Consider the following 114313-nt stretch of genomic DNA (forward strand, 5'->3'; position numbering starts at 1 on the left):
CCAACCTGTGGGCGCTGCGCTCGCTGGGGGCGCGCCAGGTCCTCGGTCCGTGCGCCGTGGGCGGTCTGCGCCCCGAGTACGGGCCCGGCACACTGCTCGTGCCCGATCAGCTGGTCGACCGTACGAAGTCGCGGACCGGGACGTACTTCGACGGGCTGCCCCTGCCCGACGGCACGGTGCCCAACGTGGTGCACGTGTCCCTGGCCGATCCCTACTGCCCCACCGGACGCTCGGCGGCCCTGAAGGCGGCGCGCGGCCGGGAGTGGGAGCCGGTCGACGGCGGGACGCTGGTCGTGATCGAGGGGCCGAGGTTCTCCACCCGGGCAGAATCGTTGTGGCACCAGGCTCAGGGCTGGTCGGTGGTGGGCATGACGGGCCATCCGGAGGCCGCGCTCGCCCGTGAACTCGAGCTCTGCTACACGTCGTTGACCCTGGTCACGGATCTGGACGCGGGCGCCGAGAGCGGTGAGGGCGTGTCGCACGAGGAGGTCCTGCGGGTGTTCTCGGCCAACGTGGACCGGCTGCGGGGCGTGCTGTTCGACGCGGTGGCCGCGCTGCCTGCGAACGGCGCGCGGGACTGCCTGTGCACGAACGCGCTGGGCGGGATGGACCCGGGGTTCGAGCTGCCGTAACGGGAGTTGACGTAACGGAAGTCGGCCCAACGGAATCTGGCGTAACGGGAGTCGGCGTAACGGGAGTTGGCGTTTCCCGGGGAGGGCGGACGGGGCCGACAGCACGGACGGAACGGGGAGGGCGGGCCGGGCCGAACAGCACGGACGGAACGGGGGGCGGGCCGGCCGGAACGGGGCGGAACTCATCGTTCGGGTGAGGGAGTTGTCCACAACCCGTGGATAGTCCACCGGCTCCGGCGAGCGGCGGCACGAAGCCTCATCGTGGCTTCGCAAGCCCGTCCCTCGTCGCAGGTGGTGATCCCGTGTCCCTTCCTCCCGCTTCCCCGCCGTCCCCCGCTTCCTCTCCCCGCCCTCCCTCGCCCCGTCCACCCTCTCCCGGCCGTCCCTCTCCTCGCCCTCCTTCCGCTCCGGTCGCCCTCCCGTCCGTGTCGCGTCCGCCGGGGGCGGAGGCGCCTGCCACATGTGAGGTGCCTCCTTTCGACCCCGTGCGCGTCCGCCCCGGGTGGTACCGCCCGGGGCCGCTGGGCCGGCTGGTGCGGAGCCGACGGCGTGCCCTCGCGCTCGGTCTCGCCGTCACCGCCGCGGCGCTCGTCGCGGTCGGACCCCAGAACGGCGATCCGGCGCGCGAGCATCCCGGCGAGAGCTCGCAAGCCCGCGCGCACGGCCCGGTTCGCGCCCCTGCACCGGGTCCAGCCGCCGTACAGAAGGTGACGGCACCGGTACGGATCGCCGACGCGGCCACCGTCCGGCTGCTGCGCCCCGGTGACCGGGTCGACGTCATCGCCGCCGAGGAGAGTCCGTCGGGCGGCGTGGGCGGTGCGGCCCGGGTGATCGCACGTGGGGCGCTCGTGACCAAGGTGCCGGAGCCGCTGGACGCCTCGGGCGCCTCTCTCGACACGGCGGACGGCGGCGCGTTGGTCGTCCTGTCGGTGCCCCGCCCCACCGCGGCGCGCCTGGCGGGAGCGAGCGCGACGGCTCGGTTGGCGGTGACCCTGTGGTGAAGTCAAGCCCCTCGTTCGAGCTACCGAATTGGACACGCCCGCCTCGGGGTGACGTAGGTTGCGGAACTGTTTGTTCCACAACCTGTACATGTGAGGAGTGTCCCCCAGGTGAGCGAAAAGAAGGCGAGCGTCTGGCAGGGTTTCAAGGCCTTCCTGATGCGCGGGAACGTCGTCGATCTGGCAGTCGCGGTCGTGATCGGCGCGGCCTTCACGAACATCGTCAACGCGGTGGTGAAGGGGATCATCAACCCGCTCATCGGAGCGGTCGGCACGAAGAACCTGGACAGCTACAGCTCCTGTCTCAAGGGGCCCTGCACGGGGACGGGCGACAGCGCGACGGGCGTCCGAATCCTGTGGGGCTCGGTCCTGGGCGCGACGCTCACCTTCGTGATCACCGCGGCGGTCGTCTACTTCCTGATGGTGCTGCCGATGTCGAAGTACCTGGCGAAGGTGGAGGCCCGCAGGAAGGCCAAGGAGGGCACGCAGGAGGTCCTGGAGGTGACCGAGCTGGAAGTGCTCAAGGAGATCCGCGACGCGCTGGTCGCCCAGCGGGGCTCGGGCCACAGCGAGCGGTGACGAGGCTGCTCGGGGCCTTGCGGACAGTGGTCCGCGGGGCCCGCGAGGCCGGCCGGACCTGCCGGAGGGCCGCCGCCCGGGTTCAGATGTGGTGGGGCGGCTTCTCGTCGAGGAAGCGCTTGAGGTCGGCGGCGCTGTCAGCGCCGGCGGCCGGCCGCTCGCCCCACCCGCGGTCGGTGTCGTCCGAGGACTGCCGGTCCAGCGGGTCGTCGAAGATCAGCGCGGCCTTCGGGTCGCGCGGCTCGGGGGCGGAGGGGGTGCTCATGCCTCCAGGGTACGGGCCCGGGAGCCGCCCGGAGCAGGGCCGCAGGCACCGACGCCCGGCCGTCGGGCCGCCCGTGCACCCCGCGCAAGCTTTTCCGGCGGTTATCTGCTGTGCTGGGACCCATGACGTCCCGCACGCCTCCGCCGACCCCTCCCCCAGGCTCCCCGGCACCCGACTCCGGCCCCGCCCCCGACCTCTCTCACAGACGACCGCTGCGCAGGCTCACCGCGCGCGGTCGGGACGAGGTGCACCGGGTCGCCACGCCCCTGGAGCTCTTGTTCGACCTGTGCTTCGTCGTGGCCATCGCCCAGGCGGGCGTCCAACTGGTGCACGCGGTGGCGGAGTCCCACGCCGGCGAGGGAATCCTCAACTACGCGATGGTCTTCTTCACCATCTGGTGGGCCTGGATGAACTTCACCTGGTTCGCCTCGGCGTACGACAACGACGACAGCCTCTACCGGGTCGTCACACTGATCCAGATCAGCGGGGTCCTGGTGCTCGCGGCCGGGGTCTCCCGGGCGTTCGAGGACCAGCAGTACGTCGCCGTCGTACTGGGCTACGTCATCATGCGAGTGGCGCTGTCCTCACAATGGCTACGCGTCGCCCTGTCGACCGAAGGCCCCGAGCGGACGATGGCGCTGCGGTACGCCGGCGGCGTGCTGCTCTGCCAGCTCGGCTGGCTGGGGCTGCTGATCGTGCCCCAGGGCGCCAAGGTCTGGCTGTTCCTGGTGATGGCGGTGCTGGAGATGTGCGTGCCGCCCTACGCGGAGCGGAACCATCCGACGTCCTGGCATCCACACCACATCGCGGAGCGCTACGGACTGTTCACGATCATCGTGCTGGGCGAGACGATCGCGGCGGCCACGATCGCCGTGAAGTCCGGTCTCGACGAGAGCGACGCGCTGAGCGATCTGGTGCCGATCGCGGTGGGTGGGCTGCTGATCGTCTTCGCCGCCTGGTGGATCTACTTCGTGGTGCCCATCCATGGGCATCTGCGCTCCAACAAGCAGGCGTTCGTGTGGGGCTACGGGCACTACGTCGCCTTCGCGTCGGCTGCCGCGATCGGGGCGGGGCTGGAGGTGGCGGTCGAGCAGGCGATCGGCAAGGCCCACCTCTCCACGCTCGCCGCGTCGGCAGCCGTGACCCTGCCCACGGCGCTGTTCCTGATGACGGTGTGGCTGCTGCACGCCCGCCACTTCAAGGTCGGCCTGGCCCAGCAACTGGTGCTGCCCGTCACCGCGCTGCTGGTGATCTGCTGCACCTTCCTGGGCGAGTGGGCGGTCCTCGGGGCCGGCCTGGTGTCGGCGCTGGCCGTGGCCACCGGGACGACCCTGACGGCGCACATGGCCGCGCGCGAGGCGCGGGAGTCGCCCGCGGCGCAGGAGTCTCCGAAGTCACCCGAGTCACCGGACAACGAGGCGGGGGCTTCGAGCACGGCCGTGTGACACGACGCGACAGCACCGCGCCCGGCGCGCGCCGGGCGAGACTGGCTCCCATGACAGTTGACGCTCTGACGGACGTCCCCGGCGTGCGGGTCGGACACGCCACGCGCACCGGCGACGGTTGGCTCACCGGCACCACGGTCGTCCTCGCGCCCGAGGGCGGTGCGGTGGCCGCCGTGGACGTACGCGGCGGTGGTCCCGGCACCAAGGAGACCGACGCGCTGGATCCACGCAACCTGGTGCAGCGGGTCGAGGCGATCGTACTGACGGGCGGCAGCGCCTACGGGCTCGACGCCGCCTCCGGTGTGATGGCCTGGCTGGAGGAGCAGGGGCGGGGCGTCCCCGTCGGCCCGGACCCGACGCACGTCGTGCCGGTGGTGCCCGCCGCCTGCGTCTTCGACCTGGGGCGCGGCGGCGACTTCCGGGCCCGTCCGGACGCCGCCACCGGCCGGGCCGCCGTGGAGGCGGCCGCGGCGAGCGAGCCCGGCACGCGGGTGCGGGAGGGATGCGTCGGCGCCGGGACGGGCGCGGCGGTCGGGCTGATGAAGGGCGGGGTGGGCACCGCGAGCGTCGTCCTGGACTCGGGGATCACGGTGGCCGCGCTGGTCGTGGCCAACGCCGTGGGTTCGGTCCTGGATCCGGAGACGGGGGCGCTGTACGGGGAGCTGTTCCAGGGGCGCGTGACATACCCGCAGGCGCAGGTGCACGAGGCCGCGCGCCGGCGGCTCGCCGAGAGCGCGGCGCGCAGCGCACCCGCCCCGCTCAACACGACGCTCGCCGTGGTGGCCACCGACGCGGATCTGTCCAAGGCGCAGGCGCAGAAGCTGGCGGGCACGGCGCACGACGGGATCGCACGCGCCGTGCGGCCGGTGCACCTGCTCCACGACGGCGACACGGTCTTCACGCTGGCGACGGGCGCGCGCCCGCTCGACCCCGACCACCCGCTCGCCCTGAACGACATCCTCGCCGCGGGCGCGGACATGGTGACCCGCGCGATCGTACGGGCCGTGCGCGCCGCCGAGTCGGTGCAGGCGCCGGGCGGGGAGTGGCCGTCCTACGAGGAGTTGTACGGGACCCCCTGAGGCGGGAGCCCGTGAGGCGGGAGCCCTCGACGGAGGAGTTTGTCGCGGTTCTGTCACGTGATGGTGCGAAGGGCGGCCGGGAGGGAACCCGACCGGTCGTCAGATCCCTCTTTCTCCACGTACTGGAGCGGATCACTCACACCACATGAAGCTGGAGCATCCCGTGACTATGGCGGACAAAGCAGCGCGACGAGCCGTGGGAGCCTGTGCCGTCCTGGTGGTCGGCGCCCTGACCCTGACCGCCTGCGGGGGCAGCGCCAACGCCAAGGACGACGCCAAGGGCGGTAAGACCACGGCCAAGACATCCACCGCGAAGATCGCCATCTCGGCGAAGGACGGCTCGACGGGCGCGTCGATCAACACGACCGGCGTGAAGGTGAGCGACGGCAAGCTCACCGAGGTGAAGATGACGGTGGCCGGGTCGGGGCAGGCCGTCGAGGGCTCCCTGTCGGCCGACGGCAGCACCTGGAAGCCGAAGGAGCAGCTGGAGCGCGGGACGAAGTACCAGATATCGGCGACCGCGAAGGACTCGAGCGGCAAGACCGCCGCGGCCAACTCGATCTTCACGACGGTCACTTCGGCCAACAGCTTCATAGGGACGTACACGCCGGACAACGGCACGACGGTCGGCGTGGGGATGCCGGTGTCGTTCACCTTCGACAAGGCCATCGGCGACAAGAAGACAGTGCAGTCGCACATCACGGTCACCTCCAGCAGCGGCCAGCAGGTGGTGGGGCACTGGTTCGGGGAGCAGCGGCTCGACTTCCGGCCCGAGGAGTACTGGAAGGCCGGCTCCAAGGTCACGATGAAGATCGACCTGGACGGCGTCGAGGGCGCGAACGGCGTCTTCGGGGTGCAGAAGAAGACGGTCAGCTTCACCATCGGACGCTCGCAGGTGTCCACGGTGGACGTGAACACGCAGACCATGACGGTGGTACGGGACGGGCGGACGCTGAAGACGGAGCCGATCTCGTCGGGCAGCGCGGAGCACACGACGTACAACGGGCAGATGGTGATCTCCGAGAAGTTCACGCAGACGCGGATGAACAGCCGGACGGTCAACCTGGGCGGGGAGTACGACATCCCGGATGTGCCGCACGCGATGCGTCTGACGACGTCCGGCACTTTCATCCACGGCAACTACTGGTACAACAAGGGCAATCCGCCCTTCGGCCGGGAGGGCACCAGCCACGGCTGCGTCGGACTCGCGGACGTGCAGGGCGCGCAGGGTGACACCCCCGCCAAGTGGTTCTACGACAACTCGCTGATCGGCGACGTGGTGATCGTCAAGAACTCGCCGGACAAGACGGTGGCTCCGGACAACGGGCTGAACGGCTGGAACATGGACTGGGCGGAGTGGACCGCCGGGAGCGCCGTCTGATCGCCCGGGCCGGCGGGGAGCCTCCCCCGACCGGCCCTGACCGGCTCAGACCGGCCCTGACTGGCGATTCATGACGGGACGTCGGGCCGCGCGGGAACTTTTCGCGCGGTTCCTGCGTTTTCTCCGACGTACGTTTTCTCGGTTCCCGGACATGATGTCCGACCGAGGGGCTACGGTATGCACCCACAAGGTGACATGCAGCAACGCCGGGAGAAACCTTGAGCGTTCCGTACGAGACAACAGCGTACGAACCAGCCGAGTCGCCCGAGTCTCCGGAGGAGCACCTCGCGCGACTGCTCGGTCGCGCCCTGAACTCGTTCGAGCTGCCCGACGAAGCACTGCGGCGGCTCGACTGCGCACTGGCCCACGACAGCTCCCTGCACTCCGCGCACCACAGCGCGGGCCTGCACCGGGAGACGTACCGGCACACCTGGCTGCTCGCCGACGGCTGCGCGCTCACGCTGTGGGAGCTCGTGCACAACACCGCGCCGGGCAGCGAGCCCCAGCACGAGGTGTACGTCGACGAGGAGGAGCTGCGCGCCGCCACCGCCCGGCTGCCGCTGCCGTCGGACACCCCGGACTTCGAACTGCCGGTGCTGGTGCAGCTGTCGCCGGTCCCCGCACCCCGCCATGTGTACGTGCCGGACGACTCGGCGGATCACGCGCGTCGGCTGCTGCGCCGCGCTGAGAACCCCGACCCTCCCGACGCGGACACGGCGACGCTGTTGAAGTCGGCGTTCGCGCACCAGATCACCCAGGCCTTCGGTCGCCCCTGCCGGGCGGGCCGTATCGGCCTCGGCTACTCGCTCTACGAGCACGCGTTCCTGCTGCGCGACGGCCGGGAGATCTCCCTCTGGGAGGTCGAGCACACGGCGACGCCGGACGGGCGGCACATGTGCGAGGTGTACGTCTCCGAGGCCGCGGCCCGCGACGCGATGGAACGCCGGGCGGCACAGGTCTCCTGAGACCCCGAGGGACGCCGAACCTGAGGGGGACGGCTGAGGCACCCCATACGCACCACGGTCCGGGACTCTCGTCCCGGACCGTGACGTATTTCAGTGGCGCCGCAGGCCGCAGGCGTTACGCGGCGACCGGCTGCTTCGTCTCCGTCGCCGCGGCGGTCTCGGACGCCTGCGCGGTGCCGGGCTCCGTGGCGCCGGGGACCGGCTTGCGCAGGCCCTTGAGGACGATGACCACGGCCGTCGTCACGCACACGCCCGCCGCGATGGCGACCAGGTACAGGAACGGGTTGCCGATCAGCGGGACCACGAAGATGCCGCCGTGCGGAGCGCGGAGCGTCGCGCCGAAGGCCATCGACAGGGCGCCCGTGACCGCGCCGCCCGCCATCGAGGCCGGGATGACGCGCAGCGGGTCGGCCGCGGCGAACGGGATCGCGCCCTCCGAGATGAAGGAGGCTCCCAGCACCCAGGCGGCCTTGCCGTTCTCACGCTCGGCGGAGGTGAAGAGCTTCTTGCGGACGACCGTCGCCAGCGCCATGCCCAGCGGCGGGACCATGCCCGCGGCCATCACCGCGGCCATGACCTTCATCGCGGAGTCGCTGGGGTCCGCGACGGCGATGCCAGCGGTGGCGAAGGCGTACGCGACCTTGTTGACCGGGCCGCCGAGGTCGAAGCACATCATCAGGCCGAGCAGCACGCCGAGCAGGATGGCGTTGGTGCCGGAGAGGCCGGCCAGCCAGTCCGTCATGCCCTTCTGGGCCTCGGCGATGGGCTTGCCGATCACGACGAACATCAGGAAGCCGACGATCAGCGAGGAGATCAGCGGGATCACCACCACCGGCATGATGCCGCGCAGCACCGGCGGGATCTTGATCCGCTGGATCGCCAGGACGACACCGCCCGCGAGCAGACCGGCGGCCAGACCGCCGAGGAAGCCGGCGGCGATGTTGGAGGCGATCATGCCGCCGACGAACCCGGGCACGAGACCGGGCCGGTCCGCCATGCCGTACGCGATGTAGCCGGCCAGGACCGGGATGAGGAAGCCGAAGGCGACCCCGCCGATCTGGAACAGCAGCGCGCCCCAGCTGTCGACCTGGGTCCAGGAGAAGTGCTCCATGACCGAGGGCGCCTTGTTGATCTCCCAGCCGCCGATCGCGAACCCGAGAGCGAGCAGCAGACCGCCCGCGGCGACGAACGGGACCATGTAACTGACGCCGGTCATCAGCCACTTGCGCAGCTTGGTGCCGTAGCTGTCGCCGGACTCGCCGGCCCGCTCGACCGGCGTCCCGCCCTTGGCCGCGGCGCTCACCTCACCGCGCGCCGCCTTCGCGCGCACGTCGGTGATCAGCTCGGCGGGACGGTTGATGCCCGCCTTCACGCCGACGTCCACGGTGGGCTTGCCGGCGAAGCGGTCCTTGTCGCGTACGGGGACGTCGTGGGCGAAGATCACGCCGTCGGCCGCGGCGATGACGGCCGGGTCGAGCCGGGTGAAGCCGGCCGAGCCCTGCGTCTCGACGACCAGTTCGACGCCCGCGTCACGGCCCGCGTTCTCCAGGGACTCGGCCGCCATGTAGGTGTGGGCGATGCCGGTCGGGCAGGAGGTGACGGCGACGATCCGGAACGGGCGGTCGCCATCGCCGTCGCCGTCGCCGGGGGTGTCCGGGGTCGTGGTGGCCGTGTCGGCGTCGGCGGAGGCCGCCGCCGACGCCGACACGGAGTCCTGGGAGGCGGAGTCCGCAGAGGCGGCCGGTGCCTCGTCCCCGCGGATCAGGGCCGCCGCGGCTGCCGCATCGCCGACCGAGCGCAGCGCGTCGGTGAACTCGGCGTTCATCAGCTGCCGGGCCAGCGACGACAGGATCGTCAGGTGGGCGTCGTCCGCGCCGGCCGGGGCGGCGATCAGGAAGACCAGGTCTGCGGGGCCGTCCGCGGCGCCGAAGTCGATGCCGGCGGAGCTGCGCCCGAAGGCGAGCGTCGGCTCGGTGACGTGCTCGCTACGGCAGTGCGGGATGCCGATGCCGCCGTCGAGGCCGGTGGGCATCTGGGCCTCGCGGGCGGCCACGTCGGCGAGGAAGCCGTCCAGGTCGGTCACCCGGCCCAGGGCCACCATGCGCTCGGCGAGGGATCGCGCCGCCGCTTCCTTCGTTTCGGCGGACAGGTCGAGATCGACCAGGTCCGCGGTGATCATGTCGCTCATCGCGGGCTCCTTCGCACGCGTATCGCCCGGGGCGTGGGGTGGTGGGCGAGGGGGGTGACGGGGACGGGGGTGGAGATGGGGGTGGGGACAGGGAGGGGAGTGGAGACGGAGGCGCCGTGGGGGGACGCGGGGACGCCGAGTAACGAGAGGGACGTCATGACACGGGCTCCTTGAGTTCGCGGTCCACCGGCACCTCCGCCGTGACCGTCACCGCCGCCGGGTCCAGATCGTCCGGGGTCGGCATCACGCTGCCGGGCAGCTGGACGGCGGCCGCGCCATGGGCGACCGCCGAGGCGAGCGCCTGCGGGCCGCTGCCGCCGGCGATGAGGAAGCCGGCGAGTGAGGAGTCGCCCGCTCCCACATTGCTGCGTACGACGTCGACGCGCGCGCTCGCGAACCAGGTGCCCGTGTCCGACACGAGCAGTTGTCCGTCGGCGCCCAGGCTCGCGAGGACGGAGCGGGCGCCCATCTCGCGCAGTTCCTCGGCCGCCTTCACCGCGTCGCCCACGGTCGCCAGGGGGCGTCCGACGGCCTCCGCGAGCTCCTCGGCGTTCGGCTTCACCACGTCGGGCTGCTCGCGCAGCGCCTCGAGCAGTGCGGGCCCCGAGGTGTCCAGCGCGATGCGCGCACCCCCGGCGTGCGCCCGCGCGACGACCTCGGCGTACCAGGAGGGCGCGAGCCCGCGGGGCAGGCTTCCGCAGCAGGCGATCCAGTCGGCGTCGCGCGAGTGCTCGCGCACCGTCTCCAGAAGCAGTTCCTGCTCTTCCGGGGAGAGCTCGGGTCCGGGCGCGTTGATCTTCGTCAGAACGCCGTCCGATTCGGCCAGCGCGATGTTCGAGCGGGTGGCTCCGGCGACCGGGACCGGCGCGACCTCGATGCCCTGGGCGTCGAGCAGATCCGCGACGAGCGCGCCCGGCGCACCGCCCAGGGGCAGGACGGCGACCGTGCGCCGTCCGGCGGCCGCGACGGCACGCGAGACGTTGACGCCCTTGCCGCCCGGGTCCATCCGCTCGCCGGTGGCGCGGATGACATCGCCGCGGTCGAGGGACGGAACCTCGTAGGTGCGGTCCAGGGACGGGTTGGGGGTGACGGTGAGAATCACGCCGCCCGCGCCGTTCCTGCTCGTGTCCGCGCTGCTCATGCTCGTGCCGCTCATGTCGATGCCGCTCATGCTCGCCCCGCTCATGTCCGTGCCGCTCATGCTCGTACTACTTCCGTGCCGCCGCGCTCGATGGCGGCCGCGTCATCGGGGCTCAGTCCGCTGTCGGTGATCAGCAGGTCCACGTCGCTCAGGTCGCCGAAGCGGGCGAAGTGCTCCTGGCCGTGCTTGGCGGAGTCGGCGAGCAGCACCACGCGGCGCGCCGCGGCGATGGCCGCCCGCTTCACCGCGGCCTCGGCGAGGTCGGGGGTGGTCAGCCCGTACTCGGCCGAGAAGCCGTTGGCCGCGACGAACAGGACGTCGGCGCGGATCTCGCCGTAGGCGCGGAGCGCCCAGGCGTCCACGGCGGCGCGCGTACGGTGCCGCACGCGCCCTCCGACGAGGTGGAGCTGCATCCCCGGGTGGTCCGCGAGGCGGGCCGCGATGGGCAGGCTGTGGGTGACGACGACGAGCTCGGCCTCCAGCGGGAGGGCGGCGGCCAGCCGGGCGACCGTCGTACCGGCGTCGAGGATCATCGTGCCCTCGGACGGCAGTTCCGTGAGGGCCGCCTTGGCGATGCGGTCCTTCTCGTCGGTGGAGGTGCCCTCGCGTTCGGCGAGGTCCGGTTCGAAGTCGAGGCGTCCGGCCGGTATGGCGCCGCCGTGGACTCTGCGCACCAGGCCGGCTCGGTCGAGGGCCTTCAGGTCGCGGCGGATGGTCTCCGCGGTGACCTGGAACTCCTCGGCCAGCGACAGGACGTCCACCCGGCCGCCCTCACGGGCGAGCCGCAGGATCTCCTGCTGCCGCTCCGGTGCGTACATGTCCGTTCTCCTCCGGCCTGTCCGAGTTTCATGCCCGAACTTGTGGTTTCGACAGGGAGGCTACGCCTGGATTTCCGGAAAGTAAACAGGTTCGGACGTGATTCGGGCATGAACGGACTTTGGCGGCTCAGGTGAAGATCGCCGGACATGCCCAAGGGCCGTCACCGATGCGGTGACGGCCCTTGACCGGGAGCCTCGACTCAGCCGACGAGCGCGCGCTCCCGCCCCTCGGAAGGGCCCTGCGAGGAGTCCACCGCGGAGTCCCCCGAGAGGTCCTCGGAGGGGGCCGCCTCCGAGGAGTCCATGGCGCCCTCCACATGCTGGGCCGGCCGCTTCGGCAGCGCGAACATCAGCAGGAAGATGGCGGACATCACCAGGGCCACCCAGCCCAGGGCGTGCTGGAAGGCGTCCACGAAGGCGGGGCCCACCTCGGCCGCGGTCAGCCGGTCGCCGATCTGCCCGAAGAAGACCACGGCGACCAGGCCGAGACCGAGCGCGTTGCCCATCTGCTGGACGGTGTTGATGAGCCCCGACGCCGAGCCGGCGTGCTCACGCGGCACCTCCGACAGCACCGCGTCCGTCAGCGGGGCGAAGATCAGACCCATGCCGAGGCCCATCACGACCAGCGGGAGCGCCATCTGCCAGGGCGCGATGCCGAGGCCGTAGCGCTCGGACTCCCAGATGTAGAGCAGCACGCCGACGGTCATGGTCAGGGCGCCCGCCTGGAGCACCTTGCGGCCGAAGCGCGGAACCAGCTGCTGCACGGACAGCCCGGCGGCCACCGAGACCGCGATCGAGAACGGGACCCCGGTCAGACCGGCCTTCAGCGGGCTCCAGCCCAGACCGGTCTGCATGTACAGCGTCCAGACCAGGAAGAACACCCCGAGGCCGACCCCGAAGACGGTCTGCACGGCGACGCCCGCCGCGAAGCTGCGCACCCGGAAGAGGGAGAGCTCGATCAGCGGCGAGCCGTCCCGCGCGCCCTTGCGCCGCTCGTAGGCGACCAGCGCCCCGAACACGCCGAGCGCGCCGACCATCGACACATACCCCCACACCGGCCAGCCCAGCTCGCGGCCGCGGGTGAGCGGGTAGAGCAGCATGAGCAGCCCGAGCGTGACCAGGACGACGCCGACGAGGTCCAGCTTCAGGGCCTTCGGGGCCCTGGACTCGGTGATGAAGCGGCTGCCGAGGATCAGGCCCGCGATGCCGACCGGCAGGTTGATGAGGAAGATCGGCCGCCACTCCAGCCCGAACAGGTTCCACTCCGTCAGCAGCGCGCCGAGCAGCGGACCGGAGGCGGCCCCCAGTCCCACGATCGCGCCGAAGAGCCCGAACACCTTGCCCCGCTCGTGCGCCGGGAAGGTGGCGTGCACGATCGACAGCACCTGCGGGACCATCAGCGCCGCCATGCCGCCCTGCAGGATCCGGGAGGCGACCAGCATCTCCGGGTTCGCGGCGAAGCCGCACAGCGCGGAGGCGACGGTGAAGCCGCCGATGCCGACGAGGAACAGCCGCTTACGACCGTGGATGTCGCCGAGCCGCCCGCCGGTGATGAGCCCGGCGGCGAAGGCGAGCGCGTAACCGGCGGTGATCCACTGGATCTGGCTCCAGGAGGCGCCCGCGTCCTTCTGTATGGAGGGGATGGCGATGTTGACGATCGTGACGTCGACGAGGTCCATGAAGGCCGCCGTCATCACGATGGCGAGCGCGAACCAGCGGCGGCGATCGCCCGGCGTCTTGTCCGTGGTCCGGGCGGTGGACGGTGGGGGCGGTACGGCCGATGCGGACGGCACGGACGGTGCGGACGGGGTCTCGCTGGAGGTCTCCGTGGAGGTCATGGTGTGACAGTAGGACTGTAGTAGGTCAGTTCATGTCCTAGTGGTGCGGCATCCTCGGACGCATGACGACGGACACTCCGGCTCGGCTGCTGCAACTCCTCTCCCTCCTCCAGACGCCCCGCGAATGGCCCGGCGGCGAGCTCGCCGACCGGCTCGGGGTGTCCCGCCGCACGGTCCGACGGGACATCGACCGGCTGCGCGAACTCGGGTATCCCGTGCAGGCGACCATGGGCTCGGACGGCGGGTACCGGCTGGTCGCCGGCAAGGCGATGCCGCCGCTGGTGCTCGACGACGAGGAGGCGGTGGCGATCGCCGTCGGCCTGCGGGCCGGTGCCGGACACGCGCTGGAGGGCGTCGACGAGGCGTCCGTACGGGCCCTCGCCAAGCTGGAGCAGGTGCTGCCGGCCCGGCTGCGCCACCGCGTCTCCACCCTCCAGGCCGCGACCACACCGCTGACCAGCGGGGACGGCGCGAGCATCGCTCCCGAGACACTGACCGTCATGGCGTCGACGGTGGCCGGGCAGGAGCGGCTGCGGTTCGCCTACCGCGCGAAGGACGGCACGGAGTCGCGCCGCCTGACCGAGCCGTACCGGCTCGTCTCGACGGGCCGGCGGTGGTACCTCGTCGCATACGACCTCGACCGCGAGGACTGGCGGACGTTCCGGGTCGACCGGGTCCGCGACCCCTTCGCCACCGGGGCGCGCTTCACCCCGCGCGAGTTGCCGACGGGGAGCGCGGCGGAATACCTCCGGCGGTCCATCCAACGACGCCCGGACGCACGCGAGTACGAGTACGACGTCACGTTCGAGGCGCCGGCGGAGTTCGTGACGGCGCGGCTGCCGGCGTGGCTGGGAACGCCGATCGCGGATCCTGAGATCCCCGGGGCCCCTGGCGAGAACGGCGGGAGCGGCGGGAGCAGGTGCCGACTGCGGGGGTCGACCAGAGATCCGGTGGAGTGGGTGGCGGTGCGGTTCGCGATGCTCGGGTGCGAGTTCTCGATCCGAGGATCGGGGGAACTGGCCGAGTACGCACGGGAGTTGGGCGGACGGCTGGGGCGGGCGGGGAGTGGAGAAGGGACCGGGGAAGGGAACGGGGAAGGGAACGGGGACGGCAACAAGGAGGGGACCTGTTAGGCCTCCTCCGGCTCTCCCGCCCCCTCTTCCTCCCCCTCTGCGGGCCTTGCTTCCCACGCGAACCCCCGCAGGCTCCGCAGGTTCTGCATCGCCAGCTCCGCCGGGCCCTGCGGACCGGTGGGAGCGGTGTTGGTCGCCGCCCAGCTCTCGACCGCGACCCGGACCGCGGCGCTGGCCACGGCTGCGGTGAAACGCTGGTGCGGGGAGGGGACGTCGGCGGGAGCAAGGGCGTTGGAAGGGCCGTCGGCGGGAGCAAGGGCGCGGGGAGCGAGGGTGCTTGACGCCGCGTCCGTCCCGGCGGCCTCCGTCCCGGTGGCGTCCATCCCTGCGGCCTCCGTCCCGGCGGCCTCCGCCCCGGTGGCGTCGGCCCGTTGCCTCAGGATCTCCGCGAGGGTCGTTTCCGCGGTGTGGCAGACCTCCGCCCAGACCTTGCCGAGGGCGGGGCTGGTTCCGGCCAGTCGGATCAGCGTGCGGACCCATTCCCAGGACGCCGTCGACACCCCGCGGCCGGGGGCGAGCGTGTGCCGCACGGCGTGTTCCAGGGCCTGCGGCACGGGCAGTTCGGCCGGGGCCTCGCGTACCGCTTCCGCCCAGCGCTCGGCGCCCGCCGCGTAAAGCGGCGCGACGGCCTCCTCCTTGGTCGCGAAGTACCGGTAGAACGTGCGCGGGGCGATGCCCGCCGCCTGGGCGATGTCCTCGGCGCGGGTGGCCCTCAGGCCCCGGCTGACGAAGAGGCCGGCCGCTGCCCTGGCGATCTCCATACGGGTCGCCGCTTTGCGCCGCTCGGTCAGCGAAGCCGAGGCGGGTGTGGGGGTGGAGCTGATCACATCGGCAGGCTATGCCCATGTGGCACAATCTGCCATTCGGGCGGGCCACCCCGTGGTTCAGGTACGGGGTGGCCCGCCCACCGAGCGTGCCCGCGCGCCCTGCCGTACGCCGGACGGGCCGTGTGCGCCCGCAATCCCCGCCAGGGGTGACCAGGGGACGACCGGGAGAGAAGAGAGCCGGGCCCCGGCACCTGGGGGGAGAGGCGCCGAAGCCCGGCTCGGGAGAGTCCCGGCGCCGGGGGGATGTGCGTCGGGACTTGGCTCATGTTGTGTCGGAACCTGGCTCACGTGGGGCGACCTGGCTCATGTGGGGCAGAGATCTCGGGGAGGGCTGCAGGGTCCGATCGCCCCCCGAACTCCAGCGCCGACCCGAACTCCCGTGCCCAGAAGTCTTGTTCCCGCGCTTCTCCCGATTGAAGCGGCGTTCCCACGCCATGTTTGCGCGGCCCGCCACCACCCGGCGCACGCGGGCGGAAACCCGCACCACGGGCCGCCGGAAGCCCACCGGTGAAGCTCACTCGCCCACCCCGGCTCACCGCGCACGGGCCGGGCGACTAAAGCGTGCCGGTCCAGCCCGGGCCGGGCCGACCACCCCGCTTGGGCCGCCCCGGCCGCCCGGTCCCGCCGCTCAGCCGTCCGCCCCCTGTCACCACCGCTACCGCTACGCCGCCGCCTCGAAGCCTGTGTCGCGGGCCAGCTTCTTCAGTTCCAGCAGGGCGTGCTTCTCGATCTGGCGGATGCGTTCCCGCGTCAGACCGTGCTCCTTGCCGACCTCGGTCAGGGTGCGCTCGCGGCCGTCGTCGATGCCGTACCGCATCTTGATGATGGAGGCGGTGCGCGGGTCGAGGCGGTCGATCAGGCCGTCCAGCTCCTCGCTGCGCAGCAGGGTCATGACCGACTGTTCCGGCGAGACCGCGGAGGTGTCCTCCAGCAGGTCGCCGAACTGGGTCTCACCCTGGTCGTCCACCGCCATGTTCAGCGAGACCGGGTCGCGGGCCCAGTCCAGGACGTCCGTGACACGCTCCGGAGTGGAGCCGAGCTCGGTCGCGATCTCGGCGGGCTCCGGGTCGCGGCCGTTCTCCCGGTTGAACTCGCGCTGCACGCGCCGGATCCGGCCGAGCTCCTCCACGAGGTGGACGGGCAGACGGATCGTGCGCGACTGGTCCGCTATCGAGCGCGTGATGGCCTGACGGATCCACCAGGTCGCGTACGTGGAGAACTTGAAGCCCTTGCGGTAGTCGAACTTCTCGACCGCGCGCACCAGGCCGGCGTTGCCCTCCTGGATCAGGTCGAGGAGGGGAAGTCCACTGCGGGGATAGCGGCGGGCGACCGCGACGACCAGGCGGAGGTTGGACCGGATGAACACGTCCTTGGCCCGCTCGCTCTCGGCGACCAGGGCCTCCAGCTCCGCACGGGAGGCGTCCGCCCTGGACTCCTCCTCGCCGTCGAGGACCTGCTGTGCGAACACACCCGCCTCGATGATCTGGGACAACTCGACTTCCTTGGCGGCGTCGAGCAGCGGTGTACGCGCGATCTCGTCGAGGTACATGCCGACCAGGTCGCGGTCGGCGATCTCGCCGCCATGGGCGCGAACACTGCGGGCCGCGGCGCTCGTCTCGCCGGTGGCGGACTTGCGACGGGCGACGGCACGGGTTGCCATGCGTGCTCCCTTGCGATGGAGGTTCAGCGGGTGGCCCTTCGGACGCCCGGCACTCGCAGAGTTCTCGGAGTTCTCGAACCTCTCGGAACTTCTGAACTCTTCTCGTGTGCCCGGCATCCGATGGAAACAACGACTGGAATCAGGACAGAATTCCCAACCCGCACCCCGATTTTTGTGATCATGCAGTACCCTGTCGGACCACGTGAGGAGGCGTGATGTTGTCGGAACGTACAGAGGTGCAGGTCAGGCCGGGAATCGAGGGTGACCTCGAAGCCCTCACAAGCCTCTACAACCACTACGTACGTGAGACGCCCATCACATTCGACACCGTGACGTTCAGTCCGGAAGAGCGACGTCCTTGGTTGCTCTCCCATCCTGAAGACGGCCCGTACCGCCTGATGGTTGCCACAGAAACGGACTCACAGGACATCCTGGGGACCTCACAGGAAATCCTGGGTTACGCCACATCCAGCCCGTTCCGGCCCAAGGCCGCCTACTCCACCTCGGTCGAGGTGACGGTCTACGTCGCCCCGAACGCCGGCCGGCGCGGCATCGGCACGCTCCTCTACAAGGCACTCTTCGAGGCGCTGGCGGGCGAGGACGTGCACCGCGCGTACGCGGGCATCGCGCAACCGAACGAAGCGTCCGCGCGGCTGCACGAACGCTTCGGTTTCCGGCACGTCGGCACGTACCGCGAGGTGGGCCGCAAGTTCGACCGCTACTGGGACGTGGCCTGGTACGAGAAGGAGCTGTAGCAGGCCACCGTCGGCCGCACAGGACCGATCAGCGGCACGGACCCGATCGCCGCACCGCCCGCACCGCCCGCACCGCCCGCACCGCAGCGCACCACGACACACCACGACACACCGCAGCCCATCAGGGCGCACCGATCAGCCGAACTGCACCGACCGCTTCGCCATCCCCATCCAGAACCCGTCGATCACGGACTTCTGCGAGTCCAGCTCGCCGGACACCTCCGCCGCGCCCATGGTCACGAAGAGCGGGGCGAAGTGCTCGGTGCGCGGGTGGGCGTACCGGCCGGCCGGGGCCTTGTGGAGGAAGTCCAGCAGGCCGTCCCAGTCGCGGGCCTCCAGCGCGCGCCGGCCCCAGTCGTCGAACTCCGAGGACCAGGTCGGCACACCCGGGCCGGTGTGCCGCAGCGCGGCCAGGTTGTGGGTGAAGAAGCCGGAGCCGACGATCAGGACGCCCTCGTCGCGCAGCGGTGCGAGCTTGCGGCCGATCTCCATCAGCTTCACGGGGTCGAGGGTCGGCATGGAGATCTGCAGGACCGGGATGTCGGCGGCCGGGAACATCTCGACGAGCGGGACGTAGGCGCCGTGGTCGAGTCCGCGGTCGGGGATGTCCTGTACGGGGATGCCCGGGGCGCGCAGCAGCTTGCGCACGCTCTCGGCGAGCGCCGGTGCGCCGGGGGCGCCGTACTTCACCTGGTAGTAGTGCTCGGGGAAACCCCAGAAGTCGTAGACCAGGGGGACCGGGTCGACGGCGCCGAGGGCGAGGGGGGCCTCCTCCCAGTGGGCGGAGACCATGAGGACGGCCTTGGGGCGGGGCAGGTCCGCGGACCAGGCGGCGAGTTCACCCGGCCAGACGGGATCGTCCGCGAGCGGCGGAGCGCCATGACTGAGGTAGAGCGCGGGCATGCGTTCCTGAGGGAGGGCGCGCTCCTGAGCTACGGCGGACATGGCGGCGACTCCTTCCGGGACCTCGGCCCCTGTGCACTCCTGGACATTCCCTTGTGGTTGCTTGAAATGTAAAACGTCAACGTCAATGAGCATATTCCCAATTGGTTTAATTTTCAAGGAGCAGGCGTTTACAGTGGAGTACATGACGACGGCATCCACATCCGGTGAAGAGCCCCGCTGGCTCACCGCCGAGGAGCAGCTCATCTGGCGCTCCTACGTGCACGCGACGACCCTGCTGGAGGACCACATGGACCGCCAGCTCCAGCGCGATGCGGGCATGCCGCACATCTACTACGGTCTCCTGGTCAAGCTCGCGGAGTCCTCCCACCGGAGGCTGCGGATGACCGAACTGGCCATGCACGCCAAGATCACCCGCTCCCGTCTCTCCCACGCCGTCGCCCGGCTGGAGAAGAACGGGTGGGTGCGCCGCGAGGACTGCGCCTCCGACAAGCGCGGCCAGTTCGCGGTGCTGACCGACGAGGGCCTGGAGGTGCTCAAGCGGGCCGCGCCGGGCCATGTCACCGTCGTACGCAACGCGGTGTTCGACCGGCTCAGCGCGGAACAGCAGAAGTCCCTCGGCGAGATCATGCAGATCATCGCCGAGGGACTCCAGCCGAACGAAGCGGGTGCCGATCTGCCCTGGCTCCGCTAGGCCCCCAGGGACTCACGTCCCTGAAGGGAACCCCTGGGGGGCCAGGGCCGCCGTCCTCAGTGGGCCATCACCGGCACCACGTCCTCGGCGTCCTTCGCCCCCGAGCCCGCGACCGATCCCAGGTCCGGCTTGCCGGCGTTGATGAAGGTGAAGGCGATCGCGGCGGCGGCGACCAGGATGCCGACGGCGAACCAGATGGCGCTGGTGTAGCCGTTCACCATGCCCTCCAACTGCACCAGCTGCTGCTGGGGCTTGGAGGCGGCGCCGGCCATGTGGTCCTTGATGTACGACGTCGTCGCGGACGCGGCGATCGTGTTCAGCAGGGCGGTACCGATGGCGCCGCCCACCTGCTGCGAGGTGTTGACCATCGCGGAGGCGACACCGGAGTCACGCGGCTCGACGCCCAGCGTGGCCAGGGACATGGCCGGCATGAACGCCGTGCCCATGCCGAGGCCGAGCAGCAGCATCGCCGGGAGCAGCAGCGCCGCGTACGAGGAACCGATCTCCAGCTGGGTCAGCAGCAGCATGCCCAGCGCGGCGACCAGGAAGCCCGGGCCCATCAGCAGCCGCGCCGGAACGCGGGTCATCAGCCGGGCGCCGATCTGCGTGGAGCCCGTGATCATGCCCACGATCATCGGCAGGAAGGCGAAGCCGGTCTTGACCGGCGTGTAGCCCTTCACGATCTGCAGGTAGTAGGTGAGGAACAGGAACAGACCGAACATCGAGATGATCGCGAGGCCGAGCGAGAGGTACACACCACCGCGGTTGCGGTCGGTGATCACGCGCAGCGGCAGCAGCGGGGCCTTGACCTTCGACTCGACGAGCACGAAGGCGGCGAGCAGCACCGCCGAGACGACGAACAGGCCGATCGTCGTGGAGTCGCCCCAGCCCTCGGACTCGGCGCGGGTGAACCCGTAGACGAGGGAGACCAGACCCAGGGTGGACAGGACGACGCCCGGGATGTCGAGCGGCGAGCGGTTGCGGCCCTCGGCCGGCTCACGGATGACGAAGTACGCGCCGAGGGCGGCGACGACCGCGAACGGGATGTTCACGAAGAACGTCCAGCGCCAGTCCAGGTACTCGGTGAGGAAGCCGCCGAGGATCAGGCCGACGGCGCCACCGCCACCGGCGATCGCACCGTAGATGCCGAACGCCTTGGCGCGCTCCTTGGCGTCGGTGAACATCACCGCGAGCAGGGAGAGCGCGGCGGGCGCGAGCAGTGCGCCGAAGGCGCCCTGCAGGGCGCGGGAGCCGAGCAGCATCGCCTCGTTCGTCGCGGCGCCGCCCAGGGCGGACGCCCCGGCGAAGCCGATCAGACCGGTGACGAAGGTGTTCTTGCGGCCCCACAGGTCGGCGATCCGGCCGCCGAACAGCAGCAGTCCGCCGAAGGCCAGGGCGTAGGCCGTGATGACCCACTGCCGGTTGCCGTCCGAGATCCCCAGATCCTGCTGGGCGGAGGGCAGGGCTATGTTCACGATGGTCGCGTCGAGCACGACCATCAGCTGGGCGAGCGCGATGAACGTGAGCGCCTTCCAGCGGTTGGAGTCCGGGGCGCCCGGCTTACCGGGGGCCTTCTGGGCTGTTTCAGACATGGGAATACCCGCTTCGGGACTTCGTGACGGAAAAGTCAGGTGACGGAAACGACGGAAAACGCGAGGTACGGCAAGGCGCTACCCAAAGGCCGTACGCAACGCGAAGTACGGAAAGAGCTACAGAAGAAGAGGTACGTAGAGAGGAGAGAGGTACGGAAAGAGGTACGGAAGCCGAGTTGCAGGGCGGCTACGGCCCGTCGCTCGATGCGTGTGATGACTGCGGCGACGCAGCGGACTAATCGCTCAGGGTCCGGTCCCTCAGGGCCGGCGCAGGTCCTCCATGGTCACGGCCGTGCCCGGCAGTACGGAGGGGGCCGGGGCCCGCAGTCCGTCCAGGAACAGCTGTAGGTGGCGATGGACGTAGCGGTCGGCACTCAGGCAGTCGGTGCCGGCGGGGGGCCGGCTGAGCTGGGCCACCACGATCATCACGTCGCCGACGCCGACGTCGGACCGGAGCTGTCCGGCCGCCTTGGCGCGGTCCATGACCTCCTCGATGATCCGCTCGACGCGTTCGCGGGCGGCCTCGAGGTCGCGGTGGTGCTCGTCGAAAGTGCTGGAGATCATCGGGCAGAGCGCGCTGATCCGCTCGTCGGCGGAGGCGTGCACGAAGCGCTCCAGCGCCCCGAACGCGTCACCGGACTCGGCGAGGGCGACCTGTCCGGCCCGGACCGTGCGGTCCAGCACCGAGCAGACGACCTCACGGACCAGTGCGTCCCGGTCGGGGAAGTTGCGGTAGACCGTGGCATTGCCGACGCCGGCCCGGCGGGCGATCTCGTCGAGCGGCACACCGGGGCCGAACTCGGTGAACATCTCGCGGGCGGCGGCGACGATCCGCTCCCGGTTACGCAGGGCGTCGGCGCGGGGCCGGGTCACCTTGCGCGCGGTGGGGACAGCGGTCTGCACGGCTTACTCCTACCTGAGTGTTCTGTGTAGCTGGCGCGCGATCCGGGGATCGTCTCCCCGTTTCGCTCGGACACATGACTAAACGGGGAGGGCGTCCCCGGTTATTTCCCGATCCCGGAAGTTTCTTGATGTGACCTGGGTCACGGCCTCGACCTCCGCGCCGCCGGGCCGGTATCGACTGATGCCGTCGGGCTGACATCGGCCGGTATAGGCCGGTATCGACCGACCCACACCCGTCCATACCAGCTACTACTGGCCGATATCGGTTGATACATGTTGATACCGGCCGGTAATCCACGATCGGTCTCCCCCAACGCGCGCCCGCGTGCACCCCGGCAGAGGGTGATCGAGAGGGTGCAGCCGGTGACCGGTGGCTGCCTGGAGTGAAAGGCACCGCATGCAGCCGCAGCCCGTGCGTACCGCCCCGGCCCGCGCAGGCGAGCCGCTCCGCCGTCGCATACGCCCGCGCCGCGTCGCCGCCCTGGCCTCCGTCACCGCGCTGACCCTCGCGGTCAGCACCTCCGCCGGCACGGCCCGGCTCGCACCGGCCCCCGGCTCGACGACGGCCGGCGCCGGCCCCCTCACCCTGGCCCGCTCCTCCGCCCTGGCGCCCTGCATGATCAACGGAGCGGCGTCCGTCCAGATGTCCGAGGGCCTGCCCACACCCGGCGGCTACTCCCGCTCCACCGGCACCGTCCGCGCCCTCACCTTGATGATCGACTTCTCGGACGCGCCCGGCCGGGGCAGCGCGCTGAGCCGCTACCGCGAGTTCTTCCCGCAGACCGAGGAATGGTTCCGCACAGCGTCCTACGGCCGCCTCGACTACCGCGGCGAGACCCCGATCCGGCGCTGGCTGCGCATGCCCAAGCCATTCGACGAGTACGGCATAGAACGCGGCGCGCCCTTCGACCCCGGCTACCGGGAACTCGTCCAGGACATCGTCGCCGCCGCCGACCCGACGGTGGACTTCCGCGCGTACGACCTCCTGAACGTGCTGGTCACCCCGAACGCGGGCCCCTCCGCGCTGGACACGGTCCTGTCCGTGACGTTCGCCGGCAACACGGAGGCGCCGGTCGCCGACGGGGTGACGGTGTCGAACGCGTCCTTCGTCTACTCCCGCCAGGACGACGGCTCCGGCTCCTACGACCACACCGGCTACCGGGTCCTCCCGCACGAGAACGGCCATGTCTTCGGCCTGCCCGACCTCTACACACAGGAGGGCGGGGGCGCCGTCGGCCACTGGGACATCATGAGCGAGGACTGGGGCACCAACAACGACCTGCTCGGCTGGCACAAGTGGAAGCTGGGCTGGCTGGACGCCTCCCAGATGGCCTGCGCCGCGACGCCGGGCACGACGGAGTACCCGCTGACCCCCCTCTCCCGCACGGGCGGCCCGAAGCTGGTCTTCGTCCCGGTCAGCAACCGCACCGGATACGCCGTCGAACTGCGCGCCCGCGGCGGCAACGACGAGACGGTGTGCCGCCCGGGCGTCCTCATCTACAAGGTCGACGCCGACGTCGACACCGGCATGGGCCCGGTGACCGTCTACGACTCCCACTCCGACAGCGGCGGCTGCACCCGCAGCCCCAACGTCCACGCGGAACTCTCCGACGCCCCCTTCGCCCCGGGCGAGACCTTCAAGGACCCGAAGCGGGGCATCCAGATCGCGGTGACGGCAGCGGACCTGAAGGGGGACTACCGGGTACGGGTGACGCGTAAGTAGGTGGGGGCCGCCGTCCGCCTATTACGGTGTCCCGGAGATCCTCCACGGGAGCACACACCACACATGCCACACCCCGAGCCCGCCGACCCCGCCGAGACCCCGGCCACCCCGGCCACCCCGGCCACCCCGGCCACCCCGGCCACCCCGGCCACCCCGGCCACGACCGATACGCCTCCTGCCGAGGCGGTGGCGCCGCTGATGCGCGGCGTGGCCGTCCTGCACCGGCTCACCGAGGCGAACGGCATGCTGAGCCTCAGCGGACTCGAACGCGCCACAGGCCTGGCCCGCTCGACCGTGGACCGGATCGTCGCCACCCTCGCCCGCATGGGATACGTCCGTCTCGACGGCCGGGACGCGATCCTGACCCCCCGCGTCATGGAGCTGGGCAACGCCTACCTGGCCGCCCTGCGCCTGCCCGAACTGCTCTCCGCCCACGCGGACCGCCTCGCCGACGAACTCGACGAGTCCGTCTCCCTGGCGGTGGCCGACCGCGACGGCATCCGCTTCATCCACCAGGCGACCCGCCGCCGAGCGATGTCCCTGAGCTTCCGCATCGGCGACCTGCTCCCGGCCGAACGCACCGCGCCGGGCCCGCTGTTCGCGACGGAGTGGACGGAAGAGGAGTGGCAGACCTGGCGCGAACGCCGCACGAGGGACCCCCGGAACACCGCGTACCCGACGATCCCGCCACCCCCGAACACCGCACACGCAACGGACGGCCACGACGGCGGGGACGAGGACGGGGACTTCATACGGAGGACCGAGCGGGCGGCGAACGAGAACTACGCCCTGGACGACCAGCTGATCGAACCGGGACTGGTGGCGGTCTCCGTCCCCGTACGGGATCCGCGAACCGCCCGGATCGCCTGCGTGGCGAACGTCGTCAGCCATACGAGCCGCCACACGGCGGCACACCTGCGCGCAACGCTGCTCCCCCGCCTGCGAACGGCGGTGGCGGCGATGGAGGAGACCCTGCGCCAGGCACCGCCCCCACACCCCGGCCCGCCCCCCGCGGGCCTGGCGACCTGGACGGGCGCGTCGAAGCAGGAACTGGGCCGCGAGTTCATCGAGTCCCTGGCCCGAGGCCTGACCGTACTGACGGCCTTCGGCGAGGGCCGGGCAGAACTGACCCTGACGGACGCGGCAAAGGCAACAGGCCTGTCCCGGGCCACCACCCGCCGAGCACTGATCACCTACGAGCATCTGGGCCTGGTGACACCCGCCGCCCACCGCACCTTCACCCTCACCCCCCAGGTCCTCTCCCTCGGCTTCCCACCCCTCTCCCGCACGACCCTCCCCCGCATCGCAACCCCGCACATGACCAGCCTGACGGCCGAAATCGAGGAAACGACGTCCCTGGCGACCCTGACCGACGCAGGCGACGAGATCCAGTACACGGCCCAGGCCACGGCAAGCCACGTCATGAGCGTGCACATCACGGTGGGCACACGGCAGCCGGCCGCCTCGACATCGATGGGCAGAGCCCTCCTGACCCCGTCGCCCTACACCTTGATGGACGAGGAGCTGGAGCAAGGGGTACGCACGATCGCGGTCCCGATCCACGACCGCACCGGCCGGGTGATCGCCGCCCTGAACGCGGCGGCCCACGCAGCCCGCCGCACCCCCGAACAGTGCGTCGACGAAATCCTCCCCGCCCTGAGATCAACGGCCGCGCACATCGAGACAGACCTCCACACAGCGTCCCGCTTCACCCACGTCCCCCTGACCTGACCCCCGCACCCCCACACCCCAGATCCGGTACGCTGACGCCTGTGACCCAATGGGCCACGACCCACGCCTTCGTAGCTCAGGGGATAGAGCACCGCTCTCCTAAAGCGGGTGTCGCAGGTTCGAATCCTGCCGGGGGCACAGCTTGCGCAGCAGGTCAGAAGGGGGCCACCTCCGAAATTTCGGAGGTGGCCCCCTTCTGACATCCAAATCTGACATCAACGGCGACGGTTACCGACCACCGGGACGCCTCCTGAGCAGTCGGTCCATGTGGCTCATGGCTTCCCGCTGCGTGTCCTGCACGACGTGCGTGTACACGTCCATGGTGATGCTGATCTGGCTGTGGCCGAGGATTTCCATGACGACGCGGGGCGCGACTCCGGCCGCCGTGAGGAGCGTGGCCGTGCCGTGGCGAGCATCGTGGAGCCGGATCACGCGGAGGCCGGCCGACTGGGCGACGCGGGTGAAGGAGCGGTAGAGGTTACGCGGCTCGATGGGACGGCCGGTACGGGTAGCGAAGACGTAGTCGGAGTCCTGCCACTTCTCCCCCGCCTTGACGCGAGCCGCAGTCTGTCGCATGCGGTGCCAGCGCAAGGGAGCGATACAGAGAGCGGGCAACGGGACGGCTCGGCGACGGCGGCTCTTGGGGTCGTCGTCGTACAGGACGCCACGGCGACGCTGCACCTGGTGGCGGACGTAGAGCACTCGGTTGTCAAGGTCGAGGGCCGACCAGCGAAGGCCGACGATCTCTCCCCAGCGGAGGCCCATGGCTATGGCGAGGACGAAGGCCGCGTAGAGCGGGTCTTTGCGGGAGGCGGCGAGGAAGTCGAGCGTCTCGTCGAGGGTCCAGGGGTGCAGCTCTGGCGTGGCCGTGCGGGGCGGCTCGACGAGCTTGGCGACGTTGCGGGTGATCAGTTCCTCGCGGCAGGCCGAGGTCAGCGCCGAGCGCAGAACTCGGTGTGCCTCCTTGGCGGTTGCGGCAGTGGTCTCCTTCTCCAAGCGGACGAGGAAGCGACGGACGTCGGCGACGCCGAGCGATTCGAGCCGCTTGGCACCGAGGAGGGGCACCAGGTAGAGCCGGACGTGCGCCTCGTACTTGTCGAAGGTGCTGAGCTTCCGCTGCGGCTTGATGACGTTGTCGAGCCAGTACGGCAGCCACTCGGAGAGCTTGGCGGACTTGGTGGGCACGGGAATGCCCTGATCCACCTTGTCGAGCAGCTCACGACGCTTGGCGTCGCACTCGGCCCAGGTCTTGCCATAGGCGAACTTGCGGGCGCGTGTGCCGTCCGGCTGGAGCACGTAGACCGCACACTGAAAGCGACCGTCCTTGCGCTTGGTGATGGTGCCCGCACCGTTCGGATTGCGCTTGCGTTGCTGGGCCATCAGGCCGCCGCCTCCAGTTCGTTGGTGATGTAGTCGCGGACAGCGCGCGCTGGTATGCGTCGGCACCGGCCGATCGTGAGCGAGGGCAGACGCCGGGAACGGATCAGGTCGTAGACCGTGGAGCGGCCGAGCTTGAGTCGGGCCATGACGTCCGGGACCGTCAGCAGCTCTTCGTCAGGCATGGGTGGGCTCTGCTTCCGTTCCGGGGGCGGGTTCGAGCGATGCGGCGAGCCAGGTCGTCGTCATGCGGGCAGCAGCCCTTCTTGTTTGGCGCGTTGGGTGTGGGTGATCTCGTGACGGACTTGGGCGGCGAGGAGCTCTTCGCCGGGGCGGTAGCCGCTGCTGAGGTAGGTCCATGAGGAGGCGGTGACGAGGGTGGTGTTCTCGTCGTCGACCGGAAGGCCGGCCCGGACGCGGGCGGCTTCGGCCTGGGCGGTGCGCCAGGCGCGGCGTACGTCGCGGAGTGCGCCGAGGGTGGTCGAGTAGGCGCGCGATTTGCTGGAGAAGTGGCCGCGGAAGCCGAGCATGTGCGCCCACTTCCAGAGCTTCAGGTGGGCGAACTCGGGGAGGTGGCCGAGCGCCCAGGCGGTGCGGATCATCTGCCGGGCGTGCTGCTGGACGGGGAGGCTGGTGAGGGATTCGGCTTGGCCGGTGCCGTCGCAGTCGGCGCAGAGGTCGCGGAAGCCGTCCGGGCCGCGTACGTGGCCGCGTCCGGAGCAGGGGCGGCATACGAGGGTGCGGTCTACGGTGCCCGCGCCCTCGGCGTTCTTTGTGGCGTACTTGGCGACGTATCCGGCGACTTTGGCGTCCGTGAGTTCGCCGTCGCCCAGGGCGGAGATCTGGTCCACCTTGAAGCGGTCGCCCCACTTGACGACGCGTTCGCCGACGGCGTCCGACTCGACGAGGAGCCGGGCGCGCTCGACCGCCAGGCCGACGGCAGCGTGCAGGGCGTCGAAGGTGGCCCAGGCAGGGGGCGAGGTCGTGTGGCCGTCGGGACCGTCGAAGCGGACGACCGCGTGGAAGTGGACCAGGCCCCGTTGTTGGTACTCGGCGACCTTGGCGAAGGAGACGCGGAGGGCCGAGTTGAGCGCCTTCTGCGTCATGCCGAGGTGCTCGGCGAGGGCGCGGCGCAGGTAGGTGGTGAAGCGTGCCCACAGGGCCCCGGCGTGGGCGTTCCACAGAACGGCGCCGGTGTAGTCGTAGCTTGCCGGGTGGAGTGGAGTGCCGAGTTCGGGTGCGTCCTGGGGGTGGCTTTCGCCGCATGCGCAGGGGCGGGGCTTGCCCGCGTCGGTGGTGGGGCGGTTGTGGACGGGGCCGAAGGACGGGGCGGTGAGGGTTACGAAGGCGCGGGGGTGGTCGCGGACGGCTTCGGCGACGTTCTTGCCGCCGGACAGTCCGGCTTTGATCAGGTGGTAGGTGTCGGCGGCGTAGAGGCGGGAGCAGGCGGGGCAGCGGGAGGCGCGGCGGTTGCCGCAGGTGGTGAGGAGGCGGCCGGAGGGTTCGTCCTCGGAGCGGTAGGAACGGACCACTTGCTTGGTGGTCTGGTCGGTGGTGACGGTCCAGCCGTGCAGGTTGACGGGGCTGGTGCAGCCGCGAAGGTCGCGGACCTGTTCCGTCACGCGGTCGAAGTCGTCGGTGTTGGCCAGTTCGACCAGGTCCCGCAGACCGGGGCTGACGATGTGGCGCAGGTCGAGGTGGCGGCGCATGGGTGGCGAGGCGTCCTTTCTGGCGCGAGGGTGGGGTGACCTGCGGGCAGCAGTGATTCAGTGCGCTTGGGCTGCTGCCCGCAGGCATGGCAGGGCGGGCCCGGGGGCGGGCAGGGGTGGGAAGTGCCGGGGAGGCCGGCGGAAGGGTGTGGCTCTACAGAGCGGCGTGTAGCGCGGTGGCCATGGGCAGGCCGATCGCTAGTCGCGTCTTGAGCTGGGCCGCCGTGATCGGTTCGCCGTGCTCGGCGTGGTGGGACGTCGCGATGGAGCGTGCTTCGGTCAGCAGCGGCTCAGGAACCTTGATCGCAGGCGAGGCAGCAGCCGGGGCGATGCGAGGAGCGACGGGAGCCGGGGCCGGGGCCGGAATGGCGAGTGGCACCGCAGGGCGGGATGCGTCAGAAGCCGTGTCAGGTACCGACTCGATCTCGTCCGGCAGGGAAGCCGGTACGGCGGGACGAGCGACGGTGTGGAAGGCGCGCAGGAGCTGGGGGCCGACGGAGCCCCAGCCGAGGAGGAGCAGCGGGGCCACCGCGTCGACGGCGGCGCGGCCGTAGTGTCCGGCCACGATCGGTTCTGCGACGTTGAGGGCCAGGGTCAGCAGTCCGGAGAAGTGCATCAGACGGGTGGCGGCCGTCATCTGTTCGGCGGGCAGGCCGCGCAGGGAGAGGTAGCGCAGGGCGACCAGGAGGCCGACCACGGAGAGGTCCACCATCGGGGCGATGAGCGGTGCGATCGGGCCGGGGACGCCCAGGCGCAGGGCGAGGGACCAGACGTTGCCGAAGGAGAAGACGAACGCCAGCGCGGCAATGACGATCATGACGGCGGTGATGGTGCGCTGAGTGATCCGGTCCTCTGTCATGGGTGTTCACCTCCTCTCCAGGGGTGTTGGGAACGTGCGGGCGATGCAGGTCAGGCCGTTTGGGCGTCGAGCTTGGTGAGGTCCACGTCCGCCATGCGAGGGCCGAGGACTGCTTCCAGGAGCGCGTATGGGTCGGCGGTGAGACCGGCCGTCTGTTCGGCGACGCGAGCCGCTTCCGCGTCGGGCACGTAGGGCGTGCGGATGCGGGTGAAGCCGGGCTGCGACTGGTGGTTCATGGACGCGACGCCGACGTAAGTCGGGTCCTGGAGGTTGATCGGGTTGGCGTCCGGCCACTCCCGGATCTCTTCGCCGAGCGCGGCCACGGCGGCTTCGGCGGTCTTCTGGGCGAAGCTCAGGCCCACGGGGCAGACGTCGCGGATGAAGGTGGGGATCGCGTCGCCGGTGGACTTCTGAGTGGTGAGGATGACAAGCAGCCCCACGGACCGGCCCTTCTTCACCAGGTCTTCGACGAGCCGGGCGTTCTCGGCGGCGAGCGCAGCCAGCTTCTTCGTCTGCTGGTCGCTGCCCTTGTGGTCGCGGAAGTAGGTGTGGGCTTCGTCGACGATCAGCACGACCAGCGGCCAGTTCTCGGAGGGGCCGACATCCCACATGGACTTCACCCCGAGCACCTGGCGCACCGATGCCGACCGGGCGCGGCGGAGCTCCACCAGGTGCCGGAACAGCTTGTTGGCTTCTTCCAGGTCATCGCCCACGAAGGCGAACATGCGTTGCACCCAGTCCGCGTAGTCCCCCTCGTACGCGGCCGACACCTTGCCGTCCGCGCAGGCGAACTGCACTGCGGGCGACGGTGCCCAGTCGGAAAGGAGTCGGTTGATCAGGCTGGTCTTGCCGAAGCCGGGGAGGCCGGCCACGGTCACGCCGGGCACCTGTGTGAGGTTCACGGACACGGGTTGCGCGTACTCGTCGAGGCCCAGGTCCCACTGGGCTGTCTCCTCCGGCGGCTCCCCCGTGGGGTGGTGCTCGGTGGGGAACTTCAGCGGGTCCAGTCGCACGCCCCGGATGAGGACCTGCCCAGGCTTGTCCTGGGTGACCGCCACTCGTGTGCACCGCCAGGCGTCCGCCAGGTGCGGGCCCGCCTTCTGGAATTGCTGAAGCCCGACGCCGGGCAGGCACTGGGCCCGCGCGATCACTCCGTACGCGTCGTGCTTCACCTTCAGGGAGGGGATGAGGACGCGCGGCTTGATGGGCTTGCCGTTCGTGTTCGCCAGTGACGCCAGCGCGGTCGGGGTCTTGTCCGTGGCCGACAGCTTGAGCATCGCTGCGAGCCGCTTCCAGCCCCACCGCACGCGTATGGCCTGCCGTATGGACTGCCGGGTCATGGCATCGGCGCGAACGTAGCGGACGATCCACCAGACCGCCCATCCGGCGAGCACGGCGAGCGGCAGGGCGACGATGAGCGGGACGTTGCCGATGACGCCTTCCGCCGGGGCGTTCGGATCCTTCATGTACGACTCTCCAACGGGTTGTAGAGGAAGGCCGTGAGGGCCGATTCGAGGGCCGCCCGATCCGCCGAGGCGTCGAGGCGGGGATAGCCGTAGGCGACGAGCACGGCCGCCACCGAGGTCACGAGTGATTCGGTGAACTGCGCCCCCGGCCCGGCGTGAGGCAGCGGATAGCTGCGCTCAGCGCCGGACCGGCGATCGTTGTTGCTCACGCCGCCTCAGCAGCCGGGGCCACCAGGTCCAGCCGAGCCGCGCGGTAGGCGATGCCGTCCGAGAGCGAGCCGTTGAAGATCCGCGCCCACGGAGTGGCGAACAGCTCCACCGGCATGACCGGGACACCCGGTCGGAGTCCGTTGGGCAGACCGGTCTCCGGAACGGTGATCTTCAGAGCTTCGGCACGGTCCTCCTCCATGAAGAAGAGGGTGATCGTGTAGAGCTTCGCGCCGGTCTCACGGTCGGTGGCGAACTGCGTCTTCTCCTGGTCCGCGTACTTCGGCACCGGCAGGGTGCCGACCATGAACGACGAGGTAGGGAGCAGGCCAACACGGATGCGTGCCATGGGAGTTGGTTCCTTTCAGTTGCGCTCCACCAGGGCGGTGGGGCGTGATCACCATTGAACATAGCTGACCTAGCAGAGTCAAGTGAATCGGGTGAGCTAGGTATCAGCTGACATAGGCCACCTATGTCAGTGGGGTGTGCTAGGGGTGCTAGGAATCGCTACTCTTGGGCCATGAGCCCCGCGCCAGAGAGCAAGCAGGATCGTCGGCCGCCGTATCAGCACGCTGCCGACGAGCTTCGGCGCGACATCTTGCAGGGGCGGATCAAGCCGGGCGAGCAGATGCCGGCCATTCGCGAGCTACAGGAACGCTTCGGCGTGGCCAACATGACCATGAGGTCCGCGCTCAACGTGCTGCGCGATGAGGGCTTGATCTACACGATCCATGGTCGAGGGAGCTTCGTCGCAGACCACAACCCTGGCGGGGAGCCCTCAGCGAACTACACCGCTCCAGCTTGGTACTTGGCGAACAAGGGCGAGCAGGCCGGCCCGGCAGGGCAGGGGACGGGCGGGCCCGACGACACCGAAGCGGCTGAAGACGTCGGGACCACCCTTGCTGAAGTACTCACCGCACTACGTGACGAGATCCGGGCCCTCAGCGCTGATCATCAGGAACTGCGCCGCGAGGTCGAGGAGTTGAAGGCAGCTCAGCAGCCGAAGCCGTAGTCCTGAGCTGGGCCACTTCCTCTCGCAACTCTCTGGTCTCCCTGCTGAGACGGCCGACCATGGCCCGCATCTCCTCGATCAGCGCGACTACCTGATCCGTGTCCCCGACGTGAATGCTGGTCGACCCCATTTCGTTGTCCGGAATGTGCTCGGTCATCGCTCCCTGCTTACCGCCGTGCCGTCGTTCCGTGCCACGCTCTCTCGAACATCCGTTCGGTCGGGATTCCCCGGGCTGCGCGCTGTTCAGAGTTTCTTTACTGGATCAAGGCGGCCCGCCTACGGCGGTCCGCGCGCGCTGGCGGCCGGGGGCCGCCGCCGCTCCCTGTCTCCGCCACCGCTGCGCCGGCCCCCGGCCACTCAGCGCGCAGCACCGCCAAGGCAGACAGCCAGGCCAGGAAGCAGCTCGACCAGCCCGAGCACCAGGACCACGACCAGGACCAGGACCAGGCCGAGCCCGAGCAGACACGACCCCGCCGCCCGGATGACCGCCGTGTCGAAACCGGGAAACGTGGCTGATGCCGGGACGGGGTTGCTGGAGACACACGTGACGGGTGCTCGTTCGGCGCACTCGCCGTCGTGGCTGACTTTCGGTGGCGCAGGTCAGAACTGCGCTTCCAATTCCTGGACTTCAACCGCTCTCCTCCCTAACTCAACGACAGCCGACAGGGGTTGTAGCCACACCCGAATCCGAGCACGACGACCGCCCCGGTACCATCGGCACCGGGGTCCTGATCAGGGCTTCCGCGACCGGACCACCCGGAATGCTGTCGAGGCTGAGGGGTGGTCCGGTCTTCTGTTGTTGGGGTTCGGGGTCAGATCAGCGCTTTGCCCACCTCGTAGATGGTGGGCCGGTCCCCCGGCGCATGGCTGAGCATCGCGTCGACCAGTTCGCCCAGCTCACCGGGCACCTTCACGGGCCGACGCCGACCGTTGGCCACTGCCTCCCGCTGCACAGGGCGCGGAGCGTCGTCCGGGTACTCGACCGCCCGCCAGCCCGTGGCGGAGATGAGCAGCGACGCCCCGAGCGCGTAGACGTCGGCTTCCTGCGTCGGCTCCGCTTCCCCGGTGTCGAGCACGCTGCGCGCGATCTCCGGCGCCTCGTAGTGGACGAGACAGCCGCGGAACGGGAAGTCGTACCCCTGGGGCACCTGCCCGCCCCGGGCCAGGGCGAGGTCGATGAGGTGCGTTCGTTCCGGCCCGACGATGAAGTGGGCAGGTTGCACGTCGCCGTGTGCCCAGCCCCTCACGTGGAGATCGGCCAGTGCCTCGGCACATCCCAGCGCCACGCTGATGTGGGGCTTGATGGACGAACCCGCCTTACGGCATGGATCCCACAACCTGTAGAGGTCAGGCCCCTCGTGCCACGGCTGGAAGTTCCACGTGCCGCGCTCCCACTCGCCGTACGCAACAGCGTCGAGCCCGAGGCGATGCAGAACGGCGCCCTCGCGTGCGGGGGCGAGAGCGGTCCACGGCTGGGCAGGCCACTCGGCCGTGGCCTCGATCGGATAACCGAGCTTCACGGCGAAATGGCCCCGGTGGCTCTCCACCTCCCACACCATGGAGCCCCGACGATTGATGACCATGCGCTGAGTCGTGGGCATGAGCGCGTCGAGCACCACGATCGGCAGTTCAGGGGTTGGGCCGGACAAGATCTCTTCTCCCTCCAGGCGAGCGCGGCCGACCACGAGTCGAGGCCGGCCGCGCCGCTGTTGTCGTGAGCTACGCCTGACCGTACGGTCGGCCGCAGTCCGAGTCGCACTGTGCGAGGTTCGTGCCGTCCACGGTCCACAGGTCGTCGAAGACCACGAACCCGGCCGCCTTCATGGCGCGTGCCGAGGCGGCGACCTTCTCCGGGTCGCGCGCTCCTCCACCCGGCTTCGGGTTGTGGTGCAGGAAGCGGCCCGCGTGCTGCTCGCAGAGCCCGGCGTATTCCTTCGTGTGCAGGATGAGCGCGTGCAGGCCGAGGTCGACGTCGTCGGACGGAACCATGGGGACGGTGGCGGTGGCCGCCGTGACCAGGAACGCGACCGCCTGGTCCGCGATCCGCTCAGCGCGCTCGGGGGACTGCCCGTTGTGGACGACCACGAAGCGGGCCAGGCTCTCGAACAGCTCTTCACCAGCCACCGCGCGACCGGCCCTCTGATCGTTCGCTGTTGCCGTCATGTGCAATCTCCTCAGGTGAGGTCGTGCAGGACACGTACGACCCGTCCCGATCGCCGAGCTCGGCTCAGAGACGATCGGGAAGCGGGCTTTTTAGCCGGCCCCGGACGGGGACGGGAAGCCGGGCGGATCGGCACCCGTCCGGGGCGGCCGGTCTACTGGCCGGTCCCGAGGGCCATGCCGATCACCAGACCGCACGCACCGCTGATGCAGACGATGAACAGGACCCCGGCATACCGGCCGACGGCGCGCATCACAGCGGGACCTGACTGTTGCCGTTCCGCACGGCCAGGCGTGCGCTCAGTTCCTCCCGCGCACCGGGTGCCACCACGTTTCCCGGCATGGCATCCCACTCCTTGCCGCCACGGACCGGCCGCATCTGCACACGGCCACCGAGCTCGCCCATGACGACGCCGATACGTCCGGTGCCGCTGTCTTTCGCCAGTTCGCCGACGGCTGGTCTGGGCTGCTGATTGCTCGCCATGCACACGAGCATCGCGAACCGGGCACCCCCGCCAAAAGGTCAGGCTGATTACCCAACTTGGGTAACATCGCGGCAAGTAGAGAATCCGCGACGTTGCGTAGCCCTCGCAGTGTGGGAGCTTGCCCAGTGCCCGACGCCGACCGGCCGCAGGAGCTTCCTGTCCGGCTGCTCACCGATCCCGAGATGATCAATGCGTGCCGGGTACGGGACTTTGCCAGAGTCTTCCGGCTGGTGAAGACCAGAGCGGGCATCTACCCGTCGATGATCGCGAGGCGATGCGAACTGACTCCGAGCCGGGTCGGCGAAGTCATCGCTGGGCGACGCCAGTTGCTCCACATGGACGTGATCGAGCGCATCTCAGACGGCTTGCGCATCCCAGGGGGCATGCTCGGTCTTGCCCGCCGCCCCTGGGAGACGCCCCAGGCTCTCGCAGTCACCGAGCGCGAAGCACCTCAAGTGCCGGAGCCTCAGGAGCCGTCACCTGCATCCCTACCGGGCCCGGATGTGGACAGCATTTTGGCGTTGGCTACACGGACCAACCTCAGCACAGCCACGCTTGAAGCGTTCCGGTCCTCCATTGAGGACTACTGGCGACGGGACGACCAGCATGGCGGCGAGGCACTGCGGCCGGCCGTCGTCGGCCAGCTCCGCTACGTGGTGGGACTGCTGAAGGAGAGCCGACCGCCGTCCATCCAGAACGGCCTGTACGGAATCGCGGCCGAGCTCGCCCGCCTCACCGGCTGGACCTACTTCGACGCCCGCCAGTACAACCAGGCCCGCGCCTACTTCACCGAGGCCCTGCAACTCGCCAAGGCCATCGACGACCGCCAGTTCATGGCCAACGTCCTTGCCTGCATGAGCTTGCAGGCGACCTACCAGGACAAGCCCGCGGACTCCCTGGCACTCGTGACCGCCGCCCAGGACCAAGCCCGCTCAGATCTTGGGACGACACCGCGAGTGCTGTCGATGCTGTCCATGCGCGAGGCATTCGCCCATGCCACGCTCGGCAGCCACACGTCGACTCACCGAGCAATCGGGGAAGCACACCGCCAGTTCGAGCAGATCCAGACGAGCGACCCGGACCCGTCATGGGTGACCTACTTCGACGAACTCAAGCTCATAGTCGACACAGGCATTGCCCACGGCCGACTCGGCGAGGCAGCGACGGCTGAACCATTGATCGCGGACGCGTTGCGCCGAGAAGCCCGCACCAATCAGCGCGGCCGGGCTTTCCACGCCTTCTGGTTGGCTCGTACCCAGCTGGACCAAGGCAAGCTCGATCAGGCGTGCAGTACCGCCACACAGGCGCTGGAGTCCGCGTCGGCAGTGGCCTCCGAGCGCGTCTCGGGCCATCTCAGGGAGTTCTACGACCAGTTGGCCCCACACAGGCAGGAGCCCGTAGCCCTGGCCTTCGAGGCACGGCTACGGGCAGTCCTCCCACCGGTCAGCGGATCGCTTCATCCATGAGCAGGTAGAGAAGTCCAACGAGAGACCCGCTGCTGACGATCTCCCGCCGGTCGATCATCCCGCGCACCTCACTGAGGGGGATCCACTCGATCCGGTCCGACTCGTTCTTCTCCGTAGGCGGACCGTCGTAAGTCGCCCCGTCCGCACGGAAAACGTGGTGCTGCGAATCGGTGATCCCGTTGGCTGGCTCAGCGTAGATCAGCGGCTTGATAGGCCCAGGACACCAACCCGTCTCCTCCAAGACCTCACGTGCCGCCGCCTCCTCAGGAGACTCGCCCTCCTCGACCAGGCCCATGGGCAACTCCCAGGCCCACGAGTCCGTGATGAAGCGATGCCGCCACATCATCAGGACCTCTTGCCGGTCGTTGACCACGGCAGCCACGGCCAGGTGCCTGAGCCGAACGACGTGGTACTCCCACCTGCGCCCGTCAGGCTGTTGGACGTCGACCAGACACAGGTTCACCCACTTGTTGGTGTAGATCTGTCGCTCACCGTGGGTCTTCCACTCCATACCTGCGGCCCCTCTCGATCGGTCTCTAGGATCTCAGACTGCCCCTGATAGGCCGCATACGCTTCGGGCCCTTTCGCGTCACATTGACGAGATGTTCTGCGGGTGACTTGCACTCCGAGGACTGGCCGTGCGCCACAAGGAGGAATCCCGGACGTGGCGGCAGGCGAGGTCCGTCGAAGCCCACCTTGAGAAGCTTGGGTTTCTTGGCTGCGGTCGCAGCGCTGACCTGCGGCGGCGTGGCGTCGGGGCCCTGGTCGCGCCCCGATCCAGTCCCCGCTGTTCCCCGTGGTTCTCCGCAGCATCCGACACGCGAATGGCACGGCCCCTTCGCCTCGAACGTCACTTGGGGCGCTGGGCCCCGGAGCGTCTGAGCCTCAGCCAGCGACAATCAGCCACAATGGTGGGCACCGACCATGCAGGCGCGCCTATGCCTCGCTGTACCCCCTCCGGCCTCAGCCGCGCTATCCGCTTGCGTCGTCGACCAGAAGTAGCCAGGATGGCCGACCCTTAAGGACGGTCGGACGCCAGCCTGGGAAGCTACGTGAACAACATTTGACCCTGCCTGCACGTGGGGTTCACGGCTCCGCAGGAGTCACAACAGCGTGAAATGACAGTCAGGCAGCAGCCTCGCCGGAGAAGCTATTTACTGTTGAGCTCATCCAAGACGTACGCGACAAATCCGGTGCTTTTAGCCGCCTTGTCAGGGCCATCGCTTTCCCTCTTCTGATATTTGGAAAATAGGTCACGTAGCACCGCGAGAAGCTCCGAAAGTCGCTCAATTTCAGGTAGCGAATCCCCCTCGGCCAATACCCCCAATTGACGGGGGCTGTAAATGCGCCTCTCTGCGAGGTCAACAGCTGCCATCATCGCGAGATGGAATCGAAGATTTGTACGCTCGGGCCCGCTGATTGACGCTAGCTCGGATTGAAGAAAACCGTCTACCTTACGCTGGGCGCGTGCGAGCCAAAGATAGACCGGAAGGGGTGTCGAGTCGGAGAAGACCTTCTTGTACTCTCGGTCAGCCTTGAGAAGACTCGACGGACGCGCCCGAGCGCTATCAGGTTGACCAAGACCCATGGCCATTGTCGCCTGCGCAAGCAATGAAATACTAACGATCCGCTCAGGGGATTTCCCGTTATTGCGATAGAAATTCTTGCGTCGATCGTAAAACCAATCGCACTCCAAGAAATAAGCTTCGATCTTTCTCTGGATATCATCCGTGGCGCGAAGTGACGCCACAGGCACATTGGTCTGTCGGTTGGTTGCTCGAATTACTGCATCTCGATAAGTGGGATCTTTGGTGTAGAGAATCCTCACCTGGACTAGCCGCTCGAACACTGAATTTTCTGGGTCAGCATCCAGTAGAGGGGTGAGCGCATTGTAAATGGTGTGAGAAGTCTGGAGGCCGTTGACGATCTGCACGTCATCGAGGACCAACTTCTTACCAATAGAGGAAGCATTCGAGCAAATGATGGTAACACCGTTATTAAGCCACCAAAACTCGGGGGAATTGGGATCGAGGAGTGAAGCGACAATCTCTTTATTCACTTCAACTGCACCCTGGTAGTCGCGTACGTTCCAGTCAAAAATATGCCGTCTCAAAATCCCCTTGTCGTCGCGGAGAAATTCGACGTACTCCTTGAGTGATACGAGTGCAATGTGGCTCGTGCCGTGAGTGATGCTCTCTCGGTAGGGAAGTTCAAGGGTATATGATGGCCGACTACTGTCGCGCTCCCATAGTTCTGCCGGACCAAGGAATTCGACCTTGCCTGAAGCATTGGCAAGCAATCTACCGAACTGGGTCTCCAGATCCCTCGCCTTGACGAGCACCTTGGCGTTAATTTCGCCAATATCCCCTCGCGTGACATACGAGAATTTTACCTGAACCTTGGGGTGACGAATTGCGAGTTTCCGCAAAGCGTCACGGAAAAGCTTTACGCGCGCGATGACGGCATCGGAGTACAGCTGACGCAGTGCATTCTCATCAACGCTCAAATCAAGCATTCGCGCAGTGGACGATGCCACCAAGTCGATTGCTTTCTCAGAGAAAGATGGGGTGGTCTTTGCCTGCACTAGCCAAAGCGTTAGGAGGGTGCCGATTTCGATGCTGGACGATGTGAAGTCCTGCTCGAAAATCTCGCTATCTTCTCCCAGTAGGCGTTCCCCAAGGAATACATATACCCCATCAATTGCTCCGTCATCTCCTCCCCCCACGACGCCAGACTCGATTTCTTCCTCTGAAAGCTCTTGCGCATGGAGAGCCTGCTCACATGCGAAAATTTCAAATGCTTTGTCGTTTTCTAGGGGAGCAACACGTTGAGACTGACGCTCGGCAAGGATTTGGTCAATTAGGACGAGATTGTTGCCTGCCACGTTTTCACCTTGTTCTGCAGATAGGGGGTGATATTTCTGCGTCATAGTCTCGCGCAAGAAACGACCGGACGCACCCCACTTGCTTGAAGTAGGAGTGGCCGTTGATCGGGAAGCCTCCGCTGGCTGAACTACGACGGCCCCCTGCTGGCAATCTGCGCCGCCTCCGCCGTGTAGCCCTGCTCTAGCCATCTGGCTCACGGCCGATGCGCCGGAGCGGGGCGGAGACAAGAGCGGCGGCACCTCGGCCGTGCCACGAGCCCGGCGAGCGCGAGCGAGCCATGTGTCTTGAACCCGTCAAGAGGGTTGTAACTCAGCCAGTCACGCGGAGCGTGTGCGACCTCGTTTGGTCACTGCCTGTTGGCGTGTTACATGTCAGAGTTGCTAAGGCTGATGGGCCAGAAGATCATCATCTTAGTGTCGCTGTTGGGAGCTGACGGCAGCTCTGACGCGGACGACGGCACGCAACGGCCCGTGATCGCCAATATGAGTCCACGAGATGCGAGGCCCTTTTGAGCCCCGCACAGCTTGTTGCCCGATCCTACGGATCAGAGGTTTCTGACATCCACGTCTGACATCAACGACGCCGGACGGAGGTGTACGCCAGCGACTCTGTCCGGCCGTCGCACCAGTCGCCAGCAGCAGCCGGAGTGGGCTCGGATCGAACTCCTAAAGCGGGTGTCGCAGGTTCGAATCCTGCCGGGGGCACAGGAAAAGGGCCAGCTCAGGAGGGGTTTCCTCCCAGGCTGGCCCTTTGTCGTGTTCGAGGTCGTGCCACACGCGTGCCACTAACGTCCACGCGGAATCCACATCCCCTAGCCGGTGGCCCGACGAAGACGTGACCGTCACGGACAGGAGCCGCGGACTGCTCCAGGTGACGCGTGACGTCGTCGAGCAGCTCGGCCGGTAAGGAGAAGGAGAAGGAGACGGTACGGACCCCGTCCGCAGACTTCGGGCCCTTGTCGAAGAGCCGCCCGCTCTGCAACTCAGCAGCCCCTCCTGGTCGAGGTCCCGACGCCGCAGGGCCGCCGGCTCCCCGAACCGCAGCGTGGTGAGGGCCGCCAAGAGCAGGAGCAGCCGGTAGCGCGGCGCGAGGGAGTCGGGCACCGTGAGGATCAGCCGCTCGGGCACGTCGTAGCGATCCGCCCCCTTGACTCGGCACGGGTCGCGCCGGATCAGCTCGTCGTCCACGGCCGTGTTCATCAGGGCCCGCAGCAATTGCTGGGCAATTGCCAGGCCTTGACACCACACGGTGGCTTGCACCGCCTCCCCTGCCCCGGTCCCGCCCGGATCCTGCCTACGCGGCGGGGACGGCCGGGCCCCTGCCCCCGCTGGTCCTGCTGTCGGACGGGCTGTGCGGCCTGTTGTTTCGTCAGTCGCCGGTTTCCGCCTTGTCGTCGGCGGTGGTCATGGGGACCCAGCCAAGGGGGTTGCGGTACCAGTAGTGCGGTAGCCCCGTGATGCTGGTGGTGCGGAACGGGCGGCCGTGGTCGTCGATGCGCATCGTGCCGGTTCGCCCCTGTGAGGACCAGTCGAGTTCGAGGTACCAGTCGCAGGTGCAGGACTCGGTGCTCGCGGCGAGCAGCAGGACCTCCGGCTCCCGCAGGGACACCTGGTAGGGGAAGCCGATCGCGGGGGCCGGTCTGTCCGGGTCGTTGCCGGGCATCGAACGGGCCAGGGGGCGGCGCGCGTCGAGGTTCACGGAGAAGTAGCGGGGGACGAGGATGGCGCCGCAGCCTTCGTACGTGGAGTAGGCGATGCCCCGGCGGGAGGCGGGGGTGGTGTGGTTGACCACGCGCACGTGCAGTGCCTCCAGGACGACGGCGGCGGAACCGCGTCCCTGCACCGTGATCCGCAGATTGGTGGTGCGCCCGTGCACCGCCCCCTGGGAGGCGGCCCACACCGCGGCGTCCGCCGGGGTCGGCGGTGGTGGGACCTCCTGCGGCGGCTTGGCGATGACGTAGTCGTGGTCGCATTCGAGCTGCCAGAGCTGGGAGTTGGCCGTCCAGGTGAGCGGGGCCTGCGGCGGGACCGGGCCGGCGCTCGCCCGGTTCTTCTGCGGGCTGCCGTCGCTGTGCGTGGCCGGCGCTGAAGGTCCCGGTGTGGTGCGGGCGGAGGCCGACGACCCACCGCCACCGGAGGGAGGCCCGGCAGCGGATGTGGTGAGGCCGGCGAGGGCAATGGCGAGCGAGGCAGCCAGCACCATCGATCGCACGGGCCGTCGTCGGGGGCGCCCGGCATGGGGCCGCCGGTCGGCCGGTGAGGTCGGCCCTGGGCGTGGGTCCGCCGGTGAGGCCGGCTCGGGTGCCTTGTCTGCCGGGCTGCTGTGGCTCGTGGATGCGGCCGATGCGACGGTGCTCGTGGTGTCGTGGGGCGTCGGTGCCCGCCGGGCGTCGGATGGGCGTGGTCGTTGCCGTGCCGCGACTGCCAGGATCCACCGGCGGTGCAACTCCACGCGTTCCTCGGGGGAGGCTCCGCAGAGTGCGGCGAACCGCTCGATCCTGGTGAAGTCCGTGGGAACGGCCTCACCGGCGCAGTAGCGGTGCAGCGTGGAGGCGTTCATGCCCAGCCGGCGGGCCAGCGCCGCGTAGCTGCGGTCCGTGCGGTCCTTCAGACGCGTCAGCAGTAGCGCGAACTCCGCTACGTCGTCGTGGATTGCATCCATGTGGTCCGTATCGCATCCATCCGTCGGCCTGTGCCGTCCCATCAGGTCAGGTCACGTCAGGTCACGTCAGGTCCTGATCCGGGACGGCATCCCCAGCACTCTCCATACCTGCACGTCAATAAGGCTGGGATGGTTGCAGAGTTGAGCCATCCCTCTCCTCGGGACCACCCTCCGGCGGTGCGGAAGGCGGCGCCCCAGGGCCGCGGGACGTCGACGCATGCGCCTTGGTAGCGGGCGATCGCCCCTTGCCCGATCGCCTCTGCCCTCCGGGGTCACCACCGGGGGCGGGCGCGGGTCGAGTCTCCCGGGTGTCCGGACGCCGGCCTCAGGGGGTTTCCCATCCCGGACAGGCATCCCAGGCTTCCTTGTCTCTGCAGGTTGTCGGGGGTGGGATCGTCCCACCGTTGCAGGTTGGGGGCAGCCGTTGTCCCAGCCCCACGAGGCATCCGACGCTATGGCTGTCGCACCGGCTGAAGCGGCCGACCGCACGGCAGCGCCACGACACCCCGACTCACCCGTCCACACCCCGACTCACCCGTCCACGGAGACACCCGTCTCTTTGGGCACCCGGGTGCAGGGCGCGGACGCTCAAGGGGGTGCCCGACCACTTCGCCCCGCCAACGCGGTGCGAGAAGGAGGCGGGTGGTGTGGCGGCGACAGCCCGGCACGCGACCTCATACCGATCGGAAAAGGAACACGCATATGAACATGAAGTCCCTTGCGACCCACCGTGTGGCCGTGGCCGCGGGTCTCGTCCTGGCTCTTGGGTGCGGTGTGTCGGCACAGGCCTCCACCACCGGGCCGTGGACGATCAGCGGGAAGGCCGATGACGCGGTGACGCACCGCTCGGGCGGCAGCAGCGCCAAGGGCGCCATCGCCGCCTGCTCCCAGGAGGTCCTCGGGGTGTCCGCCGTGACGGAGCCCGCAGACAGCAAGGACGCCCGGCATCTCCTCCTCACCGTCCAGAACGCCGGCGACAAGAAGTGCAACCTCTACCGCTACCCTCTCGTGCGGCTCGGTGACGGTCGGACCACGGCCCCCGTGATCAAGGAGAGCGACGCGACCCCGGGCGTGCCCGTGACCCTCGCTCCGGGTAAGGAGGCATATGCCGCTCTGCTCGTCAACGGCCCCATGGATGAGTACGAGGCGAAGAGCATCACCCTCAGCCTCCAGGGTCGTGAGCCCGGCAGCCGCGCGGGCAAGCCGATCGATGTCCCCATGCCCGTCGACACGTTGTACGCCAACGACTTTCAGCGGGTCACCTACTGGACGACTGCTCCCGGCTTCGCCCTGGACTTCATCATGTCGAAGTGACGGACCTCGATCGGAACCGCCTCCCGGCGGCTGACCAGAACGCTCGCATGGCCTACTGAACACCGGCCGAAGTCGGCCGAAGTCGGCCGATGGCGCGGCAGCACCACGACACCCCCACCCACGCGGACGGGAGGGCTCCTGCGCTGGCAGCACACATATGGCACACCTGCCGTGCGCACGAATGGTGGGGAGCTGTGCAGGATGCCCGTCAAGGATGAGCCGGCCCGGCGCCGGTACGAGAAGTTGATCGACCGGGCTTGGGAGGAAGGCCGCCGACCCCGGCTGACCTGATCCGAGGGAGACGCGAGGGGCCGCCCCACCGCAACCGTGCGGTGGGGCGGCCCCTTCGCTTACGGCTCCCCGGCACGGATCAGGCACCCATCACGCGACGCCTTCCTCCAGGGCGGCCACCGCCTCGGCAGCCTCGCGGGCCGTCCGCTCCGCCTTCTCCAGCTTGGCCTTCGCCTTGGCCAGCTGCATGGCGCGCCGCTTGTGCATCTTCTTGGACGATGGCGATGGCGAGCGGCACTCTCCCCCGGCCGCATGCGCCACCGATGCTCATCGACGTACACGCCGTGACCCGGCCCCGGCGGCGTGCTGTTCTGCTCCGGCGCCCTGGGCAGCGAACCGCACGCAGTGCGGTGCCCGCCACCCCGCCGCTGTGCCCGAGCACGCCGTGGTACTGGTCCTCGCTCACAGCGAGGACCGCATCCGCGTCCCCGGTCGCCGTGGTGATGGTGGCGACCTAGCGTGGAAGTGCGCGGGTCGCACGCCAGCCGACGGCCGCCGACAGGGCCTTTTGGCCCGGCCATCCGATGGGGATCCGATGGGGATGCGATTTGGATCCGATCCCTTGTCGGCCAGAGGGCTCTGTTGTGGCAGCCGCATGCACACCGCATCCACATCACCGGTTCTCGCGCCGGCTGGTGGAACGGAGGCCGGAATGTCGCAGACGTCGTGGAGTGAGTACAGGCCGGGCCAACGGTTCCCGGGGGTGGTCGGGCGGACCACGGATGAGTCGGCCCCGGCGTGGCCGCAGCCGTTGCGGGCCGTGCCGGGTGCACCGAACGTGCTGATGATCGTGTTGGACGACGTCGGGTACGGGCAGTTCGGCTGTTACGGAAGCCCGATCGAGACGCCGAATCTGGATGCGCTGGCCGCGGGCGGGCTGCTGTACAGCAACATGCACACCACCGCGCTGTGCTCGCCGTCGCGTTCGTGCATCGTGACGGGCCGCAACCATCATGCGAACGGGATGGCGGCGATCACGGAGCTGGCCACCGGCTATCCGGGCTACAACGGGCAGATCCCGCCGGAGAACGGGTTCCTGTCGGAGATGCTGCTGCAGCACGGCTACAACACGTACATGGTCGGCAAGTGGCACCTGATGCCCTCGGAACAGGAGTCGGCCGCGGGGCCCTACGACCGGTGGCCGCTGGGGCGGGGCTTCGAGCGGTTCTACGGGTTCCTCGGCGGGGATTCCAGCCAGTGGTATCCGGACCTGGTGTACGACAACCACCAGGTCGAGCCGCCGGCGACGCCGGAGGAGGGCTACCACCTGACGGAGGACCTGGCCGAGCGGGCGATGTCGTTCATCGCCGACGCCAAGCAGGTCGCCCCGGACAAACCGTTCTACCTGCACTTCTGTACCGGTGCGGCCCATGCCCCGCACCATGTGCCGAAGGAGTGGGCGGACCGTTACCGGGGGCGGTTCAACGACGGTTGGGACGCCTACCGCGAGCACACCTTCGACCGGCAGAAGGAACTCGGCGTGGTGCCGGCGGACGCGCAGTTGTCCCCGCACGATCCGGACGTGCCCGCGTGGGAGTCGCTGTCCCCCGACGCGCGGCGGCTGGCCGCGCGGATGATGGAGGTCTACGCCGGGTTCCTCAGCCACACGGATCACCACATCGGGCGGCTGCTGGACTTCCTGAAGGAGACCGGCGAGTTCGACAACACGCTGATCATGGTGGTCTCCGACAACGGGGCGAGCGCCGAGGGCGGAGTGACCGGTACCACCAACGAGCTGCAGTTCTTCAACAACGCGCCCGAGTCGCTGGAGGAGAGCCTGGCCAGGATCGACGAACTGGGCGGCCCGAAGACGTTCAACCACTATCCCTGGGGCTGGACTTGGGCGGGCAACACCCCCTTCCGGCGCTGGAAGCGGGAGACCTACCGCGGCGGCGTCAGCGACCCCTTCCTCGTCCACTGGCCCGACGGTATCCGGGCCCGCGGTGAGGTCCGCGACCAGTTCGCGCACGTCATCGACATGGTGCCCACCGTCCTCGAGGTGCTCGGTGTCGAACCGCCCGCGACCATCCGGGGCGTGACCCAGTCGCCCCTGCACGGGGTCGGCTTCGCCCACACCTTCGACGATGCCTCCGTGGCGAGTCGCCACCGCACCCAGTACTACGAGATGTTCGGCCACCGGGCGATCGACCACAGCGGATGGCGGGCGGTCTGCCCCTGGCCCGGCCCCTCCTTCGCCGAGGCCGAGCGGCCGTTCGGCGCGCCGATCACCATGGCGGACCTGGACGACCTCGACGCCCACCACTGGGAGCTGTACCACGTCGACGAGGACGTCGCCGAGACCAGGAACCTGGCCGAAGAGCACCGCAGCAAACTGATCGAGATGATCGCCCTGTGGTATGTGGAGGCCGGCAAGTACAACGTGCTGCCGATCGACGGCAGCGCGTTCGAGCGCGTGATGATCGAGCGCCCGCAGATCACCGAGGACCGGACCAGCTACACCCTGCGCCCCGGCACCCAGGTCCTGCCGGCCGCGGTGGCCCCCCGGGTCCTCAACCGCCCGCACAGCGTCACCGCCGACGTCGAGATCCCGCCCGGCGGAGCGGAGGGCGTCCTGCTCTGCCAGGGCACCAACGCCGGTGGCTGGTCGCTCTATGTCGAGGACGGCCGCCTCCACTACGCCCACAACTACGTCCAGCGATCGCTGTACCACGTGGGTTCGAGCGAAACCGTGCCCGAGGGACGGCACACGCTGCGCTTCGAGTTCGAGCCCACCGGCGCGCCGGACATCGCCCACGGCAAGGGTGCGCCGGGCCGGGCCCAGCTGTACATCGACGGCCGCCTGGTCGGCGAGACCGACATGCCCGTCACCACCCCGATCGCCTTCAACCCGGGCGGTATGGCCTGCGGCGCCAACCCGGGATCGGCCGTCACCCCCGCCTACCGGGCACCGTTCCGGTTCACCGGCACCCTGCACACCGTCACCGTCGACCTGTCCGGCGACCTGATCGTCGACGCCCCGAGCGAGATGCGCATGCACATGGCCCGCCAGTAGTTCTCTCGCGTGGCAGAACGTCACTCGCCGCCTTCCGGGCGTGGGGGCGTCACCCGCTCGGCATCGAGGGTGGCACGGCCGGAGGCGGCGAGGAGCGCGAGCAGTGCGAGCACCGCCAGCAGGACGATGACCAGCAACAGGATGGTCAGGGCCGTCGGGTGGTTCCAGAGCGCGAAGACCAGGGCCACGATCAGCAGGGCGGCCAGGGCGATCCACCGGCGGTGGGCCTGGGTCCAGGTGCCCACCCGGCCGGTGCGGACCTGGTGGCCGTACGCCCACTGTGCCGTGGAGTCCGCGGCGCGCTCGGATGTGCCACGGACGGCGCGCGGCAGTCGTCCGGGGCCGATCAGGTAGGCGCCCAGCGCGATGACCAGACCGAGCACGATCGCCGTACGCAGGCTGACCCTCAGGAAGTGCACCAGGGTGTCGAAGACGGCTGCGGCGGCGGCCTCCGACTGGACCTGGGGCGGGAGGTGGTCCAGGTAGTAGCGGCGGGCGACGACCAGGACGATGGCCACGACCAGGCAGGCGAAGGCCGCGCCGAGAGCCGTACGGGCCAGCGCACGGCGGCGCCGGTGAGCCAGCAGTACTCCGCACGCGCCGATCACCACGACGATCACGGGAAGCCAGTTCCCGATCACGTCCAGCAGATGGGCTCCCTTGCGGATCTTCTCCAGTTGGTCGGACTGGAAGAGCACCATCTGCTTGTCGACGTCGGGGATCTTGGACGCCGGGGACACCCCGGCATCCACGAGCGCCTGTTTCACCTGGTCGACGGCTTCGCCGACATCGAGGGTGACCGTCCCGCCTTCCACGCCCACGGCGCCACGGCCCTCGCCGGTGAGCGCGTGCACGACCGCTGCGTGGGCTCTCCGGTTGGCGTTCGTCCAGATCCGCTCGAAGCGGTCGCTCTGCACGAAGCGGGTGGCCACCTTCTCGACCGTGTCGTTGACCGCGGCGTCGAGCTGCGGCCCCAGCCCTTTCACGGCCTGCGCGGCGCGCGGCGGCAGCCCCTGCGACTGCAGCCAGGTGGCGATGTCCGCGGCGGCCTGGCTGCCGTTCACCCGTACGTCGGCGGCATGGGTGATGCGCTTGACCGCCGCGTCCTCGATCGCCGGGTCCGAGGCCAGCGGCGAGACCGTTTCCACATACCGGTCGGTGTCCAGCACGATGTCGTGCACCCACACGGTGAGCAGTGCGACCGGCACCAGGATGCAGGTGAGGACGATGAGCACCGCCGAGGCGGTGTTCCGCGTGATGCGCGTGGCCGCCGAGCCCTGCTTGGGCCCACTCCCCGCCGCATCACCCGCCTTCCCCTCCGGGGCGGCAGCGGGCTCGGACGGCTCCTGCGGGCTGGTCATGGGTGCTCCAGGGCTCCTGGGGAATTGACCTGCCTCCATTTCCGCCGCTTTGCGGCGAGACGGCCCGCCCAGGTGGGCCGTACGGGCGAGACGCGGTCAACCGTCCGGAGCGGTGGCGCCGGCCGCAGACGCCATGAAGGCTCGGCGGCGACGGAATCCCCGCCGTGTCGGCGTGTCGATCGATTCGGGCGGGGGCGGGGGTCACCGCCGGCGGCGGCGGTGAACAGGCGGCGCACACCGCCGGGTGGTGCAATGGGCATGGTGGCGGGAGTGCCCTTGCGTGCACGGCTCGCGGTCGTCAGCGACCCGATCGGCGAGGGCGGACCGGGAGACCGGGGGCCGGAGAGCGCCACTGGACGCGATGTCACGCAGAGTCGCGTCGGCCGTGCCCCCCGACCGGGCAGGAGGCTCCATGCACAGGGACTCCGGGGCGCGCGGTCGCCCCGTACAGCGTTGGTCCGCACGGCTTGCCCTCGTGGCCGGGATCGCTGCCGTAGTGATCCTGCTCGTGTTCGCCGGATTCAAGAGCATCGCGCTCCTGGGTGCCGGGCTGGCCGGGCTGGCCGTATCGGGAGCGAGCCTGTGGTGGGCACTGACCCGGCGTGGAATCCGCAGGCTGCTCGCCTTCACCCTGGCCGCCGTCGCCCCGCTTGCCGTGCTGGCGCTCTACGCGTGGGCGGAGCTGCTGTGGGTCGTGCTCGTTTTCCTCGCCCTGTGGGCCCTCGGGGTCTCCGTCGGCAGAGCGGCACTCAGCAGCGACATCGAGCGGGCCGGGCCCCCGGAGTTGCGGACTGCTCCTCCCGAGCGCCCCTTCCTCATCATGAATCCACGATCAGGCGGGGGAAAGGTGGGGAATTTCCACCTCAGGGAAAAGGCCGAGGCGCTCGACGCCGACGTCCTCCTGCTGGACACAGCACATCACCAGGACGTGGTCGCGCTCGCCGACAAGGCAGTCGAAGACGGCGCCGACCTGCTCGGAGTCGCGGGCGGTGACGGCACACAGGCCCTGGTCGCCGGGGTCGCCGCCAGGCGCGGCATTCCCTTCATGGTGATCTCGGCCGGAACCCGCAACCACTTCGCCCTCGACCTCGGCCTGGACCGGGAAGACCCGTCGACCTGCCTGGACGCGCTCACCGACGGCGTCGAACTCCGCGTCGACCTCGGCTTCATCGGTGAGCGGGCCTTCGTCAACAACGCGTCCTTCGGCGCCTACGCAGCCGTGGTGCAAAGTCCCGCCTACCGCGACGACAAGGTCCGCACCATTCTGCAGATGCTTCCCGACCTGCTGACCCACCGACGCGGTCCCCGTCTGGCCGTCCGCGTCGCGAACACGGCCATCGACGGACCCCAGGCCGTGCTCGTCAGCAACAACCCCTACGGGATGGGCGACCTCGTCGGCCTCGGACGCCGCGAGGTACTGGATTCAGGCACCCTCGGCGTCCTGGGCGTCAACGTCGACAACGCCGCGCAGGCAGCCGAGTTGCTCACGGAGAAGCACGCGCCCGGCCTCACCAGCCTGACCGCCCAGGAGGTCGTCATCGACGCGGACGAGCCCGAGATCGAAGCCGGGGTCGACGGTGAGGCACTGACCCTGCCGACGCCCGTACGATGCACGATCCATCCCCAGGCCCTGCGCGTACGCGTACCACGTCACCGCCCTGGCGTGCCCCGGACGATGGCCCCCATGGACTGGCGGCGACTGCGCAAGCTGGCGCTGAGCTGAGGAGCCTGCCGTCCTTCCCCCGCATGATTCAGGGCGTCTTGGTCTTGGCAGCGGACCGCTTCGCGCCTTTGCTCCTGCCGGCGCCCGTGCTGCTCCGACCGGGCTTGGCGGGCACGTTCTTCCGCCCCGTGGCCTTCTTGGTGCCTGCGACCGTCCGCGATGACGCTGTCCTGGCCGGTGCGGTCGGCCACTTGAACTCGATCTCCAACTCGATCTCCCCATTGCCGATCTCGACCTCTATCTCGCTGCGAAGGTCGTCGGGGATCCGCAGGCTCAGCGTTCCGGGGCCGAGTTCCAGTTCGGCCTCTCCACCCTCCCTCAGCGCGGCTGCGAGTGCCGTGAGCTGGTCAGCCGCCTCAAGTCGTGACAGCGCGCGCTTCTGCTCGAACTTGAGGTCCTTCATAGGTGTCTCCGATCCGACAGAAAGAGTGGATAACACCCATTCTGACGTCATGTACGGGATCGGACATCCTCACAGCCGGCAGGGTCGCTGGTGGCCGTCCCGGGGCCGGCGCCGTCAGTCACTGGTCGCGGCGTGTGGCGGAGGGCTCGCCGACAGCGGTGCGCACCCAATCGTGAGCGCTGCCGGGGTCGAGGGTGGCGAGAAACTCTGCGAGCGGGCCGTCCCAGCTCTCTTTCGCACGTTCGGCCGCTGCTGCGTCGACCATCTGCCGTGTGTCCGTGTCCTTGCAGCGAATCAGCGTGACGGCGGCATCGGGGCCGACTTCCGCGAGGATCCTGTGGGCTTGCTGCGCGCTGGATCCGACGTGACCTTTGCGCACTCCAGCGGCGCGGGCCCCGACCCCTGCCCCTTTCAGTGCGGGACTGGGTCACCCTCAGCGAGCCGTCGGCGTCTCCTCTGATCACCACAGCAGTCGTGCCGCCCGCGCGGGCCTTCCTGCGGAAGCCTCGACCGAGATCAAGACCTGGCCGAGGGCGCAGCCACGCCTGCTCGATGGGCTTGCTGTCTCATTTCAGCTGCTCAGACACACGGCCGACCAGATGATCACCATGGCGCGCGACATGCTCAGCACCCACGCGCAGGCGAATCATATTTCTACTCAGGGGATTTGAGAAGAAAATTCGCTCGGCCCATAACGTGCAGAGTGAGGCGCGAATTACATTAATTACGAAACGCTCTCCCCAGTATTTCTCCTACGGCAGGGTCACTCATTTGCCGCGCATCTGGAGGAGGAGGGCAGCGTTAGCGGGATATGACGAAAGAAAGGCCCCAGGGCCTGCCTCAACGCAACGTGAGGACGGATAATCTGCCTGCGGCCCGTGATCTGACAGTGGGGAAATACACTTTCCCGTCTGCTGCGGCATACCCGGCGCTTGCGGTACAGGGCACTGCGATCGGGGACGGCGCGTGGGCCGAACGCCAGGTTGCCGAGCCGCTGCTTCGCGAGTTCCTCGCGCTACTGGAGGCAATCCAGGAGGAACTCAATTCGCGGTGGAACGGCCAGGAGCACTCGGGCCGTCACCTGGACCGCGCCCGACGGGCTCCTTCCTATGAATCATGAATATGCAGATCCTTCCTTTGAGCGGCGTACATGGTATTCCGACGCCTACTCCTATGGGTCGGACACCGGCTGGAACGGTGAACCTGTCGACAGCGTGCACGCAGGGGTTCCCCTGACCCCACCCGACGCGGGCTGGGACCCGGTCGAGGAACTTGCCTACCTCATGCAGGAGGCTGTTCCGACGGAGCAGACGGCGAGGGTGCCGCCACCTCGCGGCGAGCCCTCGGCCGGCGTCGACTTCACCGACCCGATGGAGGGCCTGGCGCAGGTCACCGCTCAACTGCCGCCCACTCGAGGCTTTTCTGTCGGGCATCGGAAGATGCGAGTCCGGAAAGTCCGACTCAAGTGGTTGCAGACCGGCAGCTTCGTCATCGTCGCACTCGTTGCCGTCATCGTGGCGATGGTCAGCGTCTTCGGCGGGATGGTGGCCTACAGGCCGCTGCAGGACATCACGTCCGGAACCGGAAGCGAAACGGTCCCGTCCTGGCCCTTGCTCGTGTACGGCCCCTGGATGGTGGCCTCGCTCTCCATCCTCCGAACCGCCCTGCATCAGCGCCGAGCTGTGCACTCATGGTTCATCGTTCTGTTCTTCTCCACCGTCGCGATAATGCTGTGCGTGGCGCAGGCAGACAAAACCTTCACCGGTATCGCCGGGGCTTCCCTGCCCGCCATCGCGTCCCTCGCGTGCTTCCAGCAACTCGTCCGGCAGATCACACTGACCCTGCCACCGCGACAGGCCGCGCGCCGGCACCGCCAGTAGCGGCCGACTCCGGCGGGGCCGTGCCGGACGAAGGCATGCACCAACGCCTCCGTCCGGCCGCCGCACCGGTCGACGACAGCAGACGACAGCAGCCGTAGCGGGCTCGGATCGAACTCCCGGCACCCCTTCGGTTCAGGCCAGGCCGAACTTCTCGGCGTGGACCTGCCGGGCGGGGACCTTCAGGTCTCGTAGGCCGGCGAGCACGGTCCTGGTCATGGCGGGCGGGCCACAGACGTACACATCGCGTTCGGTGAGGTCGGGGACCAGCTGGCGCAGGTTGCCCGGACTGAACGGCGGGGTGCCGCCCTCGTCGGTTCTGCCGGTGAGCAGGTGCAGCCGTCCGCCCCGTAGCGCGACCAGCCGGCGCACCTCGTTCAGCAGCACGGCGTCGGCCTCGCTGCGCACCCGGTACAGCACGACGACGTCGCCGGTCGCCTCCTCTTCCAGCATGGCCCGCACGGGCGTGATCCCCACGCCCCCGGCGATCAGCAGGGCGCCGGGCCGGGTCCGGTGCAGCGAGGTGAACGCCCCGTACGGGCCCTCGACGACGGCGCGGCTGCCGACCGGGATGTTCCGCAGGCCGGCACTGGCGCTGCCCGCCGCCTTCGCGGTGAGACGCAGCCCTTGTCCGCCCGGCGCCGCCGACAGGGAGAAGGGGTTGGCCAGCCACCAGTGGTTGTGCCCGGGGAACCGCCAGATGCAGAACTGGCCCGCGCGGGCCGGGAGTTTGTCGAGGTGCCGGCCGGTGACGTACACGGAGACCACGTTGTCCGACTCCGGTACCACGGCCGTGACGCGGAACCGGTGGTAGGCGTTGCGCCACAGCGGCAGGGCGACCCGCCCGGTCAGCAGGGCGCCGAAGGCGAACAGCCAGAGAATCCACCAGTAGGCCGTGGCGAACGCGGAGGACGTGAACGTCGTGGTCTCCTCCAACTGGTGGACGAACGACAGGCCCAGGGCCACGTAGAGCAGCAGGTGCAGACCGTGCCAGACCTCGTACGGCAGTCGCCGCCGCAGGGGCCGGGTGGAGATCACGCCGATCACGACGATGACGGCCGCGGCGAGCATGCCCAGCAGGGAGGCCGGCACCCCGCTCAGGGCGACGAACGTCTTCCCCATGGACGCGTCGTCGAGGTTCGCATAGCCGAGCACCACCAGCGTGGCGTGGGTGAGGACGGTCCACAGCAGCAGGAAGCCGACCCAGCGGTGCCACACCGTGAGCCGGTCCATCCCGATGCGGCGGTCCAGCCAGGGCAGCCGGGCCACCAGCAGCAGTTGGAACAGCATCAGCAGGGCCGCGTGCAGTCCGAAGAACTTGGCGACCGTCAGCACCCCGTTCTTGCCCGAACCGGCGCCGAGGAACAGCGCCTCGACGATCACCGCGTTGACGATGACAAAAGTCCACATCGCCCAACGCGCCGCGTCCACCGGAAGCACGGTGCCTCTGCGCACCGTGTCACTCGCCATCGCCATGCTTCCTCACATCCCCCGTGGCCGCTCGCTGCACTCGCGGCCCGTGTGCACTGACCTCATGAAGATCGAGTAATTCTTCCGGATATGCCCGATCGGATATGCATACGGACCGTGTGCCCGACCCGTTCACGCCAGGGACCGCCTCGGCCGTCAGTCCGTCGGCCGGGGGCTCGGGCCCGGGGTGATCAGGCCTGTCTCGTAGGCGACGACCACTGCTTGGGCTCGGTCTCGTAGGCGGAGTTTGGCGAGGATTCTGGCTACGTGGGTTTTCACCGTGGCCTCGCTCAGGGTGAAGCGGGTCGCCAGTTCGGCGTTGCTCAGGCCGGTGGCCAGGGAGCGGAGGACTTCCAGTTCGCGGGGGGTGAGGACCGTCAGATCGCGGTGCAGTGCCGTGGGGGTCGCCGCCTCGTGGGAGACGAAGCGTTCTATCAGGCGGCGGGTGATGGTCGGGGCCAGCAGTGCGTCGCCCGTGCGGGCTGTGCGGACGGCGGCCACGAGGTGTTCCGGGGTCACGTCCTTGAGGAGGAAGCCGCTCGCGCCCGCGGTGAGCGCGGCGTAGACGTAGCGGTCCAGGTCGAAGGTGGTCAGCATGATCACTCTGGGTGGGGTGGGCGGCACGGCGGCGGAGAGGATGCGTCTCGTCGCTTCCAGGCCGTCGGTCCCGGGCATGCGGATGTCCATGAGGACCAGGTCGGGAACGGTGCGGGCGACCGCTTCGATCGCCTCTTCGCCGTCTCGGGCCTCGGCGACCACCTCGATTCCGTCCGCCGCCAGGATCATGGCGAAACCGGTGCGGACCAGTGCCTGGTCGTCGGCGATCACCACGCGCGGCCGGTCGGTCACGCCGGCTCCTCGACGCCGACCGGTATGACGGCTGTGACCTGGAAGCCGCCGGTGACTCGTGCCGCTGTCTGGAGGGTGCCTCCGTAGACGGCCAGCCGTTCGCGCAGGCCGGTCAGGCCGCGGCCGCCGCCGGGGGCGACCCGTGCCGCGGGGGTGCCGCCGGTGTCGGACACCTCGATGTGCACGGCGTCGGGGAGGTGGTCGACGGCGATCCGGACCTTCGCGCCGACCGCGTGTCTGACCGTGTTGGTCAGGGCCTCCTGCACCACGCGGTAGGCCGCCAGGTCGGCGCCGGCGGACAGCGGCGCCGGGGTGCCGGTGACGGTCAGTTCGACGGGGACGCCGGTCTCGCGTACGCGGTCGGCGAGGGCCGTCAGCTGGCCCAGGCCCGGTTGCGGAGCCAGGGCCGGCTCTTCCTCGGGCGTCATGGTCAACAGGCCCATCGCATGGCGCAGTTCGGCCATCGCGGTGCGTCCGCCGGCCTCGACGGCCAGCAGGGCGTCGCGGGCCCGGTCGGGTGCCGCGTCCATCACCTTGCGGGCCGCCCCCGCCTGGATCACCATCACGCTCACATTGTGGGTGACGACGTCGTGCAACTCACGGGCGATCCGCGAGCGTTCGCGGTGGACCGCCAGCCGGGTGGCGGCCTCGTGCTCCTCCTGGAGCACCCGTACGCGCTGCTTCCACGTGTGGACGGCGTTGGCCGCCAGCCCCACCCCGAGCAGGGCGAGGAACGGCCAGAGGCCGGGGGTGACGGACGGGAAGTTCTCGTCGTGGAGCAGGGCCAGGACGGACGCTCCCGCCGGCAGGCTGACCAGCGCTCTCGCTCGGTAGGGGCTGTACACCGCCGCGCTGTAGGCGGCGACCACGCACGACAGGAACGTGTACGCGGTCGCGTCGCCGCCGCCCAGGCGCTGGTTGAACAGCAGGCTCGCGCAGATCACCGCCCAGAACGCCGACAGCGGATACCTTCTGCGGACCGTCAGGGGCAACGCGGTGAGGGCCGCCAGCGCCAACTGCCAGGGCTGGACCGCCGCGAGGTGCTGCACCGTCTCCACCCGGACGAAGGGGGCGGACGCCCCGGCGCCCGGCGCCGGCACCTCCGGCGGTATCGGTACCACCATCGGCGGCAGCGGGACGTCGCGGCTGCGGCTGTGGGCCGCGGCCACCGTGCAGGCGGCCAGGACGACGGCGACGATCACGTCGGCCGTCCACATCCAGCGCGACGGACGCGGCAGCGGGCTCCGCTGCCGCAGCGATGCGACGGCCTTCCGCCATCGCTCGACGAGCTCCGCTCCGAAAGTTCCGCCCATGGGCTCAGTCTCGCAACTCCCTCACCCCGTCACATCCGACCTCGTGCGGACGGGCCCGACGGGGCGTCTACATCGCCCGCGTACATCGCAGGGATGACGCGCTCGGCCGGTCATCCCGGGACGGTAGCCGCTCTCGCCGTCACGGGCGACGCCCCCGGCACGGCCGCGCCCCTAGCTTCGGGGCGAACGAAACCGTCCACCCCACCACCCGCTCCTGGAGGCACCGTGGCCGCGACCGCGACCCCGCCCGTCATCGACATCCGCGAGGTGACCCGGACGTACGGGGAAGGGCCGCCCGCTCTCGCCGACGTGACGCTGAGCGTGCAGGCCGGAGAGGCGGTCGCCGTGCTCGGGCCGTCCGGCAGCGGCAAGTCGACGCTGCTCAACCTGGTCGCCGGACTCGACCGGCCGAGCGCGGGCAGCGTCACCGTCGACGGGCTGCGGGTGGACGGGCTGAGCGAGGCCGGGTCGGCGCAGTACCGGCGGTCGAAGGTCGGCATGGTCTTCCAGTTCTTCCATCTGCTGGACGACCTGACCGTCACCGACAACGTGCTGCTGCCCGCCCAGTTGGCCGGAATGCCCCGGGCCGAGGCCCGCGGTCGGGCCGCCGGTCTGCTGGAGCGCCTCGGCATCGACCGGCACGCCGGCGCCTACCCCGGCCGGCTGTCCGGCGGGGAGCGTCAGCGGGTCGCGGTCGCCCGGGCCCTGATGAACCGTCCGGCCCTGCTGCTGGCCGACGAGCCGACCGGAGCGCTGGACTCCGCCTCCGGCGAGGACGTCCGGGAACTGCTGACCGAGCTCAACGCCGAAGGGCAGACGATCGTCCTGGTCACCCACGATCTCGGGCTGGCCGAGTCCTGCGCGACCCGGACCGTCGAGCTGGTCGACGGCCGGATCGTCCGGGACAGCAGGCATGTCACGGCGGTGACCCGATGAGCGCCCTGGGGCGGGTGGTGCGCGCCGGGGTCGGGCGGCGGCGTGTGCAGACCACGGTCATGATCCTCACCACGCTGGTGGCCGTCACCGCGTCGGTCCTCGCCGCCGGGCTTCTCCTCGCGTCCCAGGCGCCCTTCGACCATGCCTTCGCCAAGCAGCACGGCGCCCACCTGACCGCGCACTTCGACGGGACGAAGGTCACGGCCGCGCAGCTCGCGGCGACGACGACGGCGACCGGCCGGGCGTCGGGCGTGAGCGCGGCGGCCGGACCCTTCCGGACGGTTTCCGTGCGCCCTCGCACGGCCTCCGGCTCGGATGTCGTTCCGGCCGGTGTCGATCTGCCGCCGATGACCGTCGTCGGCCGGGCCGACCCGACCGACGGCGTCGACGACGTCGACCTCGTCGAGGGCGAGTGGGCGACCGGCCCCGGGCAGATCGTCGTCGCCCATGGCGCGTTGCCCGCGCCGCTGGGCGTGCGGCTGACGATCCCCGGCGCGCCGGGCGGCGACACGCTGACCGTGGTCGGCGTCGCCCGGTCGGTGACCGGCACCGCGGACGCCTGGGTGACTCCCGCGCAGGCCGAGGCGCTGGCCCCGGCGGGCTCCGCGCCCACGTACGAGATGCTCTACCGCTTCCGGCAGGCAGGCACGGACGCCCAGGTGGCCGCCGGTCGCGCCGCGATCGCCGCGAGCGTGCCGAAGGGCGCGCTGACCGGATCGCAGTCCTATCTGAGCGTCAAGCAGGAGGCGACGGCCAACTCGATGGCGTTCGTGCCGTTCCTGGCCGCGTTCGGGCTCCTCGGACTGCTGCTGTCGGTGCTGGTCATCGGCATCGTCGTCAGCGGGGCGGTGGGCGCCGCGACCCGGCGCATCGGCATTCTCAAGGCCCTCGGCTTCACGCCGGCGCAGGTCGTGCGGGCCTACGTCGGACAGGCGCTGATCCCGGCGTCGGTGGGCTGCGTCCTGGGGGTGGGGCTGGGCAATCTGCTGGCCGTTCCCGTGCTCAGTGAGGTGGGCGAGGCCTTCGAGGGGCCGGCGGCGTCGATTCCCGTGTGGCTCGACGTGGCCGTGCCCGCCGCCGCCCTCGCCCTGGTCGCCGTCGCCGCGCTGGCACCCGCGCTGCGCGCCGGGCGGCTGCGCACGGTGGCGGCGATCACCGTCGGGCGTACACCCGGCGCGGGTCGGGGGCGGCTGGTGCGGCGGCTGACGGGACGGCTGCCGTTGCCGCGCGCGGTGAGTCTCGGGCTGGCCAACCCCTTCGCCCGTCCGGCGCGTTCGGCGACGACGGCCGCCGCGGTCGTCTTCGGCGCCGCCGCCGTCACCTTCGGGGTCGGGCTCGCGCTCACGCTCGGGGCCGTCCAGTCGGGCCGCATGCTCAACTCGGCCGGGTCGGTCGCGGTGGGCACCGGCGGCGGGCAGGCGCCGCCGGGCGCCCAGGCGGTCCGCGCGGACAGCGGGCCCGGGGCGAAGAAGGCCGACCCGGCCGCGGTCGCCGCCGCACTCCGCGCGCAGCCGGGGACGAGCCGCTTCTACGGCACGGCCCAGGCGGAGGTGAGCGCGTCCGGGATCACCGGCGCCACCACCGTGGTGGCGTACCAGGGCGACGCCTCGTGGGCCGGTCCCCCGATGGTCTCGGGCAAGTGGCTCGACGGCACGCCGGGCCAGGCCGTGGTCACCGCCCGGTTCCTGAAGGCGGCCGGAATCCGGGTCGGGGACACGGTGACCCTGACGGAGCAGGGACGGCAGGCCTCGGTACGGATCGTCGGCGAGGCGTTCTTCACGGAGGGCGAGGGCATGGAGCTCCTGACCGGAGCCTCGACGCTCACCGCGCTGGGACTCGACGCTGTTCCGGGCCGCTACGACGTGCAGACGAAACCCGGCACGGACCTGACCGGCTACCTGGCCGCGCTCAACCGCGCGCTGGACCCGCTCGACGCCGTCGCCATGGCCGATTCCGGCGACGAGTCCAGTGTGATCGCGGCCATGGACGCGCTGATCGGGATGCTCACGCTGATGCTCGTCGTGGTCGCGGGGCTGGGCGTGCTCAACACGGTCGTCCTCGACACGCGCGACCGCGTCCACGACCTCGGCGTCCTCAAGGCGCTGGGCATGGCTCCCCGCCAGACCGTGGCCATGGTCGTCACCTCGGTCGCCGGAATCGGCCTGCTCGCCGGCGTGGCGGCGGTCCCGGCCGGGGTCGCCCTGCACCGGTATGTCACGCCGTTCATGGGCGAGGCCGTCGGCATGAACCTGCCCACGTCGATGATCGCCGTCTACGACCCGCCCCTGTCTGCCCTGCTCGCCCTGGGCGGGCTGGTCATCGCGGTGGCGGGCGCGGTCCTCCCGGCGGGTTGGGCGGCGCGGACCGGCACGGCCACGGCGCTGCGCACGGAGTGAGCCCCGGCTCTCGCACGAGCCGGCCGACTGCCACGAGCCGGCCGACTGCCACGAGCCGGCCGACTGCTCGGAAATTCTTCGAAACATTCGATACATCGAAAGTTGCGTACCGATCTCGAGGTGGCGATCACCTCCCCGCCGGCTCGCCACGGTCCGCAGTATCACTCCATTGACCAGCCCAGACGTACCATCCAGCAACTCGCGAATGAGACGAATGTTTCGGGATCATTGCCGAAACTGTTGACAGTTGGCAGGGGCATACCAAAACTCCTCCTCATCGACCTCACGACGATGAGGAGGAAGCACCCCCATGAACGACGCACCCGCACGCAGTCCCGGCCGCTTGAGGCTGTTCATCAGCGGCGTCTGCACGACCGTGCTGGTCGCCGTGGCCGCGCTGACCCTGCCGGGCACCGCACACGCCGACACGGTCGTCACCACGAACCAGACCGGCACGAACAACGGCTACTACTACTCGTTCTGGACCGACGCCCCGGGCACGGTCTCGATGAACCTGGCCGCCGGCGGCAACTACAGCACCTCCTGGAGCAACACCGGGAACTTCGTCGCCGGGAAGGGCTGGGCCAACGGCGGCCGCAGGAGCGTGAGTTACTCGGGCTCCTTCAACCCGTCCGGCAACGCCTACCTGGCCCTCTACGGATGGACGTCGAACCCGCTCGTCGAGTACTACATCGTCGACAACTGGGGCACCTACCGGCCCACGGGAACGTACATGGGCGCGGTGACCAGCGACGGCGGCACGTACGACATCTACCGGACGACGCGGTACAACGCCCCGTCCGTGGAGGGCACCAAGACCTTCGACCAGTACTGGAGCGTCCGCCGGTCGAAGCGGACCGGCGGCACCATCACCACCGGCAACCACTTCGACGCCTGGGCCCGCGCCGGCATGCCGCTCGGCAGCTTCCGCTACTACATGATCATGGCGACCGAGGGCTACCGGAGCAGCGGCAACTCCAACATCACGGTGGGCGCCGCCGGTTCGGGCAGCGGCAGCGGCAGCGGCAGCGGCAGCAGCAGCTGGGGCTGGGGCTGGGGCGTCACCGTTCAGCCCAACGGCAACTGGACCTGCCCGACCGTCTCCTGCACAGCGTCCTGAGGGGAGAGGACCCCATGAGAATCCGTCGCTCACTCGCGCAACCGGCGGTCGCCGCCATGAGCGTGGCCGCCACCCTCAACCTCGGCTCCACGCCTGTGCAGGCCGCCGTGCCCGTACCGGCCGCCGTCTGCACGGGATACGTCGGGCTGACCTTCGACGACGGCCCGTCCGCCAACACCGCGGCCCTGCTCGGCGCGCTCACCCGCAACGGGCTGCGGGCCACGATGTTCAACCAGGGCCAGTACGCCGCCGCCAACCCGTCCCAGGTGCGGGCGCAGGTCAGCGCCGGTATGTGGGTCGGCAACCACAGCTACACCCACCCGCATCTGACCCAGCTGAGCCAGGCGGCGATCGACTCCGAGATCTACCGGACCCAGCAGGCCGTCGCGAGCGCGGGCGGCGGCACTCCGAGACTGTTCCGGCCGCCGTACGGCGAGACCAACCCGACGGTCAAGACGGTCGCCGCCAAGTACGGGCTCACCCAGATCATCTGGGACGTCGACTCGCAGGACTGGAACGGCGCCGGCGCCGACGCCATCGTCCAGGCCGCCGGACGGCTCACCGGCGGGCAGATCATCCTCATGCACGACTGGTCGGCGAACACGCTCGCCGCGATCCCCCGGATCGCGCAGGGACTCGCCGCCCGCGGCCTGTGCGCCGGGATGATCTCCGCGCAGACCGGCCGCGCGGTGGCGCCCGGCAGCGGATGACCGTCTGTGACAGGGCGTCTGACGTGTGACGTGTGACCCGTGATGCGCGAGTGTCGCCCTTCGGCTTCCGGCGCCGCCTACGATGGGCCCGATGAAGGCCTTCGAGCAGCACCTCGCGTCGACGCCCGTGCGGCGGTGGCGGGTGCTGCTCGTGCTCGGGGTGCTGGCCGGGCTGTTGGCCATGCACGCACTGTCTCCCGTCGGCGCCGTGCACGAGCATGCCGGGTCGCAGTCGCCGTCGGCGCAGCACATGGGGGCCGTCTCGGTCAGCGCCTCCGACGACTGCGCCGGAGAGGGCGGGCACTGCGGAGGCGGCCACCTCCAGCACGCCGATCCGACCTGTGTGGCGGCCGCGGTGAGCGGCGCTCCCGCCCTGCCCGCCCTCGTGCCCGACCCGGTCGCCGTACCCGTGCGCGCCGACGCCGCCCGCTCGTACGGCGCCGAGGCCCCGGACTGCGCACGCGCGCCGCCCTCCCTGGCGGAACTCCAACTCCTGCGGATCTAGACACCACGCGTCACCGCGTCCACGTCCGGATCTCTCTTCGCAGAACGCTCAGAGCACAGCAGGAGTTTCAGCATGCGCAAAACCCGTACCCTGACCCGTCGCGCCGTTCTCGCGACCGTGGCCGTCACCGCCGCGTTCACCCTCGCCGCCTGCGGCAACGACGACGGCGGCAGCGACAGCAGCAGCGGAAGCGGCAACAGCAGCGGAAGCAGCAGCACGGCCGCCGGCGGGCACAACGAGCAGGACGTGTCCTTCGCGCAGGGCATGATCCCGCACCACCGGCAGGCCCTGGAGATGGCGAAGCTCGCCGCCGGCCGGGCCTCGTCGGCCGAGGTCGAGGACCTCGCCTCGCGCGTCGAGAAGGCGCAGGACCCGGAGATCAAGACCATGAGCGGCTGGCTGACGTCGTGGGGCGAGGACGTCCCGACGACGTCCGACAGCACGGCCGGGTCGATGCCCGGCATGGACCACTCGGGCTCGTCCGGCTCGCATGGGATGCCCGGCATGATGGACGGCTCGGACATGGCCGAGTTGGAGAAGGCGTCCGGCGCGGACTTCGACTCCATGTTCCTGACCATGATGGTCGAGCACCACGAGGGCGCCGTGGACATGGCCGAGGTCGAGAAGGACAAGGGCGAGTACGGTCCCGCCACCTCCATGGCCGACGACATCGTCACCGCACAGACCGCCGAGATCGCCGAGATGAACAAGCTTCTCGGCAAGAGCGGCAAGAGCGGCAAGAGCAGCACGAGCTGACCTCTCCCGGGCGGGCGGCCAGGCAGCCGCCCGCCCGGGGCACTCCATGTCCGCTCCGGCACTTGCCCTGTATACCCCCTAGGGGTATACAGAACTCATGGACAACGCCCATCACCAAGAGCATCAGCGAGCCGGCGCCTCGTGGGCCATGGCCGTGAAGGCGACACTGCACTGCCTGGCCGGGTGTGCCATCGGCGAGATCCTCGGGATGGTCATCGGCACCGCCCTCGGCTGGGGCAATGTGCCGACCATGGTCGTCGCGATCGCGCTCGCGTTCCTGTTCGGCTACTCCTTCACCCTGTTCGCGGTGCGCCGGGCCGGACTGGACCTCAGGGCCGCGGTCAAGGTGGCGCTGGCCGCCGACACCGTCTCGATCGCCGTGATGGAACTGGTCGACAACTCGATCATCGCCCTCGTCCCGGGCGCGATGGAGGCCGAGTTGGCGGACGGTCTGTTCTGGTCGGCCCTCCTGGGCGGCTTCGTGGTCGCCTTCCTGATCACCACGCCCGTCAACAAGTGGATGATCGGCCGCGGCAAGGGCCACGCCGTCGCCCACGCCCACCACTGAGAGCCTGGGTCACATCCCCGGCCCGCAGCGCACCAGCTTTCGACCGGCCCGTCAGCCCGCGTCGTTGAACGTCGACGGGCCCGCCGCGAGCATCGTGATGCTGCGGCGGAGGCGGCGGGCGTCCAGGGACCCCACGGACGTCGCGGACTGGAGGTGGGCTTCGAAGACGGCCTGGTACGGGCGCAGGGCGGCGGCGAGGTCGGGGTGGCCGGCGGCGAACTCGGTCAGGTCGGCGAGGTCCCTGGTGCCCGCGGCGGCGAGGGGCCCGAGGCCGTCCAGGCCGGAGAGCAGGTCGGCGAGGCGGCCGGCGGCGGTGGCGCCCGCGAGGGCGAGGGTCAGGTCGCCGGCGGAGGAGCGCGGCGGGTGCGAGACCAGGCGGTCCACGGCCACGTTCTGGAAGCGGGCGCGCCAGGGCGTCGGCGGGAACCAGTGCAGGGCGCGGGCGACGGCCGGGGAGTCGGCGACGAGGGGTTCGCGGGCCGGCAGATCGCCGACGCCCCGCACCGGCCGGCCGGCCGCATCGAGGGCCTGGCAGGCATGGCCCACCTCGCGCCACATCGCCCGGTCGTCGAGGACGATGGCGCGGGCCAGCAGCGTGACGATCCGGGCGTTGAGGGCCGCGGCGACCGCACCCCCGTGGTGCGGCTGCAGTTGGCCCACCAGCCGGAGCAGCAGCACCGCGGACGGCAGGTCCACATGATCGACCACCCGCTCCCAGCCGACCTCCTCCAGCATCTCCAGCGTGCGCGACGCCCTGTCCCGGTCGTCGAGGCTGGTCAGCATGGCGGCGAGGCCGATGGTCGGCTCCAGGTCGGCGATCAGGCCCAGCCGCAGCCGGCGCGCGGGCTTGGCGAGGTCTATCTTCGGGACGAGTTCGATCGCCCAACGGCGTTCCCAGAGCGCCATGGTGCGCAGGATGTCCCGGATGGCGCGCGGGCTGGAGACCGTGGAGACGATTCTCTGCTTCAGCTCGTACGTCATCTGCATCCACTCCGCGTTGCGGTGGTGGGTGGGTCCGATCCCGATCCGGCTGAGGTGCAGGGCGGCGGTGTACTGCTCGGTCGGGTTCTGCAGCAACTGCAGCTCGTCGGTGAAGATCTTCATCAGGTGGGTGTCGTCCGAGAGCCCCGTGTAGACGGCCCGGCCGAGCTCGGCGACCTGCTCCAGCTTCGAGAGCATGCCGGTGGCCGCGAGCGGGTTCTGGTACATGGCGGAGCGGGTCTTCCACACCAGCCGCAGTTCCTCCGTCGCGTGGACGGCGGTGAGCATCGTGCGCTCGCCGTACTCGCCGAGGAGACGGCGTACGAACCCCCGGTCGATCTCGCTGAGGATGCTCAGGAACTGGGTGAACTCCTCGCCCGTGCGGACGGTGTCGAGCCGGTCCGTCCACACGTCCCGCCGCCCGATGATCTTGCCGGTCTTCTGCAGCAGGCCCGCCCCGGAGACCCCGTTCTCGTCCCGCTTGCCGTGCCGCATCGTGCGGGCGACCTCGCGGCAGGTCTCGGCGACGGCGATGGACGAGGCGTTGGCCAGCCGGTGGGCCAGTTCGCCGACGTCGAAGGTCTGGGCGTACCGGTGCGCGGCGTTCGGGTAGAGGGCGCGGGCCAGCCGGTGGAACTCGGCCTGCGCGTCCGGCGGCGACCACACGCTCATGCCGACCAGCAGATCGTCGATGCCGACCCGCTCCCGCAGGTCCGCCAGGAAGCCCGGGCCGAACTCCGGGTCCGCGCCGATCCACAGGGCGAGCCGGGGACCCCAGGCCCGCCGTGAGGTGGCGAGCGACTGCGCGACGATGTCGACCATCAGGCCGAGACACCGCTCCCGGTATCCGACCTGCGCCTCCCACAACCCTTTGACCAGGTAGTACTTCACGGACGGTCGAGGGTCCTTGGTCAGCCAGTCCGCGACGGTGGTCTCGCCGAGCGCGTTGCCGAAGCGCTGGGCGAAGCTCTCGCCGCTCTGGTGGTAGGGGTTCTCCACCGCGTGCGTCACCGACAGCAGCATGCCCGCCGCCTTCGGGTCGCCCTTCGTCGCCTCGGCCAGGCGTTCGGCGAGCTCGTGGTCGGGGTCGTTGTCCTCGGTCCACACCAGGCCCGGGGTCGGGGCCGCCAGCAGCAGACAGGCGCACCAGGCGTGCAGGCCCTGCACGACCCGCAGGAACTCCACGGTCTCCATCGGGGTGGCGCGCCGCAGGAGCGCGCGCAGCGCGCCCAGGTAACGGCCCCCGTCGCGGTGGGTGTTGACGGCCTTCTTGAAGATCTCGTTGCGGTGCATGCCGGAGGTCCGCCGCAGTTCGTGCAGCGCGGTGATGACGTCCCGGGGGCTGCTGTTGTCCAGGGCGGGCTGGAGGAGGTCCTGGTACTCGTCGATCATCGTGACCCACTGGGTCTGGTCGGTCCGGTCGACGTGGCGGCGCAGCATCATCCCGGCGAGGACCACGGCGAAGCCGTCCTCCGCCCGGGGCCGGTAGTCGATCAGCAGTTCCGGGCCCTCCTCCTGGTCGACGGGGTGGTAGCCGGGGGTGTCCTCGTAGTGGCGGGCGGCGTCCTCCGCCACCCGCCGCCACAGCCGCCGTTGCAGGCGCAGCGCGCGCAGCACGAGGAAGTAGTCGGCGGGGCGGGTGGGGTCCAGACCGGTGACGACCTCCGCGACCCGCTTGACGGCGATCTCGTCGAGGTCGGCGTTCTGGAACCACTCGATCCGCTCCAGCAGGTGCAGCCGCTGCTGCGCGGTGCCCTCCCCGGCCGTCAGGACGGCGTTCACCTGCGCCCGCAGCCAGGTCCTGACGCCGTCCAGGGCGAGCGCGCCGGTGGACATGGCGTGCCGGATGCCGCGGATCACGGTCACCAGGTCGTTCAGCCGCAGGGGCGACGGATCGTCCTCCAGGCGCTTGGTGAACTCCAGGATGACGTCCCCGGCGATCTCCTCGCTCAGCGAGGAGCCGAGCGCGGTGAGACAGCGCGCCAGTTCGGCGGCCGGCGCACCGGCGAGCCAGTCGGCGAACGCGCCGCCGCGGGTGCGGTCGAGGAGCTCGGCGGCCACCCGGGCGTGGTAGAGCCGGGCGCCGAGCAGCCAGGTCAGGACCTCGCGGGACTCGTGCCGCATCAGCTTCTCGACCCGGGACTCGTGCCGCATCAGCTCCTCGACCCGGGGCTGCAGCCGCTCGACGACCTCGGCGCGCAGCCGGTGCTCGCCCGGGACGGGCACCCGGTCGGGCTCGTCGCGGTCGTCGCCCTCCTCGATCTCCTCCCGGATCTGCAGGACGCGTTGCAGGATCCGGGTGCAGTCCTCGACACACGGAATCCTGGCCAGGCCGTCTCCCCCCGCTCCCGCCAGGGTCCCGACGCCGAGGGCTGCGCGCTCTTCCCCGGTGACGTCGAGGTCGGCGAGGGTTTTCTCAGGGATGCCCGAGTGGATCAGCGAGGCCGCCGCCAGGTCGGCCACCGCCTCCTGCTGGGCGAGTCCGAGACCGTCGAAGCAGGCGAGCACGGGGTCCTCGCCGCCGTCGGCGCCCATGACCCTGATGATGCGGTCGAGGTCCCGGCTGCCGTCGCTGCGCCGGACCTCCGCCAGCCCGACCTCGACGTCGAGCTGTCCCGGCCGCGCGAGGGCCACGGCCCTGACGAAGTCCTCCAGGTGCGGCCCGCCGACGACGGCCGGGGCGACGTCCACGCCGTCCGTGCTCCAATCGAAGTGCGCGGAGACGTCGTACTCCAGCAGCGCGAGGACGCTGCCGCGGATGGCCTCCGACACCATCGGCAGCAGCGCGTCCACCGCGTTGTTGCCGCCCTGGAGGGGGAGCAGCCCGTCCAGGATCAGCAGACAGGGCTTGCCCTCGTCGCGGTCCATCAGGTCGATCGCCCGGTGGGCGGCCTCGATCAGCGGGTCCCGGTCGGGCAGTTCACCCCGCGTGGAGCTGATCGCCTGCACCTGCCAGCCGCGGCTGCGCAGATCGTCGGCGAGGTGCTCGGCGATCGTGGTCTTCCCGCTGCGCACGGTGCCGCCGACGACGGCCACCCGTCTGGCTCTCCCGGTCTGCTTGCGGCCGCCTGCCCCGCCCTCTTTCTCGCTCTCCTTCTCCTTGTCCTTGTCCTTGCCCTGGAAGATCTCCCGGAGGCCGGCGACCTGTTTCGCCACGGGGTCGCCGGGCCGGGCGGGCTTCAGCGGCTGGGGCGCCCAGCCCAGGCGGAGCAGTTCCTCGCGGTGCCGGGCGTGCTTCCACTCGGTCCACAGCTCGCCCCAGACCGCGGCGGCCGCGCCGTCCAGGGTGAGTGCGCCGGGCAGCGCTTCGCGGCTGCCGCCGGGGCCCGCCTTGACCCAGCCCTGCGCGGTGGGGGCGAGGACTTCGGTGACGCCGATCAGCGCAAACGCCTCGACGCGTCCGGTCAGGTCGGCGTCCGTCATCGGCGCCAAGGTCTGCCCGTCCGCCCGGACGCCGACGGCGAGGAGGTCCGGCCGGGGCAGTCCGGCGACCTCGGCGAGGATGTCGAGGGCGTAGCCGAGTCCGACGGCCGGGTCCTCGGGCCAGGGGGAACCGGCCGCGACCGGGAGAGCCGGCCGGCCGCCGGCCTCGGCGGCGCCGAACCGGGTCAGCAGGGCGACGACGGCCTCCCGCGCCTCGATCAGATACCGGCCGGCCCACTCCAGGGGCCGGATCCAGCCGGGCCCGCCGACCGACGCCGACGCCTCGGCCAGGGTGATCGCGACCCGCCCGCCAACCGTGTCGACCACCGCCGCGTGCGCCGGGCCGCCGTCCCGCCCCGCCGGATCGGCGCCGACGGGGCACTCGGCCCACAACTCCGAGAGCTGGTCCGGGACTTCGTCGCCGAGCATGGGCAGCAGCAGCCGCATCCGCAGATGCGCCGCGGAGTCCGTGGGCTCGGTCCCCGCGCCGGAGCAGACGTCCACCAGGGCCGTGAGGCCGCCGGTGTCGGACACCGTCAGCCACTCGGGCAGGGCGGCCAGGACGGCGTCGCGGCCCGGCCCGGCGAGCAGCTCGCCGAGCCAGCCGTCCGCGAGGTCCGACCCGGCCACGGCGGCGGCGAGTTCCTCCTCGGGCAGGTCCCGCGCGGCCGCCTGGTTCAGCAACAGCAGCAGACCGACCAGCCGGTCGCGCACGAACGCGGTGTCGGGGACAGCGGCGGCTGGAGAGAACGGCGTTGCTGTCATCCGGGTTACCTCCTGCGGCCGAACTGCGACATTCCGTGCTGTGACATTCCGTACTGCGAGCTGCGGTGCTGCGAAACGCTGTGCTTCGGGTCGGTGCGGGCGCGCAGCAGGGCGGGCGCGCGGGACGTCACCACGACCAGGCCGTCCGCCCCGTGGGAGCGGATCCCCGTGGGCAGTCCGTCGAGCGGCCAGCGGGCGCTGCTGCCGTCGGTGACGCTGTACGTGTCCAGCCAGTTCCCGCCGGCGCCGCCACCGGGCCCCTGCCCGTACCCGGCCGCGTCGCCGCCCGCGACGACGAACCAGTCGGCGGTCAGCTCGACGGCCCGCAGGTTCCGGCGCAGTGCCGGGACCGCGCCCGCGAGGGCGGCCGCGCCGCCGACGAACGTGCAGTTGCCGTCCGCGTCGACGATCACGGCCGTCTCACCGTCCGCGGCAGCGGCCAGCCGCACGGGGTTCGGGCACAGCGCGACCCTGCGCGGTGCGCCGGGTGCGGCCGGGGACCAGCGGTGGACCACGCCGTCGAGGGTCGCCGCCCAGAGGACCGGGTCGTCGGGCGGGCCCGCCAGGGCCGTCGCGACGACCGTCTGCCGGAACGGCTCGCGGCCCACCTGCTCCAGGTCGCCGCCCGACGGGCCCACGGCCAGGACCTCGACGGCCGGGCCGTCGCCGAGGGCGAGGAAGCCTGCCGGATGGCCCGCGGAGGGGCCGGGCAGCTCGCCCCGCCCGGCGCGCAGGACCTGGTCCGGCGCCCGGTCGGCGTCCGGGGCGCAGCGCAGCACCGAGCCGTCGGCGAGGACTACGAGGGCGGCGGCCCCGTCAGCGGTCTCCAGCAGGTGCAGGCCGACGATGCGGCTGTCGGCGATCTGCCGCGACGGCCCCTGCTCGCCGCTGCCGCCGTCCCACCACACCAGCGTGCCGTCGTCGTGCGCGGTGATGACGGAGCCGGGTCCGGGACTCCCGGCGACGGACACGCGCGTGGCGGTGTGCCGTTCGCGGACGCCCGGCCGCGCCCAGCGCACCTCCAGCGATCCGCACGGCGCGGCGACCGGCCCCACGGCCTGTGCGAGGTCGGCGAGTCCGCGCCGGGTGGCGGCGAGCGCGAGGGCGAACCGGCGCTGGTGCGGCTCGGCCTGCCGCGGCTGGGCGTTCCACACGGCGGCCCGCGCGGCCTGGTCCGGGCCGCGCAGGGCCTTGACCGTCCGGGTCATGGTGGGTCGCGGCAACGCGAGCAGGAACCCGGGGTCGTCCAGAAGCCGGCCGACGTCGCCGACGGGATCGGCCGCGGCCGCGGCGAGGATGTCGAGCAGGTGGGGCGCGACGCGCTCCCAGCCGGAGAAGCCGACGGAGTCGGGGCCGATCTCGTCGAGCAGCTGCCGCAGCACGGCCCGCACCGCTCGCTGCGGCTTCCCGGGCGGACGGACGGTGGCGTCCCGCCGCTCCAGGAAGGTCCGGCAGGCGGCCAGGCCGGCCTCCAGCTCCGCTGCGTCGACCGGGGTCTGGGCGCTGCGCGCGGTGACGGCGGCCCAGGTCGGCAGGTCGAGGAAGAGGTCGTCGTGGAAGGAGCAGAGCGCGGTGAGGACGTCGACCGCCGCGTCCGCCACCGGCTGGGGGAGGAACTCGCCCAGCGTCCGGCGGAGCAGGTGGTCGAGCCGCTCGGCGGCGGCCTCGGACGCCCGGTCGAGGGAGTCGAGGCGGTCCCGGACCAGGACGTCCGCCGCCGCGACCGCCGCCGCGAAGCAGCCGCCGCAGATCCGCTCCAGGGCGGTGACGACTTCCGGTGGGCCGGGAGCGCCCGGAGCCCCCGGAGCGCCATAGTCCTGCCGGGTCCGCAGGTAGGCGCCCACGGCGGCGGGGCCGCGGTGCGCCGGTTCGTCGAGGTCGACGGTGAGGTCGGCGGGGTGCCCGGGCAGCGGACGCGCGGCGCCGAGCACCACCCGGACGTCCGGCAGCGCGGCCAACGGCCCGATCAGGTCGGCCAGTACGGCGTCGGGCGCGTCCGCCTCGTCGACGTGATCGACGATGACGCCCCGGACGTTTCCGCCGTTTCCACCGTTTCCACCGCTTCGGCTGTTTCCACCGCCGAGTTCGGCCAGCAGGTCGGCGACGCTCTCGGCGGCGGTGAGCTTCAGCCGGCGGGCGATCTCGGCGGCCAGCCGGTCGGCGGTGCGGCCGCGCGCGTCGACCGCCGCCAGGGCGAGGTCGCCGACGGGCAGGACGCCCTGCCGGGCCACGACCGGGAGCCCGGCACGAAGGTCCGCCGTCGCGGTGGTGGCGATCCGGCCGAGGACCGCGGTCTTGCCGCTGCCGCGGGAACCGGTCAGCCACAGCGGCGGAGCGGATCCGGCGCCGGACAGATGGTCGAGGACGGTGCGCAGCGCGGCCTCACGGCCGGTGAAGTACCACCCGGGCGCCTCCTGGTTGAGCACCCCACGGGAGCTCCGACTCCACCCGGCCGGGAGCCCGCCCGGCGGTTCGGAGGGCATGAACAGCGGGTTGGGCAGGGTCCGGCAGTGCGGGTCCTCGTGACCGGCGACGATCCGCGCCTTCTGCGAGGTGCGGCTCAGGGCTTCCTGGACGGAGTCCATCACCTTCGCCAGATCCAGGTGCGCCTGGTCGAAGGACCGGACGGCGGTGTCGCGCAGCGCGGCGGTGAACGCGTCGGAGAACACGGTCTGCCGAGCCGTCTCGGCCCGCCGGGCGGCGGCCACGACCCACAGGTCGAACTGGCCGTCGACGTCCCGGTACCGGGACTTCTCCATGGTGTCCAGCAGGGTCTGCTCGCCGCCGGGTCCGGCCCCGCAGGCGTCCAGGATGAGCAGGACCTGGGCGAGGTCCGTCCGCTTCTTCAAGCCGGCGATCAGGGTGGCGGGCAGAAGGAGGGCGAGCGGGCCCAGGGGGTCGTCGTGCTCCGGCGGCACGAGCATCCACTGGTGGTCCTCCTGGTGGCCGTGGCCGGTCGCGTAGACGATCAGCGTCGCCGTCCGCTCACCCTCGCCCTTGTCGGCGCGCTTGCTCCAGCCGTCCAGGGCGACGCAGAGCTCCGCGTGGGTGAGGGCGTACCCTTCTTCGCTCTCGCCGTTGGCCTTGGCCTTGGCCTTGACCTCGTCGGCGAACAGCTCGGTCAGCCCGAGCGCGCCGAGTCCCTTGCGGACGGCCTGTACCTCCTTCGGCAACAGCTCCAGATCCGCGAAGGTCCCGCCGTACTTGGGCCGGCCCGAAATGCAGAAGTACCCCGCCCGGCCCGCCTGCCCGGAACCCTCAGCCAAGAGCCACCTTCACCGACTTGGACGTATGGACGTTCTTCAGGTACACGACGGCGTCGTGGGCGGTGCGGCGGGAGTTGGCGGCGAGGAGGTCGTGGATCTTCCCGGCGAACAGTCCGTCCAGTTCCTTCACGGTGGCGACGACGTCCTCCTTCGCGGCGACGTTCACCCAGGTGTCGATGCCGACCGGCCAGGGGGCCTGGCAGGAGTCGAGGTACGGGTGCAGCTCACGCAGGACGGGCCGCAGCCCCAGCGGTGAGCCGAGGGTGATGAGGGTCGTCGCGGAGGTCCGCGGGTTGGACCGCAGCCAGTCGTAGGCGACGACGCTGCCCAGCGAGTGGGCGACGACGAGCCGCGGCCCGGTCTCCATCGCGGCGCTGAACTCGGCGTGCACCTTCTTCTTGAAATCCGGGTCGCGCAGATAGCGGGCCACCTGCTTGACGAGCCCGAGAATCGCCGCGTTCGTGCCACCGAGAAACTTGCGTCTCTGCAGCTTGTCGATGGCCCACTGCACACTCCGCGGGGCGTATGCGGCCTTGCCCGGCGCCTCGTCCTGCGACGGGTCGTCGACGCTTTCCGCGAAGGAGATCAACAGCTCCTGCTCGAGTCCGGGCGCGATGTCCCCGATCTCGTACTGCCAGGCGGGTCCCGCTTTTCCGTCGTTGTACAGGTACCCGTAGAAAACACATTCGACCGTGAGACCGTCGACTTCGCGGAACCGAACATTCCGCAATCCCTCGCGCAGTGCGGCCAGCCAGGTGTCGTGAATCTCGTCACGACTCGACCTCTCGGCGAAAATGCCATGTACGACGACAACGTCCGCCATGAATCCACCACCCCCGGTTCGTCCCCGGCCTCGATTATGGCAAGAAAAGCGCCATCGGCGCTGCCCTCGTGCGCAGTCGGCCAATTGCCGGGAAGGGGCCTCCTGAAACCGTGCGAGCCGCCCCGATACCCTTCTCCCCCATGGGGAAAGCCGCAGGTGAACAGATGGGCGTCGTGACCGCGTTGGTACGGTCGACGTTCCTCGTGAACGCCGTGTACGCCGAGTCGAGCCGCGCCTACGGCATCACCCCGCAGCAGGGGCAGCTGCTGTGCGTGCTGATGCCGCAGCCGTACGGCATGAGCGAGCTCGGCGAGATGCTCGGACTCTCCAAGTCCAGCCTGACCGGGCTCGTGGACCGGACGGTCCAACGCGGGCTGGTCCGGCGCGAGCCCGATCCGCGGGACGGACGGGCCGTGCGCGTCGGGCTCACCGAGGACGGCGACCGGCTCGCGCACCAATTCTGCGACGAGACCTGCCGCCGCCTCGAGAAGCTGCCGTCGGCGCTGCACACGAACGAGCGCGACCGCCTGGCCGCGCTCCTCGCCCGCGTGGTCCTCGACAACAAGGTGCCCGAGGTCTTCACCGACCCTGACGACTAGGGCCTGTCCGGCCGATCAAGTCGCAGGAAATCAGCGGTGCCTCGGTGGTGCCGGTGAGCGGGGTGTGGTGCGTGCAGCTGCAAGGCGGAGGAGGGAGTCGACGCGGAGCGTCGGCGACTGACGACAACGCGGCAGATGTGCGTGCCACACCCCGCGTCTGCGGCATGATCGGCCGGACAGGTCCTGAGCGCTCCGCCGGAAGTGCCGCGATGTGCCGTCGTTCTGCTGCGGCGCCATCGTGGCCGGTCGCGCCCCTACAGGGCGCTGCCGCACCGCAGCTGGCTTCGCCCGACCCGCTCAGGGCGGTTCAGGCGTTGGCAGTGGTGGCGTGCGTGGTTCGTGTGGCGAGTTGCAGCGCCAGGGTGACCGCGATCGAGGTCAGTGCCATGGCCGTCATCGCCGTGGCGGGTGAGGTGAGTTGGGCCACCGAGCCCGCGAGGGCCGCGCTCACGCCCTGCATGGTGAGCATCCCGGCCGAGTGCAACCCCAGGGCTTGGCCGCTGAGTTCGGCGGGCGTGAGGGCCATCAGCCGCTCCTGCTGGACCAGGCTCGCGCCGAAGCCGACGGAGGCGAGGGCCGCGCAGGCCGCGGCGAGCGGTAGCGCGGGGTGCAGGGCGAAGAGGGTGTAGGGGGCGGCGAGGAGCAGCAGGAGCGGGGCGGCCAGGCGGGGGCGCAGGCTCGACGGCAGAAGGCGGCCCACGAGCACGTCCCCGGCCAGCATGCCCAGCGCCGCGCACGCGAACAGCGTGCCCGCCGCCTCGGGGTCGTACGACACGAAGAGCGCCTCGCAGCCGACGACGAGGCCGTTGGGGAGCCACAGTCCCAGATAGGTGAGGCGGCGGGGCCGGGAGGACCACAGGGCGGCGTTCGTGCGCCGGGTCACCGCGACCGAGGGCCGGCCGAAGACGCGCGGCGGGCGCACGGTCAGTCCGAGGCGGGCGACCACGGCCGCGGTCGCGTAGAGCAGCGCGGCGAGCAGGAGGACGGGCCGCGGGGACAGGACGGTCACCAGGGCGCCACCGGCGGCGTATCCGGTGATCTGCATCAGCCCGCTCATCATGTTGAAGAGCGAACGCCCCGGCAGATAGCCGTCCTTGGTGAGGATCTCGTTCAGCAGGCCCCAGCGGACGCCGCCGCCGAGCGAGGCGATGAGCCCCTGGACGAGTACGACGGCGAAGACGCCCCACACCGGCAGTCCGGGCAGCGCCATGACGGCCGTCGCGGCGGCGAAGGCGAGGGAGAGGCCGGTCAGCGCCGACCTCGGCGGCAGCCGGTCGGCGCCCGAGAGGAGGACGGTCGCGCCCAGCACCTGCGCGAGCGACGGACCGAACATGCTCACCGCCGACAGCAGCGGGGAGTCGGTGGCCCGGAAGACGAGCGTGCCGAGGGCGAGTCCGCTCACCGTCTGGGCGGCGGTGTGGGCGGCGGAGGAGAGGAAGAGGGGCGTGAATTCCGGGACGCGGAAGAGCTGTCGGTACGTGTGGCCGGTCATGCGGGGAGTCTGGGGCGGGCCGGGGAGCGGCGGTTATTGTTTCGCGGTCACGCGAAACGTCGTAGGTGCGGGGACAGGTGCGGGGAGGGGTCGTCGTCGTGGGCTGGTGGCAGATGAACGCGGACACTCTGGCCCGCAGCCGGTTCGTGCTGTCGCCGCTAGCCGAGACCTTCGCGAGCCTGAAGCTGCTGCACACGCGCGTGGGCGCGCACCCCGGCGAGCAGGAGTGGCTGCACGCCCACCTGCCCGCCTACCGCGCTCGGCTCACCGCCGACCCGGTGACCGCGACGCTGGTGCGCGCGGGGCTGGGGCGGAGCTGGATCGCCGACTTCCTCACGCCCACCCCGCGGGACGGCGAGAGCTTCGAGGAGGGCGTGGCCCGGGTACGGGCGGCGCGTCCGGCGGACGCCCGCGCGCATCTGCGGACGTCGCTGGCCGGCCCGCTCCCCGCCGCCCTGGACCGCGACGACCTCCCCGAGCGGGCGGCCGAGCTGCTGGAGTACGTGTGGGAGACGGGCGTACGGCCGTACTGGGATCGGCGTCGGCGCGTCCTGGAGGCCGATGTCGTCGCGCGGACCGCGCAGGTCAGCCAGGGCGGCTGGGCCGCCGTCCTGGACTCGCTGCGGCCGGGGACGCGGTGGCTCGGCGAGAGCCGCTTCCAGGTCAACCTGCACGAGTACCCGCCCCGCGAGATCTCCGGCGCGGAACTGGTGTTCGTCCCGGTGACCCCGAAAACAGGCTGGGTGTCCTGGGAGGAACAGAAACACGGACAGGGAGAGGGAGAGGGACAGGCAGCGAGGCAGGGCCGGTACGCGGTCGTCTACCCCTGCACAGGAGCGCTGGCCGAGGCCCACCGCGCCCATGCCGCACCGACCGCGCTGGCGGCCCTGCTGGGCCGGTCCCGGGCGACCGTCCTGGTACTTCTCGCCACTCCCCTGAGCACCACCCAGCTGGCGGCCCTGACCCACCAGCCCCTCGGCTCGATCGGCCGCCACCTGAAGGTCCTGCGTGACGCAGGCCTGATACGACGCCACCGCGCGGGTCGCTCGGTGCTGTACTCCCGCACGACTGCGGGCGAGGTCCTGACGGGGGCGGCCGCGGGGCCGGAGCCTGAAGTGGAGGGTGCCCCCGGAAGGGGTGGGGTCACCTTGCGGGGCTAGCATCCGAGGCATGACTACTGATGCCGGTTCCTCTCCCCTCGATGTCCAGATCGGCGCTCTCAAGGGCGGCTCCGCGGAGCTCTCGCAGTACGCGGGCAAGGCCGTGCTGGTGGTGAACGTGGCCTCCAAGTGCGGCCTGACCCCGCAGTACACCGGCCTGGAGAAGCTCCAGGAGCAGTACGCCACCCAGGGCTTCACCGTGCTCGGCGTGCCCTGCAACCAGTTCCTCGGGCAGGAGCCCGGCAGCGCCGAGGAGATCGCCGAGTTCTGCTCGGCCACCTACGGCGTGTCCTTCCCGCTGACCGAGAAGATCGAGGTCAACGGCGAGGACCGGCACCCGCTGTACGAGCGGCTCGTCGGGTTCGCGGACGGCGAGGGCCACGAGGGCGACATCCGCTGGAACTTCGAGAAGTTCCTGATCGGCCGGGACGGCTCCGTCGTCGCCCGCTTCTCCCCGCAGACCGAGCCCGAGGCCGCCGAGCTCGTCGCCGCGATCGAGGCGCAGCTCGCCGGTTGACCTTGCCCCTGGGGCAAGGCGCAGTCTCCTCGTCACCGGGCGCATCAGACCGCCCGGTGACGGAGGATGGCGAGATGGACGCAGGCAGCGCAGGTAGCGCAGGCAGCGCAGGGGATGTGACGGACCGCGGCGCTCTGCTCACCATCGGTGCGTTCGCCGCGCGGGCCCGGCTGTCCGCCAAGGCGCTGCGGCTCTACGACCGGCTCGGGCTGCTCGCCCCGGCGTACATCGACGAGACCAGCGGCTACCGCTACTACCGGGCCGACCAGGTCGACCGCGCCCGGCTGGTGGCCATGCTGCGCCGGCTCGACATGCCGCTCGCGCGGATCGCGGACGTGGTGGAGACCACTGACAGGGCTCACGGATCTGACGGATCCGGCCCGTCCGATGCCGGCCCGTCCGATGCCGGGGAGTTGCTCGCCGCCTACTGGGGCGAGGTCGAGACCCGGTTCGCCGCGCAGCGCACCCTCGCCGCCTACCTCCGTGCACGTCTGTCGGGGAGGAGCTCCGAGATGTACGAGAAGTTCGAGGTCCGGTTGGTCGACATGCCCGAGCAGGTGATCATCACCGAGTCACGCCACACGCTCGCGGACGAGCTGCCCACCTGGATCCCCGCCTCGCTGGGCCGGCTGGAGGCTGCGGCCGGGGAGTGCGGAGGAAGCGTCGGCGCACCGTTCGTCGTCTACCACTCCGAGGTGTCCATGGAGAGCGACGGCCCCGCGGAGTCCTGTGTGCCGGTCGCCGACGAGGCGGCGGCGCGGGCCTGGGCGTCCGGCCAGGAGCGGGAGCGGGGACGGCAGATCCGGGTGCGGGTGGAGCCGGCCCGGCGGCTGGCGTACACCCGGATCGCCAAGGCGCAGGTCGCGCATCCGCAGATCATCGCCGCCTTCGAGGCGGTGGAGGCATGGATGAAGCGGGAGGGCTGGGAGTACGACGGGCCCTGCCGGGAGATCTACTTCGCCGACTGGGACGCCGCCGGAGCCGAGGACCCGGTCTGCGACGTGGCGTTCCCGGTCACCCGATCACCCCAGTGACCCCGGTCACTCCTGTGCAGCATGCGTAGCCGGTGAAAGCACCGGGCCCTCTCGGCTAGGACGGCGATCTGGACGAGAGGGCCCGTGGTTGGTTCTTATGCAGTTGTCGCGGTAACCGGCCCCTATGACTTGACCGATGCCACGAAGTCGCTCCACGCGTCGGCGGGGAACACGAGCGTCGGACCGTCCAGAACCTTGGAGTCCCGGACGACCAGCGCCTGTACCGGCGACTTGACCTCGACGCACGCACCGTTGCCCGTGGAGTACGAGGACTTGGTCCACGTGTGCGCGCTGCCCTGACGAATTGCCATTTTTGCTCCGGAGTGCAGTTGTTGAGTTGCGGTTCGCGCCAACCTTGTTGCTCGATGGCGTGATCGACGCTACTCGCCAACATCGACTGACGAAGCGACTATTCACTCGACCGGATGACATATTCCAATGGAAACTTCCATCCTGACGGGGTGAGGGTTTATCATGCGGCACTTCTCGCTCACGGCACGTACTTCTTGGCGATGTCGGCGATGAACTGACGCGACTGGTCCACGTTCAGAGCCTGCGCGCGCAGATGCTCGTACATCACGCTGTACTTCTGCACATCGTTCGGTTTCTCCAGGTAGAGGTCGCTGGTGACGCCCTCGATGTAGACGACGCTGGAGTCGGCCGTGTCCGGGAACTCCAGGATCGCGTACTGGCCGTTCAGACCCGGATGCGCGCCCATGTCGAACGGGATCACCTGCACGGTGACATGCGGCAACTGGGACTGCTCGACGAGGTGTTCCAGCTGCTCCCGCATCAGCTCACGGCTGCCGACGACTCTCCGGAGCGCGGATTCGTCCATGACGCTCCACAACCTGAGCGGGTTCTCACCGGAGGAGACACGTTCCTGCCGACGCATGCGCACCTGCACACGCTTCTCGATCTCCGTGTGCGCGGTCTCCGGCAGCGCGCCCGAGATCAGCGCCTCCGCGTACTGACGGGTCTGCAGCAGCCCGGGCACGACCTGCGGGTCGTACACGCGCAGGCTCGCCGCGTCCGTCTCCAGGCCGATGTAGACGCTGTACGGGACATCGCCGAAGGCATGCCACCAGCCCTGCTGGCGGGAGTCCTTGGCCATCTCCATCAGCGAGTCGACCATCCGCTGGTCCTCGACCTCGTACACCCCGCACAGGTCGCGGACGTCACGCTGACTGATGCTGCGCCGGCCGTTCTCCAGCCGGCTGATCTTCGACTGCGACACCAGCAGGCGCTCGGCGACCTCTTCGGCCGTCATGCCCTTGAGCTCACGGAGCCGACGCAGCTCCTGGCCCAGCCGGCGTCGCCTGACAGTGGGATTGACATTGGACGCCACGGGACGTGCACCTCCGGCTGCGTGCCTGTAACTAACACTTTGCGTATCTGCTGTTGAGCAGACTGCCACCAAGGTGCTTTCTACCGCTGGAAAACGGTGGATATGCGGCCGGTACACGCCAGTTCGGGTCAGTCCCCCGACAGGCTTCCGGCCAGGGCCCCAGAGCCCCAGGGTCTGTCCGGACTCCCGACATGCGTCCGCGCGGGGCGATGGGTCAGTGACGTCCCATCACCCCGCGCGGGCCGCGGCGGCTCCCGAACGGGCTTGCGTTGTTGCGCTACTGCGTTGTCGCCTTATTACGCCTTACGTTGTTGCTTTGTCTGCGGTCCCTTGTGCGCGGTGTCGTGGAACTGCGGCTCAGTGGGCCACGACACGCGCCATGGGACCGCGGCGCGGCTGCGCCGGAACGCCACGGGCTGGCTCCGGAGCGGGCCTGGCGGCGCCCGGTCCGGCCTGACGGCCGGGGGGTGCTGCCTGGTTGCGGCGCGGCTGTGCCGCCGCACCGTTCTGGACGTCCATCACGGCGTGCGCCACGAGGCCGCCCATCGGGTCGTGCCTGATCAGGTCCCGCAGCCGGGAGCGGGACGAACGTCCCTCGTTCCCCGGATACAGGTGTTTGCCGAGGCCGACCGCGTGCGCCAGTGCGGCGAGCGCGGCGGTCCGCGGGTCCGGCGGTACGCCGGTGCGGATCGCGGAGTCCAGCCGGGCCCTGATCTCCCGGCTGATCTCGTTGTCCGTCGCCTGATAGCGAGTCGTCGGCAAGACTCCGCACATCTGGCCCGCCACGGCATGCACCATGCCGCACCGCTCCAGATGCGAGAGGTAGGTCTGGCGCAGCCCAAGGCGCGGCCCGCCGATCCAGTGGACGGCACGTACCGGAGCGCCACGCCTTCGCAGCAACTCCAACGCACAGTCCAGTGTCGGATCTCCAGTCGGCCGTGGTGCCACCACGGCGATACGATCCCCGTCAGGGGCTATCCGTCCGGCCAGCGCGAGCTCCACTAGCTGCGCTCCGGCCAGACCGAGGTCGAGCGACTGCGGCTGTGCGGTGGTACCCGTGGTCGGGTCCAACGCCAGCAGCAAAAGCTCTTCCGGAAGTGTTCTGCGGCTCCTGCCCATCCATGCCTCCCCGCGTGGATGAATGACAGGGTGACCCCTCTCACATTGGTCTGTCGAGGGTGCGTGACCTGTTTGTAGTGGAACCAGTAGGTATGTCGTTCTCGTCTACCGCAGGAGCCAAGCTCACTACACAGGACACTGGTACATGGTTCGGACACCTGCAAGACGGTCCGGGGCGGGGCGGGTTCACGGTTCGGCAGGCGCGCGCGGTGGGCGTGCGGCACAAGGAGGAGGCATCGGTGGCGGGCGAGTCCCCCGACAGGTCGAAGCAGCGCGAGTCGTCGGCAGAACCGACGTCGGGGAGCGCGGGCACGGTTCCCGAAGCACGCGAGTCTCGTGACGGCGCCGTCCGCGAGGTCCGCGACCCGCGGGTCGCGGTGGCGCGGGAGGCCGAGCCGTCCGCGTCGCGCGGCGGCGTGGACACGGCGACGCGAGTGTTCTCGGTACGGGACCTGAAGACCGAGGACCCGGAGGAGCCCACGGAGGCCGCCGCGGAGTCCGAGACCGAGGACGAGGACGGCGAGACCGCCGAGAGCGTCGAGAGCGCCGCCGAGACCGAGGCGGAAGCCGCGGACGAGACCGAGGCGGAAGCCGCGGACGAGGCCGAGGGCGAGGGCGAGGCCGACGAGGAGCCCGAGGACGCCGAGGAGCCCACAGAGGCCGCTGCGGAGACCGAGGCCGAGGAGACCGCCCAGGACGGCCCTGAGGGCGTCGAGGAGGCCGTGAGCGCCTCCGAGGGCCCCACGGGCGACTCCGGGGGCGGTGACGAGCGCCTGCGGGCGGCTGTGGCCCAGTGGGTGGTCTCGGCGGACGAGGACACGGACGGCGAGACGGACGGCGATGCCGACACCGATGTCGTCGCCGATGCCGTCGCCGATGCCGACGTGGAGGAACGTTCCGAGAGCCTTGCCGAGGAGGCCGACGAGTCCGACGAGCCCGAGGACGCAGCGCCCGAGGCCGAGGCCAAGCCGGTCTCCAAGCCCGCGCCGAAGTGGGCCTCCGACGCCGACGGGACCGACAAGACCGGCAAGACGGATAAGGACGACAAGGCCGACGAGGCCGAGGCCGCGGACGACTCCCCCGTCGACCAGCCCACCGCCGTCTTCAAGGCCCCCCGGCCCAAGCCCGCCGTCGACCAGCCGACCACCATGCTGAAGCTGGGCGACGCCGCCAGGCCCAAGCCCAAGCCGGGCAAGGACGAGACCGAAGCCGAGACCAAGGCCAAGGCCGAAGCTGCGCCCGAGGCCAAGGCCGAGGCCGAGGCGCCCCCCGCCGAGCGGACCAGCCGGTTCGTCGCGCTCAAGCCGCTCGACGAGCCCCGACGACCCAAGCAGGACGTCACCGCGCTCGTCCCGCAGGTCGGCCCCGAGCGGACCACGCAGCAGCCGCTGCCGCCGAAGCCGCCGCTGGACCTGCTGGCCGAGCTGACGAACACCCCGCCGCCCCCGCCGACCCCGATGCGCACGCTCGGCCGGCGGATCAAGATCTGGACGCCACTGGTCATCCTGCTGCTGGTCGTGTTTGCGATCGCGCAGGCCGTCCGACCGCTGCCGGCGCCCGCGCTGACGCTCACCGCGAAGGACGCGTACACCTTCGACGGCGGCAAGACGCAACTGCCCTGGCCGAACGAGGGCCAGGGCTGGATGGACATCGACGGCGTCGGCACCATGGGCAGCTTCGGCAAGCAGACGCCCGTGGCCATCGGCTCGGTCGCCAAGACGATGACCGCGTACATCATCCTCAAGGACCACCCGATGAAGGCCGGGGAAGAGGGCCCGGAGATCGAGGTCGACGCGACGGCGGAGAAGGAGGGCGGCTACGACGTCACCGGCGACGAGTCGACGCTCAACACCGTCAAGGCCGGCGACAAGCTCACCGAGAAGCAGGCCCTGTCGGCCGTCCTGATCCCCTCCGCCAACAACATCGCGCGGCTGCTCGCACGCTGGGACGCGGGCTCGGAGGCGGCGTTCGTGAAGAAGATGAACGCCACCGCCAAGGAACTGGGGATGACGAACACGACGTACACCGACCCCTCGGGCCTGAAGGAGACCACCGTCTCCACGGCCGAGGACCAGGTGAAGCTGGGCCGTGCGTTCGTGCAGGTCCCGGCCCTGGTCGCGATCTCCGGCGCGGCCAGCTGGACCGACCCCTCCGGCAAGTACTGGAACAACTACAACGAGCTGCCGTATCTGATCGGCGCGATCGGCATCAAGACCGGCAGCACCACCGCGGCCGGCGGCAACCTGCTCTTCGCCTCCCGCAAGGAGGTCGACGGACGGACGGTGACCATCGTCGGCGCGGTCCTGGGCCAGCACAAGCAGAAGATCCTCGCGACGGTCAACGCGGTCAGCAAGACCGCGCTGCTCGCCGCCCAGGACGCGCTCACCTCGGCGAAGATCGTGAAGAAGGGCGACGTCGTCGGGTACGTGGACGACAAGATGGGCCACCACACGCCGGTCGTCGTCACCAAGGACGTCCCGGCGGTCGGCTGGGCCGGGCTGACGGTGAAGCTGTCCTTCGCCGCCGGCGAGGTCCCGCACACCGCGAAGGCCGGCGCCCAGGTGGGCACGCTCACCGTCGGGGACGGCTCCAGCAGCGCGGTCAAGGTGCCGGTCACGCTGCAGACGGACCTGGTCGAGCCGGGCTTCACGGACAAGCTGACCCGCATCGGCTGACCCTCGTCCCTCGCACGCAGCCTCCTTCACCCCGTCGGGCAGCCGCCCGGCGGGGTGCGTGCTAGCGTCGCGAAACGGGACAGGTCGCCGGTCGCAAGGGCGCAGCCGTGAAGCGGACGCGAACGGGACGCGACCGAGAGCAGAAGACGGGACACGGGGAGTGCCTTCAGGTGGCCACTGCGGAGCCGACACGCGCCGACGACACCGGTCCGGGCCCGGACGTCGGCCCGCGGGCGAGGGTGCCCGCACCCCAGTCCGGCGAGCACGACCGCGACAGCCGTGACCCGGTGGTAGACGTCGAGCAGGGCCACGTCCCGGAGCCCACGCAGGCTCCGCCCGAGCCGTCCCGGCTGCGCTCCGCTCTCGACCGGCTCGGCGGCCGGCTCGGCCGGCACCTCGTACTGTCCATGACGGCGCTGTCCGGAGTTCTGCACCTCGTCTGGTTCTTCACTTTCGCGAACAGCGGCGGCGACCTCGCCGCGCAGGACGCATGGGCCGAGTTCGTCGGCCGGCACCCCGACTCCGCGTACAACCTCGCCTGGTACGGCGGCATGCACCCGGTGTCGTACAGCATGGTGTCGCCGTATCTGATGTCCGTGCTCGGCGTCCGGACGACGATGATGATCGCCGGGACGCTCTCGGCGGGGCTCCTCACCCTCGTCCTGCTGCGCTGCCGACCGGTGAAGAAACCCGTGTGGCCGGCGCTGGCCGGGGTCTTCGCACTGCTGTGCAACGCCGCGTCCGGGCGGGTCACGTACGGGCTCGGCAACCTGTTCGCGCTGGGCGCGGTCGCCGTCGTCTTCTGCTGGCCGCACAGCTGGCGCTATCACCGGTACTGGAAGGCCGCCTGCGCGGCGCCGCTCGCCGCGCTCGCCACGATGGGCTCGCCGGTGGCCGGGCTCTTCGTGGGCATAGTCGCCGTCGCGCTGTTCCTGCAGAAGCGGCGGCCGGGCGCATGGGCGCTGGGGCTGGCCCCGACGGCCGTCGTCGCCGTCTCCGCCTGGCTGTTCCCGTTCTCCGGCACCCAGCCGATGGCCTTCGGCTCGGCGTCGCTGCCGCTGATGTCGGCGGCGGTCGTCTACTACGTCGCCCCGCGCGACTGGAAGAGCGTGCGGATCACCGCGGCCGTGTACGGGCTCGGGGTGCTGCTGGTGTGGCTGATCAGCTCGCAGATCGGCTCCAACATCACACGGCTGGCGATGCTGTACACGGGCGTGGTGCTGATGGCCGCGCTGCCGTTCGCCGTGCCGCGCAGCCGCAAGTGGTACGTGATCGTCGTGGCGTTCGTCGGGTTCGTGGGCTGGATCGGCTTCAAGTCGGTCGACGACGTCGTGCGGACGACCCCGGCGGCCTCCTGGGCGCGTGAGCTGGCGCCGCTGGTCAACGAGTTGCAGGAGGTCGGCGCGGAGAAGGGGCGGGTGGAGGTCGTGCCGGCCCGCTCGCACCGGGAGGCGTCCGCGCTCGCGCCGTACGTCAACCTCGCCCGCGGCTGGAACCGCCAGGCCGACATGGAGCGCAACCCGCTCTTCTACGACGACACCCTCAACTCCGCGAACTACCACGACTGGCTCCAGCGGTGGGCCGTGCACTTCGTCGTCGTCCCGAAGGAGGCGCTGGACGGGGACGGCGGCGAACGGGAGCGGGAGCTGGTGCAGCGGGGGCTGCCGTATCTGGAGCAGATCTGGGGCGACGCCAACTGGCAGTTGTTCAAGGTCACCGACCCGGCCCCGCTCGCGGAGCCGAACGCGGTCGTGCAGCGGGCCGAGCAGGGCGAGATGACGATCACCGTGCGGAAGGCGGGGCGGATCCTGATCCGGATCCCGTACTCGCCGTGGCTGAGCGTCGTCGACGCGGAGGGCAAGAGCCTGAAGCCGCCGCAGGAGACGGACGCGTCCAAGGACCGGGCGGAGGGAGAGCCGAAGACGTACGACAACGTCAACGGCTGCCTGTTCGAGACGGAGGAGGACGCGGAGGGCGACAGGTGGACGATGTTGCTCGCCCCGAAGGCGGGGACGTACCGGCTCGCCGCGCCCTACCAGCTGCCCCGCGGCACGCCGTGTCCCGATGAGCTGAAGGAGTCGACGCCGTAGTCGACGCAGTCGGTCGAAGGAAGCGGTCGAGGGAAGCGGTCAACGAAGTTCGGCCACGTACCGGTCCGTGCCCGGGACCGTCGGGATGAACGGTGCGAGCAGTTCCACCCGGCCCAGTCCGGATTCGCCCACCGCCTCCGACAGGTCCCCGAAGTGCTGGTCCCAGCAGTCCCTCGGGTCGGACTCCAGGAACCACAGGAGGGTCAGGCGGGTGTCGACGCCCTCGACCTGCTTGACGTAGGTCATGCGGTCGCCGGGGAGGGGGGTGGGGCGGAAGACGGTGACCATGGCCGTCGGGGAGCCGGCCACCCGCTTGGGGAGGTGGCGGGCGCGCAGCCACTCCAGGAGTTCGGCGCGCCGCTCGGGGCTCTCGGCGTCGATCACCTCGACGACCAGGCCGGCGTACGGGTGGTCCAGGGCGTGGAAGTCCCGCGGTCCCGCCGCGCCGTCCCGGTAGACGGTCGCCTCGTGGTCCTGGAAGGCCGTGAAGACGTGGGTGCGGTCCTGGTAGACCCGCGCGTCCCGGTTGAGGCGCTTGTTGATGCCGACCGTCCACCGCATGTGGTCGTCGTAGCGGCCGTCGGTGATCCAGTAGGTGGAGAGGTAGCAGCCCGCGGTGACGGGCTGGGCGATCGCCGACTTCTCCGGCTGCCGCAGCAGCTGGAGATCGCGGGTCGCCACCCACCGCCGGCCCGCGAACATCCAGGGCATGGCCATCGCGCCGGCGTAGTAGTGGTCGTCCTCGTACCAGCGGTTGTAGGCGTACTCGTGGCCGGGATGCGGTTCGACCATGGTGATCAGGGCGTGTCCGGGGCTGACCCCGTAGGGGCCTACGGCGGCCAGTTCGGCGTATGTCTCGCTGCGGGTCTCGTCACTCATGGGTCGTCCCCTTCCGTCCTCTTCCGTCCTTCTGCACCGGCCCCTACTCTGACGCCCCGTCAGATAAGACGCCAGAGCCGGGAGGTCATCGATGTCACTGCTCGCGGGCAAGACGGTCGTCGTGTCGGGGGTCGGGGCCGGGCTCGGTCACAGAATCGCTGCCGCGGTCGTGCGGGACGGCGGGAACGCCGTGCTGGGGGCGCGCACCGAGGCGCATCTCGCCAAGAGCGCGGCCGAGATCGACCCGGCGGGGGCGAGTACGGCGTACCGGGTCACCGACATCACCGACGAGGGACAGTGCGAGGCGCTGGCCGCGCTGGCGCTGGAGCGGTTCGGGGGGATCGACGCGGTGGTGCAGGTCGCCGCCTGGGACTCCTACTTCGGCGGGCTCGCGGACGCCGACTTCACGACCTGGCAGTCGGTGATCGATGTGAACCTGCTGGGGAGTCTGCGGATGACCCGGGCCTGTCTGGCGGGGCTGCGGGCTCGCGGGGGCGGGTCGGTCGTGTTCATCGGGACGCAGTCGGCGGTGGCCGCGCCCTCGCAGGTGCGGCAGGCAGCGTACGCGGCGTCGAAGGGGGCGCTGACCAGCGCGATGTACTCGCTGGCGCGGGAGCTGGGGCCGGACCGGATCCGGGTCAACACGGTGCTGCCGGGGTGGATGTGGGGGCCTCCGGTGCAGGCGTTCGTCCAGTTCACCGCGCACACGGAGGGCGTGCCGGAGGAGGAGGTGCTGGGGCGGCTCACCGGGCGGATGGCGCTGCCCGAGCTCGCCACGGACGGGGATGTGGCGGACGCGGCGGTGTTCCTGGCGTCGGACCGGGCGCGGGCGATCACCGGACAGTCGTTGCTGGTCAACGCGGGGGAGCTGATGCGATGAGTTCACATACCTGAACACGAACCACCATATCGAATTCCTTTACCTCCCTTTGACCCGACGGTTACTTGTCGTGTCCACGCGGTAGCGCCCACGATGAGCGCCGGGCTGAACCCTGGGAGGGCGCACATGAACGGTCTCGACTGGGCCGTGCTCATCGGCTATTTCGGCGTCATGGTCGCCATCGGCGTCTGGTCGCACAAACGCGTCGACAACGTCAGCGACTTCTTCACCGCCGGCGGCAAGATGCCCTGGTGGCTGTCCGGCATCTCGCACCACATGTCGGGCTACAGCGCGGTGATGTTCACCGGCTACGCGGGCATCGCCTACACCTACGGCGTCACCTCGTTCGTCACGTGGTCCTTCCCCATCGCCCTCGGCATCGCCATCGGCTCGAAGCTGTTCGCGCCACGCATCAACCGACTGCGGTCCCGACTCCATGTGGCTTCCCCGCTGGAGTACCTGAAGAACCGCTACGACCTCAAGACCCAGCAGGCGCTCGCCTGGTCGGGAATGCTGCTGAAAATCGTGGACGTCGGCGCCAAGTGGGCGGCGATCGCCACCCTGTTGTCCGTCTTCACCGGCATCTCCCTGAACCAGGGCATCCTCATCACCGGCGCGATCACGGCCGTCTACTGCACGATCGGCGGCCTGTGGGCGGACGCGCTGACCGAACTCGGCCAGTTCGTCATCCAGTTGCTGGCCGGTGTCGCGATGTTCATCGCCGTCGTCCTGAAGCTGAACGACAAGGGCATCGGGTTCTTCGGCGCCTGGGACGAACCGGCGCTGCAGGGCCACGGCAAGCCGCTGGTCGGCCCGTACGGCACGGTCTTCCTGCTCGCGTTCCTCTTCATCAAGCTCTTCGAGTACAACGGCGGCATGCTCAACCAGGCCCAGCGGTACATGGCCACGGCCACCCCGAAGGAGGCCGAGCGGTCGGCCCGGCTGTCCGCGGCCCTGTGGCTGATCTGGCCGGTCGTCCTCTTCTTCCCCATGTGGATGTCACCGCTGCTGGTCACCGCGAAGAAGCCGGACGGCTCCGACTCGTACGGTCTGATGACCGAACAGCTGCTGCCGCACGGGCTGTTGGGCCTGGTCATCGTCGGGTTCTTCTCGCACACCATGGCCATGTGCTCCTCCGACGCCAACGCCATCGCGGCCGTCTTCACCCGGGACTGCGCACCCGTGATCTCGGCCAGGGCGCGGGCGTGGGACGCGCGTTCGGGGCTGATCGCGGCCCGGATCACGACCGTCGTCTTCCTCGGCCTGTCCATGGCGGCGGCCACGCAGGTCAACTCCCCCGCCTTCAAGGACATCATCACCGTCGTCATCAAGTGGGTCGCCGGTCTGATGGGCCCGATGGCCATCCCGATGATGCTCGGCCTGCTGCGCCCGTTCCGCCGCTCGGGGCCGACGGCAGCGCTGATCAGCTGGTCGATGGGCCTGTTCGCCTTCTGGCTGGTCAACTACCCGATCAACTGGAACGTCGACGGCGGAGTCCCGCTCCAGTACCAGGTCTCGATCCCGCTGGCCGTGTCCCTGGTCCTCTACATCCTCGTCGGCTTCCTCAAGCCGGAGGACACCCCGGAACGCCTCGCGATCATCGAGACGATCAACACGGACGACGACTCGTCGGGCGCGGCGGCGACGGTCCCGGGACCGCGGGACGCCGTACCCGTCAAGGACTAGCGCGGCCCTAGCTCCCCCGGGGATACCTGGCCAGCCAGCCGGGGGAGGCGGACGCCGGGTTGTGGAGGGCCGGGCCCTGGGTCATCTCCATGGCGAAGTCGTCGGCCAGCTCCAGGATCGTGGGACGGCCCTCCAGTTCGGCCAGCCAGGCCGGCGGGAGGGCCGTTTCGCCGTGCAGGACGCCGAGGAGGCCGCCGGCCAGGGCCGCCGTCGGGGCCGAGGGGGCGCCGTGGTTCACGGCGAGGCGCAGGCCGTGGCGGACGTCCTCCGCCACCAGGGCGCAGTAGACGGCGGCGGCGAGGACCGCCTCCGCGGTGCCCGGTCCCGCCAACTCCTCCACCCGCGCCGGGCCCGGCAGACCCTGGCGTACCGCGCCCAGTGCCCGCTGGAGGGCCTCCGACACCGGCTCGTGGCCCGGGCGGGCCGCCAGATGGGCGAGTGCCCGTTGCACCCCGCCGTCCAGGCTCTCGCCGCGGGCCAGTGCATGCACGGTGACCGCGTACGCGCCCGCCGAGAAGTACGCCGTCGGGTGGCCGTGGGTCTGCGCCGCGCACTCCACCGCCAACTGCGCGACGAGCTGCGGCTCCCAGCCGACGAGCAGCCCGAACGGCACCGAGCGCGGAACGACCTCGGGCCCGGCCGCGCCGGGGCTCTTGGGCGCGTCCAGGGTGCCCATGCGATCGTCGCCCAGACCCAGGAGCAGGGTCCGGGTGGGATCGCGGCGCGCGTACAGCCACTCCTCGTGAGCCAGCCAGCCGTCGTCCTTGCGGCGCAGGTCGGGGCCCCAGTCGCGCTGGGTCGCGGCCCATCTCAGATACGCCCGGTGCAGATCCGTCGGCGGATGCCAGGCGCCGGTGTCACGGCGGACCTGGGCCCGGATCAGGCCGTCCACGGTGAAGAGGGTGAGCTGGGTGAGGTGCGTGATCGCGCCGCGCCGCCCGTAGGCGGGGGCCAGGTCCACGACGCCCTCGGGGCCGTGCGCCTGCCGGATCTCCTCGATGCCCAGCCCGTCGACGGGCGCCCCGAGCGCGTCCCCGACGGCTGCGCCCAGCAGTGTGCCGCGCACCCGGCTGCGGAAGTCCTGCTGTTCGGTACGGCCCCAGACGGGCCCGGCAGTCGCACCCACCAAGTCCTCCCGGGCACCGTCCGTACGTACGACGCTCGTCACTGTAATCGAACACCGCTCTGTCACCGCCCGGTGCACGGGCCGTCCTGTGGAGGGGTGGAGGAGACCTCGTGGGGTAAGGACACCGGCATGACCACCCCCACCTCACGGATCATCACCGGGACGACATACGGGGGCGGGCGCTGTCCACGTGCGGGCCGCTGATGGTCATGCTGCTCTTCGGCGCCGGGTTCATCGCGATCGGCGACCAGTTGCCGGGCGAGCGGCGGCAGGACGGCTGACCCGGCCCGCCGAACGCCCGTTACTCGACGACCCTGACCTTCGTTCCCGTCTCGCCGAAGGCCCACAGTGCGGTGCCGTCCGCCTTGGCCATCCGGATGCCGCCGGTCTGCGCGCCGGCGGCGGCCGGGGGCGGGGAGGAGCCGTCGACGGCGTTGGAGAACGCGATGTTGACGCCCGACACGGCGGAGAAGTAGACGACGTGCTCGATGGCCACGCCGTCCGAGCCCGTGATGGCGTCCTTGCGGAGCGACACCGTGTAGCTGCCGACGACCGGGTCGACCGTGCCGGGCCAGACCGTGAAGGTGCGGCGGGCCGTGTCGTCCGCGTCGACCAGCCAGAGCCGGTGCTGTCCCAGGGAGTAGACGATCCGGCGGCCGGTGCCCGAGCTGTCGGGCACCTGGGCCGCCTTGGGGGTCGCCGACGGCTTCGGCGAGGCCGAGGGCTTCGCGTCGGCCGACACCGAGGCCTTCGGGCGGTCGGCCGCGGACGCCGTGGGGTGCGGGCCCTTCTCGGCCTGTGCCGTCAGGGCGACGACCACGGCGATCGCGCCGGCCGTCAGGCCGGTGACCCAGGCCCAGGAGGGAAGCCGTCGGGCAGGCACGGGCACGCATCTCCTCAGCTACGGGACCCCTCGGTCAGGAGGGGTCCGATCATCGTACTGTGAGGCGGCTGTCCCACGGTTCCTCAGTCGAGGACCGGGAGCAGTTCCGGCAGATGGCCGTCCGAGGCCTTCGCCGCCCGCTGCCGTTCCTCCGGCACCTCGCCGTACAGCGTGGTCCGGGGCTTCGCCGGGCGGCCGGCCGCTTCCGCGACGGCGATCAGGTCCTTGACGGACTTGTAGGAGCCGTACGACGAGCCCGCCATCCGCGAGATCGTCTCCTCCATCAGCGTGCCGCCCAGGTCGTTCGCCCCCGAGCGGAGCATCTCCGCCGCGCCCTCCGTGCCCAGTTTCACCCAGCTCGTCTGGATGTTGGGGATGTACGGGTGGAGGAGGAGACGGGCCATCGCCGTGACGGCACGGTTGTCGCGCATCGTCGGGCCGGGCCGGGAGATGCCCGCCAGGTACACCGGCGCGTTGGTGTGGATGAAGGGGAGCGTGACGAACTCCGTGAAGCCGCCGGTCTGCTGCTGGATGCGGGCGAGGGTGCGGAGGTGGCCCAGCCAGTGCCTCGGCTGGTCGACATGGCCGTACATCATCGTCGAGGACGACCGGATCCCGACCTCGTGGGCCGTCGTGACGACCTCGATCCAGGTCGCCGCCGGCAGCTTGCCCTTGGTCAGGATCCAGCGGACCTCGTCGTCGAGGATCTCGGCCGCGGTGCCGGGGATGGAGTCGAGCCCGGCCTCCTTCGCCGCCGTCAGCCACTCGCGGATGGACAGGCCGGTGCGGGTCGCGCCGTTGACGACCTCCATCGGCGAGAAGGCGTGCACATGCATCCCGGGGACGCGGGCCTTCACGGCGCGGGCGATGTCGAAGTAGGCCGTGCCGGGCAGGTCGGGGTGGATGCCGCCCTGCATGCAGACCTCGACCGCGCCCAGTTCCCAGGCCTGTTGGGCGCGGTCGGCGACCTGGTCGAGGGAGAGCGTGTACGCGTCGGCGTCGGTGCGGCGCTGGGCGAAGGCGCAGAACCGGCAGCCCGTGTAGCAGACGTTGGTGAAGTTGATGTTCCGCGTGACGATGTAGGTGACGTCGTCGCCGACCGCCGAGCGGCGGACGTCGTCGGCGATGCGGGTGAGGGCGTCGAGGGCCGGGCCGTCGGCGTGCAGGAGGGCGAGGGCCTCGGCGTCGGTGAGCTTCGTCGGGTCGTCGGCGGCGGTCGCCAGGGCCTGGCGGACGTCGGTGTCGATGCGCTCGGGCGCCATGCCGGGGGCAGCGGCCTCGCGCAGGGCGCCCCAGTCGCCGTACACCTCGTCGAAGTCGTCGCGGCGGTCGGAGGTGCGTCCGTCGGTGTCGATGGTGCGGTGCAGCTCGGTGCGGCCGGAGGCGACGAAGACCTCCTCCGGCTCCTGCCACGGACGGCCCTCGACGACGGCGTCCGGCAGCGCGAGGCCCGTCTCGGGGTCGGCCAGCGCGCGGACGTGCGGCAGCAGCCGCGGGTCCAGCCAGGGCTCGCCGCGCCGGACGAACTCGGGGTAGGCGCAGAGCCGTTCCCGCAGTTCGAAGCCGGCGGCCCGGGAGCGTTCGGTGAGTTCCTCGATCTGCGGCCAGGGGCGCTCGGGGTTGACGTGGTCGATGGTGAGCGGTGAGACCCCGCCCCAGTCGTCGATGCCGGCGCCGATCAGGCGCTCGTACTCGCTGTCCACCAGGTTGGGCGGGGCCTGGATGTTGGCGGACGGGCCCATGATGTGGCGGGCGACGGCCACCGTGGCGACGAGCTCGTCGAGTTCCGCGTCCGGCATGCCGCGCATCGCGGTGTCCGGCTTGGCGCGGAAGTTCTGGATGATCAGCTCCTGGATGCCGTGGTAGGCGCGGGAGATCTTGCGCAGCGCGAAGAGGGAGTCGGCCCGCTCCTCGAACGTCTCGCCGATGCCGATCAGGATCCCGGAGGTGAAGGGGACGGAGGAGCGGCCGGCGTCCTCCAGGACGCGCAGCCGGACGGCGGGCTCCTTGTCCGGGGAGCCGTGGTGCGGACCGCCGGGCTCCGACCACAGGCGGGTGGCGGTGGTCTCCAGCATCATGCCCATGCTGGGCGCGACCGGCTTCAGCCGCTGGAAGTCCGTCCAGGTCATGACTCCCGGGTTGAGGTGCGGGAGCAGTCCCGTCTCCTCGAGGATGCGGATGGAGATGGCGCGGACGTAGGCGATGGTGTCGTCGTAGCCGTGCGCGTCGAGCCACTCCCTGGCCTCCGGCCAGCGCTCCTCCGGCTTGTCGCCGAGGGTGATGAGGGCTTCCTTGCAGCCGAGGGCCGCGCCGCGACGGGCGATGTCGAGCACCTCGTCGGGGGACATGAACATCCCGTGGCCCGCGCGGCGCAGCTTGCCGGGGACGGTGACGAACGTGCAGTAGTGGCACTTGTCCCGGCACAGCCGCGTGAGGGGGATGAAGACGCTCTTCGAGTAGGTGATGACCCCGGGACGGCCGGCGGCCTCCAGTCCGGCGTCCCGCACCCGGGCGGCCGACGCGGCGAGATCCAGCAGCGCCTCGCCGCGCGCCTGCAGCAGGACGGCCGCCTCGCCGACGTCGAGGGCGACGCCGTCCCGAGCGCGTTTGAGGGCACGACGCATGGAGTTCTCGGTCGGACCGGTGGCGCCGGGGCGCTCGGTGGGGCCGGTTCCGGAGGTCGCGGAGGTCGTCATCCTTTGAGCATACGTTCGGGCTGATCAGGGCCGATGGGGACGTCCGATTCGTCCCTCCCGGACGCCGTTACACGGTGTCACTGGAATCGGGCGAGGTCGTCGAGTACCCGCAGCACCTCGGCCTCCCCGGCCGGCGGCAGCTGCACGACGGTCTCCTCGATGCCCAGCTCGGCGTAGTGCGCGAGCTTGCCGGGGGACGGCTGGACGGCGTACGGCACGACCTGGAGCGTTTCCGGCTCACGCCCGGCGTCCGCCCAGGCGGCCCGCAGGACCGGGAGGGACTCCGACAGCCCGCGGCCGCCGATCGGCAGCCAGCCGTCGGCGTACTCGCAGATGTGCGAGAACAGCTTCGGGCCCGCGGCGCCGCCGATGAGGGTGCGGGGGCCGGTGACCGGGCCGCGCGGCTTCTGCACGGGCTTGGGGTAGGCGGCACTGGCCCGGACGCTCCCGTACTCGCCCTCGTACGCCGTCGGTTCCTCCGCCCACAGGGCCTGCATCAGCCGCATCCGGTCCCGGACCAGCTCCCGGCGGGTACGCCACTCGACGCCGTGGTCGGCGGCTTCCTCCACGTTCCAGCCGTAGCCGAGGCCGAGGGTGAGCCGGCCGCCGGAGAGGTGGTCCACGGTCGCGATCTGCTTGGCGAGGTCGATCGGGTCGTGCTGGGCGACGAGCGTGATGCCGGTGCCGAGACCCAGCGTCTCCGTCACGGCCGCCGCCTGACCGAGGCCGACGAAGGGGTCGAGGGTGCGACCGTACTCGCGGGGCAGGTCGCCGCCGGCGGGGTAGGGGGTGGTGCGCTCGACGGGGATATGCGTGTGCTCGGGCAGATAGAGCCCGGCGAACCCGCGCTGCTCCAGCTCACGGGCGAGGCGGGTGGGGGTGATCGTCTCGTCGGTGAGGAAGATCGTGACGGCGATGCGCATGGGGGGCATGGGGGGCCTTTCGCTGCGTACGGCGGCTTCGGACGGGTGGGTCGGCGGGTGACGTTGTCATCTGTACCGGGAGACGGGGCGAGTGTCCATACCGACTGGTCGGCATTGCTGATGTTCGACAGGAGTCACGAACCCGGTGTTCCTGGAGTGAGCAGGTCGATGACGACCTCGTACCGCTCCCGGTCCTCCGGGCGGTGCCCGAGCGCGCTGCGCGCCGACGCGAGTGCGCGTGCCGTGGGCTGCGCACCGCGGTCGAGCAGCAGCCGCACGACCTCCGCATGCCCGCCCCAGGCCGCGACGCCCAGGGGTGTCGTGCCGTTCCGCATACGCCGGTCGTCGACGTCCGCGCCCCGGTCCAGGAGCAGCGCCACGGTCTCCTGATGCCCGCCGCCGGCGGCCACGACCACCGGCACGAGCCCACTCCGGTTGCGTTCGTCGACCCGGACCCCGGCGTCGAGAAGGACTTCGACGACCTCCGTACGCCCGCACATCGCCGCCAGGCACATCAGGTTGAGCTCGTGGTACGGCCCCGCCGGCCCGTCCAGCGGGGCCCCGGCCGCGAGCAGCACCCGCACCACTTCGGCGTGCCCCGCGTGCACGGCGAGGTCCAGCGCGGTGCGGTGCTCGCGGTTCGTGGCGTTCAGGTCGGCGCCCGCACCGAGCAGCCGGGCGACGAGGCCGGCGTCGCCCTCCCACGCGGCCTGCGTCAACTTCTCGGCAAGGTCCATACGTTGATCATCCCGGGGTCACGGACTGATCGGAACGACCGTCGGAACGACCGGCGGCGGCGTACCGGCGGATCCCCGAGGAGACTCCCGCCCCGACGGCGAGCACACAGACCGCCAGACCGCCGAAGACGACCGGGTTCACCCAGCCCGGCACGATCTCGGTCCCCGCGCCCTCCTCCGTCACGCACTGCACGCTGACCGGCAGCGTCACCCGCGTCACGACGTAGTCGCCGTCCGCGCCCCGAGCCGCGCACATCTGATCCGGGTCCAGGATGTAGAAGCCGGACATCACGCCCCACGCGTACGCGCCGAGAGCGGCGGCGCCGGCCATGACCGTCACCAGCACACAGGACCGCACACTCGGCACCCGCCACCCACTCCCCGGCTCCCGCCGCCGGGCCCGCACGGCAAGCACGAGGGCAGCGCCCCCGACGACGAACGGGGTCAGAAACGGCGCGAGAGTCAGAACGAGGAAGAGTAAGGTCGCCACGCCTAACCAGACATCGTCGGGGGACGAGTGGTTCTGGCCGAGAGCGCAACGGTCCACCGTCGCTCCGTCGCCGCCCGGGCAGCGGGCCGCCCTTGGATGCGCCCAGGTAGCTCGGTGGCGGCGGTCAGTCCACCACTTGGGGATCACGGAAGTAGTAGACGACCGTCACTCCCATGCCGGGGATGTGCGTGTACACGACCGTGATCGCCTCGGCCGAGTCACGGGCGAGGGGTGTCGTGTACGTGTACTCCACCGAGGGGGGCCGCCAACCTGGGATCTCGCGACCGGCCGCCGGGTCGCGGGCGATCTACGCGAGCGCGTCCCGGACGACGTCCTGCTCCCCCTCCGTCAGATCACCGAACGCCTTCCTCGCGGGCTCGGCCTCTTCCAGCGGGACTTCGCTCACGCCTTGCCTCCACCGGCGCGCGCATCCTCCAGGGCTGCCATGATCTCGGGCGAGTTCCTGATCAGGATGCGGTGTCGGTAGGCCCGCACCACCGCCGCGGCACCCTCGAAATCGTTCGTGAGAGAAGCTCCTATGGCCGCCGCCAGCTCCTCCTCGAACCGCTCTCCGTCTCCCGGGAAGCCGTAGCGGCTGAGGGCGCTGCGCAGGTCGTCCACGGTTCGGATCTCCGGGAGGGGCATCGCTCCCCAGCCGTGCTCGGGCTGTGCGCTCATGGTCTGCTCCTGGTGGACGGTCATGGCTCCACTTCCCAGTACGGCGCTGCTCTGCCGGGCCGGGCATCGCGTGATCGTCACTTCGTCCCGCCCCCGCAGTCCGCCCACAGCAGTTTGCCGCCCTTCGATGCGCCCAGGTAGCGGAGTACCGATACTCCGACGTCGTCCGCGCATGCCCGTACGAGGTGCAGGCCTCGGCCGGTTTCGGCGTCCGCCGGGGGTGCGGTGCCGAGGGGGTCTTCCCTGAAGCCGGGAGGGACGCGCGGGTCCGTGTCCCAGACGGCCACGCGGACTCCGCCCGGCCGCGTCGACATCAGACGGAGCGCGTACGCACCCTCGGTGTGCAGGTGCGAGTTCGCCAGCAGCTCGGCCGCGAGGAGCTCCGCGGTGGGGGTGAGGTCGGGTACCTCGTGGGCGGCGAGGATCAGTCTGAGGGCGCCCCTTGCGATGCCCGGTGCGCGTGGGTCACGGGGAAGGTGCAAGGTGTAGTTCCAGGACGGCGATACGGTGGCCATCGGAAGTCTCCGGTCACTGAGGGGAGTTGGACGGGTGCCTGGTGTCGATGCCGTGGCGTCCCACGGTGCGCTTCCGGGCGGGGCGCCTGGACACAAAGGTAGGGCTCGGCAAATGTCATTTGCGAGCTTTCAAGATACTTCTGCTTATATCTCCCTCGTGTGAGTGACCGACAGAACGCGCGTCCAGGAGGATTCACGTGTCTGCAAGGCCCCCGCTGACGGCCCGCCGCCTTCGGCTCGCCGTGGAGTTGCGCAAGTTGCGCGAGCGCGCGGGCATGACGGCGACCGAAGCCGCACGCACGCTCGGCACCAGCCAGGGGCAGCTGAGCAACGTGGAGTCAGGCCGGTTCGGCGTGAGTCCCGAGCGGGTGAAAGCACTGGCGCGCGCGTACACGTGCTCGGACCCCGCGTTCATCGAGGCCCTGGCCGGCATGGCGGCCGACAGGACCCGCGGATGGTGGGAGACGTTCCGGGAGGTGCTGCCGCCGGCGCTTCTGAACATCGCGGAACTGGAGCATCACGCCACTGCGCTACGGTCCGCCAACACCGCGCACATCCCAGGGCTGCTCCAGACCACCGACCACGCTCGCGAGATCTTCCGGCAGGTCGTACCCGAGTTCTCACGATCGGACATCGAACTCCGCGTGAGCCACCGGCTCCAGCGCCAGGCGCTCCTGGACCGGAACGACCCGATCCCGTTCAGCGCCGTCATTCACGAAGCCGCTCTGCGCGTGCCCGTCGGCGGCCCCTCTGCCGCCAAGCGACAGCTTGAGCACCTCCTGGAGCAGAGCGAACGCGAGCACATCACCGTCCAGGTGATCCCGTTCGCCATCGGCGCCTATCCCGGATCCGGACAGAACATCCACTACGCGTCCGGCCTCATGCCCCAGCTCGACACGGTCTCACTCGACCAGTCCCATGGCCCCGTACTCCTGGACGCGGAGGCACAGTTGGAGATGTACCGCATCCTGCTGGACCGCATGGGGCGCGTGGCACTGGAGCCATCGAAGTCCCGCGACTTCATCCGCGACCTCATCCACGACCTGTAAGGGGAGCCGATGCCCACCCACACCTGGCAGAAGTCGTCCTACTGCGGGCAAGGCGAATCGTGCGTCCACATATCCGCCACCCCCACCCCCGCCGCCATCCACCTCACCGAATCCGCCGACCCCGCCCACTCCGTCCTCTCCGCCACCCCCACCGCCTTCGCCGCCCTGCTCGACGCGTTCAGCCGACCTTCACCGTGTACGTGATCCGGGCCGGCTCAGCCGCCGCTGAGGCACCATCGCCGCCGCAGGCTTTCGTCCCCGCTGTCGGGAACGTGCAGTGCATGAGCACTATCTGCGTGCTGCCCCTGCCTGTGGCCTCGAAGGTGAAGACCAGGGTGCCGTCGCCGCCGACCGACTTTCCGTCGTCGGGCGACTCGTAGCGCCGGTCGGCGGTGCGGACCACCGCGGCGTCCGGCTTCGGGGCGACCAGGTACCAGTGCTCGCGGGTCGACGAGTTCTCCGGGACCGAAAGCGTGAAGCGTTCGCCCACCTCGGCGGTGATGGTGGTGTCCTGCGTGGGATGGCTCGTGGGCTGCTCGCCGGAGCCCGACGCGCAGCCCGTCACGAGCAAAAGCGCGAGCACGGACACGAGTGCGCGGAGCGCCGTTGTGGCGGCACCCGCGCCCCTGCTCGACATGGCCATCGACTCCCCGTTTCGATCTTGACCGGCGGGGAGGTTAGCACGCGCCCTGAAGGACCTAGCCGTTCACCTCGTACTGCCCGACCTCGAGGAAGTACCGCAGTTCCTCCGGCGTGCCGTCGATGGCCTGCTCGGCAGCCGCGCGGAGGGCGGCGCTGATGGTCGGGTCGGCCAGGATGCGGGCGATGGCGACACGGTCGTCCTCGGCCCGGGCCAGGCGGTAGCCGGTCTCCAGGAAGGTGCGCAGGGCCTCCGGGGTTCCGATCTCCAGGGCCTTCGTGGCCTCCCGGACGACGGCCTTGCCGGAGTTCTTGTCTCCCAGGATGCGGAAGACGGCGACCCGGTCGTCCTCGAACCGGGCCAGACGGTAACCGGTCTTCAGGAACGTGCGCAGGTCCTCGACGGTGCCGTCGAGAGCCTTGTTGGCCTCGCGGACGACCGCCTTGCCGCTGTCCTCGTCCGCCAGGATGCGCAGGACCGCGATGCGGAGGTCGTCCTCTGACATCTCGTCCACCGGCGTATCGGTCGTCACCGTCGTGGTCGTTGCCGTCGTGGTCGTCGGGGCCGTGGCGAATGCCGGGGTCGTGACGAGGATCGCCGGGGTCAGAGCGATGGTGGCTATGAACAGGGCAGTGCGGTGCTGGCTCATGGGGTTCCCTCCGTTGTGTGCCACCAGTGTGAAGATCCTCTCCGCAGAGCGCCAACGGATTCTCTGCCACACGCGACTGAGCCAACTCACCCTCACCTCAAGGGAGTTCATCGACTTTACGTGGGAGGTAATCGCGTGGGCCTGTCGGCGCCGGTCAGTATGGCGGCCTCTCCGCGTCAGCGGGACGCGGTTCCAGAGGGGGAGGTATCGGCGCCATGAACACCACCACCCGCGCCGCCGTCGAGGAACTGCTGCGCCGGATCGGCGAGGGGGATCCCGAGCGCATCGCGGAGTTGTACGCCGAGCGGGGCGACTGGAAGCTGGACTGGCCCGAGCGCGAGCACGGTCGTCCCAGGAGCGCCACGCCGTGGATCCGGCATCGGTCCACCCGTGCCGACGCCGCCGCCCACTACCGCGAGCTCGCCGAGCACCACGTGCCCGGGCAGGCGGCGACCGAGATCGAGCGCATCCTCGTCGACGGGGACGACGCGGTCGTGCTCGGCGAGATCCGCCAGACCGCCCGTTCCACCGGGCGGGCCTACCGCGCCCGGTTCGCGCTGCACCTCACGATCGAGCAGAGCAGCGGTCTCGTCGTCCGGCATCACGTCTATGAGGACAGTCTCACTGTCGCTCAGGCGTTCGATACGGAGACGGACTGACCCTCCGCCAGGTCCGCTGCCACCGCCGCGTGGTCCGAGGGCCAGACCCCGTCGACGGGGCCGTGGCCCGCCCGCCACACCTTGCGTACGTGTCCCTCGCCCGCCGGGCCGGGCAGGCCCACGTGGATGTAGTCGATGCGGGCCGGCGGTTCCAACACGCGGGCCGCGTAGGGGTTCTCGGGGGTCCAGGTGGCCGCGGGGGCGGTCGGGTCGGCGTAGTCCCAGGCGTCGTAGAGGATCTGGCCGGGGACGGCCGGCGCGGTCCTCGTCCCGCCGAAGAGGCGCACCTCGTCGGAGTCCGGCCAGGCGTTGAAGTCGCCGGTGACGACGGGCGGGAAGGGGGTGTCGGTGCGGTGCCGGGCGACGAACTCCGCCAGCGCGGTCACCTGGGCGCAGCGCACCGCCGACGCGTGTGTGACCGAGGTGAGGTGGGCGGTGAAGAAGGGGACGTCGAAGGCGGGGGCGGCCACGCGCGTGTAGAGGGCCATACGGCCGTCGGCCAGGTCGGGGGGTGTGGGGAGCGGCAGCGTGTCCTGCTCCACCACCGGCCAGCGGCTCAGCACCGCGTTGCCGATGTCGACCCCGTCGTCCCCGATGCGGCGCCGCCAGCGTTCCGGGGACGGCGACGGCGCCCAGGTGCAGTGCAGGCCCAGCTCCCCGGCCAGCCACTCCGCGAGGTTCTCGTCGCCCGCCGCCCACGCCTCCTGGAGGCCGACCACGTCGGGGCGCAGCTCCCGCAACACCGACAGGATCGCCTTCTGACGTTCTCGCCAGGGGCCGAACCGCCACCACAGGTTCCAGGTCACCACGCGCATGTGCAGCCACCCGCTCTCGTCACACAGAAGGGGTCGGGGGACTATTGAAGCAACAGCAGCAACAGCAGCGGCAGCAGCAGCCGTCACGCCTGCGAAGGAGCCCCACGGATCATGGCCCCGCCCACCGACCTCCGTTTCCGCGCGACCACCGCCGTTCAGCGGTACCTCGCCAACCCGCTCATGCGCCGCCTGCCGTTCCACACGCTCCTGGAGACCACCGGCCGGGTCTCCGGCCTGCCCCGCCGTACCCCGCTGGGCGGCCGGCGCGAGGGCGACTCGTTCTGGCTGGTCTCGGAGTTCGGGGAGCGGTCGCAGTACGTCCGCAACATCCAGGCCGATCCACGGGTGCGGGTGCGGATCGGCGGGCGGTGGCACCACGGCACCGCCCACCTGCTGCCCGAAGACGACCCGGTCGCCCGTCTGCGCACCCTGCCCAAGGCCAACAGCACGGCCGTACGGGCGCTGGGGACGGGGCTGCTCACCGTGCGGGTGGACCTCACCGACTGACGTCGGCCGGGGCCGGCCGGCTCAGACCGCCCGCTCGTACAGGCGCGTCACCAGTTCCGCCACCGCCCGCGGTGCGCGCAGCGTCGGGAAGTGGTCGCAGTCCGGCTGGCGGAGCAGCTCGCAGCCGGGGATGTGGGCGGCCATCTCCTCGTTGCAGCGCACCACTTCGGGCTGGTCCCGTTCGCCCAGCAGCAACGCGCACGGCAGGTCCAGCTCGCCGAGGCGGTCGTAGAGCGGGGGCTCCTCGGCCTCGTGGCCGAAGGTCGTGAACCAGGCGGGGATCGCCCCGCGCAGGGCGGCGGTGGCCTCCGCGTCGGGCGGCGTGCCCGCCGCTCCCCACAGGCGCAGCCCGAGGGCGACGAGGCCGTCCATGTCGCCGGCCTTGGCCAGGATCTCGATCTGCTCGGTCACCTCCCGCACCTCCAGGTCGGGGTAGCCCGAGACGCCCGGCACCAGCAGCCCGAGTCCCGCGACTCGGCCGGGCTCGTCCAGCGCCAGCCCGATCGCCGTACGGCCGCCCATGCTGGAACCGACGAGCACGGCACGCTCCACGCCGAAGTGGTCGAGGACCGCTCGCAGGTCCGCGCGCTGGCTGTAACCCGCCGCGGGCTTCGGCGAGTTGCCGTAGCCGCGCGCGTCGTACCGGATGAGGCGGGGGAGGCCGGTCAGGTGGGGCAGGACCGGGTCCCAGAGACGTGAGTCCCCGACCGCGGGATGGAGCAGGACCACGGGCAGGCCCTGGCCCCCGGCCCCCGTCTCCGCTGCCCAGATCTCGCCGCTTTCGACCGTCACCATACGTTCCATACCAGTCACCGTACGTTGCCGCGGTGACGGTGGCCATGGTGCGGCGGCTCGGAACGCCGACAGGCGGCGTGCACCGACGTGGTGTCGGGGTACGCCGCCCTGGGGCGAAGCGGGTTACGAAGCGAGCTGCGGGGCAGGTCTCGGAGCGGGTTGCGGGGCGTGGCCCGCGCTGTCATGGCGGTTACTTCGGGTCGCGGTTGAACGTCGAGGCCGACCAGAAGTAGCCGAGCACCGCGAGCCCCAGGCACCAGGCGACCGCGAGCCACCCGTTGTGGCCGATCTCGGTGCCGAGGAGCAGTCCGCGCAGGGTCTCGATGGCGGGGGTGAAGGGCTGGTACTCGGCGATGGGCCGGAACCAGCCCGGCATGGTGTCGGCCGGGATGAAGGCGCTGGAGATGAGCGGCAGCAGGATCAGCGGCTGGGCGCTGTTGGCGGCGGCCTCGGCGTTCGGGCTGGCCAGGCCCATGCCGACCGCGATCCAGGTGAGCGCCAGGGCGAAGAGCACGAGCAGTCCGAACGCGGCCAGCCATTCCAGGGCCGTGGCGTCGGTGGACCGGAAGCCGATGGCCACCCCGACGGCGCCGACGAGGATCACGCTGGCGACGCACTGCAGCACGCTGCCGACGACGTGCCCGATGAGCACGGAGCCGCGGTGGATCGCCATCGTGCGGAAGCGGGCGATGATGCCCTCGTTCATGTCCGTGGAGACGGACACCGCGGTCCCGACGACGGTGCCGCCGATCGTCATCATCAGGATGCCCGGGACGATGTAGGCGATGTAGTCGGAGCGGTCCGTGCCGCCGATGCCCACGCTCATCACGTCGCCGAAGATGTAGACGAAGAGCAGGAGCAGCATGACCGGGGTGAGCAGCAGGTTCAGGGTGAGGGACGGATAGCGCCGGGCGTGCAGCAGGTTGCGGCGCAGCATCGTGGACGAGTCGCGCACGGCGAGGGAGAGAGAGCTCATCGGACGGACTCCTTGGACTGGCCGGACTGGCCGGACTGGCCGGACTGGCCGGACTGGCCGGACTGGCCGGACTGGCTGGACTGGCTGGACTGGCTGGACTGGCTGGACTGGCTGGGGACGTCGGGGCTGCCGGTCAGGGCGAAGAAGACGTCGTCGAGGTCGGGGGTGTGCACGGTGAGTTCGTCCGCCTCGACGCCGGCCGCGTCCAGCCGGTCGAGGAGGGAGCGCAGTTCGCGCTGGCTGCCGTCGCCGGCGATCTGCAGCGCGAGTGCCTCGTCGTCCCGGGTGACCTCGCCCAGCGCGGAGGCGGCGGACCGGTAGGCGGCCGGGTCGGTGAAGCGGAGCCGGACGTGTCCGCCCGGGACGATCCGCTTCAGCTCCTCGGCGGTGCCCTCGGCGGCGATCCGGCCGTCGTTGAGCACGGCGATCCGGTCGGCGAGCTGGTCGGCCTCCTCCAGGTACTGGGTGGTGAGGAAGACCGTCACCCCGTCGGAGACCAGCTCGCGGATGATCTGCCACATGTTGTGGCGGCTGCGCGGGTCGAGGCCGGTGGTCGGCTCGTCGAGGAAGATGATCCGCGGGCCGCCGACCAGGGTCATCGCGATGTCGAGGCGGCGCTTCATGCCGCCGGAGTAGCCGGCGGCCGGCTTCTTCGCGGCCTCCACCAGGTCGAAGCGCTCCAGCAGTTCGGCGGCGGCCCGCCGTCCCGCACTGCGGGACAGGTGGTGCAGGTCCGCCATGAGCAGCATGTTCTCCTCGCCGGTGATCAGACCGTCGACGGCGGAGAACTGCCCGGTGACGCCGATCGCCGCACGCACCGCCTGCGGTTCGGCGGCGAGGTCGCGGCCCGCGACCTGGGCCTGCCCGCCGTCGGCCGTGATGAGCGTGGAGAGGATCTTCACGGCGGTGGTCTTGCCGGCGCCGTTCGGGCCGAGCAGGGAGAAGACCGTTCCCTCGGGCACGGCCAGGTCGACGCCGTCGAGCACGACCTTGTCGCCGTAGGACTTGCGCAGCCCGTTCGCCGCGATGGCCAAGCTGGTCATGATGGGTGCTCCTTCAGAGGCTGCTTCAGAGGCTGCTTCAGCGGTTGCGGGTGGCGGTCAGAGGCTGCGGGCGGTGATGTCGCCGTAGCCGGTGGTGGCGTGGATGGTCAGGCCGGCGTCGGCGCCGTCGGCGTTCTTGAGGGTGTTCTGGATCCGGCCGAAGCCGGTGCCGGCGTCCAGCGAGGCGGAGACGCCGCGGGCCGCGCCGACCGAGATGTCGCCGTGCTGGGTGCTCAGGGTGAGCGTGCCGGTCGCGGCCTCGGCGACGCGCAGGTCGCCCTTCTGGGTGCTGATCTCCGCCGGGCCGCTCAGGCGGCCGACCGAGATGTCCCCGGCGAGGGCGGTGAGGCGGACGCTTGCGGCCTCGTCGAGCTTGACCGCGTCCTGCGGGCCGTACGCGCCCTCGAAGGCGACGTCGCCGAGCCGTCCGACGCCCCGGAACTCGGCGCTGGCCGCCTTCGCGTCGACGCGGGAGCCGGCGGGCAGTTGGACGGTCACCTCGACGGATCCGGAGGAACCGAGGATCCGGTTCTGCGCGGCCGGGGCCTCGATCCGCAGGACGCCGTCCGCGTAGGCGACCGTGATCTGCTCCGCCGCCTTCACGTCGCGGCTCTTGGAGGCGTTCGCGGGCAGGACCTCGACCGTGGTGTCGGAGCGGTCGGCGGCGATGAACCGGATGCGTCCCGCGGGGATGTCGAGGACGGTGGAGACCGGGGCGGGGGTGTCGAACTTCTGCATCGTGCTCTCCTTGGAGTCGCTGTTTCCGATGAGGGAAAAGCTACGTTGCGTTCATGAACTTGGCAACGACGTCGTTGCACGAAAATGACATCAACGCAGGTGAGAGCAGAGAAATCGTTGCAACGGACTGGAGGCTAATGCAATAGCCTCACTCCGAACGTTGCAATGAAATGGGAGTGAACGCTATATTGGGAGACACCACGGAGCACGAAGGAGACCGCGATGCCGGGAGGCAGGCTCACCCAGCAGGAACGCCAACAGATCGCGCTGGGGCTGGCCGACGGCCACGCCTACGCGGAGATCGCCAGAGGCATCGATCGTCCGACCTCGACGGTCACGCGCGAGGTGATGCGCAACGGCGGCCCCACCGCCTACCGCGCCGAACTCGCCCATCGCGCCACCGAACACCGCGCCCACCGGCGCAGGCAGGCCGCGCCCCGCGACCCGAAGGCGCCCCCGCAGCCCCACGGGCGCGACGCGGAGGCGGTGCGCGCGTACGAGGAGGTGCTCACCACCGTCCTCATACAGTCGGGCACGCCCACGATGATGGCCCGGGTGCTGGCCAGCCTCATGCTCACGGACTCGGGGAGCCTCACCGCGTCCGAACTCGCCCAGCGCCTCCAGGTCAGCCCGGCGTCCGTCTCCAAGGCGATCGCGTTCCTCGACAGCCAGGGCATGGTCCGCCGGGAACGCGACGAGCGCCGCCGCGAGCGCTATGTCGTCGACGACGACATCATGTACGACTCGATGATGGCCAGCGCCCGTGGCACCGCCCAGGTCGCCGAGACCGCACGGCAGGGCGTCGGCGTCCTCGGCGCCCGGACCCCGGCCGCCGTCCGCCTCGAGAACATCGCCCGCTTCCTCGACTTCGTCTCGGAGAGCATCACCCGCGCCGCGGAACAGGCCCGCGACATCCTCCACACGAAACCCGAGACGACCCCGGACGACACGGACGACACGGACGACAGCGCCGAGCCGAAGCCGCATCACGCATAGCACCGAACACGACCGACACCGGGCACGACAGAGCCCCCTACGGATCCTTGTCCTCGGATCCGTAGGGGGCTCAGCCGTTGCTACCGCCTACCGCCTACCGCTCGGCTCGGCTCCGCTCGGCTCGGGTCACTTCGCCGGCTTGTAGAACGCGTACGTGGCCGAGTACGGCACGCTGACCTGCTCGGCGCCCGTGCAGGCCGCGGCCGGGGCCACCCCGCCGGACGTGTCGAGGCGCTGGATGTAGCTGACGTCCGCGAAGACCCCCGCGCCACGCGTGGCGGTGGACTTCAGGAGCAGCTCGGGGATGGTGCCGGTCTTGGGGGACGTGGCAACGGCCGCGGCGTTGACGGCGCTGCCGTCCACCGTGGACACCCAGACCGGGCCGCGGGAGTGCAGCGCGACCGGGCGGTGGGCGCGGTCTCTCTTGACCGACAGGGTGGCGGCGGGCTCCAGGAGCTTCCAGACGCCGTCGGTGCAGGTGTAGGTCTGGACGCCGTGGGCGTCGAAGACTCCGGTGAGACGGTTGCCGTCCGGCACCGCGAGGGCGGCGGGAGCCTTGACCGGGGCGACGGAGGACTGCGCGGGCGCGGCGACGGCCGTCGTGGCCAGCACGGTACCGGCGGTCGCGACGGCAACGGCCGTGGCGGTGAGGGCGAGACGCTTGGCGAGCTTCAAGTGTGGTCTCCAGAACGTTTTCTGAATGTCCTTCAGGGGTAGACACGTCGAATGGACAGATGCGCTGTCCGTGTCTCCCGCGTCGGGACGCTACGTGCCCGCCCGCACGATTCGGAGGCTACTGGCCGGTTTTGGGCCTCCGGCACCACGCTGTCTGCACGCCCGGGACAGCCCCGTGGCTCCAAAGGGCACGTCATCCCGGCCAGACGATCGCCTGCACCTCGCTGTACGCGTGCAGCGCGTACGAGCCGACGTCCCTGCCGACGCCGCTTCTCTTGAACCCGCCGAACGGGGCCTCCATGTTGCGGCCCACGGTGTTGATCCCGACGCCCCCGGCCCGCAGCCGCCGTGCCACGCGGAAGGCGCGGGCCACGTCGGCCGACCAGACGTAGTCGATGAGGCCGTAGTCGCTGTCGTTGGCCAGGGCGACGCCCTCGTCCTCCTCGTCGAACGGGATGACCGTCACCACCGGGCCGAAGATCTCCTCCCTGGCCGCCCGCATGTCGTTCGTGCAGTCGGCGAGGAGGGTCGGGGCGACGTAGAAACCCTGTTCCAGGGAGGGGCGTTCGCCGCCCGCGACGACCACCGCGCCTTCCTTCCTGCCCAGTTCGACGTACGACTCCACCCGGTCCCGGTGCGCGGCCGAGATCACCGGCCCGACCACCGTGCCCGCCTCCCTCGGGTCCCCCACCTTCAACCGCCCCGCATACGCGGCCAGTTGCTCCACCAGCCGGTCGTACACCCCACGCTGTGCCAGCACCCGCGTGGGGGCCGTGCAGATCTGGCCGCTGTAGAAGGAGAAGGTCGTCCCGATGCCGGCCACCGCCGAGCCGACGTCCGCGTCGTCCAGGACGACCGCCGCGCCCTTCCCGCCCAGCTCCATCAACTGGCGTCTCATGTCCCGGCCGCACACCTCGGCGATGCGCTGTCCGACGGCCGTCGAGCCGGTGAAGCTCACCATGTCGACGTCCGGCGACGACACCGCCGTCTCGCCGATCTCGACCGCGCGCCCGGAGACGACGTTCACCACCCCGCGCGGCACGCCCGCCGCCTCCAGCGCCTCCGCCATCCGGTAGACGGACAGGGGGTCCTGCGGGGCCGGCTTCACCACCACCGTGTTGCCCATCGCGAGGGCCGGGGCGATCTTCCCGGCCGGGTTCGCCCAGGGGTTGTTGTAGGAGGTGACGCAGGTGACGACCCCGACCGGCTGCCGGACGGCCACCGCGCCCATCACCCCCGCCTTCCCCATCGGGCCGGCCTCGTTGATCTGCGGCGGGATCGGCCACTCGGCGGGCTCCACGCGCGCGTAGCGCCGGAAGCGGGACGCGCCCACCCCGACCTGCATCCCGCGCGCGGTCCCGGTCGTGGCGCCCGTCTCCGCCTGGGCGAGCTCGGCGTACGGCACCAGCCGGCCGCGGATGATGTCAGCGGCCCGGCCGAGCACCGCCGCCCGCTCCTCGGGCGGGGTGCGCGACCACGGGCCGAAGGCCTCGCGGGCAGCGGCGCAGGCCGCCCGCACCTGATCCCGCGAGGCCTCCGGGGCCCACCCGACGGTCCCCTCGGTCGCCGGGTCGACGACCTCGTAGTGACCGCCGTCCGGCTCGGTCCAGACCCCGCCCACGAACAGCCGCTGTCCGTCTGGGACTTCGCCCTCGGTCACCTCGCCGCTCACCTGGTGCTCACCGTCCTGGTGTCCCGCCCCGAGCGCAGCACCCGTCCCGGCACGGCGCCCGTCACGACGTCGTCCCGGATGGCCGCCACGCCGTTGACCCAGACCGCCCGCACCCCGATCGCCTTGGAGTCCAGCCGCGGACTGTCACCCGGCAGGTCGTGCACCAGGGTGGCCTTGCCCGCGTCGATCCGCTCCGGGTCGAACAGGACGAGATCCGCGTGGAAGCCCTCCTGGACGCGCCCCCGCTCCCGCAGACCGAAGAGCCGCGCCGGATCGTCCGTGAGCATCTTCACCGCCTGCTCCAGACCGGCCAGCTTGCGGCCGCGCAGACAGTCGCCGAGGAAGCGCGTGGTGTACGGCGCCCCGCACATGCGGTCCAGGTGCGCACCGGCGTCGGAGCCGCCGAGCAGGACGTCCTCGTGCTGCCAGGTCTCCGCCCGCAGCGCCCAGGAGTCGGGGTCGTTGTCCGTGGGCATCGGCCACAGGACCGTCCGCAGTTCGTCAGCCGCGCAGATCTCGACCAGGCAGGCGAAGGCGTCCAGCCCGCGCTCGGCGGCGATGTCCCGCACCACCCGGCCGGTGAGCCCCTCGTTCGCCGCGCTGTACGTGTCGCCGATGACATACCGTCCGAAGTTCGTCAGCCGCCGGAAGACGCCCGCCTCCTTCGACTCCCCCCGCCGCACCATCTCCGCCCGGACGTCCGGGTCGCGCAGCCGCTCGATGCGCTCCGGGACCGGCAGGGCGAGGATCGGCCCCCACCCCGGGATCAGGTTCAGCGCGCAGAACGTGCCCAGGGACATGTTCATCGGCGTGAGGATCGGCATGGTCAGCGCCACGACCCGGCCGCCGGCCTTGCGCGCCCGCTCGCTCGCGAACAGCTGCCGGGGCACCCGCTCCGGGACGGCCGCGTCGATCGTGAGAACGTTCCAGTTCAGCGGACGTCCGGCCGCCGCGCTCATCTCCACGAACAGATCGATCTCGGCGTCGCTGAACTGGTCCAGACAGCCCGCGACGATCGCCTCGATCTGCGTGCCCTCGTGCTCGCCGACGGCCCGCGACATCGCCAGCAGCTCCTCCGGGAGCGCGTGGCGCGACGCGACGGGCTGCCCGTCACCGTCGGAGTGGGTCGAGGACTGGGTGGTGGAGAAGCCCCACGCGCCCGCATCCATGGCCTCGTGCAACAGCCCGACGATGGCGGCCAGTTGCCCGTCACTCGGCTGCCCGCCCACCGCCTCCGGGCCCATCACATGCCGCCGCAGCGCGCAATGCCCCACCATGAAGCCCGCGTTGACGGCGATCCGCCCCTCCAGCGCGTCCAGGTACTCCCCGAACCCCTGCCAGCTCCAGGGCGCCCCCTCCTCCAACGCGACCAGGGACATCCCCTCCACCTTGGACATCATCCGCCGCGTGTAGTCGGCGTCCTCGGGGCGAGCGGGATTCAGCGGCGCGAGCGTGAACCCGCAGTTCCCGGCGGCGACGGTCGTCACGCCGTGGTTGAGGGAGGGCGTGGCGTACGGATCCCAGAACAGCTGAGCGTCGTAGTGCGTATGCGGATCCACGAACCCGGGCGCGAGGACGAGCCCGGCGGCGTCCTCGGACGTACGGGACTCTTCGGTGACCGAGCCGACGACGGCGATCCGCCCGTCCCGGATCCCGACGTCGGCGACAAAGGCGGGCGCACCGGTCCCGTCAACGACGGTCGCGCCCTTGATGACGTGATCAAGCATGAGGGCTCCCTCTCAACTCCGGTGCGGATGACGTGCCCCAAAGGGGCGCGGGGGCTGTTTCGATTTGCGGCTACCGCCGCGTGGGCGCGACCAGCCACAACCCACCCGCACCCGCCGACGAACGCTCAAGCCCCTTGCCGGAACCGCGTAGTGCGATGCACAGGATCCGTGTCGATCTTCGGAATCACGTGCTCCCCGATCAACCGGATCGTCTGCAGCGTCTCCTCCTTCGGCACCCCCACCGGCAGCCCGAACGACAGCTGGTCGGCCCCCGCCTGCTCCCACCGCTTGCACTGCCGCGTCACCTCGTCCGGATCGCCGCAGATCAACAGCTCCTCCTCGACGAGGAGTTCGACGAACTCGGCGTTGTACTCGGGCAGCGTCTCCGGCCAGACGGGGAAGCCCTCGGGCTTGGGGAACGTGTCGTGGTACCGGAACACCAGCGACGGCAGGTAGTGCAGCCCGCCGTCCACGGCGATCCGGATCGCCTCGTCGTGCGTGGGCGCACAGATCGCCGTCGTCGTCACCATCACGTTGTCGTTGACGAAGTCACCGATCGGCTCGGCGTTCACGACCGCCGTCTTGTACTGCTCCAGCACCCACTCCATGTCGGACACCTTCTGGATGCTGAAGCCGAGGACGCCCAGCCCCTTGCGCGCGGCCATCGCGTACGACGGCGGCGACCCGGCCGCGTACCACATCGCCGGGTGCGACTTCCCGTGCGGCTTGGGCAGGACCTTGCGCGGCGGCAGCTGCCAGTGCTTGCCCTGGAAGCCGACGTACTCGTCCTGGAGCCACATCTTCGGGAACTCGGCGATGGTCTCCTCCCAGATCTCCTTCGTGTAGTTCATGTCGGTGATCCCGGGGAGGAAGCCGAGGATCTCGTGCGAGCCGGCGCCGCGTCCGCTGCCGAACTCGAAGCGGTTCTCGGTGAGATGGTCGAGCATGGCGACCTTCTCGGCGACCTTCACCGGGTGGTTGACCTGGGCGAGCGGGTTGAAGATCCCCGACCCCAGATGGATCCGCTCCGTCGCGTGGGCGAGGTAGCCGAGGAAGACGTCGTTGGCGGAGAGGTGCGAGTACTCCTCCAGGAAGTGGTGCTCGGACGCCCAGGCGTACTTGAACCCGGACTTGTCCGCCTGGATGACGTACTCGGTCTCCTCCATCAGCGCCTTGTGCTCGGCAAGTGGATCGGTCTCGGCACGCTTGCCCACGTATCCCTGTACAAAGAGCCCGAATTCCAAGGAGGTTCACCGTCCCCAGTCAGTCAAGACATCGTTTCTGACGAACCGTCAGGTTCAACTGCCGCCGACTGTGGCACCGGCGGCATGCACCGTCAATACCTGACGACTAGTCAGAAGGGCCGATATCGGCACTCGGAACGTCTCAGGACTCAGAACAGGGACACCCCGGCCAGCCAGCCCCCGTCGATCACGAACGGCTGGCCGGTGATGTACGAGGAGTCGTCCGAGGTGAGGAAGAGGGCGAGCCGCGCCACCTCCTCGGGCCGGCCGATCCGGCCGAGCGGCACGAGCTTGCGGTAGAGCCCGTCGAGGGCCTTCGAGGTCTCCTCGGGGTCCGCGTCCGGGTCCAGCAGGGACGGGTTGGACATCGCGGTGTCGACGGCGCCGGGGCACATCGCGTTGACCCGGATCCCGCGCGGCGCGAGCTCCAGGGCGGCGACCCGGGTGAGCCCGAGGATCGCATGCTTGGTCGCCGCGTACGCGCCCACCGCCGCCATCCCGGTCAGGGCCGTGTACGAGGCCGTATTGACGATCGTGCCGCCGTCCGTCAACACCGGCGCCACCGTCTTCACGCCCAGGAAGCAGCCGACCTGGTTGACCTGCACGACCTGCATGAACTCGTCGAGGGGCGTGTCGACGAGGGCGTTGAAGCGCAGGATGCCGGCGTTGTTGACGAGGCCGTCGAGCCGGCCGTAGGCCTCCTGCACGGTGCGCACGGCGGACTGCCAGGCGTCCTCCCGCCCGACGTCGAGGTGGACGTACCGCGCGCCTATCTCGTCCGCGAGCGCCCGCCCCTGCTCGTCGAGCACATCGGCGACGACGACCTCCGCGCCCTCCTCCCGGAACAGCCTCGCCTCCTGCTCGCCCTGGCCCCGCGCGGCCCCGGTGACGAGGACGACCCGTCCGTCGAGCTTGCCCATGTGGACCCCCTTCGCATCGCTGGAGCTCAGCATCGTAACGCCGGAGCTGACGAATCGTCAGATACGTGCGCCACGGTCGTCGGATTGCACAAGCACACATCAAGTGACCCGGAGGTAGGGACATTTGACTCTGTCCAGAGCTTGTACGGGACCCCAATAATCCTTCACAGCTCGGTAAAGACATCCCCAAGAACGGAGTTCGGCGTGGCCAGGAGAAAACTGCGGAACAGGAAAGTCCGGTACGTGGCGATCGGCGCCGCGCTCGCGACCGGCGGGGCGATCATCACACTGCTCCCCTCGGCCAACGCGGCGGACGCGAAAACGCCCGACCAGATCATGACGATGTGCGAGCGCTCCGCGGTGGTCAACGGCAAGCAGCGCTCGGTGAGCGACTTCGGCGGCGCGTTCGCAGACGGTTTCCAGGCCGACAACTGCGACTACGTCGAGACGAACTTCGAGACCTTCGACGGCCCCACCGAGAAGTCCTCCATCGATTTCCCGAACTGCGAGCCGAACGCCACCGCCACGGCGAAGGTGTCCGTCTCCTGGACGGCGAGCGCGGCCCAGGGGCAGGGCAAGTACATCGTCACCCAACAGGGCGCCGGAGGAGGTCTCTTCGGATTCCTGAGCGGGTCCTGGCTGAAGCACAAGGGCACCCTGGACATGACCGTGAAGTCGGGCACGGCGAGCGCGACGGAACAGCACGAGGTGCCGGTCGGCAAGGTGCTGCACATGGAGTTCACGCCGAAGATCCAGCGGATGACCGGCGAATGGCGGGTACGTATCGACGCCGACCCCGGCAGCTTCGCGGTGAACCCCTCCCCGGAGCAGAACTTCGTGGCGCCGGAGGTCGTCGAGGGGCCCGTCATCCTGCCCGGCGCGGCGGGCGCGCCTGGTGTCGTGGACGGCACCTCCAAGCCGGTCCTGGAGGACTGCTGAGCCCCCGCCCAGCGCCCCGATCCCCCCGATCCCCCCTGTTCAGAGCCCCTGTCTCCCGGGAGAACCCATGACCACCCCCACCCCCGCCCCTTCCCCCCGCTCCAGAAGGCACCGCAGCAAGAAGAAGCGCATCACGCTCGCGCTCGCCCCCGTGGCAGCCCTCGCGGTGATCGTCCCGCTGATGAACCAGGCCGGCGCCGCCACCCCTTCCGAGGTGACCGCCGACTGTTCCGCCGACTCGGACAAACTGGAGAACTGCGAGTTCGTCGACGTCCAGTTCAAGGCGAACAGCCTCGGCCCGAACCAGCGGGTCTCGCCGGTGACACAGAACTGCGGGACGACGACCGCGGCGACGAACACCTTCAGCGTGAGCACCTCCGTCACCAGGACCATTCAGCTGGAGGACGGATTCACCGTCAACGCCGACACGAAACTGGGCAGCTCGTTCTTCGAGATCGGAATCAAGTTCAACACGTCGGAAATCAACATCACGCGTGACGACAAGACGACCGGTCTCTCGTTCAGCCGCTCCGACACCGTCCAGCCGGACAACATCGGTTTCTTCATGTGGTCGGCCAAGCGCACCGACGTGAGCGGATTCCTGCGGGCCACGTACAAGGAGGCGCAGGACGGCCAGAAGGTCTTCTTCGCGCCGAGCGAGGGCGCCTCGACCGTGCACGTCTTCTATCCGCAGATCCTGAAGAACGGAACTCCGGACGGCCGGCTCTGGCTCCGCAACGTGAAATGCGGAACTCCCGAGGCGAACGGAATCATCAATTCGGGCAACAGCCTGAGGGCGGAACCCGGATTCGGTGAGGGCGGCGGCAACGTCACCGACGTGGAGATCTCGCCGGCGGACATTCCGGCGCAGGGATGAGCAACTGACTCGTTCTCAGGTGCGAAGCACGGGCGTGGACGGTGTGGCCCCGAGCCACCGCAGAACCGCGTCCGTGCTGCCCCGCGCGTCCAGCTTGGCGTAGATGTTGCTGAGGTTGTTGCGGACGGTCTTCTCGCTCAGCCGTAATCTCAGCCCGATCTCCTGCGCCCCCAGACCGGTCGACAGCAGCTCCATGACCTGCCGTTCACGCGGGGAGAGCAGCGACCGCAGCCGCTCGACGGCGTCACCGGCGCCGACGGCGACGCTCGTGGGCATCCGCCGGACCCCGTCCCGCAGCGCGGCGCACGCGGACGGCGAGAGGTAGGTGTGCCCGACGGTGGCCGCCACGACCGCCGAGGACAGCATCTGGGCGCAGTAGTCGCTCTCGGCCAGATAGCCCGCCCCGCTGCGGAACGCCTCGACCACCGCCTCGGTGTCCCGGCGGGGGCTGACGAAGATCACCGGGACGCCGCCGGCGTCCAGGCCCCGCAGTACGGCCACCGGGTCCTCGCAGTGCACGACGAGCACGTCCACGCCCCCGGGGACGCGGAAGGGCGGCGAGAGCCGCACGACCCGGCCCACATACGGGTCGTCCGGGGCCGGCCAGTCGTCGTACGGCCAGTCGCCCTCCGCGCAGGCGAGCGCGACGGAGAGTCGCTGGGAGGGGCGCTCGGTGGATCGCACTTCACGGGTCCTTCCGCCAGGAGCCGGGCATGGCCTTGCGGCCGCACGTCCGTACGTCCGTACATACGCGACTCGGCGTGGACATGTTCAAAGGTTCAAGAAGTGCTGTCTGACAGGCCGTTCTGGAGCAGGGGCCCCACCTCCGTGCCGAACGCCTCGATCTGGTCGGTGAGTTCAGCGCGGCTGCGGCAGCGGAAGCGCACCTGGATCTGGTGCACGCCCATCGCCCGGTAGGCGCGCAGCGAGTCGGCGAGGGCCTCCGGCGTCCCGGTGAGGGTGCGGCGGCCGACGTCCCAGTCGGGGACGCCGACGTGGAGCGGCTCGGCGATGGCCCCGATCGTGAGCGGGGCATCGATCCCCGCCTCGCCCCGGAGCCGCCGGATCCGCTCGATCTGTGCGGGCAGCCGCTCCCTCGGGTCGCCCTGGGGCAGCCAGCCGTCCCCCTTGAGCGCGGCCCGGCGCACGGCGGCCGGGGAGGATCCGCCGACCCACAGCGGCACGTGCGCCTGGGCGGGCCGGGGCCGCTGCCCGAGCCCCTCGAAGTCGTACAGCTTCCCGTGATGGACCGGGAACTCCTCCTCCCCCAGCGCGGCCCGCAGCGCGTCGAGCGTCTCGTCGAGCACGGCTCCCCGCCGCTCGAAGTCCACCCCGAGCGCCTCGAACTCCTCCCGTACGTGACCGGCCCCGACCCCGAGGATCAGCCGGCCGCCGCTGAGGTGGTCGAGGGTCGCGTACTGCTTGGCGGTGACGAGCGGGTGGCGCAGGCCGACGACCGCGACATGCGCGAGCAGCCGGACGCGTTCGGTCACGGCGGCGAGATGGGCGAGGGTGGCGACGGGGTCGTACCAGACCGTGCTCATCGCCTCCGCGAGCCGGCGTGGGATCGCCACATGGTCGCAGCCGGCGACGTAGGCGAAGCCGGCCCGGTCGGCGGCCCGGGCGATCGCCACCAGGTCGGCCGGTCCCGCGTCCGCCTCCCAGGGCTCGGCGTAGATCGTGGACTGGGACTGGACCGGGAGCTGAATGCCGTAGGCGAGGCTCACCGCGGGCTCCACAGGCCGTCTGCGGTCAGCCCCAGCAGGTCGATCGCGTTGCCCCGTACGATCCGCTCGACCACCTCCGGGGCCAGGTGCCCCATCTGCGCCTCGCCGACCTCCCGCGACTTCGGCCAGGTGGAGTCGGAGTGCGGGTAGTCGGTCTCGTACAGGACGTTGCCGACGCCGACGGAGTCGAGGTTCCTGAGGCCGAAGGCGTCGTCGAAGAAGCAGCCGTAGACATGGTCGGCGAAGAGCTCGGACGGGGGACGGTGGACCTTGTCCGCGACTCCGCCCCAGCCTCGGTTCTCCTCCCACACCACGTCGGCGCGCTCCAGGATGTAGGGGATCCACCCGATCTGGCCCTCCGCGTACATCACCTTCAGGTCGGGGAAGCGTTCGAACTTGCCGCTCATCAGCCAGTCGACCATAGAGAAGCAGCAGTTGGCGAAGGTGATCGTCGAGCCGACGGCCGGCGGGGCGTCCTCCGACGTGGACGGCATACGGCTGCTGGAGCCGATGTGCATGGCGACGACCGTGCCGGTCTCGTCGCAGGCGGCGAGGAACGGGTCCCAGTAGTCGGTGTGGACGGAGGGCAGGCCGAGGTGCGGGGGGATCTCGGAGAAGGCGACCGCCCGCACCCCGCGGGCGGCGTTGCGCCGGACCTCCGCGGCGGCCAGCTCGGCGTCCCAGAGAGGGATGAGGGTGAGCGGGACGAGCCGGCCGTGGGCCTGCGGGCCGCACCAC

The 114313-nt window shown here is 70.4% G+C and carries 101 protein-coding genes and 1 tRNA gene (2 of these 102 running past the window's edge); 41 read left to right on the forward strand and 61 right to left on the reverse strand.

Annotated elements, in window-relative coordinates:
- From ABZ725_RS16875 to mscL, 3 genes are all read left to right on the forward strand, one after another.
- Window positions 1-632 carry the 3' portion of an S-methyl-5'-thioadenosine phosphorylase gene (locus tag ABZ725_RS16875; protein ID WP_358803416.1) on the forward strand. The gene continues 211 nt to the left of window position 1, outside the view, so 632 of the gene's 843 nt are visible here — the last part of the coding sequence; its start codon lies off the left edge, out of view; its stop codon occupies window positions 630-632.
- A 425-nt stretch (window positions 633-1057) separates the two neighbouring features.
- The gene (locus ABZ725_RS16880; RefSeq protein WP_358803417.1) at window positions 1058-1633 is read left to right on the forward strand and encodes an RcpC/CpaB family pilus assembly protein; all 576 of its coding nucleotides are present in this window, start codon (window positions 1058-1060) and stop codon (window positions 1631-1633) included.
- A gap of 108 nt (window positions 1634-1741) precedes the next feature.
- Window positions 1742-2209 carry a large conductance mechanosensitive channel protein MscL gene (gene mscL / locus ABZ725_RS16885; RefSeq protein ID WP_351914329.1) on the forward strand — a complete coding sequence of 156 codons (468 nt, stop codon included), beginning with the start codon at window positions 1742-1744 and terminating at the stop codon, window positions 2207-2209.
- Window positions 2210-2291: 82 nt separating this feature from the next.
- On the opposite strand, the gene ABZ725_RS16890 is transcribed toward mscL, so the two are convergent.
- Window positions 2292-2474 carry a hypothetical protein gene (locus ABZ725_RS16890; protein WP_358803418.1) on the reverse strand — a complete coding sequence of 61 codons (183 nt, stop codon included), beginning with the start codon at window positions 2472-2474 and terminating at the stop codon, window positions 2292-2294.
- Between the two features lie 122 nt (window positions 2475-2596).
- Here ABZ725_RS16890 and ABZ725_RS16895 point away from each other — a divergent pair, with 122 nt between their 5' ends.
- The 4 genes from ABZ725_RS16895 (at window position 2597) to ABZ725_RS16910 (ending at window position 7344) form a co-directional block, all read left to right on the forward strand.
- Window positions 2597-3919, forward strand: coding sequence for a low temperature requirement protein A (locus ABZ725_RS16895; protein ID WP_358803419.1), 1323 nt, complete (start codon window positions 2597-2599; stop codon window positions 3917-3919).
- Window positions 3920-3969: 50 nt separating this feature from the next.
- The gene (locus tag ABZ725_RS16900) at window positions 3970-4998 is read left to right on the forward strand and encodes a P1 family peptidase (protein WP_358803420.1); all 1029 of its coding nucleotides are present in this window, start codon (window positions 3970-3972) and stop codon (window positions 4996-4998) included.
- 163 nt (window positions 4999-5161) lie between these two features.
- Window positions 5162-6379: an Ig-like domain-containing protein gene (locus ABZ725_RS16905; RefSeq protein ID WP_358803421.1), complete on the forward strand. Its 1218-nt coding sequence runs from the start codon at window positions 5162-5164 to the stop codon at window positions 6377-6379.
- Between the two features lie 218 nt (window positions 6380-6597).
- Entirely contained in the window at window positions 6598-7344 is a 747-nt protein-coding gene (locus tag ABZ725_RS16910) for a DUF6227 family protein (RefSeq protein WP_358803422.1), read from the forward strand.
- A 115-nt stretch (window positions 7345-7459) separates the two neighbouring features.
- Here the strand turns inward: ABZ725_RS16910 and ABZ725_RS16915 are convergent, their stop codons facing one another.
- The 4 genes from ABZ725_RS16915 to ABZ725_RS16930 form a co-directional block, all read right to left on the reverse strand.
- Complete coding sequence (locus ABZ725_RS16915; protein ID WP_358803423.1) at window positions 7460-9532, reverse strand: fructose-specific PTS transporter subunit EIIC; 2073 nt, start codon at window positions 9530-9532, stop codon at window positions 7460-7462.
- 154 nt (window positions 9533-9686) lie between these two features.
- A complete protein-coding gene (gene pfkB, locus ABZ725_RS16920; protein WP_358803747.1) occupies window positions 9687-10634 on the reverse strand; it encodes a 1-phosphofructokinase in 948 nt (315 codons plus the stop codon).
- Between the two features lie 95 nt (window positions 10635-10729).
- Window positions 10730-11491 carry a DeoR/GlpR family DNA-binding transcription regulator gene (locus ABZ725_RS16925; protein ID WP_351914532.1) on the reverse strand — a complete coding sequence of 254 codons (762 nt, stop codon included), beginning with the start codon at window positions 11489-11491 and terminating at the stop codon, window positions 10730-10732.
- 200 nt (window positions 11492-11691) lie between these two features.
- Window positions 11692-13185: an MFS transporter gene (locus ABZ725_RS16930; protein WP_358803748.1), complete on the reverse strand. Its 1494-nt coding sequence runs from the start codon at window positions 13183-13185 to the stop codon at window positions 11692-11694.
- Between the two features lie 206 nt (window positions 13186-13391).
- Here ABZ725_RS16930 and ABZ725_RS16935 point away from each other — a divergent pair, with 206 nt between their 5' ends.
- A complete protein-coding gene (locus tag ABZ725_RS16935; protein WP_358803424.1) occupies window positions 13392-14462 on the forward strand; it encodes a transcriptional regulator in 1071 nt (356 codons plus the stop codon).
- On the opposite strand, the gene ABZ725_RS16940 is transcribed toward ABZ725_RS16935, so the two are convergent.
- Both ABZ725_RS16940 and ABZ725_RS16945 read right to left on the reverse strand, forming a co-directional pair.
- Window positions 14459-15223, reverse strand: coding sequence for a TetR family transcriptional regulator (locus ABZ725_RS16940; RefSeq protein WP_358803749.1), 765 nt, complete (start codon window positions 15221-15223; stop codon window positions 14459-14461). The two genes, ABZ725_RS16935 and ABZ725_RS16940, sit on opposite strands and share 4 nt — an antisense overlap.
- A 727-nt stretch (window positions 15224-15950) precedes the next feature.
- The gene (locus ABZ725_RS16945) at window positions 15951-16949 is read right to left on the reverse strand and encodes a sigma-70 family RNA polymerase sigma factor (protein WP_351914528.1); all 999 of its coding nucleotides are present in this window, start codon (window positions 16947-16949) and stop codon (window positions 15951-15953) included.
- Window positions 16950-17164: 215 nt separating this feature from the next.
- Between ABZ725_RS16945 and ABZ725_RS16950 the strand changes: the two genes are divergently transcribed.
- On the forward strand, window positions 17165-17704 hold the full coding sequence (locus tag ABZ725_RS16950; protein WP_358803425.1) for an N-acetyltransferase family protein: 540 nt from the start codon (window positions 17165-17167) through the stop codon (window positions 17702-17704).
- Window positions 17705-17839: 135 nt separating this feature from the next.
- On the opposite strand, the gene ABZ725_RS16955 is transcribed toward ABZ725_RS16950, so the two are convergent.
- Window positions 17840-18649 (reverse strand): class III extradiol ring-cleavage dioxygenase, encoded by an 810-nt coding sequence (locus tag ABZ725_RS16955; protein ID WP_358803426.1) that lies wholly within the window; start codon window positions 18647-18649, stop codon window positions 17840-17842.
- Between the two features lie 142 nt (window positions 18650-18791).
- Between ABZ725_RS16955 and ABZ725_RS16960 the strand changes: the two genes are divergently transcribed.
- A complete protein-coding gene (locus tag ABZ725_RS16960) occupies window positions 18792-19301 on the forward strand; it encodes a MarR family transcriptional regulator (RefSeq protein ID WP_358803427.1) in 510 nt (169 codons plus the stop codon).
- Between the two features lie 56 nt (window positions 19302-19357).
- On the opposite strand, the gene ABZ725_RS16965 is transcribed toward ABZ725_RS16960, so the two are convergent.
- Together ABZ725_RS16965 and ABZ725_RS16970 are read right to left on the reverse strand one after the other, a co-directional pair.
- The gene (locus ABZ725_RS16965; protein WP_351914520.1) at window positions 19358-20893 is read right to left on the reverse strand and encodes an MFS transporter; all 1536 of its coding nucleotides are present in this window, start codon (window positions 20891-20893) and stop codon (window positions 19358-19360) included.
- 258 nt (window positions 20894-21151) lie between these two features.
- Window positions 21152-21796, reverse strand: a complete 645-nt coding sequence (locus ABZ725_RS16970; protein WP_358803428.1) for a TetR/AcrR family transcriptional regulator — start codon at window positions 21794-21796, stop codon at window positions 21152-21154.
- 397 nt (window positions 21797-22193) lie between these two features.
- Here ABZ725_RS16970 and ABZ725_RS16975 point away from each other — a divergent pair, with 397 nt between their 5' ends.
- From ABZ725_RS16975 to ABZ725_RS16985, 3 genes are all read left to right on the forward strand, one after another.
- The gene (locus ABZ725_RS16975; protein ID WP_358803429.1) at window positions 22194-23519 is read left to right on the forward strand and encodes a M6 family metalloprotease domain-containing protein; all 1326 of its coding nucleotides are present in this window, start codon (window positions 22194-22196) and stop codon (window positions 23517-23519) included.
- 198 nt (window positions 23520-23717) lie between these two features.
- Complete coding sequence (locus tag ABZ725_RS16980) at window positions 23718-25250, forward strand: helix-turn-helix domain-containing protein (RefSeq protein WP_358803750.1); 1533 nt, start codon at window positions 23718-23720, stop codon at window positions 25248-25250.
- Window positions 25251-25315: 65 nt separating this feature from the next.
- A tRNA-Arg gene (locus ABZ725_RS16985) sits at window positions 25316-25388 on the forward strand.
- 90 nt (window positions 25389-25478) lie between these two features.
- Here ABZ725_RS16985 and ABZ725_RS16990 read toward each other — a convergent pair.
- From ABZ725_RS16990 to ABZ725_RS17020, 7 genes are all read right to left on the reverse strand, one after another.
- Complete coding sequence (locus ABZ725_RS16990; protein WP_358803430.1) at window positions 25479-26630, reverse strand: tyrosine-type recombinase/integrase; 1152 nt, start codon at window positions 26628-26630, stop codon at window positions 25479-25481.
- A complete protein-coding gene (locus ABZ725_RS16995; RefSeq protein ID WP_319670859.1) occupies window positions 26630-26812 on the reverse strand; it encodes a helix-turn-helix domain-containing protein in 183 nt (60 codons plus the stop codon). Before ABZ725_RS16995 ends, ABZ725_RS16990 begins: the two co-directional genes overlap by 1 nt.
- Window positions 26813-26872: 60 nt before the next feature.
- On the reverse strand, window positions 26873-28336 hold the full coding sequence (locus ABZ725_RS17000) for a replication initiator (protein WP_358803431.1): 1464 nt from the start codon (window positions 28334-28336) through the stop codon (window positions 26873-26875).
- Window positions 28337-28490: 154 nt separating this feature from the next.
- Window positions 28491-29195, reverse strand: a complete 705-nt coding sequence (locus ABZ725_RS17005; RefSeq protein ID WP_358803432.1) for a DUF2637 domain-containing protein — start codon at window positions 29193-29195, stop codon at window positions 28491-28493.
- A gap of 50 nt (window positions 29196-29245) precedes the next feature.
- The gene (locus ABZ725_RS17010) at window positions 29246-30661 is read right to left on the reverse strand and encodes a cell division protein FtsK (RefSeq protein ID WP_358803433.1); all 1416 of its coding nucleotides are present in this window, start codon (window positions 30659-30661) and stop codon (window positions 29246-29248) included.
- The gene (locus ABZ725_RS17015; protein WP_358803434.1) at window positions 30658-30870 is read right to left on the reverse strand and encodes a hypothetical protein; all 213 of its coding nucleotides are present in this window, start codon (window positions 30868-30870) and stop codon (window positions 30658-30660) included. Before ABZ725_RS17015 ends, ABZ725_RS17010 begins: the two co-directional genes overlap by 4 nt.
- Entirely contained in the window at window positions 30867-31217 is a 351-nt protein-coding gene (locus tag ABZ725_RS17020) for a hypothetical protein (protein WP_327375127.1), read from the reverse strand. The genes ABZ725_RS17015 and ABZ725_RS17020 overlap by 4 nt, the downstream gene beginning before the upstream one ends.
- A gap of 171 nt (window positions 31218-31388) precedes the next feature.
- Between ABZ725_RS17020 and ABZ725_RS17025 the strand changes: the two genes are divergently transcribed.
- On the forward strand, window positions 31389-31880 hold the full coding sequence (locus ABZ725_RS17025) for a GntR family transcriptional regulator (protein WP_358803435.1): 492 nt from the start codon (window positions 31389-31391) through the stop codon (window positions 31878-31880).
- 812 nt (window positions 31881-32692) lie between these two features.
- On the opposite strand, the gene ABZ725_RS17030 is transcribed toward ABZ725_RS17025, so the two are convergent.
- The 3 genes from ABZ725_RS17030 to ABZ725_RS17040 form a co-directional block, all read right to left on the reverse strand.
- Window positions 32693-33529, reverse strand: coding sequence for a protein kinase (locus ABZ725_RS17030; RefSeq protein ID WP_358803436.1), 837 nt, complete (start codon window positions 33527-33529; stop codon window positions 32693-32695).
- A gap of 70 nt (window positions 33530-33599) precedes the next feature.
- A complete protein-coding gene (locus ABZ725_RS17035) occupies window positions 33600-34043 on the reverse strand; it encodes a hypothetical protein (RefSeq protein WP_358803437.1) in 444 nt (147 codons plus the stop codon).
- A 250-nt stretch (window positions 34044-34293) separates the two neighbouring features.
- Complete coding sequence (locus ABZ725_RS17040) at window positions 34294-34536, reverse strand: hypothetical protein (protein WP_358803438.1); 243 nt, start codon at window positions 34534-34536, stop codon at window positions 34294-34296.
- Window positions 34537-34650: 114 nt separating this feature from the next.
- Between ABZ725_RS17040 and ABZ725_RS17045 the strand changes: the two genes are divergently transcribed.
- Entirely contained in the window at window positions 34651-35991 is a 1341-nt protein-coding gene (locus ABZ725_RS17045; protein ID WP_358803439.1) for a hypothetical protein, read from the forward strand.
- On the opposite strand, the gene ABZ725_RS17050 is transcribed toward ABZ725_RS17045, so the two are convergent.
- The 3 genes from ABZ725_RS17050 to ABZ725_RS17060 all read right to left on the reverse strand — a co-directional run bounded on the left by ABZ725_RS17050 (window position 35969) and on the right by ABZ725_RS17060 (window position 41537).
- Window positions 35969-36502 carry an NUDIX hydrolase gene (locus ABZ725_RS17050; protein WP_358803440.1) on the reverse strand — a complete coding sequence of 178 codons (534 nt, stop codon included), beginning with the start codon at window positions 36500-36502 and terminating at the stop codon, window positions 35969-35971. The genes ABZ725_RS17045 and ABZ725_RS17050 overlap by 23 nt on opposite strands.
- Before the next feature lie 639 nt (window positions 36503-37141).
- Window positions 37142-38875: an AIPR family protein gene (locus tag ABZ725_RS17055; protein ID WP_358803441.1), complete on the reverse strand. Its 1734-nt coding sequence runs from the start codon at window positions 38873-38875 to the stop codon at window positions 37142-37144.
- Between the two features lie 1369 nt (window positions 38876-40244).
- Window positions 40245-41537 carry a helix-turn-helix domain-containing protein gene (locus tag ABZ725_RS17060; protein ID WP_358803442.1) on the reverse strand — a complete coding sequence of 431 codons (1293 nt, stop codon included), beginning with the start codon at window positions 41535-41537 and terminating at the stop codon, window positions 40245-40247.
- Between the two features lie 702 nt (window positions 41538-42239).
- Between ABZ725_RS17060 and ABZ725_RS17065 the strand changes: the two genes are divergently transcribed.
- Complete coding sequence (locus ABZ725_RS17065; protein ID WP_358803443.1) at window positions 42240-42851, forward strand: DUF4232 domain-containing protein; 612 nt, start codon at window positions 42240-42242, stop codon at window positions 42849-42851.
- A 1075-nt stretch (window positions 42852-43926) separates the two neighbouring features.
- A complete protein-coding gene (locus ABZ725_RS17070) occupies window positions 43927-46155 on the forward strand; it encodes an arylsulfatase (RefSeq protein ID WP_358803444.1) in 2229 nt (742 codons plus the stop codon).
- 20 nt (window positions 46156-46175) lie between these two features.
- Here the strand turns inward: ABZ725_RS17070 and ABZ725_RS17075 are convergent, their stop codons facing one another.
- Window positions 46176-47516, reverse strand: a complete 1341-nt coding sequence (locus ABZ725_RS17075; protein ID WP_358803445.1) for a hypothetical protein — start codon at window positions 47514-47516, stop codon at window positions 46176-46178.
- Between the two features lie 412 nt (window positions 47517-47928).
- Between ABZ725_RS17075 and ABZ725_RS17080 the strand changes: the two genes are divergently transcribed.
- A complete protein-coding gene (locus ABZ725_RS17080) occupies window positions 47929-49239 on the forward strand; it encodes a diacylglycerol kinase family protein (protein ID WP_358803446.1) in 1311 nt (436 codons plus the stop codon).
- 28 nt (window positions 49240-49267) lie between these two features.
- Here the strand turns inward: ABZ725_RS17080 and ABZ725_RS17085 are convergent, their stop codons facing one another.
- Together ABZ725_RS17085 and ABZ725_RS17090 are read right to left on the reverse strand one after the other, a co-directional pair.
- Window positions 49268-49642: an amphi-Trp domain-containing protein gene (locus ABZ725_RS17085; RefSeq protein ID WP_358803447.1), complete on the reverse strand. Its 375-nt coding sequence runs from the start codon at window positions 49640-49642 to the stop codon at window positions 49268-49270.
- Window positions 49643-49760: 118 nt separating this feature from the next.
- A complete protein-coding gene (locus ABZ725_RS17090; RefSeq protein WP_358803448.1) occupies window positions 49761-50021 on the reverse strand; it encodes a hypothetical protein in 261 nt (86 codons plus the stop codon).
- Between the two features lie 730 nt (window positions 50022-50751).
- Here ABZ725_RS17090 and ABZ725_RS17095 point away from each other — a divergent pair.
- Window positions 50752-51522, forward strand: a complete 771-nt coding sequence (locus ABZ725_RS17095) for a DUF2637 domain-containing protein (RefSeq protein WP_358803449.1) — start codon at window positions 50752-50754, stop codon at window positions 51520-51522.
- A gap of 132 nt (window positions 51523-51654) precedes the next feature.
- Here ABZ725_RS17095 and ABZ725_RS17100 read toward each other — a convergent pair whose 3' ends face one another.
- From ABZ725_RS17100 to ABZ725_RS17110, 3 genes are all read right to left on the reverse strand, one after another.
- Window positions 51655-52989, reverse strand: coding sequence for a ferredoxin reductase family protein (locus ABZ725_RS17100; RefSeq protein WP_358803450.1), 1335 nt, complete (start codon window positions 52987-52989; stop codon window positions 51655-51657).
- Between the two features lie 156 nt (window positions 52990-53145).
- Window positions 53146-53838, reverse strand: a complete 693-nt coding sequence (locus ABZ725_RS17105; protein WP_358803451.1) for a response regulator transcription factor — start codon at window positions 53836-53838, stop codon at window positions 53146-53148.
- The gene (locus ABZ725_RS17110) at window positions 53835-55151 is read right to left on the reverse strand and encodes a histidine kinase (RefSeq protein ID WP_358803452.1); all 1317 of its coding nucleotides are present in this window, start codon (window positions 55149-55151) and stop codon (window positions 53835-53837) included. The genes ABZ725_RS17105 and ABZ725_RS17110 overlap by 4 nt, the downstream gene beginning before the upstream one ends.
- Window positions 55152-55376: 225 nt before the next feature.
- Between ABZ725_RS17110 and ABZ725_RS17115 the strand changes: the two genes are divergently transcribed.
- From ABZ725_RS17115 to ABZ725_RS17145, 7 genes are all read left to right on the forward strand, one after another.
- Window positions 55377-56087 (forward strand): ABC transporter ATP-binding protein, encoded by a 711-nt coding sequence (locus tag ABZ725_RS17115; RefSeq protein ID WP_358803453.1) that lies wholly within the window; start codon window positions 55377-55379, stop codon window positions 56085-56087.
- Complete coding sequence (locus ABZ725_RS17120) at window positions 56084-58483, forward strand: ABC transporter permease (RefSeq protein WP_358803454.1); 2400 nt, start codon at window positions 56084-56086, stop codon at window positions 58481-58483. Before ABZ725_RS17115 ends, ABZ725_RS17120 begins: the two co-directional genes overlap by 4 nt.
- Before the next feature lie 310 nt (window positions 58484-58793).
- A complete protein-coding gene (locus tag ABZ725_RS17125) occupies window positions 58794-59603 on the forward strand; it encodes a glycoside hydrolase family 11 protein (RefSeq protein WP_358803455.1) in 810 nt (269 codons plus the stop codon).
- Window positions 59604-59617: 14 nt separating this feature from the next.
- Window positions 59618-60313 carry a polysaccharide deacetylase family protein gene (locus ABZ725_RS17130; RefSeq protein ID WP_358803456.1) on the forward strand — a complete coding sequence of 232 codons (696 nt, stop codon included), beginning with the start codon at window positions 59618-59620 and terminating at the stop codon, window positions 60311-60313.
- A gap of 91 nt (window positions 60314-60404) precedes the next feature.
- Complete coding sequence (locus ABZ725_RS17135; protein WP_358803457.1) at window positions 60405-60818, forward strand: DUF6153 family protein; 414 nt, start codon at window positions 60405-60407, stop codon at window positions 60816-60818.
- Window positions 60819-60890: 72 nt separating this feature from the next.
- Window positions 60891-61574 (forward strand): DUF305 domain-containing protein, encoded by a 684-nt coding sequence (locus ABZ725_RS17140; protein WP_358803458.1) that lies wholly within the window; start codon window positions 60891-60893, stop codon window positions 61572-61574.
- Window positions 61575-61671: 97 nt separating this feature from the next.
- On the forward strand, window positions 61672-62142 hold the full coding sequence (locus ABZ725_RS17145) for a DUF4396 domain-containing protein (protein WP_358803459.1): 471 nt from the start codon (window positions 61672-61674) through the stop codon (window positions 62140-62142).
- Window positions 62143-62193: 51 nt separating this feature from the next.
- On the opposite strand, the gene ABZ725_RS17150 is transcribed toward ABZ725_RS17145, so the two are convergent.
- The 3 genes from ABZ725_RS17150 to ABZ725_RS17160 are packed head-to-tail and all read right to left on the reverse strand — an operon-like array spanning window position 62194 to window position 71400.
- Window positions 62194-67311: a hypothetical protein gene (locus ABZ725_RS17150; RefSeq protein ID WP_358803460.1), complete on the reverse strand. Its 5118-nt coding sequence runs from the start codon at window positions 67309-67311 to the stop codon at window positions 62194-62196.
- A 5-nt stretch (window positions 67312-67316) separates the two neighbouring features.
- Window positions 67317-70577 carry an ATP-binding protein gene (locus ABZ725_RS17155; protein ID WP_358803461.1) on the reverse strand — a complete coding sequence of 1087 codons (3261 nt, stop codon included), beginning with the start codon at window positions 70575-70577 and terminating at the stop codon, window positions 67317-67319.
- Window positions 70570-71400, reverse strand: coding sequence for a hypothetical protein (locus tag ABZ725_RS17160; RefSeq protein ID WP_358803462.1), 831 nt, complete (start codon window positions 71398-71400; stop codon window positions 70570-70572). Before ABZ725_RS17160 ends, ABZ725_RS17155 begins: the two co-directional genes overlap by 8 nt.
- Before the next feature lie 164 nt (window positions 71401-71564).
- On the opposite strand from ABZ725_RS17160, the gene ABZ725_RS17165 reads away from it, so the two are divergent.
- The gene (locus ABZ725_RS17165) at window positions 71565-71999 is read left to right on the forward strand and encodes a MarR family transcriptional regulator (protein WP_358803751.1); all 435 of its coding nucleotides are present in this window, start codon (window positions 71565-71567) and stop codon (window positions 71997-71999) included.
- A gap of 307 nt (window positions 72000-72306) precedes the next feature.
- Here ABZ725_RS17165 and ABZ725_RS17170 read toward each other — a convergent pair whose 3' ends face one another.
- Window positions 72307-73491 (reverse strand): MFS transporter, encoded by a 1185-nt coding sequence (locus ABZ725_RS17170; protein WP_358803463.1) that lies wholly within the window; start codon window positions 73489-73491, stop codon window positions 72307-72309.
- 98 nt (window positions 73492-73589) lie between these two features.
- Here ABZ725_RS17170 and ABZ725_RS17175 point away from each other — a divergent pair, with 98 nt between their 5' ends.
- The 3 genes from ABZ725_RS17175 (at window position 73590) to ABZ725_RS17185 (ending at window position 76202) form a co-directional block, all read left to right on the forward strand.
- The gene (locus tag ABZ725_RS17175) at window positions 73590-74651 is read left to right on the forward strand and encodes a winged helix-turn-helix domain-containing protein (RefSeq protein ID WP_358803752.1); all 1062 of its coding nucleotides are present in this window, start codon (window positions 73590-73592) and stop codon (window positions 74649-74651) included.
- Between the two features lie 10 nt (window positions 74652-74661).
- The gene (locus tag ABZ725_RS17180; RefSeq protein ID WP_358803464.1) at window positions 74662-75168 is read left to right on the forward strand and encodes a glutathione peroxidase; all 507 of its coding nucleotides are present in this window, start codon (window positions 74662-74664) and stop codon (window positions 75166-75168) included.
- Between the two features lie 74 nt (window positions 75169-75242).
- Window positions 75243-76202: a MerR family transcriptional regulator gene (locus ABZ725_RS17185; RefSeq protein WP_358803465.1), complete on the forward strand. Its 960-nt coding sequence runs from the start codon at window positions 75243-75245 to the stop codon at window positions 76200-76202.
- Between the two features lie 122 nt (window positions 76203-76324).
- On the opposite strand, the gene ABZ725_RS17190 is transcribed toward ABZ725_RS17185, so the two are convergent.
- From ABZ725_RS17190 to ABZ725_RS17200, 3 genes are all read right to left on the reverse strand, one after another.
- Window positions 76325-76513: a DUF397 domain-containing protein gene (locus ABZ725_RS17190; RefSeq protein ID WP_351904908.1), complete on the reverse strand. Its 189-nt coding sequence runs from the start codon at window positions 76511-76513 to the stop codon at window positions 76325-76327.
- 179 nt (window positions 76514-76692) lie between these two features.
- A complete protein-coding gene (locus ABZ725_RS17195; RefSeq protein WP_351904905.1) occupies window positions 76693-77550 on the reverse strand; it encodes a helix-turn-helix transcriptional regulator in 858 nt (285 codons plus the stop codon).
- A 357-nt stretch (window positions 77551-77907) separates the two neighbouring features.
- On the reverse strand, window positions 77908-78669 hold the full coding sequence (locus ABZ725_RS17200; protein ID WP_351904902.1) for a GPP34 family phosphoprotein: 762 nt from the start codon (window positions 78667-78669) through the stop codon (window positions 77908-77910).
- A 239-nt stretch (window positions 78670-78908) separates the two neighbouring features.
- Here ABZ725_RS17200 and ABZ725_RS17205 point away from each other — a divergent pair, with 239 nt between their 5' ends.
- Together ABZ725_RS17205 and ABZ725_RS17210 are read left to right on the forward strand one after the other, a co-directional pair.
- On the forward strand, window positions 78909-81344 hold the full coding sequence (locus tag ABZ725_RS17205; RefSeq protein WP_358803466.1) for a D-alanyl-D-alanine carboxypeptidase: 2436 nt from the start codon (window positions 78909-78911) through the stop codon (window positions 81342-81344).
- A 170-nt stretch (window positions 81345-81514) separates the two neighbouring features.
- The gene (locus tag ABZ725_RS17210) at window positions 81515-83434 is read left to right on the forward strand and encodes an MFS transporter (RefSeq protein WP_358803467.1); all 1920 of its coding nucleotides are present in this window, start codon (window positions 81515-81517) and stop codon (window positions 83432-83434) included.
- Between the two features lie 39 nt (window positions 83435-83473).
- Here the strand turns inward: ABZ725_RS17210 and ABZ725_RS17215 are convergent, their stop codons facing one another.
- Window positions 83474-84313, reverse strand: a complete 840-nt coding sequence (locus ABZ725_RS17215) for a hypothetical protein (RefSeq protein ID WP_358803468.1) — start codon at window positions 84311-84313, stop codon at window positions 83474-83476.
- Window positions 84314-84404: 91 nt separating this feature from the next.
- On the opposite strand from ABZ725_RS17215, the gene ABZ725_RS17220 reads away from it, so the two are divergent.
- A complete protein-coding gene (locus ABZ725_RS17220) occupies window positions 84405-85193 on the forward strand; it encodes an SDR family oxidoreductase (RefSeq protein WP_358803469.1) in 789 nt (262 codons plus the stop codon).
- A 126-nt stretch (window positions 85194-85319) separates the two neighbouring features.
- The gene (locus tag ABZ725_RS17225) at window positions 85320-86879 is read left to right on the forward strand and encodes a sodium:solute symporter family protein (protein WP_358803470.1); all 1560 of its coding nucleotides are present in this window, start codon (window positions 85320-85322) and stop codon (window positions 86877-86879) included.
- A 7-nt stretch (window positions 86880-86886) separates the two neighbouring features.
- Here ABZ725_RS17225 and ABZ725_RS17230 read toward each other — a convergent pair whose 3' ends face one another.
- The 9 genes from ABZ725_RS17230 to ABZ725_RS17270 form a co-directional block, all read right to left on the reverse strand.
- Window positions 86887-88005, reverse strand: a complete 1119-nt coding sequence (locus tag ABZ725_RS17230) for an ADP-ribosylglycohydrolase family protein (protein WP_358803471.1) — start codon at window positions 88003-88005, stop codon at window positions 86887-86889.
- A gap of 301 nt (window positions 88006-88306) precedes the next feature.
- Window positions 88307-88894, reverse strand: coding sequence for a hypothetical protein (locus tag ABZ725_RS17235; RefSeq protein ID WP_358803472.1), 588 nt, complete (start codon window positions 88892-88894; stop codon window positions 88307-88309).
- A 77-nt stretch (window positions 88895-88971) separates the two neighbouring features.
- Window positions 88972-91584, reverse strand: coding sequence for a bifunctional FO biosynthesis protein CofGH (locus tag ABZ725_RS17240; protein WP_358803473.1), 2613 nt, complete (start codon window positions 91582-91584; stop codon window positions 88972-88974).
- 77 nt (window positions 91585-91661) lie between these two features.
- The gene (locus ABZ725_RS17245; RefSeq protein WP_358803474.1) at window positions 91662-92507 is read right to left on the reverse strand and encodes an LLM class F420-dependent oxidoreductase; all 846 of its coding nucleotides are present in this window, start codon (window positions 92505-92507) and stop codon (window positions 91662-91664) included.
- Between the two features lie 134 nt (window positions 92508-92641).
- On the reverse strand, window positions 92642-93244 hold the full coding sequence (locus tag ABZ725_RS17250; protein WP_358803475.1) for an ankyrin repeat domain-containing protein: 603 nt from the start codon (window positions 93242-93244) through the stop codon (window positions 92642-92644).
- A gap of 7 nt (window positions 93245-93251) precedes the next feature.
- Window positions 93252-93734 (reverse strand): hypothetical protein, encoded by a 483-nt coding sequence (locus ABZ725_RS17255; RefSeq protein ID WP_358803476.1) that lies wholly within the window; start codon window positions 93732-93734, stop codon window positions 93252-93254.
- Window positions 93735-93858: 124 nt separating this feature from the next.
- Window positions 93859-93987: a hypothetical protein gene (locus ABZ725_RS17260; RefSeq protein WP_358803477.1), complete on the reverse strand. Its 129-nt coding sequence runs from the start codon at window positions 93985-93987 to the stop codon at window positions 93859-93861.
- Window positions 93988-94136: 149 nt separating this feature from the next.
- Window positions 94137-94412 carry a hypothetical protein gene (locus ABZ725_RS17265; protein WP_358803478.1) on the reverse strand — a complete coding sequence of 92 codons (276 nt, stop codon included), beginning with the start codon at window positions 94410-94412 and terminating at the stop codon, window positions 94137-94139.
- 77 nt (window positions 94413-94489) lie between these two features.
- Window positions 94490-94927 (reverse strand): ATP-binding protein, encoded by a 438-nt coding sequence (locus ABZ725_RS17270; RefSeq protein WP_358803479.1) that lies wholly within the window; start codon window positions 94925-94927, stop codon window positions 94490-94492.
- 197 nt (window positions 94928-95124) lie between these two features.
- On the opposite strand from ABZ725_RS17270, the gene ABZ725_RS17275 reads away from it, so the two are divergent.
- A complete protein-coding gene (locus ABZ725_RS17275) occupies window positions 95125-95976 on the forward strand; it encodes a helix-turn-helix transcriptional regulator (RefSeq protein ID WP_358803480.1) in 852 nt (283 codons plus the stop codon).
- Between the two features lie 9 nt (window positions 95977-95985).
- Window positions 95986-96180 (forward strand): DUF397 domain-containing protein, encoded by a 195-nt coding sequence (locus tag ABZ725_RS17280; protein ID WP_358803481.1) that lies wholly within the window; start codon window positions 95986-95988, stop codon window positions 96178-96180.
- Here ABZ725_RS17280 and ABZ725_RS17285 read toward each other — a convergent pair.
- Both ABZ725_RS17285 and ABZ725_RS17290 read right to left on the reverse strand, forming a co-directional pair.
- The gene (locus tag ABZ725_RS17285) at window positions 96155-96613 is read right to left on the reverse strand and encodes a protease inhibitor I42 family protein (protein WP_358803482.1); all 459 of its coding nucleotides are present in this window, start codon (window positions 96611-96613) and stop codon (window positions 96155-96157) included. The two genes, ABZ725_RS17280 and ABZ725_RS17285, sit on opposite strands and share 26 nt — an antisense overlap.
- A 61-nt stretch (window positions 96614-96674) precedes the next feature.
- Window positions 96675-97265, reverse strand: coding sequence for an ALF repeat-containing protein (locus ABZ725_RS17290; RefSeq protein WP_358803483.1), 591 nt, complete (start codon window positions 97263-97265; stop codon window positions 96675-96677).
- A gap of 215 nt (window positions 97266-97480) precedes the next feature.
- On the opposite strand from ABZ725_RS17290, the gene ABZ725_RS17295 reads away from it, so the two are divergent.
- A complete protein-coding gene (locus ABZ725_RS17295) occupies window positions 97481-97924 on the forward strand; it encodes a nuclear transport factor 2 family protein (RefSeq protein WP_358803484.1) in 444 nt (147 codons plus the stop codon).
- On the opposite strand, the gene ABZ725_RS17300 is transcribed toward ABZ725_RS17295, so the two are convergent.
- The gene (locus tag ABZ725_RS17300) at window positions 97897-98739 is read right to left on the reverse strand and encodes an endonuclease/exonuclease/phosphatase family protein (protein WP_358803485.1); all 843 of its coding nucleotides are present in this window, start codon (window positions 98737-98739) and stop codon (window positions 97897-97899) included. The genes ABZ725_RS17295 and ABZ725_RS17300 overlap by 28 nt on opposite strands.
- Window positions 98740-98850: 111 nt before the next feature.
- Here ABZ725_RS17300 and ABZ725_RS17305 point away from each other — a divergent pair, with 111 nt between their 5' ends.
- Window positions 98851-99246: a nitroreductase/quinone reductase family protein gene (locus ABZ725_RS17305; protein ID WP_358803486.1), complete on the forward strand. Its 396-nt coding sequence runs from the start codon at window positions 98851-98853 to the stop codon at window positions 99244-99246.
- Window positions 99247-99267: 21 nt separating this feature from the next.
- Here the strand turns inward: ABZ725_RS17305 and ABZ725_RS17310 are convergent, their stop codons facing one another.
- From ABZ725_RS17310 to ABZ725_RS17325, 4 genes are all read right to left on the reverse strand, one after another.
- Complete coding sequence (locus tag ABZ725_RS17310) at window positions 99268-100050, reverse strand: alpha/beta hydrolase (RefSeq protein ID WP_358803487.1); 783 nt, start codon at window positions 100048-100050, stop codon at window positions 99268-99270.
- A gap of 181 nt (window positions 100051-100231) precedes the next feature.
- Window positions 100232-101017: an ABC transporter permease gene (locus ABZ725_RS17315; protein ID WP_358803488.1), complete on the reverse strand. Its 786-nt coding sequence runs from the start codon at window positions 101015-101017 to the stop codon at window positions 100232-100234.
- Window positions 101014-102060, reverse strand: a complete 1047-nt coding sequence (locus ABZ725_RS17320) for an ATP-binding cassette domain-containing protein (RefSeq protein ID WP_358803489.1) — start codon at window positions 102058-102060, stop codon at window positions 101014-101016. The genes ABZ725_RS17315 and ABZ725_RS17320 overlap by 4 nt, the downstream gene beginning before the upstream one ends.
- Before the next feature lie 57 nt (window positions 102061-102117).
- A complete protein-coding gene (locus ABZ725_RS17325; RefSeq protein ID WP_358803490.1) occupies window positions 102118-102798 on the reverse strand; it encodes a DUF4097 family beta strand repeat-containing protein in 681 nt (226 codons plus the stop codon).
- Window positions 102799-103020: 222 nt separating this feature from the next.
- Here ABZ725_RS17325 and ABZ725_RS17330 point away from each other — a divergent pair, with 222 nt between their 5' ends.
- Entirely contained in the window at window positions 103021-103794 is a 774-nt protein-coding gene (locus ABZ725_RS17330) for a helix-turn-helix domain-containing protein (protein ID WP_358803491.1), read from the forward strand.
- A 126-nt stretch (window positions 103795-103920) separates the two neighbouring features.
- Here the strand turns inward: ABZ725_RS17330 and ABZ725_RS17335 are convergent, their stop codons facing one another.
- From ABZ725_RS17335 to ABZ725_RS17355, 5 genes are all read right to left on the reverse strand, one after another.
- Complete coding sequence (locus ABZ725_RS17335; protein ID WP_358803492.1) at window positions 103921-104469, reverse strand: DUF3455 domain-containing protein; 549 nt, start codon at window positions 104467-104469, stop codon at window positions 103921-103923.
- A gap of 193 nt (window positions 104470-104662) precedes the next feature.
- Window positions 104663-106141, reverse strand: a complete 1479-nt coding sequence (locus ABZ725_RS17340) for an aldehyde dehydrogenase family protein (RefSeq protein WP_358803493.1) — start codon at window positions 106139-106141, stop codon at window positions 104663-104665.
- Window positions 106138-107868, reverse strand: coding sequence for a D-aminoacylase (locus ABZ725_RS17345; RefSeq protein ID WP_358803494.1), 1731 nt, complete (start codon window positions 107866-107868; stop codon window positions 106138-106140). The genes ABZ725_RS17340 and ABZ725_RS17345 overlap by 4 nt, the downstream gene beginning before the upstream one ends.
- Before the next feature lie 125 nt (window positions 107869-107993).
- Window positions 107994-109112, reverse strand: coding sequence for an LLM class flavin-dependent oxidoreductase (locus ABZ725_RS17350; RefSeq protein ID WP_351904813.1), 1119 nt, complete (start codon window positions 109110-109112; stop codon window positions 107994-107996).
- A 149-nt stretch (window positions 109113-109261) separates the two neighbouring features.
- Entirely contained in the window at window positions 109262-110032 is a 771-nt protein-coding gene (locus tag ABZ725_RS17355; RefSeq protein ID WP_358803495.1) for an SDR family oxidoreductase, read from the reverse strand.
- A 243-nt stretch (window positions 110033-110275) separates the two neighbouring features.
- On the opposite strand from ABZ725_RS17355, the gene ABZ725_RS17360 reads away from it, so the two are divergent.
- Both ABZ725_RS17360 and ABZ725_RS17365 read left to right on the forward strand, forming a co-directional pair.
- On the forward strand, window positions 110276-110971 hold the full coding sequence (locus tag ABZ725_RS17360; RefSeq protein WP_358803496.1) for a hypothetical protein: 696 nt from the start codon (window positions 110276-110278) through the stop codon (window positions 110969-110971).
- Window positions 110972-111038: 67 nt separating this feature from the next.
- The gene (locus tag ABZ725_RS17365) at window positions 111039-111848 is read left to right on the forward strand and encodes a hypothetical protein (protein ID WP_358803497.1); all 810 of its coding nucleotides are present in this window, start codon (window positions 111039-111041) and stop codon (window positions 111846-111848) included.
- A 15-nt stretch (window positions 111849-111863) separates the two neighbouring features.
- Here ABZ725_RS17365 and ABZ725_RS17370 read toward each other — a convergent pair whose 3' ends face one another.
- From ABZ725_RS17370 to ABZ725_RS17380, 3 genes are all read right to left on the reverse strand, one after another.
- The gene (locus ABZ725_RS17370; protein ID WP_358803498.1) at window positions 111864-112532 is read right to left on the reverse strand and encodes a response regulator transcription factor; all 669 of its coding nucleotides are present in this window, start codon (window positions 112530-112532) and stop codon (window positions 111864-111866) included.
- A 95-nt stretch (window positions 112533-112627) separates the two neighbouring features.
- Window positions 112628-113575, reverse strand: coding sequence for an LLM class F420-dependent oxidoreductase (locus tag ABZ725_RS17375; RefSeq protein ID WP_358803499.1), 948 nt, complete (start codon window positions 113573-113575; stop codon window positions 112628-112630).
- On the reverse strand, window positions 113572-114313 hold the 3' portion of the coding sequence (locus tag ABZ725_RS17380) for an amidohydrolase family protein (RefSeq protein WP_358803500.1). Its footprint extends 509 nt past the window's final position; the window shows 742 of its 1251 coding nt (coding positions 510-1251); the start codon falls outside the window, past its right edge — the gene reads right to left on this strand; its stop codon occupies window positions 113572-113574. Before ABZ725_RS17380 ends, ABZ725_RS17375 begins: the two co-directional genes overlap by 4 nt.

The organism is Streptomyces sp. NPDC006872, assembly GCF_040635845.1.
Lineage (GTDB): Bacteria > Actinomycetota > Actinomycetes > Streptomycetales > Streptomycetaceae > Streptomyces.

Coding starts and splice junctions, on each gene's coding strand:
- ABZ725_RS16890 (WP_358803418.1), bottom strand. CDS start 2,474: ATGAGCACCCCCTCCGCCCCCGAGCCGCGCGACCCGAAGGCCGCGCTG.
- ABZ725_RS16895 (WP_358803419.1), top strand. CDS start 2,597: ATGACGTCCCGCACGCCTCCGCCGACCCCTCCCCCAGGCTCCCCGGCA.
- ABZ725_RS16900 (WP_358803420.1), top strand. CDS start 3,970: ATGACAGTTGACGCTCTGACGGACGTCCCCGGCGTGCGGGTCGGACAC.
- ABZ725_RS16915 (WP_358803423.1), bottom strand. CDS start 9,532: ATGAGCGACATGATCACCGCGGACCTGGTCGATCTCGACCTGTCCGCC.
- ABZ725_RS16925 (WP_351914532.1), bottom strand. CDS start 11,491: ATGTACGCACCGGAGCGGCAGCAGGAGATCCTGCGGCTCGCCCGTGAG.
- ABZ725_RS16930 (WP_358803748.1), bottom strand. CDS start 13,185: ATGACGGCGGCCTTCATGGACCTCGTCGACGTCACGATCGTCAACATC.
- ABZ725_RS16935 (WP_358803424.1), top strand. CDS start 13,392: ATGACGACGGACACTCCGGCTCGGCTGCTGCAACTCCTCTCCCTCCTC.
- ABZ725_RS16940 (WP_358803749.1), bottom strand. CDS start 15,223: ATGGAGATCGCCAGGGCAGCGGCCGGCCTCTTCGTCAGCCGGGGCCTG.
- ABZ725_RS16945 (WP_351914528.1), bottom strand. CDS start 16,949: ATGGCAACCCGTGCCGTCGCCCGTCGCAAGTCCGCCACCGGCGAGACG.
- ABZ725_RS16950 (WP_358803425.1), top strand. CDS start 17,165: ATGTTGTCGGAACGTACAGAGGTGCAGGTCAGGCCGGGAATCGAGGGT.
- ABZ725_RS16955 (WP_358803426.1), bottom strand. CDS start 18,649: ATGTCCGCCGTAGCTCAGGAGCGCGCCCTCCCTCAGGAACGCATGCCC.
- ABZ725_RS16960 (WP_358803427.1), top strand. CDS start 18,792: ATGACGACGGCATCCACATCCGGTGAAGAGCCCCGCTGGCTCACCGCC.
- ABZ725_RS16965 (WP_351914520.1), bottom strand. CDS start 20,893: ATGTCTGAAACAGCCCAGAAGGCCCCCGGTAAGCCGGGCGCCCCGGAC.
- ABZ725_RS16975 (WP_358803429.1), top strand. CDS start 22,194: ATGCAGCCGCAGCCCGTGCGTACCGCCCCGGCCCGCGCAGGCGAGCCG.
- ABZ725_RS16980 (WP_358803750.1), top strand. CDS start 23,718: ATGCGCGGCGTGGCCGTCCTGCACCGGCTCACCGAGGCGAACGGCATG.
- ABZ725_RS16990 (WP_358803430.1), bottom strand. CDS start 26,630: ATGGCCCAGCAACGCAAGCGCAATCCGAACGGTGCGGGCACCATCACC.
- ABZ725_RS16995 (WP_319670859.1), bottom strand. CDS start 26,812: ATGCCTGACGAAGAGCTGCTGACGGTCCCGGACGTCATGGCCCGACTC.
- ABZ725_RS17000 (WP_358803431.1), bottom strand. CDS start 28,336: ATGCGCCGCCACCTCGACCTGCGCCACATCGTCAGCCCCGGTCTGCGG.
- ABZ725_RS17005 (WP_358803432.1), bottom strand. CDS start 29,195: ATGACAGAGGACCGGATCACTCAGCGCACCATCACCGCCGTCATGATC.
- ABZ725_RS17010 (WP_358803433.1), bottom strand. CDS start 30,661: ATGAAGGATCCGAACGCCCCGGCGGAAGGCGTCATCGGCAACGTCCCG.
- ABZ725_RS17020 (WP_327375127.1), bottom strand. CDS start 31,217: ATGGCACGCATCCGTGTTGGCCTGCTCCCTACCTCGTCGTTCATGGTC.
- ABZ725_RS17025 (WP_358803435.1), top strand. CDS start 31,389: ATGAGCCCCGCGCCAGAGAGCAAGCAGGATCGTCGGCCGCCGTATCAG.
- ABZ725_RS17035 (WP_358803437.1), bottom strand. CDS start 34,043: ATGACGGCAACAGCGAACGATCAGAGGGCCGGTCGCGCGGTGGCTGGT.
- ABZ725_RS17040 (WP_358803438.1), bottom strand. CDS start 34,536: ATGCTCGTGTGCATGGCGAGCAATCAGCAGCCCAGACCAGCCGTCGGC.
- ABZ725_RS17050 (WP_358803440.1), bottom strand. CDS start 36,502: ATGGAGTGGAAGACCCACGGTGAGCGACAGATCTACACCAACAAGTGG.
- ABZ725_RS17060 (WP_358803442.1), bottom strand. CDS start 41,537: ATGGATGCAATCCACGACGACGTAGCGGAGTTCGCGCTACTGCTGACG.
- ABZ725_RS17065 (WP_358803443.1), top strand. CDS start 42,240: ATGAACATGAAGTCCCTTGCGACCCACCGTGTGGCCGTGGCCGCGGGT.
- ABZ725_RS17070 (WP_358803444.1), top strand. CDS start 43,927: ATGATCGTGTTGGACGACGTCGGGTACGGGCAGTTCGGCTGTTACGGA.
- ABZ725_RS17075 (WP_358803445.1), bottom strand. CDS start 47,516: ATGACCAGCCCGCAGGAGCCGTCCGAGCCCGCTGCCGCCCCGGAGGGG.
- ABZ725_RS17080 (WP_358803446.1), top strand. CDS start 47,929: ATGCACAGGGACTCCGGGGCGCGCGGTCGCCCCGTACAGCGTTGGTCC.
- ABZ725_RS17085 (WP_358803447.1), bottom strand. CDS start 49,642: ATGAAGGACCTCAAGTTCGAGCAGAAGCGCGCGCTGTCACGACTTGAG.
- ABZ725_RS17095 (WP_358803449.1), top strand. CDS start 50,752: ATGAATCATGAATATGCAGATCCTTCCTTTGAGCGGCGTACATGGTAT.
- ABZ725_RS17100 (WP_358803450.1), bottom strand. CDS start 52,989: ATGGCGAGTGACACGGTGCGCAGAGGCACCGTGCTTCCGGTGGACGCG.
- ABZ725_RS17110 (WP_358803452.1), bottom strand. CDS start 55,151: ATGGGCGGAACTTTCGGAGCGGAGCTCGTCGAGCGATGGCGGAAGGCC.
- ABZ725_RS17120 (WP_358803454.1), top strand. CDS start 56,084: ATGAGCGCCCTGGGGCGGGTGGTGCGCGCCGGGGTCGGGCGGCGGCGT.
- ABZ725_RS17125 (WP_358803455.1), top strand. CDS start 58,794: ATGAACGACGCACCCGCACGCAGTCCCGGCCGCTTGAGGCTGTTCATC.
- ABZ725_RS17130 (WP_358803456.1), top strand. CDS start 59,618: ATGAGAATCCGTCGCTCACTCGCGCAACCGGCGGTCGCCGCCATGAGC.
- ABZ725_RS17135 (WP_358803457.1), top strand. CDS start 60,405: ATGAAGGCCTTCGAGCAGCACCTCGCGTCGACGCCCGTGCGGCGGTGG.
- ABZ725_RS17140 (WP_358803458.1), top strand. CDS start 60,891: ATGCGCAAAACCCGTACCCTGACCCGTCGCGCCGTTCTCGCGACCGTG.
- ABZ725_RS17145 (WP_358803459.1), top strand. CDS start 61,672: ATGGACAACGCCCATCACCAAGAGCATCAGCGAGCCGGCGCCTCGTGG.
- ABZ725_RS17150 (WP_358803460.1), bottom strand. CDS start 67,311: ATGACAGCAACGCCGTTCTCTCCAGCCGCCGCTGTCCCCGACACCGCG.
- ABZ725_RS17160 (WP_358803462.1), bottom strand. CDS start 71,400: ATGGCGGACGTTGTCGTCGTACATGGCATTTTCGCCGAGAGGTCGAGT.
- ABZ725_RS17165 (WP_358803751.1), top strand. CDS start 71,565: ATGGGCGTCGTGACCGCGTTGGTACGGTCGACGTTCCTCGTGAACGCC.
- ABZ725_RS17170 (WP_358803463.1), bottom strand. CDS start 73,491: ATGACCGGCCACACGTACCGACAGCTCTTCCGCGTCCCGGAATTCACG.
- ABZ725_RS17180 (WP_358803464.1), top strand. CDS start 74,662: ATGACTACTGATGCCGGTTCCTCTCCCCTCGATGTCCAGATCGGCGCT.
- ABZ725_RS17185 (WP_358803465.1), top strand. CDS start 75,243: ATGGACGCAGGCAGCGCAGGTAGCGCAGGCAGCGCAGGGGATGTGACG.
- ABZ725_RS17190 (WP_351904908.1), bottom strand. CDS start 76,513: ATGGCAATTCGTCAGGGCAGCGCGCACACGTGGACCAAGTCCTCGTAC.
- ABZ725_RS17200 (WP_351904902.1), bottom strand. CDS start 78,669: ATGGGCAGGAGCCGCAGAACACTTCCGGAAGAGCTTTTGCTGCTGGCG.
- ABZ725_RS17215 (WP_358803468.1), bottom strand. CDS start 84,313: ATGAGTGACGAGACCCGCAGCGAGACATACGCCGAACTGGCCGCCGTA.
- ABZ725_RS17220 (WP_358803469.1), top strand. CDS start 84,405: ATGTCACTGCTCGCGGGCAAGACGGTCGTCGTGTCGGGGGTCGGGGCC.
- ABZ725_RS17225 (WP_358803470.1), top strand. CDS start 85,320: ATGAACGGTCTCGACTGGGCCGTGCTCATCGGCTATTTCGGCGTCATG.
- ABZ725_RS17240 (WP_358803473.1), bottom strand. CDS start 91,584: ATGACGACCTCCGCGACCTCCGGAACCGGCCCCACCGAGCGCCCCGGC.
- ABZ725_RS17245 (WP_358803474.1), bottom strand. CDS start 92,507: ATGCGCATCGCCGTCACGATCTTCCTCACCGACGAGACGATCACCCCC.
- ABZ725_RS17250 (WP_358803475.1), bottom strand. CDS start 93,244: ATGGACCTTGCCGAGAAGTTGACGCAGGCCGCGTGGGAGGGCGACGCC.
- ABZ725_RS17265 (WP_358803478.1), bottom strand. CDS start 94,412: ATGAGCGCACAGCCCGAGCACGGCTGGGGAGCGATGCCCCTCCCGGAG.
- ABZ725_RS17270 (WP_358803479.1), bottom strand. CDS start 94,927: ATGGCCACCGTATCGCCGTCCTGGAACTACACCTTGCACCTTCCCCGT.
- ABZ725_RS17280 (WP_358803481.1), top strand. CDS start 95,986: ATGCCCACCCACACCTGGCAGAAGTCGTCCTACTGCGGGCAAGGCGAA.
- ABZ725_RS17285 (WP_358803482.1), bottom strand. CDS start 96,613: ATGTCGAGCAGGGGCGCGGGTGCCGCCACAACGGCGCTCCGCGCACTC.
- ABZ725_RS17290 (WP_358803483.1), bottom strand. CDS start 97,265: ATGAGCCAGCACCGCACTGCCCTGTTCATAGCCACCATCGCTCTGACC.
- ABZ725_RS17295 (WP_358803484.1), top strand. CDS start 97,481: ATGAACACCACCACCCGCGCCGCCGTCGAGGAACTGCTGCGCCGGATC.
- ABZ725_RS17300 (WP_358803485.1), bottom strand. CDS start 98,739: ATGCGCGTGGTGACCTGGAACCTGTGGTGGCGGTTCGGCCCCTGGCGA.
- ABZ725_RS17305 (WP_358803486.1), top strand. CDS start 98,851: ATGGCCCCGCCCACCGACCTCCGTTTCCGCGCGACCACCGCCGTTCAG.
- ABZ725_RS17310 (WP_358803487.1), bottom strand. CDS start 100,050: ATGGAACGTATGGTGACGGTCGAAAGCGGCGAGATCTGGGCAGCGGAG.
- ABZ725_RS17315 (WP_358803488.1), bottom strand. CDS start 101,017: ATGAGCTCTCTCTCCCTCGCCGTGCGCGACTCGTCCACGATGCTGCGC.
- ABZ725_RS17320 (WP_358803489.1), bottom strand. CDS start 102,060: ATGACCAGCTTGGCCATCGCGGCGAACGGGCTGCGCAAGTCCTACGGC.
- ABZ725_RS17325 (WP_358803490.1), bottom strand. CDS start 102,798: ATGCAGAAGTTCGACACCCCCGCCCCGGTCTCCACCGTCCTCGACATC.
- ABZ725_RS17330 (WP_358803491.1), top strand. CDS start 103,021: ATGCCGGGAGGCAGGCTCACCCAGCAGGAACGCCAACAGATCGCGCTG.
- ABZ725_RS17345 (WP_358803494.1), bottom strand. CDS start 107,868: ATGCTTGATCACGTCATCAAGGGCGCGACCGTCGTTGACGGGACCGGT.
- ABZ725_RS17355 (WP_358803495.1), bottom strand. CDS start 110,032: ATGGGCAAGCTCGACGGACGGGTCGTCCTCGTCACCGGGGCCGCGCGG.
- ABZ725_RS17365 (WP_358803497.1), top strand. CDS start 111,039: ATGACCACCCCCACCCCCGCCCCTTCCCCCCGCTCCAGAAGGCACCGC.